Source organism: Chryseobacterium herbae, from assembly GCF_025154075.1.
Classification (GTDB): Bacteria; Bacteroidota; Bacteroidia; order Flavobacteriales; family Weeksellaceae; genus Chryseobacterium; species Chryseobacterium herbae.
Genome location: NZ_JAOAMU010000002.1, coordinates 479382 through 594724 on the forward strand (window position 1 = coordinate 479382; position 115343 = coordinate 594724).

96 protein-coding genes (1 of these 96 only partly in view) are annotated in these 115343 nt (G+C 38.3%); 77 read left to right on the forward strand and 19 right to left on the reverse strand.

Annotated features, from left to right (window positions below; genetic code table 11):
- The first annotated feature begins 162 nt into the window (after window positions 1-162).
- Both N0B48_RS08310 and N0B48_RS08315 read left to right on the forward strand, forming a co-directional pair.
- Entirely contained in the window at window positions 163-1863 is a 1701-nt protein-coding gene (locus N0B48_RS08310; RefSeq protein WP_259838189.1) for a tetratricopeptide repeat protein, read from the forward strand.
- Window positions 1864-2026: 163 nt separating this feature from the next.
- Complete coding sequence (locus N0B48_RS08315) at window positions 2027-3754, forward strand: helix-turn-helix domain-containing protein (protein WP_259838190.1); 1728 nt, start codon at window positions 2027-2029, stop codon at window positions 3752-3754.
- A gap of 61 nt (window positions 3755-3815) precedes the next feature.
- Here N0B48_RS08315 and N0B48_RS08320 read toward each other — a convergent pair whose 3' ends face one another.
- Both N0B48_RS08320 and N0B48_RS08325 read right to left on the reverse strand, forming a co-directional pair.
- Window positions 3816-6458 (reverse strand): coiled-coil domain-containing protein, encoded by a 2643-nt coding sequence (locus N0B48_RS08320; protein ID WP_259838191.1) that lies wholly within the window; start codon window positions 6456-6458, stop codon window positions 3816-3818.
- Window positions 6459-6564: 106 nt separating this feature from the next.
- The gene (locus N0B48_RS08325) at window positions 6565-7263 is read right to left on the reverse strand and encodes a DUF1826 domain-containing protein (RefSeq protein ID WP_259838192.1); all 699 of its coding nucleotides are present in this window, start codon (window positions 7261-7263) and stop codon (window positions 6565-6567) included.
- A 330-nt stretch (window positions 7264-7593) separates the two neighbouring features.
- Here N0B48_RS08325 and N0B48_RS08330 point away from each other — a divergent pair, with 330 nt between their 5' ends.
- The 14 genes from N0B48_RS08330 (at window position 7594) to N0B48_RS08395 (ending at window position 24514) form a co-directional block, all read left to right on the forward strand.
- Entirely contained in the window at window positions 7594-8076 is a 483-nt protein-coding gene (locus tag N0B48_RS08330; RefSeq protein ID WP_259838193.1) for a GNAT family N-acetyltransferase, read from the forward strand.
- Between the two features lie 146 nt (window positions 8077-8222).
- Window positions 8223-9278 carry a serine hydrolase domain-containing protein gene (locus tag N0B48_RS08335; RefSeq protein WP_259838194.1) on the forward strand — a complete coding sequence of 352 codons (1056 nt, stop codon included), beginning with the start codon at window positions 8223-8225 and terminating at the stop codon, window positions 9276-9278.
- Window positions 9279-9285: 7 nt separating this feature from the next.
- Complete coding sequence (gene bla / locus N0B48_RS08340) at window positions 9286-10170, forward strand: class A beta-lactamase, subclass A2 (RefSeq protein WP_259838195.1); 885 nt, start codon at window positions 9286-9288, stop codon at window positions 10168-10170.
- 58 nt (window positions 10171-10228) lie between these two features.
- Entirely contained in the window at window positions 10229-10591 is a 363-nt protein-coding gene (locus tag N0B48_RS08345) for a DUF2200 domain-containing protein (protein WP_259838196.1), read from the forward strand.
- Between the two features lie 15 nt (window positions 10592-10606).
- Window positions 10607-11044 carry a DUF1801 domain-containing protein gene (locus N0B48_RS08350; RefSeq protein WP_259838198.1) on the forward strand — a complete coding sequence of 146 codons (438 nt, stop codon included), beginning with the start codon at window positions 10607-10609 and terminating at the stop codon, window positions 11042-11044.
- A 282-nt stretch (window positions 11045-11326) separates the two neighbouring features.
- A complete protein-coding gene (locus tag N0B48_RS08355) occupies window positions 11327-11848 on the forward strand; it encodes a GNAT family N-acetyltransferase (RefSeq protein WP_259838200.1) in 522 nt (173 codons plus the stop codon).
- 118 nt (window positions 11849-11966) lie between these two features.
- On the forward strand, window positions 11967-12503 hold the full coding sequence (locus N0B48_RS08360) for a hypothetical protein (RefSeq protein WP_259838202.1): 537 nt from the start codon (window positions 11967-11969) through the stop codon (window positions 12501-12503).
- A 687-nt stretch (window positions 12504-13190) separates the two neighbouring features.
- Window positions 13191-14345, forward strand: coding sequence for a helix-turn-helix domain-containing protein (locus N0B48_RS08365; RefSeq protein WP_259838203.1), 1155 nt, complete (start codon window positions 13191-13193; stop codon window positions 14343-14345).
- 138 nt (window positions 14346-14483) lie between these two features.
- The gene (locus tag N0B48_RS08370; protein WP_259838206.1) at window positions 14484-15947 is read left to right on the forward strand and encodes a serine hydrolase domain-containing protein; all 1464 of its coding nucleotides are present in this window, start codon (window positions 14484-14486) and stop codon (window positions 15945-15947) included.
- A 329-nt stretch (window positions 15948-16276) separates the two neighbouring features.
- Entirely contained in the window at window positions 16277-17989 is a 1713-nt protein-coding gene (locus N0B48_RS08375) for a DUF8202 domain-containing protein (RefSeq protein ID WP_259838208.1), read from the forward strand.
- Window positions 17990-18016: 27 nt separating this feature from the next.
- A complete protein-coding gene (locus N0B48_RS08380; RefSeq protein WP_259838210.1) occupies window positions 18017-18517 on the forward strand; it encodes a hypothetical protein in 501 nt (166 codons plus the stop codon).
- A 408-nt stretch (window positions 18518-18925) separates the two neighbouring features.
- Entirely contained in the window at window positions 18926-20416 is a 1491-nt protein-coding gene (locus tag N0B48_RS08385; RefSeq protein WP_259838212.1) for a serine hydrolase, read from the forward strand.
- Between the two features lie 549 nt (window positions 20417-20965).
- Window positions 20966-23848: a glycosyl hydrolase gene (locus N0B48_RS08390; RefSeq protein ID WP_259838214.1), complete on the forward strand. Its 2883-nt coding sequence runs from the start codon at window positions 20966-20968 to the stop codon at window positions 23846-23848.
- 78 nt (window positions 23849-23926) lie between these two features.
- Window positions 23927-24514, forward strand: coding sequence for a Fic/DOC family protein (locus N0B48_RS08395; protein ID WP_259838216.1), 588 nt, complete (start codon window positions 23927-23929; stop codon window positions 24512-24514).
- Here the strand turns inward: N0B48_RS08395 and N0B48_RS08400 are convergent.
- The 4 genes from N0B48_RS08400 to N0B48_RS08415 form a co-directional block, all read right to left on the reverse strand.
- Window positions 24489-24644 (reverse strand): hypothetical protein, encoded by a 156-nt coding sequence (locus tag N0B48_RS08400; protein ID WP_259838218.1) that lies wholly within the window; start codon window positions 24642-24644, stop codon window positions 24489-24491. The genes N0B48_RS08395 and N0B48_RS08400 overlap by 26 nt on opposite strands.
- A gap of 276 nt (window positions 24645-24920) precedes the next feature.
- Window positions 24921-26690 (reverse strand): flavin monoamine oxidase family protein, encoded by a 1770-nt coding sequence (locus N0B48_RS08405; RefSeq protein ID WP_259838220.1) that lies wholly within the window; start codon window positions 26688-26690, stop codon window positions 24921-24923.
- Between the two features lie 12 nt (window positions 26691-26702).
- Window positions 26703-27890 carry an FAD-dependent oxidoreductase gene (locus tag N0B48_RS08410; protein ID WP_259838222.1) on the reverse strand — a complete coding sequence of 396 codons (1188 nt, stop codon included), beginning with the start codon at window positions 27888-27890 and terminating at the stop codon, window positions 26703-26705.
- 259 nt (window positions 27891-28149) lie between these two features.
- The gene (locus N0B48_RS08415; RefSeq protein ID WP_259838224.1) at window positions 28150-28566 is read right to left on the reverse strand and encodes a hypothetical protein; all 417 of its coding nucleotides are present in this window, start codon (window positions 28564-28566) and stop codon (window positions 28150-28152) included.
- A 285-nt stretch (window positions 28567-28851) separates the two neighbouring features.
- On the opposite strand from N0B48_RS08415, the gene glsA reads away from it, so the two are divergent.
- The gene (glsA, locus tag N0B48_RS08420) at window positions 28852-29865 is read left to right on the forward strand and encodes a glutaminase A (RefSeq protein WP_259838226.1); all 1014 of its coding nucleotides are present in this window, start codon (window positions 28852-28854) and stop codon (window positions 29863-29865) included.
- A gap of 31 nt (window positions 29866-29896) precedes the next feature.
- Here the strand turns inward: glsA and N0B48_RS08425 are convergent, their stop codons facing one another.
- Both N0B48_RS08425 and N0B48_RS08430 read right to left on the reverse strand, forming a co-directional pair.
- On the reverse strand, window positions 29897-30595 hold the full coding sequence (locus N0B48_RS08425; protein WP_259838228.1) for a LytR/AlgR family response regulator transcription factor: 699 nt from the start codon (window positions 30593-30595) through the stop codon (window positions 29897-29899).
- A complete protein-coding gene (locus tag N0B48_RS08430) occupies window positions 30595-32247 on the reverse strand; it encodes a histidine kinase (protein WP_259838230.1) in 1653 nt (550 codons plus the stop codon). The genes N0B48_RS08425 and N0B48_RS08430 overlap by 1 nt, the downstream gene beginning before the upstream one ends.
- A gap of 121 nt (window positions 32248-32368) precedes the next feature.
- Between N0B48_RS08430 and N0B48_RS08435 the strand changes: the two genes are divergently transcribed.
- The 15 genes from N0B48_RS08435 (at window position 32369) to N0B48_RS08505 (ending at window position 59852) form a co-directional block, all read left to right on the forward strand.
- Window positions 32369-34744: a TonB-dependent receptor gene (locus tag N0B48_RS08435; protein WP_259838232.1), complete on the forward strand. Its 2376-nt coding sequence runs from the start codon at window positions 32369-32371 to the stop codon at window positions 34742-34744.
- Between the two features lie 179 nt (window positions 34745-34923).
- Entirely contained in the window at window positions 34924-35532 is a 609-nt protein-coding gene (locus N0B48_RS08440) for a hypothetical protein (RefSeq protein WP_259838234.1), read from the forward strand.
- Window positions 35533-36145: 613 nt separating this feature from the next.
- A complete protein-coding gene (locus N0B48_RS08445; RefSeq protein WP_259838236.1) occupies window positions 36146-43147 on the forward strand; it encodes a type I polyketide synthase in 7002 nt (2333 codons plus the stop codon).
- Between the two features lie 19 nt (window positions 43148-43166).
- Window positions 43167-47399, forward strand: a complete 4233-nt coding sequence (locus N0B48_RS08450; protein WP_259838238.1) for a beta-ketoacyl synthase N-terminal-like domain-containing protein — start codon at window positions 43167-43169, stop codon at window positions 47397-47399.
- On the forward strand, window positions 47387-47686 hold the full coding sequence (locus N0B48_RS08455; RefSeq protein WP_034728171.1) for an acyl carrier protein: 300 nt from the start codon (window positions 47387-47389) through the stop codon (window positions 47684-47686). Before N0B48_RS08450 ends, N0B48_RS08455 begins: the two co-directional genes overlap by 13 nt.
- Window positions 47677-48471, forward strand: a complete 795-nt coding sequence (locus tag N0B48_RS08460; protein ID WP_259838242.1) for an alpha/beta fold hydrolase — start codon at window positions 47677-47679, stop codon at window positions 48469-48471. Before N0B48_RS08455 ends, N0B48_RS08460 begins: the two co-directional genes overlap by 10 nt.
- The gene (locus N0B48_RS08465) at window positions 48464-50869 is read left to right on the forward strand and encodes a glycosyltransferase (protein WP_259838244.1); all 2406 of its coding nucleotides are present in this window, start codon (window positions 48464-48466) and stop codon (window positions 50867-50869) included. The genes N0B48_RS08460 and N0B48_RS08465 overlap by 8 nt, the downstream gene beginning before the upstream one ends.
- 4 nt (window positions 50870-50873) lie before the next feature.
- Window positions 50874-52145: a condensation domain-containing protein gene (locus N0B48_RS08470; protein WP_259838246.1), complete on the forward strand. Its 1272-nt coding sequence runs from the start codon at window positions 50874-50876 to the stop codon at window positions 52143-52145.
- Window positions 52142-53395, forward strand: coding sequence for a phthiocerol/phthiodiolone dimycocerosyl transferase family protein (locus N0B48_RS08475; protein WP_259838248.1), 1254 nt, complete (start codon window positions 52142-52144; stop codon window positions 53393-53395). Before N0B48_RS08470 ends, N0B48_RS08475 begins: the two co-directional genes overlap by 4 nt.
- Window positions 53392-53946: a hypothetical protein gene (locus N0B48_RS08480; RefSeq protein WP_259838250.1), complete on the forward strand. Its 555-nt coding sequence runs from the start codon at window positions 53392-53394 to the stop codon at window positions 53944-53946. The genes N0B48_RS08475 and N0B48_RS08480 overlap by 4 nt, the downstream gene beginning before the upstream one ends.
- A gap of 746 nt (window positions 53947-54692) precedes the next feature.
- A complete protein-coding gene (locus N0B48_RS08485; RefSeq protein ID WP_259838251.1) occupies window positions 54693-56486 on the forward strand; it encodes an RCC1 domain-containing protein in 1794 nt (597 codons plus the stop codon).
- 256 nt (window positions 56487-56742) lie between these two features.
- A complete protein-coding gene (locus N0B48_RS08490; protein ID WP_259838253.1) occupies window positions 56743-57012 on the forward strand; it encodes a T9SS type A sorting domain-containing protein in 270 nt (89 codons plus the stop codon).
- Between the two features lie 321 nt (window positions 57013-57333).
- Window positions 57334-58320 carry a phosphotransferase gene (locus N0B48_RS08495; protein ID WP_259838255.1) on the forward strand — a complete coding sequence of 329 codons (987 nt, stop codon included), beginning with the start codon at window positions 57334-57336 and terminating at the stop codon, window positions 58318-58320.
- Between the two features lie 447 nt (window positions 58321-58767).
- Entirely contained in the window at window positions 58768-59007 is a 240-nt protein-coding gene (locus N0B48_RS08500) for a hypothetical protein (protein ID WP_259838256.1), read from the forward strand.
- Window positions 59008-59069: 62 nt separating this feature from the next.
- On the forward strand, window positions 59070-59852 hold the full coding sequence (locus N0B48_RS08505; protein ID WP_259838257.1) for a GLPGLI family protein: 783 nt from the start codon (window positions 59070-59072) through the stop codon (window positions 59850-59852).
- 634 nt (window positions 59853-60486) lie between these two features.
- Here the strand turns inward: N0B48_RS08505 and N0B48_RS08510 are convergent.
- Window positions 60487-61413, reverse strand: a complete 927-nt coding sequence (locus N0B48_RS08510) for a hypothetical protein (RefSeq protein ID WP_259838258.1) — start codon at window positions 61411-61413, stop codon at window positions 60487-60489.
- 742 nt (window positions 61414-62155) lie between these two features.
- Here N0B48_RS08510 and N0B48_RS08515 point away from each other — a divergent pair.
- The 6 genes from N0B48_RS08515 (at window position 62156) to N0B48_RS08540 (ending at window position 68135) form a co-directional block, all read left to right on the forward strand.
- Window positions 62156-63154: a terpene synthase family protein gene (locus tag N0B48_RS08515; protein WP_259838259.1), complete on the forward strand. Its 999-nt coding sequence runs from the start codon at window positions 62156-62158 to the stop codon at window positions 63152-63154.
- 243 nt (window positions 63155-63397) lie between these two features.
- Complete coding sequence (locus N0B48_RS08520; RefSeq protein ID WP_259838260.1) at window positions 63398-64222, forward strand: terpene synthase family protein; 825 nt, start codon at window positions 63398-63400, stop codon at window positions 64220-64222.
- Window positions 64223-64246: 24 nt separating this feature from the next.
- The gene (locus tag N0B48_RS08525; protein WP_259838261.1) at window positions 64247-65272 is read left to right on the forward strand and encodes a terpene synthase family protein; all 1026 of its coding nucleotides are present in this window, start codon (window positions 64247-64249) and stop codon (window positions 65270-65272) included.
- Window positions 65273-65442: 170 nt separating this feature from the next.
- Window positions 65443-65988, forward strand: a complete 546-nt coding sequence (locus N0B48_RS08530; RefSeq protein WP_259838262.1) for a hypothetical protein — start codon at window positions 65443-65445, stop codon at window positions 65986-65988.
- A 73-nt stretch (window positions 65989-66061) separates the two neighbouring features.
- Window positions 66062-66862 (forward strand): hypothetical protein, encoded by an 801-nt coding sequence (locus N0B48_RS08535; protein WP_259838264.1) that lies wholly within the window; start codon window positions 66062-66064, stop codon window positions 66860-66862.
- A gap of 136 nt (window positions 66863-66998) precedes the next feature.
- Complete coding sequence (locus N0B48_RS08540; protein ID WP_259838266.1) at window positions 66999-68135, forward strand: 1-acyl-sn-glycerol-3-phosphate acyltransferase; 1137 nt, start codon at window positions 66999-67001, stop codon at window positions 68133-68135.
- Between the two features lie 71 nt (window positions 68136-68206).
- Here N0B48_RS08540 and N0B48_RS08545 read toward each other — a convergent pair whose 3' ends face one another.
- Window positions 68207-68761, reverse strand: a complete 555-nt coding sequence (locus tag N0B48_RS08545) for a hypothetical protein (protein ID WP_090022936.1) — start codon at window positions 68759-68761, stop codon at window positions 68207-68209.
- A gap of 214 nt (window positions 68762-68975) precedes the next feature.
- Between N0B48_RS08545 and N0B48_RS08550 the strand changes: the two genes are divergently transcribed.
- From N0B48_RS08550 to N0B48_RS08575, 6 genes are all read left to right on the forward strand, one after another.
- Complete coding sequence (locus N0B48_RS08550) at window positions 68976-71771, forward strand: TonB-dependent receptor plug domain-containing protein (RefSeq protein WP_259838267.1); 2796 nt, start codon at window positions 68976-68978, stop codon at window positions 71769-71771.
- Window positions 71772-71792: 21 nt separating this feature from the next.
- Window positions 71793-73007: a DUF4876 domain-containing protein gene (locus tag N0B48_RS08555; RefSeq protein WP_259838268.1), complete on the forward strand. Its 1215-nt coding sequence runs from the start codon at window positions 71793-71795 to the stop codon at window positions 73005-73007.
- A 1-nt stretch (window position 73008) separates the two neighbouring features.
- Window positions 73009-74523: a DUF6850 family outer membrane beta-barrel protein gene (locus tag N0B48_RS08560; protein WP_259838271.1), complete on the forward strand. Its 1515-nt coding sequence runs from the start codon at window positions 73009-73011 to the stop codon at window positions 74521-74523.
- Window positions 74524-74536: 13 nt separating this feature from the next.
- On the forward strand, window positions 74537-75673 hold the full coding sequence (locus N0B48_RS08565; protein WP_259838273.1) for a cytochrome-c peroxidase: 1137 nt from the start codon (window positions 74537-74539) through the stop codon (window positions 75671-75673).
- 217 nt (window positions 75674-75890) lie between these two features.
- Entirely contained in the window at window positions 75891-76451 is a 561-nt protein-coding gene (locus tag N0B48_RS08570; protein WP_259838275.1) for a helix-turn-helix domain-containing protein, read from the forward strand.
- 278 nt (window positions 76452-76729) lie between these two features.
- Window positions 76730-76999, forward strand: a complete 270-nt coding sequence (locus N0B48_RS08575; protein ID WP_259838277.1) for a heme oxygenase — start codon at window positions 76730-76732, stop codon at window positions 76997-76999.
- A 114-nt stretch (window positions 77000-77113) separates the two neighbouring features.
- On the opposite strand, the gene N0B48_RS08580 is transcribed toward N0B48_RS08575, so the two are convergent.
- Entirely contained in the window at window positions 77114-77245 is a 132-nt protein-coding gene (locus N0B48_RS08580; RefSeq protein WP_259838279.1) for a hypothetical protein, read from the reverse strand.
- Between the two features lie 229 nt (window positions 77246-77474).
- Window positions 77475-77915 (reverse strand): hypothetical protein, encoded by a 441-nt coding sequence (locus tag N0B48_RS08585; RefSeq protein ID WP_259838281.1) that lies wholly within the window; start codon window positions 77913-77915, stop codon window positions 77475-77477.
- 114 nt (window positions 77916-78029) lie between these two features.
- Here N0B48_RS08585 and N0B48_RS08590 point away from each other — a divergent pair, with 114 nt between their 5' ends.
- The 15 genes from N0B48_RS08590 (at window position 78030) to N0B48_RS08660 (ending at window position 94949) form a co-directional block, all read left to right on the forward strand.
- Window positions 78030-78530 (forward strand): GNAT family N-acetyltransferase, encoded by a 501-nt coding sequence (locus N0B48_RS08590; RefSeq protein WP_259838282.1) that lies wholly within the window; start codon window positions 78030-78032, stop codon window positions 78528-78530.
- Between the two features lie 488 nt (window positions 78531-79018).
- On the forward strand, window positions 79019-80002 hold the full coding sequence (egtD, locus tag N0B48_RS08595; RefSeq protein WP_259838284.1) for an L-histidine N(alpha)-methyltransferase: 984 nt from the start codon (window positions 79019-79021) through the stop codon (window positions 80000-80002).
- Window positions 80003-80232: 230 nt separating this feature from the next.
- Window positions 80233-81405 carry an ergothioneine biosynthesis protein EgtB gene (gene egtB, locus N0B48_RS08600; RefSeq protein ID WP_259838286.1) on the forward strand — a complete coding sequence of 391 codons (1173 nt, stop codon included), beginning with the start codon at window positions 80233-80235 and terminating at the stop codon, window positions 81403-81405.
- Between the two features lie 9 nt (window positions 81406-81414).
- The gene (locus N0B48_RS08605) at window positions 81415-82335 is read left to right on the forward strand and encodes an ABC transporter ATP-binding protein (RefSeq protein ID WP_259838287.1); all 921 of its coding nucleotides are present in this window, start codon (window positions 81415-81417) and stop codon (window positions 82333-82335) included.
- Window positions 82332-83897: an ABC transporter permease/substrate-binding protein gene (locus N0B48_RS08610; RefSeq protein ID WP_259838288.1), complete on the forward strand. Its 1566-nt coding sequence runs from the start codon at window positions 82332-82334 to the stop codon at window positions 83895-83897. Before N0B48_RS08605 ends, N0B48_RS08610 begins: the two co-directional genes overlap by 4 nt.
- A 211-nt stretch (window positions 83898-84108) precedes the next feature.
- The gene (gene tssD / locus N0B48_RS08615; protein WP_259838289.1) at window positions 84109-84516 is read left to right on the forward strand and encodes a type VI secretion system tube protein TssD; all 408 of its coding nucleotides are present in this window, start codon (window positions 84109-84111) and stop codon (window positions 84514-84516) included.
- Between the two features lie 251 nt (window positions 84517-84767).
- Window positions 84768-86627, forward strand: a complete 1860-nt coding sequence (locus tag N0B48_RS08620; RefSeq protein WP_259838290.1) for a type VI secretion system Vgr family protein — start codon at window positions 84768-84770, stop codon at window positions 86625-86627.
- 87 nt (window positions 86628-86714) lie between these two features.
- Window positions 86715-87827 carry a DUF2931 family protein gene (locus N0B48_RS08625; protein WP_259838291.1) on the forward strand — a complete coding sequence of 371 codons (1113 nt, stop codon included), beginning with the start codon at window positions 86715-86717 and terminating at the stop codon, window positions 87825-87827.
- A gap of 2 nt (window positions 87828-87829) precedes the next feature.
- A complete protein-coding gene (locus N0B48_RS08630; protein ID WP_259838292.1) occupies window positions 87830-89452 on the forward strand; it encodes a T6SS phospholipase effector Tle1-like catalytic domain-containing protein in 1623 nt (540 codons plus the stop codon).
- A 57-nt stretch (window positions 89453-89509) separates the two neighbouring features.
- Entirely contained in the window at window positions 89510-90169 is a 660-nt protein-coding gene (locus tag N0B48_RS08635; protein ID WP_259838293.1) for a hypothetical protein, read from the forward strand.
- Window positions 90157-91524, forward strand: coding sequence for a hypothetical protein (locus N0B48_RS08640; RefSeq protein ID WP_259838294.1), 1368 nt, complete (start codon window positions 90157-90159; stop codon window positions 91522-91524). Before N0B48_RS08635 ends, N0B48_RS08640 begins: the two co-directional genes overlap by 13 nt.
- Window positions 91525-91533: 9 nt before the next feature.
- Window positions 91534-92127, forward strand: a complete 594-nt coding sequence (locus N0B48_RS08645) for a hypothetical protein (protein WP_259838295.1) — start codon at window positions 91534-91536, stop codon at window positions 92125-92127.
- Between the two features lie 39 nt (window positions 92128-92166).
- A complete protein-coding gene (locus tag N0B48_RS08650) occupies window positions 92167-93537 on the forward strand; it encodes a glycoside hydrolase family 19 protein (RefSeq protein ID WP_259838296.1) in 1371 nt (456 codons plus the stop codon).
- Between the two features lie 58 nt (window positions 93538-93595).
- Window positions 93596-93928 (forward strand): hypothetical protein, encoded by a 333-nt coding sequence (locus N0B48_RS08655; protein ID WP_259838297.1) that lies wholly within the window; start codon window positions 93596-93598, stop codon window positions 93926-93928.
- A gap of 76 nt (window positions 93929-94004) precedes the next feature.
- Complete coding sequence (locus N0B48_RS08660; protein ID WP_259838298.1) at window positions 94005-94949, forward strand: hypothetical protein; 945 nt, start codon at window positions 94005-94007, stop codon at window positions 94947-94949.
- A 117-nt stretch (window positions 94950-95066) separates the two neighbouring features.
- On the opposite strand, the gene N0B48_RS08665 is transcribed toward N0B48_RS08660, so the two are convergent.
- From N0B48_RS08665 to N0B48_RS08675, 3 genes are all read right to left on the reverse strand, one after another.
- The gene (locus N0B48_RS08665) at window positions 95067-95876 is read right to left on the reverse strand and encodes a DUF4249 domain-containing protein (protein ID WP_259838299.1); all 810 of its coding nucleotides are present in this window, start codon (window positions 95874-95876) and stop codon (window positions 95067-95069) included.
- Window positions 95877-95879: 3 nt separating this feature from the next.
- Complete coding sequence (locus tag N0B48_RS08670; RefSeq protein WP_259838300.1) at window positions 95880-98219, reverse strand: TonB-dependent receptor; 2340 nt, start codon at window positions 98217-98219, stop codon at window positions 95880-95882.
- A gap of 193 nt (window positions 98220-98412) precedes the next feature.
- Complete coding sequence (locus tag N0B48_RS08675; RefSeq protein ID WP_259838301.1) at window positions 98413-98544, reverse strand: hypothetical protein; 132 nt, start codon at window positions 98542-98544, stop codon at window positions 98413-98415.
- 382 nt (window positions 98545-98926) lie between these two features.
- On the opposite strand from N0B48_RS08675, the gene N0B48_RS08680 reads away from it, so the two are divergent.
- The 13 genes from N0B48_RS08680 to N0B48_RS08740 all read left to right on the forward strand — a co-directional run bounded on the left by N0B48_RS08680 (window position 98927) and on the right by N0B48_RS08740 (window position 106557).
- A complete protein-coding gene (locus tag N0B48_RS08680; protein WP_259838302.1) occupies window positions 98927-99562 on the forward strand; it encodes a LysE family translocator in 636 nt (211 codons plus the stop codon).
- Between the two features lie 109 nt (window positions 99563-99671).
- Entirely contained in the window at window positions 99672-100544 is an 873-nt protein-coding gene (locus N0B48_RS08685; RefSeq protein ID WP_259838303.1) for an AraC family transcriptional regulator, read from the forward strand.
- An 81-nt stretch (window positions 100545-100625) separates the two neighbouring features.
- Complete coding sequence (locus tag N0B48_RS08690; protein WP_259838304.1) at window positions 100626-101348, forward strand: siderophore-interacting protein; 723 nt, start codon at window positions 100626-100628, stop codon at window positions 101346-101348.
- Window positions 101349-102606: 1258 nt separating this feature from the next.
- Entirely contained in the window at window positions 102607-102822 is a 216-nt protein-coding gene (locus tag N0B48_RS08695) for a RebB family R body protein (RefSeq protein ID WP_034728290.1), read from the forward strand.
- Between the two features lie 17 nt (window positions 102823-102839).
- Complete coding sequence (locus tag N0B48_RS08700; RefSeq protein ID WP_259838306.1) at window positions 102840-103322, forward strand: hypothetical protein; 483 nt, start codon at window positions 102840-102842, stop codon at window positions 103320-103322.
- Window positions 103319-103573, forward strand: a complete 255-nt coding sequence (locus tag N0B48_RS08705; protein ID WP_259838307.1) for a hypothetical protein — start codon at window positions 103319-103321, stop codon at window positions 103571-103573. The genes N0B48_RS08700 and N0B48_RS08705 overlap by 4 nt, the downstream gene beginning before the upstream one ends.
- Window positions 103551-104003: a hypothetical protein gene (locus tag N0B48_RS08710; protein WP_259838308.1), complete on the forward strand. Its 453-nt coding sequence runs from the start codon at window positions 103551-103553 to the stop codon at window positions 104001-104003. Before N0B48_RS08705 ends, N0B48_RS08710 begins: the two co-directional genes overlap by 23 nt.
- A gap of 217 nt (window positions 104004-104220) precedes the next feature.
- Window positions 104221-104448: a RebB family R body protein gene (locus N0B48_RS08715; RefSeq protein WP_259838309.1), complete on the forward strand. Its 228-nt coding sequence runs from the start codon at window positions 104221-104223 to the stop codon at window positions 104446-104448.
- A gap of 488 nt (window positions 104449-104936) precedes the next feature.
- Window positions 104937-105197: a RebB family R body protein gene (locus tag N0B48_RS08720; RefSeq protein WP_034728088.1), complete on the forward strand. Its 261-nt coding sequence runs from the start codon at window positions 104937-104939 to the stop codon at window positions 105195-105197.
- A gap of 77 nt (window positions 105198-105274) precedes the next feature.
- On the forward strand, window positions 105275-105535 hold the full coding sequence (locus N0B48_RS08725) for a RebB family R body protein (protein WP_090022877.1): 261 nt from the start codon (window positions 105275-105277) through the stop codon (window positions 105533-105535).
- Window positions 105536-105615: 80 nt separating this feature from the next.
- Window positions 105616-105876, forward strand: coding sequence for a RebB family R body protein (locus N0B48_RS08730; protein ID WP_034728083.1), 261 nt, complete (start codon window positions 105616-105618; stop codon window positions 105874-105876).
- 80 nt (window positions 105877-105956) lie between these two features.
- A complete protein-coding gene (locus N0B48_RS08735; RefSeq protein ID WP_034728080.1) occupies window positions 105957-106217 on the forward strand; it encodes a RebB family R body protein in 261 nt (86 codons plus the stop codon).
- Between the two features lie 79 nt (window positions 106218-106296).
- Entirely contained in the window at window positions 106297-106557 is a 261-nt protein-coding gene (locus N0B48_RS08740) for a RebB family R body protein (protein ID WP_034728079.1), read from the forward strand.
- Between the two features lie 319 nt (window positions 106558-106876).
- Here N0B48_RS08740 and N0B48_RS08745 read toward each other — a convergent pair whose 3' ends face one another.
- The 4 genes from N0B48_RS08745 to N0B48_RS08760 are packed head-to-tail and all read right to left on the reverse strand — an operon-like array spanning window position 106877 to window position 109627.
- Window positions 106877-107560, reverse strand: a complete 684-nt coding sequence (locus N0B48_RS08745; protein ID WP_259838310.1) for a response regulator transcription factor — start codon at window positions 107558-107560, stop codon at window positions 106877-106879.
- Window positions 107561-107563: 3 nt separating this feature from the next.
- Window positions 107564-108322 carry a sensor histidine kinase gene (locus N0B48_RS08750; protein ID WP_259838311.1) on the reverse strand — a complete coding sequence of 253 codons (759 nt, stop codon included), beginning with the start codon at window positions 108320-108322 and terminating at the stop codon, window positions 107564-107566.
- Entirely contained in the window at window positions 108289-108936 is a 648-nt protein-coding gene (locus N0B48_RS08755; RefSeq protein ID WP_259838312.1) for a hypothetical protein, read from the reverse strand. The genes N0B48_RS08750 and N0B48_RS08755 overlap by 34 nt, the downstream gene beginning before the upstream one ends.
- Window positions 108923-109627, reverse strand: coding sequence for a hypothetical protein (locus tag N0B48_RS08760; protein WP_259838313.1), 705 nt, complete (start codon window positions 109625-109627; stop codon window positions 108923-108925). Before N0B48_RS08760 ends, N0B48_RS08755 begins: the two co-directional genes overlap by 14 nt.
- 212 nt (window positions 109628-109839) lie before the next feature.
- Here N0B48_RS08760 and N0B48_RS08765 point away from each other — a divergent pair, with 212 nt between their 5' ends.
- The 5 genes from N0B48_RS08765 to N0B48_RS08785 form a co-directional block, all read left to right on the forward strand.
- Entirely contained in the window at window positions 109840-110166 is a 327-nt protein-coding gene (locus N0B48_RS08765) for a nucleotide pyrophosphohydrolase (protein ID WP_259838314.1), read from the forward strand.
- An 8-nt stretch (window positions 110167-110174) separates the two neighbouring features.
- Window positions 110175-112370 (forward strand): DNA/RNA helicase domain-containing protein, encoded by a 2196-nt coding sequence (locus tag N0B48_RS08770; protein WP_259838315.1) that lies wholly within the window; start codon window positions 110175-110177, stop codon window positions 112368-112370.
- A 279-nt stretch (window positions 112371-112649) separates the two neighbouring features.
- Window positions 112650-113159 carry a hypothetical protein gene (locus N0B48_RS08775; RefSeq protein WP_259838316.1) on the forward strand — a complete coding sequence of 170 codons (510 nt, stop codon included), beginning with the start codon at window positions 112650-112652 and terminating at the stop codon, window positions 113157-113159.
- Window positions 113160-113895: 736 nt separating this feature from the next.
- A complete protein-coding gene (locus tag N0B48_RS08780; RefSeq protein WP_259838317.1) occupies window positions 113896-115218 on the forward strand; it encodes a DUF262 domain-containing protein in 1323 nt (440 codons plus the stop codon).
- Window positions 115211-115343 carry the 5' end (the start) of a GmrSD restriction endonuclease domain-containing protein gene (locus tag N0B48_RS08785; protein ID WP_259838318.1) on the forward strand. It continues 1778 nt past the right edge of the window, so the window shows 133 of its 1911 coding nt (coding positions 1-133); the start codon lies at window positions 115211-115213; its stop codon lies beyond the right edge, outside the window. Before N0B48_RS08780 ends, N0B48_RS08785 begins: the two co-directional genes overlap by 8 nt.

The following is a 115343-nucleotide window of genomic DNA, read 5'->3' on the forward strand; positions in this document are numbered from 1 at the left end:
TCCTGTAAATTTTGATTACTTATCAAGTTCATTAATGAATTTTCACTATGTTTATCGTATTGGTGCATTTTAATAATAATTTTAGTTAATAATTGATGATTTCGGCTTTATTTTTGAATACAAGCATGTAGTAGTGCCGATGCCATGAAAAACAATTATTTTTTGCTGTTATTACTGCTTATTTCAGCAATATTCTGCCATTCTCCTCAAAAAGACTATGCGGAGGAGTATTTTAGCTCCCTCACTGACGAATTATTGACCCAACCAAAAAAAGCACAGGCAGTTAAAAACAGAGAGCTGGCAAAGTATAAAAAGACCGGCGACCGTAAATATCTTATTGGCAGTAGGTATGCAGGATTTTATGAAGAGGGGACTGAATTAAAAATTGAACAAATTCCTCTTATTTATGATCTTTTGCTTTTTAATGATGATGAATCTAACTACATGACCGTACAACTTAATTTTATTCTTGCCCATCGGTTTATAAAATACTCTCCTCAAATGGCAATGGGTTTTGTGAATAAAGCCATTCAGTCATCGGAGAATGGTACAGAAAAAAAAATTCTGCCTCGTCTTTATTCTTTTAAAGGCGTAACATATTACAGAACGAAAAATTATTCTGAAGCCCTGGTCTATTTTAAAAAGGCTCTTAAAATAATATCTTCAAACCATGAAGATTTACCTTTTGTTGCTTCAATGCATAACAATATTGGATTAGCTTATGAAAAAAAGGGGGAACTGAATCTTGCTTTGAAAGAAATGCATACAGCGATACAGATTTTAGAAAGCCTGAAAAATTTAAATAAGGCTGACCACGCTTTCCTGATCAATGTAAAAGCAAACAGCGGGCTTTGTTATTATAAATTAAAAAAGTATGACAATGCCGAATCTCTTCTTCTTGAGGAATATTATTTTAATAAAGGTAATAAAGATTTTAAAACCGAAGCTGTTGAGAATATTGTAGAGCTTTTTAAGGTTTATGATGATACAGGACAAAATGCTAAGATGCAGGAGTTAATGAAGTATGGAATTTATGCACAGTCTCAGGTGAAAAATATTTCTGATAAAATTCTGCTTAATGAAATGTTTCAGTCTTATTACTTTAGAATCGATGAGGTTAACAAACTTGAGAATGTTAATAAAACACTCATTGCGCTTCATACCGCAGATGATAAGTTAAAACAAAAAGATTTCACTGGTGCTTCGGATATTCTGAACAGGTATATCATCAAAGAGCTTAATCTGAAACAGAAAGAAGCCATAGACCGTGAAAAACTTAATAACAGGCTTTCGATAGCCGCAGCAGGTGTTTTTATCATCATTCTTGGAGGGACTATATACTTTATCCGAAATGCCAACAAAAGGGAAAAAGAACTGGCCGAAAAAGAAAAAGTAATTCTGATCAAAAATAAAAGAATCCTTGAACAGGATGTGAAAGAGCGTGAAGAAAAGATCAGCAGAATGCACCTTAATCTCAATCTTAAAATAGAAACCGAAAAAACGTTCTTAGAACATATAAAGAAAATAAAAAAGGCGAAGAATACAGATTCTGAACAGGCCATCAATGATCTTTTCGTGAGGATTAATAATCTGATCCGGATCGATAAAAATAATAGTGATTTAATCAGTGAAAGCTCAGCGGAGAACAAGCTGCTTATTAACAAACTTTCAAAACAATTCCCTGATCTTACCCATAATGACATCAAGTTTTGTATTTACTATAAACTGGACCTGTCTTCCAAGGAGGTTGCTATTTTAGAAAATATTACGGAAGGAAGCGTCAGGGTATATAAGACCAGAATAAAATCCAAAATGAATATTGGAAAAGAAGCAGACTTGAACCTGTTTTTAAAGAATATGTAAAGCGTAAAATCTAAATGGTTATCCTAAAAATTCTTATTATAGGCTAAATGTATTAATAAATTGATTTTGCTTATGAGATGATTGTTTTTTATTAAATTTATTGAATAATAATTGATTATTTCGGCTTTATTTTTGAATGCTCTCGTATATTAGTGCTGATGCCATGAAAAAAAACTATGTATTACTCGTGTTGCTGCTTATTGGTGTGCTATCCTGTATAAATTCGACAAAAAATGATTCTGATGCTTATTTTAAAGCTATTGATGATGAAGTGATTCAAATAAGAGGACAGTTACCAAAAATAACGGCAGTTAAAAACAGGGAATGGGCAAAATATGAAAAGACCGGAGACCATAAATACCTGATCAGTAGTAGGTATGTAGAGCTTTATCAGTACATGAATGAAGAGAAAATCAAACAAATTCCTATTATTTATGATCTTTTGCTTCTTAATAATAACGAATATGATTTCATTAGCCTTGCCTGTAATTTCAATCTTGCTTATCAGTTTGTAGAACAGTCTCCTGAAATTTCTATGGATTTTCTGAATAAAGCCATTCACTCCTCTGAAAATAGTAAGGAGAAATATTATCTTCCTCACCTTTATGGTTTAAAAGGAGGAATTTATTATAGGGCGGAAAAATATTCTGAATCACTGGTGTATTTTAAGAAAGCGCTTAAAAATTTATCTTCAAACCGAAAAGATCTGATTTTTATTTCTTCAATGCATAATAATTTATCACTCATCTATGGAAAAATGAAGCAGCCGGATCTTGCTTTGAAAGAAGTAAATATAGCCATACAGATTTTGGAAACCCAAAAAAAACTAAATCAGGATGAACAATCCTTTCTGTTTACCTTAAAAGCTAATAAGGGACTTATTTATTCCGAATTAAAAGAATATGCTATCGCAGAGCCGCTTCTACTGGAAGAATATCATTTTAATCAAAGCAATAAAATTTTTAACGACGGAGGTATAAAAAATATGATGGGACTGTTTAAAGTGTATTTTGAAACAGGGCAAACTTCTGAGATGCAGGATTTAATGAATTATGGGGTTTCTATAGAGCCTGAAATGAAAGGTCTTTCGGATAAAATTCTTATTAATGAAATGTTTCAGTCTTATTACCTTAAAATCCATGATGCAGACAAGCTGGAGAAGGTCAATAAAAAGCTCATTGCCCTTCATGCCATGGATGATGAGCTAAAACAAAAAAACTTCACGGATGCTTCAGATGTTCTGAATAGGTTTATTATCAAAGAGCTCAATCTGAAACAAAAGGCTACCATCGACCGGCAAAAATTTAACAATAAGCTCTCGATGACAGCGGCAGGTCTTTTTATCATCATTCTTGGAGGTACCCTGTACTTCATCCGAAAAGCTAATAAAAAAGAAAAAGAACTGGCAGAAAAAGAAAAACTCATTCTGATCAAAAATGAAAGGATTCTGGAACAGGATGTTAAAGAGCACGAAGAAAAGATCAGCAGAATGCACCTTAATCTCAATCTTAAAATAGAAACCGAAAAAACGTTTTTAGAACATATAAAGAAAATAAAAAAAGCTAAAAATGTGGATTCTGATCAGGCCATCAACGATCTTTTTGTGAGGATCAATAACCTTATTCAGATCGACAAAAATAACAGTGACCTGATCAGTGAAAGCTCAGCGGAAAACAAGCTGCTCATTAAAAAGCTTTCTGCACAATTCCCTGACCTTACCCATAACGAGATCAAGTTTTGTATTTACTATAAATTAGACCTGTCTTCGAAAGAGGTTGCTATTTTAGAAAATATTACGGAAGGAAGCGTAAGGGTATACAAGACCAGAATAAAATCCAAAATGAATATTGGAAAAGAAGCAGACCTCACTATGTTTTTAAAAAATATGTAAAAAAGGCCTGGATTATGAATCCAGGCCTTACTATTTTAATTTGCATATCTCATTTGACAGGTCAATCAAATAGTTTTCCAAAGAATTTTTGAAGACTATTTTCATCACAATCCGGACTTTTCCCTACTATTTTACAGTTCGAATTCATGGTAGATGGAAAAGGATTTTCTATGCATGGTGTAAACCGTTTATTATCATTGTTGTAGGAGGCGAAAGTATGCAGTTCCGGTGTTAAAGGTCCTTTAAAGATGATATTGAAAATTTTTTCTCTGCTGGGCTCATCCACCCATAATCTGAAACCATAGCTATTGTCCGAGCAGTGAGCATATCCGTAATTACGGTCATTTGGCCATTTTTGATCAACTCCACTGTGTCTGTATAAAGGAGTGGAGGTGTGCATCCATTGACAAGATCCATCAATTGAATTTACTGCCTTATTTAAAATGGTGAAGTTAGAATTATCCAGATCAGGATAAAGCGTTTTACCATATGCTGTTTTTTTACCCCCTAAATAATCAGAATGCAGCTTATTGAGACTTCGCTCATTCAAAACCGAAAGTTTAGAGAGTTGAATGGCATTAAAAAGTGAAGAAAATTTTTCCGGGTCAATCATGGTTTGATGGTCTGTAATACCCATTTCTTTATTTATAACCGCAGTAATATCCTGGAAAGTTAGTAAATTTTTTCCCGATCCATCTTCCTTGAAAATCTCTATAAGCTTCGCTGTTGTTACTTCTTCTCTGCCGGAAATCATGAGAAAAAAATCGGTGGTTTCTTTTCCGAAAAGATGGTTGGATATATGGATGGAAGCATATTCAATGGCTTTTTTTGCTTCATTTTCTACTTTTTCTTTTATAATTTTTGTAGGATTCAGTAAATATTGTAGCGGACCCAGCTTTTCCAAAATTTTATCAATCTCCGTATTGAGTTTCTGGTAATAGTTTTCTATGGTACAGGCAGCCTGGGGAATCTGGCTGGGAACAGAAACAAATACCGGTGACCAGCACTTGTACCAATCAACATAATGTGAAAATCCATTGCCATTTTTGGATAATATATCTTTTGAAAATTTTTCACCGGCGTAGATATATTCTACAGAAGCTTTTTCAATATCCTTTCTCCAGTTGTCAAGGATTAAATGCACGAGGTTATATCTGTCAATTAAATCTTTTGCAACATTGATAAACTGATCAACAAAGTTTTCAAGACGTCCCTTCGCATCACTTTCTTCTTTTTTTGCTTTTTCATAAATTTCCTCTGCTTTGTTATAAGCAGCTTGAGAGAGTTCCGTTTCTTTGTCCAATGCTTCTTTTTCCACTTTATACTTAAGTTGATTGGCCTCTGATAATACCAAATTATTTTTCAAATTATTCAGTTCCTCCGTTTTTTGGGCTATATCATTGGCTGCAGTGATCATATCCGATTTAGTGTTCACGATCGTTTTTTCAATATTCGCGATTTCATCGATAAGTTTATTTTTCTGATTTTTGAGTTGATCAATAGCCGGGTTTGTTATCTGGATTGTTTCCTTTATTAATTCCTTTACAAGTTGTGAGGTACTACACATCTTCAATGGATTGCTCCAAGTTCCACATGGATAAGGCACGCCGGGTATCCATTTGCTGATTTCTTTTGTAATTTCCTGGGAGATCGTTAGGGGCAGCAATGAAATATCAACGGCTACCTTGGCAATATCTGCTTTTTTGTTAATGGCTTCATTTTCCAGATTGGAAACCAGAGCATTCCCATCACTGATTATTTTATGCTTTTGCTGAATAATATTTTCAAGATTCTTCTGAGCTTCAAGCCCCTTATCAAACAATTCTTTCTCCAGTTTTATTTTTTCAAGCAATACTTTATTGGCTTCTGTTTTGAGATCCAGAGCTTCCTTTGTCAGCTTTAATTGAAGACCTGCCTGACCCGTTAATCCTACCTTTTTATCCAATTCAAGGAGTAATCTGCTTTCTTCTTTGAGGAGGTTTAAATAATTTGTACTAAGAGTAGAGATAGCGTTCTGGTTCGCGCGGTCGAGCTCATTCACGATATGATATACACCATTCATAGCGACCAAATGATAGGATCCGGATGCTTTATACTCACGCTGTACCGCATTGTTGAGAATAAAAGTCTTACTTAAAAAACCGGCAGGACTGCTGACCAATGAAGCATAGTCTGTTATCACCTGACCATTTTCTGAAATAAGAGCAGGAATATGGTTTCCGATATACTTTTCCAGAGCAAAATGTCTTCTTTCCACAGCAATTTCATCAGACAGCTGGAAGATATCACCCGAATACGCATTCACGTAGGTATGGGCAAAAATATCCATCGAGGCATGGCACGCGTATCCGTATGCAAAAGCAATTTCCGGAGGAGTGGATACCGAATTGAGTACATGCTGTATCCAGTCATCAGTTTTCCAGCCTCCTTTCAATCCGGGATGAGCTGTAATTTGCCCTACAATAGGATCCGGAAACACATCGATTCCAAGGGTTCCCATTCTGAAATGGGATGGGTTTGTAATGAGAGCCGAAAGGACTTTGTCATTCAGCTTATATGTTTTATTGTTGATGGAAATCGCCTTATTTTTCACCACATCATTAAGGACCTGCTGGGCTATCCATAAATGTGTTTTCAAATCAAATGAATATCCTTTTGCGTATGCGAAAAAGATGATGATAAAAGATAAAATATACTTTTTCATGGCTTTAGATTTAGTTATTAGTAACCAAATTTACTTTTTAGCCAACAGTTTTGAAATAACGATTTAGGGTGATATTCAGATCAACTCAGTAATGCTAAGTTAGGATTTAGCAAATCAGCAGCAGCCTGTATTCACCGTCATTTTCAACGGGAGCTCTGTGAACACAAGGTAATGCTTGCTGTTCCGGATGATCTACGGCTATTTTCCAAAGATGTCCTTTCTCTAAATTGACAGGTTCTGCATTCGGCTTGGGCTGATAATGCAGATCAAAGAAATACTCTTTTAAAAAGTCTTCAAATTCCTCTTCCGGACCGTCATGTAATTCTTTAAGCTTTTCACGGATTTCCGGAATCAGGATTTTTTGTTCCACCTGATCATTGGGTAAAATATCACTGGCAGTACCATGATAGGTGCATAAAAAAGTATTGGTGCCAATAGGCGAACGATCTACATGATAAGAATATACATCTGTTGAAATGAAATCCAATTCTTCGTCCCGTTCATAAGACTTTAATAAATTGAGAGTGGGTAGCGCTCCGAAATCTGTCAATAACTGTAAATCACCTAAGATCGTTTCCCTTGCCTGATTTCCTTTTTCGGATAATTGCAGCGCCAAAAGATCTTCAATAGTAACTTCTGTAACATTCTCCTTTAGTTGAAGTTTAGACACAATTTCTTTAAAATCTCCGTTTAAATTTCTGTGCCAGCAAATCGCATTCATGGTACCCTGAAAATGAGTATGTATAAGTTCGGAAAAAGTAGAAACCACTTCAATTTGACGGTTGTCAGAAAATGTATTGCTCATATTTTTGAATAAAGTGACTGGTCGTTTAATTCTTTGCAAAAATAGGGAATAGGTTAGAAGATCATGTTAAGATTCAATTGTTTTTAAAAATCACTGCTAATCTGTTGTATCATGTATTGTCTTTGCTGGTTTTAATAAGATTTCCAACGTTCTTATTGGTCAGGATTATTCTTTATATTTTATCTGTTAGTATTTTATGTGGTACATGAATAAATGATTGAAAAACGATTTATTGTATGGTCTATTGGGAAATTAACATAAAATTGGCATTTTGGTTTATAAGAAATATGTTTAAAAAGATGGAATTTTGTAAAAAACAAAAACTTAATAATGAATACTAAACCGAACATACAGCTCAGACGAAGCGAAGAATCCGACCTGGAAAACTTCTTTCAGTTCCAGCTTGACAAAGATGCCATCTATATGGCGGCATTCACCCCCGAGAACCCGATGGACAAAGCCACCTATCTTACCAAGTACACCAAGCACCTGAACGACTCTACTATAAATAACCAGACCATTCTTATGGATAATGCGATCATAGGAAGTATCGCAAAATTTGAGCGGGAAGGTGACGCAGAAATTACCTATCTGATCGATAAAAATCTCTGGGGAAAAGGGATTGCGACAATGGCACTCGAAAAATTTCTGACCTTTGAAACTTCAAGACCTATTTTCGGACGGGTTGCATTTGATAATGTGGGCTCACAAAAAGTTTTGGAGAAAAACGGGTTTACTAAAATCGGGACGGATCGTTTTTTTGCCAATGCACGGCAAATGGAAATCGAAGAATTTATATACAAACTCATTTGAGAATTCAGGATATGACGGTAGAACAGGTATTTCAGGACAAATATTATGCAAAAAAGAAGAAGATAATGGGGTAAAGAAGAAGTATCTTGACGCACTAAAAAAAGTAAAAAAATAACAGATCAACCCAATCCGGTAACAAAGTATCAATGAAACAAATTTTTAAACTGACATTCATTGCAGCAAGCATTTTCCTGACAGGCTGCCAATCATCTGCACAACAAAAAGACGACTACTCAACAAAAATTGACAGCCTGCTGAAGACCACAAATCCAAGGAGTTTTAACGGAGTGGTTTACATTCAGCAAAACGGAAAAACAAAGTATGCAAAAGCAAATGGATTCGCTGATTTCAATAAAAAAACGCCTCTGAAAATTTCCGACAAATTCTCAACTATGTCGATTGCTAAGCAGATTACAGCCACACTGGTCCTGCAGGAAGTAGAAAAAGGAAAAATTGATCTGAATGTGCCTATCCGCAAATATTTGCCGGATTTCAAATACTCCTGGGCAGATACGGTGACCATTCATCAATTGCTTAATCACACTTCGGGATTAAACAGCGATAATATGGACAAGCCATTGAAGTTTAAACCGGGAACCGATTTCAGCTATTCCAATGTTGGATATTTTGTAGCAGGACAGGTTCTGGAAAAGCAAAGCGGTAAAAGTTTTCAGGAACTGGTAACAGCTTTGTTCAAAAAATGTAAGATGAATGACAGTTATTATCCGGATGAAACGAGTAGCAAGTTCTTAGTAAAAGGGCATACCATCAGAAAAGACGGGACCTTCAAACTCAATGAGCAGTCGGCTTTTCATGCGGATAATTATTTTGGAAGCCATTTAATTGTGACAGCCTCCGATCTCGCAAAATGGAACGAATCTCTGCACAACGGAAAACTATTGAAACCCGCAACTTATCAGCTGATGACCAGCTATGTAATCACAAACGGGCATCAGGTTTTCGGCGAAAAACCGATTGGCTACGGCTATGGCTTGAGAATTAATGATAAAGACAGCATTAAAGAAATCGGGCACACCGGTTTTCATCCGGGTGAAGGTTTTACAGCAGTGAATTTATATTATCCAAAAACAAAAACAAGCGTTGTCATCATGGAAAATACAGCCAATGAAAATTTTGATATTGCTTATTATTTTGAACAGCAGGTCAGGAAAATTGTGAGAGAAAGTCAACTTTTGAAATAGATTCCATATGAAAAAAATAGTATTCTTATGTCTGACTTTTATTTTTTCGGCTCAGTCATTTGGTCAAAGTATGGATGATCTCCGTAAAGAGCTCACACAAATTATTTCTACCAAAAATGCAACCGTCGGAATCTCCATAAAAAACATTGAAGACAAAGACACCTTGAGCATTAACGGTCATTTGAATGCTCCGATGATGAGCGTTTTTAAATTTCATATTGCTTTGGCTACTTTAAATCTGGTGGATAAGGGAAAAATCTCTTTAGCACAGAAAGTTTTCATTAAAAAGGAAGACTTACAGCAAGATACCTGGAGCCCGATAAAAGATGAATATCCGAATGGAAATATGTACTTGACCATAGATCAGCTGTTGAGATATACCGTTTCACACAGCGACAACAACGGATGTGATATTCTTCTGAAGTTGATCGGAGGTCCGGAAATCGTTCAGAAATTCATTAACCGCCAGGGAATCATAGATTTTGTGATCAAAGTAAACGAAGAGGAAATGCGGATCTGGGAAAACCTGTACATCAACACTACAACGCCTTTGGCAACCACTGATCTATTGGAGAAATTCTACAAAGGAAAAGTGCTGAAAAAAGCCACGACCCAATATCTCTATCAGATTATGGTGGAAACTTCCAGAGGACTTACGTGGATGAAAGCCGGACTTCCTGAAGGAATTGAACTGGCACACAGAACAGGAATTTCATCGACCAATGAAAATAATTTAAGAGCAGCTATGAATGATGTGGGAATTGTTAAACTTCCGAACGGAAAGCATTTCATTATTTCAATTTATTTAAAAAATATAACTGAAAAAAGAGAGGATACCGAAAAAATATTAGCAGATCTTACCAAAGCAACTTGGAATTATATGTCCAAATAAATTGCTGAAATATTGAACTGATCATTTATAAGTAAATTTCTTTGATAAAAATAAGGATATGAAAACAACCCCTGAACACGATCAGCGTATTGCAAAAATGATATTCGCATCCGTTTATCCGCACTACATCAAGAAGGTGGAAACAAAGGGCAGAACGATTGAAGAACTCCATGAGGTGATAGAGTGGCTGACGGGATTTGATACCCAAAAACTGCAGGAACTCATCGATGAAAAAGTGACCTTTGAAACATTTTTCCAGAAAGCGAAACTGAATCCCAATGTGCATTTAATAACCGGGACCATTTGCGGCTACAAAATTGAGGAAATCGAAACCCCGCTGACCAAACAGGCCCGGTATCTGGATAAACTGATTGATGAGTTGGCAAAAGGCAAAAAGATGGAAAAAATTTTAAGACAATAACCAAAAAACGGAGCGATGGCAAAGACCAAAACGAACTACACGGGAGCTGATGTAGCGGATTTTATCAACTCTTATGCTGACAGCGAACAAAAGAAAACTGACAGTTTCCGCCTAATAGAACTGATGCAGGAATGGTCCGGTTTTGAACCCAAAATGTGGGGGCCTTCGATTATAGGATTCGGAAACTACCACTATAAATATGCCAGCGGACACGAAGGTGATGCCCCTATTCTTGGATTTTCACCGAGAAAAGCTGCGTTTTCGCTCTACGTTTATTCTGATACGGAAAAGAGTAAAGCCTTACTCGCCAATCTGGGTAAATTCAAAATGAGCAAAGCCTGTATCTACATGAAAAAATTGTCCGATATCGATACATCCGTATTGAAGGAAATGTGCATGGAATCGATAAAATATATCAACGAGCATCACGAGTGCGCGTGCAGGGAAAGCTGATTTTCATTGAGTTTAAACAATAGTATGGAATTTCAAATCAATGGCGAATACTTTAAAAATCTCATCGTCGGGATGATCTGTGAATTTCCAATCTGTGGTAGGTAAATATTCGAAATCTGTATCTGTTACTTTTGGATTTGTGGTGATACCTTTACGTTATTTATTGGGTACTAACTGACTTGTAAAGAGATTAGGATAACATTTATTAGTCTTTAATTTTACAGTTTTTGAGACTCCAATACAAATATTGACCGTGTCATTAATAAACAAAAAGGTACTATTATGGAGATACAAAATTCCACTACTCAGGATATCGGGGAAATTTTCAGGCTGTATACAATAGCTACGGATTTTCAGAAGTTAAAGCATGTCGTTCAATGGCCGGAATTTGAACGGAGTCTTATAGAAACAGAAATTGATGAACACAGACAATGGAAGATCGTGATTGATGATCAAATTGCATGTGTCTGGGCGACTACATTTGATGATCCTCAGATTTGGGAAGAGCGTAACAATGATCCTGCAGTTTATATTCACCGGATTGCTTCAAACCCTGAATTCAAGGGACAAAATCTTGTAGAATATATAGCAGATTGGGCAAAGAAATATGCCTTAAGCAACGGGAAAAAGTATATCCGTCTGGATACGGTCGGTGAAAATCAAGGGTTGATTAGCTATTATACAAAATGCGGATTCGATTTTCTGGGATTACAGAAACTTAAAAATACGGATGAATTACCGGCACACTATGACAATGCTTCCGTCAGTCTGTTTCAGATCACGGTTGATGGTAATATTAGATAAATTCAAAGGAATCTGTACAATCTCCAGAACCTTAATCTGATTTTTCCTGCCCTGAAATGAGCTAATTTTAATATCTTTAATCACCCAATTTTAAATATTAAAAACAGTCATTATGCAGATGAAACCATTAACATTAGTCCTAACCATTGTATTTCAGCTGGTAAGCTTCACTGCATTCTCGCAGCAAAACGCGGGATTGAATTCCTTACTGGACAAAAACGATGAATTTATTTTTCCTCAGACACCTGACAAAATTTCAAAAGCACTAGATGTGAAAACGGTTTTCTATGAAGATGCCAATGATGAAAAATATGCCAAATGGATCACTCAATCAGGCCTGGAGCTTTATGCTAGCCTGGGAAACAATAAAACGATAAACGAGATGTCTTTTGATATGGCGGATGATAAAGGAATCGTTGTTGAAGGACTTCCATATCAGCTTGCGATGAACAAGACCACTCTTCAGCAGAGTATGGCCAAATTCAGCAAATACAATGCTACAACAGAAAAACTCGGCGAGTATACTGAACTTCCGGGCGGCTCAAAACTGACTTTCAAAAAAGGAAAACACTACACCATCTTAATGTTTGACCGCAAGAACCTTTTAAAATCTCTATATCTTACCACAGAACTAATTGGTCCCGGTGTCAATTAATGCGAATATTCTTAAAACAGAATTCATACTGTACTGATCAGTATTTATAAAAATTAAGAGTGGCTTTTGGTCACTCTTTTATATTTTTCCTCGGTTTCTAAAATGAATCGGATTCTAAAGTCGAAGGAGGAAATGTTTTTTTTCACGCAAAGAAAAACAAAGAATTGATTTTAATTTCTCTACAGTAAGATAAACAAAGGCGTTTCACTTATTTCCGAAATACAGGATTTTTTGAGATTTTTCCAGTGTTTTTTTGTTTTACTTTTTTAAATGAAATGCCTTTGTTTATCTTTATTAGAATTGTTTCATTTCAAAAAAACTTTGTTTAACCTTGCGATATTAAACTATTCTTTACTTACGTTGAAACTAAAACATATTGCTTTAAAACTTTGCGTTTAAAAATGAATTTTTCTAAAACTTTTAAAGACTTTTTTCGCCTGACCCTTCAATTTTTATACTGACCAATAAAAAAGATTTTTGTGGACAGATCATTTACTACACTCATTAGTAGTATTCGTATGAAGCGAGGTTTTTTAATGAGAAATACGCAAACAAATCCTGCCTAATATCTATATTTGTACCGTTCACTTTTGAATATTTAGTTGCTGTGACAGTTGCAGGAACTTCATCATCAACTGAAAAACTAATTTTCTTTAAAAACAATTTATAAACAAACAGAAACAAAAAATGGATAAGATCAATGTATTAATTATCGTGACAGGCATCTCGCTGTTCATTTCATTATTTCTTGCATTTTTTCTGTTAACGGTCAGAACAGAATACAGGTTAAGCAACTCTCTTTTTGCGGCTTTTCTGATCGTGAACATAATGGATATCAGTGAGCCTTTAGTGAGTTTAGTAACGGATGGCCCTTCCAACTTGGGGATGTTGAGAAATACGCTGGCTTTCCTGCAGATTCCGGCTTTTTATCTCTATGTAATGTCTGTCTGTTATTCAGATTTCAGGCTTAAAGCTAAACATGTATTGCATCTGCTGCCGTTTTTAGTGGTGAATATGATCTTACTGCCCCGTTTTTATATGGTAGATACCGCTTCCAAAATGGATTTTATTATCAACCGCCAAAGCAGGATTGAGCTGCAGGTTACCCATATTCTTTTCCATATTCAGTTCGTAGTGTATTTTGTGGCTGTTTTTGTCCTGTTGAGGAAAGCAAGAAAGCTGTATCGAGAGAATTATGCAGGGACCAGTATCAATTCCTATAACTGGCTTTTTCAGTTTACATCCGTATTGACGGCTTTATACCTGATTGTCATTATAAAGAACATTTTTAAATTTTCGGATTATCCGTATATCTCTGAATGGATCAAAGTTGGAATTCTTGTATTCCAGCTGTTTATCATCTGCTGGTATTTATTTAAGGCATTGAATCATCCCGGTTTATTCAGAAATATCAATTCAAAATTAAAGCTGGTCTCCGATATCATTTCAGAAGAAAAAAATAACGAATCACAGAATGTCAGTGAAGGTGAACTGAATGAAGAACTGATCAAATTAAAAAAGTACATGGTTGACGAAAAGCCTTTTCTTGATCCTTCTTTAACCATTCAGAATGTTTCAGACAGCACTCAGATTCCTGTCCGGGACCTGTCACTTTTAATCAATCATCAACTGGGGCAGCATTTTTTTGACTTTATCAATACGTATCGAATAGAAGAGGCAAAAGTGATTTTAAAAGATCCTGCAAAAAAGAAGGTAACAGTTCTTGAAATCCTTTATGAAGTAGGTTTTAATTCAAAATCTTCTTTCAATACCGCCTTTAAAAAATATACTGATCTTACACCTACTTTGTATCGTAAACAGTTGTTAAGTAGTGATTTATAAAAAGTCGTACGTCCGAATACATTAATCGTACGCATTCTTTTGGTTAAATGCGACCGACTATTTTTACTCGGTCGCACAGGATCGGTTTCTTTCCCAAATTTGTATCGAAATAAATGTTTAACATTAAAAAACGATACAATGAAAACTACTCTTTATTCACTGATTTTTCTGTTCATCCTTTCGAGCTGCCAGACCAGCCATAAAGTTTTGTCGAAAAAAGAAGATTACAGCTTTCTTACTGACAGCTTAAAAATAGACCAGCAATTAGGAAAGTATAAACTTCCGGGATTCAGCCTTGTGGTTTTTGAAAACTATAAGATCGTGTATTCCAACCAATGGGGCATAAAATCTGCAAATTCCAATGAAAAGATAGATGAGAATACGGCTTTCTCTACAGCTTCTATTTCCAAACCCATCACGTCACTTCTCTGTCATATTCTTGAAGAAAAAGGATTAATTAATTTAAATGATCCGATCGACAAGTACTTAAAACGTTGGCATTTACCCAAAAGTAAATTTACTGAAAACCACAGTCCGACCTGGAGACAGTTTCTTAATCATACGGCCGGTACAAGCCAGAGCGGATTTGAAGATCATTATGAAGGAGAAACCATTCCAACCATAAAACAGAGCCTTTTGGGGCAGATCCCAAGATATGATAAAGAAATTGAATTCCTCTTCACTCCCGGAACCAGTTTTGCATACAGCGGCGGCGGATATGTTATTGTCCAGATGGCATTGGAAGACACATTCAACAGACCGATTGCAGAATTGGCCAAAGAATATATTTTCTCACCGCTAGGCATGAAAAATACGACCATGATCCAGCCTAATGAAAAAGGATTTTTAACGAATGTTGCTTCTGTACACGATAAAGATGGAAAAGTGATTAAAACGGGATTACCCATCACACCACAAGTCGGACCATCAGGAATGTGGTCTACACCAACTGATTTAGCAAAACTTTCCATTGAGATACAGAATGCACTTCGTAATAAAAACAACAAAGTGATCTCCCATGCTGTAGCCAAAAAAGTAACGGCAGTGACCGCTTTAAAAGATGCTGTTGGCGGATGGAGCTACGGTTGGCAAAAGTCTTTTGGCTACAACGGCTATGATTGGTTTTCATGCAACGGTTCTAATACCGGAGTGGGTGGAAATGTTTTAGCCTCAATGAAAGATGGGAATGGTGTTGTCTATTTAGCCAATGGTGAAAAACCGAACCGTTTTCCTGTAATGGGGCAGACTCAGAAAAAGATCCTGACCCTGATGGACTGGAACAGCAAAGGATCTGACGAAGAAACTCAGGAAATACCTTCAGATTTAAAAGAAAAACTAATCGGAACCTATGATGATTTCCTTTATGGACAGGGAATGGAAACTAAGATCGTGGAAAAGAATAACCGTTTGTATGTAGAATCTCTCATATTGGATCATTTTAAAGGAAAAAACGACAATGAATTGGTTTATCTGAAAAACGGATCGTTTAAAATTATTGATTATCCGAACCCCTTAAAATTTGATTTCATCAATGGAAAACTGAATGCTGTCACTCTAACAAGAGATCATCTGAGCGTTAAAGTTCCCATAAAGAATAAATAAAAACGCATAGTTCCCCTAAAAATAAAGGACTGTTTCAGCCTGTTGTATTCAAGAAATGATGATAGAATCTATTGAATATAACAGGCTGTTTTATGGTTTAAAGAGAGGAGCAAGAAAGAATTTTATCCTTAAATATTTCCCATTTAAATGAAAAAAACTTATATTTAATATCTTTAAATTTAAAAAAATAACTATTTAGCTGCTGTCAATTTCTTACATCGTACGGGACATAGAACGGACTGTTTTCTGTGTAAATTGCTCATCAATGTTCAATTAAGGAAGGTTTTCCGTCAATCAAATACATCAGCTATCTATTAAAACAAACAGGTATGAAAACTTACATCAATGAAAAAGCAGTTATTCTTTTATTCCTGATGTTGAGTTATGAATTGGGGGCACAACTTCCCGCACCGGGCGGGGTCTCCGGCAATCTGCAGGTATGGGTAAAAGCAGATGCAGGAACGGGTACAGCGACAGACAATTCTAAAGTTCCTGTTTGGGAAAATCAAAGATCTGGAGGCGTAAATGGAATTGCCAATCAGGGAATGCCAGGCTATTATGCAGATCCGGGCGTTGGAGCCATACCGGCTTATCGTACAGCGCCTTCTATTCCCAATTTTAATTTTAATCCGGCCATTGAAATCGTAAGTACAAACGGATACAGATCCGGATACAAATTTCCACTGGGCTTTCCCGATAATACCACCAATGCCATGACTTCCTATACTCATCTGACGAGAACCGTTTCAGGCAGTTACAGAACGGTATTTGTAATGAATGGAACCGCCAGAAGTTCTAATGTATCTTCGGTAGCGGGAATATGGCAGTCGCCGTTTTTCGGATCACAGGGCAACCGGCCCGAATTTTATAATGAAAAAGAATTCGGTGATGTATTTTTTGGAACAGATATTATCAATACCATCGGGACTGACATTCCCAGCATACAGTCTTATTATAACAGACTTTCCGGTGCTAATATGAACTATCTTTTTGGAAATAACGGTAAGGAATACGGTCAGCCATCAAATAATGTATCCTCTAATTTTAATTATCCGGGAATGGTTCTTTTGATGGATAATGACGGAGGTTCCGGCAGTACTTCTCTAGCCGGCGACAGGATTGGAGAATTTATTCTGTATTCCGAAACACAGACTGAGACGGAAAGACAGAGAGTTAATTCTTATTTAGCAGTCAAATACGGGATTACACTGGTGCAGCCACAGAATTATCTGGCTTCCGATGAAACCATCATTACGTGGAATTCCGGACTGAATACTTCTTTCAACAACAACATCTTCGGACTGGCTAAGGACGATGCCTCAGCACTGAACCAGCTGGTCACGAATAGCATCAATACTGAAAACAATATTATGCTTACGGTATCTACGGATAATGATTTCATATCAGCCAATAGCAGTGTCGGCCGGCCAAATTTTCTACAGGATAAAACTTTTCTCATCATTGGTGATAATAATGTTCAGGACCTTGCCTTGGTCAATAACGGGACCGCAACAGGACAAGTGATTCAGAGAATATGGTTGGCGCAGAGAACGAATAATACGGCTTCTACCTGGTTGCAGGCCGATCTTTCAGCCTATACAGGGATTGCCGCTACCGATCAAGTATTTATGGTAGTAGCGGATGACAGTGGGCTTTCGCAAAATGTACAGGTCATTCCGGCAACCGGTTTTACAGGAGGTAAGGCGGTTTTTAATTATTCGTTTCCGGCGAATAAATATTTCACATTTGGAATTAATATTCAAACCCATTGTACGAAAGATCCGGCTGTTGGAACTCCAAACGAGATGACCAAATTCGGAATTACAGCCCAAAGTAGCAAACAAAGCAACTGGCCCACGAATATTCCTAATGGATTTATGGCGTTGGAATCTAAGAATAAAGGCTTTGTCATTACCAGAACAACTTCTGCCAGTATTATTGCTCCTGTAGAAGGGATGTTAATATTTGACACGACAGATAAGTGCTTTAAACTCTATAATGGAACGGTATGGAACTGTATCACAAGATCCTGTAATGATTAATAATGAAACTTCTGAAATAACTTCATCATGGAAAAAATAGCATTGATAATTGGATTGTTTTATCTGCAAATGGCTTATGCGCAGGTTGCAATTGGTAAAGAAACGGTGGATGGAGACGGAATTCTTGATTTTAAACCCAATACCACCAATGGGATTCTGCTTCCGATTGTAGAAACACTTCCCACCAACGCGGTAGAAGGAACTATTCTGATGGATAAAAATGATAAAGTTGTAAAGATGAAAACAGATTCTGAGTGGATTTCACTCAGTGACCCGGGATCTATCGATAATGTCACTTTCAATACAAGTGCAGAAACACCCGCCCAAACTAATGTGATTATAGGATCTACCACTACGACTGCTCCCGGAGTATTGGTGTTGGAATCTCCAGATAAAGCCTTAATATTACCTAAAGTAGCCGCTCCTCATATCAGTGTTAAAGATCCATTCCCAGGAATGATCTGTTATGATACGGTCAGCAAAACATTAGCGGTATTTGATGGACTAAAGTGGAGCTACTGGAAATAGGCTGCAATCAAGATTTTAGACACCAGATATCAGACATCAGACTTTCAACTGCTATTAAGATGGTGAATGGTGAATTTTGCTTCGCAAGTGAATGGTGGATGCTAGATTCAAGATTCAAGAATCAAGAGCCAAGAATCAAGATTTTAAATACAAAATATCAGACATCAGACGATCATTCGTTAGCTTAATTACTATAACTAGCAACCAGCAACTAGCAACTCACCAACTAGCAATCAAAATTCACCCTGAAACTAATAACTTATTATTTAAAACTCATCACTCTCCAAAATCCGAACTCACCTTAATGTAATGAAAGTCTCTTCCGGATTGTTTTATAATCAGGGCTGAGGATCAATAAAAACTATTGATTTCCCGGATGACCTTAATGATAAAAACTGAATAAAAACAATGACCAAAGCACTTGCCACCTTACTGACTGTTTTCCTTACCATTAGTATTCCGGGACAGCAATTAAACACTTTTTTCTCCACACTCTATAAAAATAATATGTTCAATGGAAGTGCAGTAGTTTCCGAACCCGGAAAGCCAATTTTCTCTGACCACTATGGGTACTCCAATATCGAAAATAAGGAAAAATTCAGCGACCAGTCTCAGTTTCCGATTGCTTCCGTCACAAAAACATTTACATCAACAGCCATACTCCAGCTTAAGGAAAAAGGGAAGCTTAAAATAGACGATTCCGTTCAGAAATATCTTCCGGATTTTCCTTATCCTACGATCAGCATTAAAAACTTGCTTAGTAATACTTCAGGGCTGGCAGACTACTACAATCTGTTTGATATCATTATCCAGGAACAGCCGGAAAAAATAATTTCCAACCAGGATATTATCCCAACATTAATCCGCTTCAAAACACCGCTTGCATTCGTGCCTGGAAGCAAATGGGAATATAATAACGTCAATTTTTGTATCGCGGCCATGATCATTGAAAAAGTATCAGGAATGAGTTATGCCATGTATATGGAAAAAAATATTTTCAGTCCTGCAAAAATGAAAAATTCATTTGTTCCGATTGATCGGAAGATTAAAAAAATAAATCAGGTAGAATTATATACATATCCTAATTTATATTCGACAGATCTTGTGAACGTAAATACCGTAAAAGAACCTTTTCCCATCGCTGGAAAAAGTAATTTTTACGGAAACGGAGGCATTGTAAGTACCGCTTTAGATCTGGAAAAATATCAGAATGCATTATTTAGCCATCAGATTCTGGGAAAGAAGGAATTAGAGGAAGCATTAACCGCTACGACTCTTAATGACGGAAATAAAGCGACTTATCCCATTGATGGAAAAGAAGTGAGCTATGGCTTAGGCTGGTTTATGTATACCGATGAAAGTAAAGGAAAAATAGTTTTTCATGACGGATCTATCCATGGACTTACCAGCATTCTGGCGCATAATATCAATAAAAATCAGTCGGTGATCCTTTTATCCAATATGGGAAACAGCCCTGTTTTTTCTACATTCAATGCTGTTTTACAATTAATTGATCATCGACCTTATACAATTCCTGCACAGAATCTTTCCAGAATCTATGGGAGTTTATTGGAAAACGGAAACAAGGAAAAAGCAAATTCGCTGATTAAAGAACATCTGAAAAATCCAGATCGCTATGAAGCAACTGAAAGAGATTTTAACAGATTAGGCTATCAATTTCTTAGAAATGAGAAAAATGAAAATTCTTTGCAGACATTCAGTTCAGCCGCATTACTTTTTCCAAAAAGCTGGAATGTTTACGACAGCTATGGTGAAGCATTGCTCCAGTGTGGTAAAAAAGAAGAGGCCATTAAGATGTATCAGAAATCTCTTGAATTGAATCCCGAAAATAAGAACGGCAAAGAGATGATCAGTAAAATTGAAGGATTGTCCAAATAACCTGAGTTTGGGATAAGACATTTGTTTTAGATTTCAGACATCAGATTTCAGATGTGAGACTTTTTTTCGTGAATTTTAGCAACTCATTACTTTTACCTTTTACATCCATATACTGGATCAATTTTAGAATCTGGGAAAGAGATGAGCTTTTTTTCACGCAAAGAAATTGATGATCCTATTGATAAAGGGAAGCAAAGGCGGAATCAATGAAATTGATTCGATTAAGCGGATGTTTTATGCCGATAGCTTCATCAGTGACGCAGTCACATTCTTTGCCTTCCTCAAAACTAAACGTTAACAAGATGAAGCTTTGCGTGGAAAAAAAATATTTGCTCCGTAAGTTTTGCAGGTGATCCCATATACTTTCAAATGATTAAAATCCAATCACCTGATCTCTTTCAGGTGATTTTTTTATTAGAATTGCCATATTCTCAACAAATCCATTAAATTTGGTCTGCCCGATCATTCTGTTTCCTGAATCTCGGAACCAGAGCCTTTTGGTGAAAGATAGTATTCACAGGCGTTGTAATTTAAATTGATAGACCATTCATGAAAAGAAGAGACTTTTTGAAACAGTGTTCCATTGCGGCATCCGGCCTGGTTTTGGTGAATGTATTGCCTTCGTACGCCCATGCCATGATGGGAGAGGATCATGTACCGAACTATAAGTCACTTTTTGAAATCTTCAGCGATCCCGAAAACCATTACCGGCCATTTGTTCGCTGGTGGTGGAACGGAAACAAAATAGAAAAGGCAGAACTGGCGCGGGAACTCGGGGTTTTAAAAGATGCCGGAATAGGCGGTGTGGAAATCAATCCGATATCTTTTCCCCTGCGTACTGAAGATACGGGAAAACCGAGTGTAGAATGGTTAAGTGATGAATGGATCGAATTGTTGAGGTTCACTCTTGAAGAGGCGAAATCATTAGGAATGACCTGCGATTTGCTTGTCGGGACCGGCTTTCCCATGGGAGGAGATTTTCTGGAAAAAGAAGAATGTTCCCAGATCGTGGTTTTGGCGGTGAAAAAATTCAAAGGTCCCCTTACAACGGAATTCTCTCTTTTTGATCTTTACAAAGAAGCTGATCCTGCCATTACGAATCCATACAGTGGAAGAACCATGGAAATGCTGGAAGTAAAGCTTGTTCCCGATCCCTTGAACAATTTGGATGAGGTCATCAATCTTTCGGACCAGATTAAAAACGGAATGATTAAAGTTTCTATACCCAAAGGAGATTACGCCGTTTACGGATTGGTGAAAATAGACCGTTTTATGAGCGTCATCCAAGGGGCTCCGGGCGGAATGGGACCTGTCCTGAACCACTACGATACAGCAGCCGTGAAGAAATACCTCAACAGAATGAGTGATACCATTCAGCAAAAGATCGGACCACTGGCGCCGAATATCAGGTCTTTCTTCATCGACAGTCTGGAAACGGAAGGAACGAACTGGAACCATGATATGATGAGCGAGTTCAAAAAGAGGAGAGGGTATGACCTGTACCCATATCTGCCTTTTGTTCTCTTTAAAATCGGAAGTATGGGAAATACGACAGGGGTAAATATCCTTTATCCTGTAAAAATGGGTCCGGAGTTTAAAAAGATGACAGATCGTATGCGGTACGATTTTGAACTGACGAAAGCTGAACTATTCAGAGAACGGTTTGTACAGACCTTCGCACAGTGGTGTAAAGACAATAAGATCAAATCAAGGGCACAAGCTTACGGACGAGGCTATTTTCCGCTGGAAGGAAGCTTTGAAATCGATATTCCCGAATGTGAAACCTGGCTGAAATACGGAATTGGAGAAGATATCAGTGAAGAGAAATTCACCCAATATCCATGGCATTTGGGTAGGGGAAATACCATGATCAACAAACTGGTTTCTTCAGCCGCCCATTTAAAGGATAAAAAACTTATCAGCTCCGAAGAACTGACCAACACAGATATGGTATTCAACGAAGCTCTGGAAATTCTGAAAATAGCAGGAGACCAGAGCACGATATCCGGAGTTACCCATCCCATTTTTCATGGGTTTAATTATTCCCCTCCGGAAGCAGCTTTTCCCGGCTGGATCACCTATGGCGGATATTTCAATGAGAAAAATACGATGTGGCCTTACTTTAAGCACTATACAGATTATCGGGCAAGACTTTCCGCTTTATTGCAACATGCAACAATGTTCGCGGATATTGCTCTTTTAGCCCCTTTCGCAGACCAATGGACGCAGTATGGAGCGCAGAACGAGCCTTTTCCAACGGTGGTATCACCCGCTTACCAGGCTCTGATTTGGGAATCCATCCATCAGAACGGCAATGCCTGTGATTATGTATCGGAACAGGTGATCAATGATTCAGAGGTGAAGAAAGGGTTTCTTACGTATGGTAAAAGAAAGTACCACACTTTATTTTTGATAGAGGTGCATAGTCTGGATACAGCCACAGCTCAAAAACTGTACGAATTTGTGAGTGACGGTGGAAGGATATTTTGCATTGAAGCTATTCCGGATCGGTCCACAGGCTGGAATCACTACGAAGAAAGAGACCGAGAAGTACAAAGCTGGATCAGCAAAATGAAGACATTTCTGGAACGTTTTATTTTCCTGAATAAACCTAAATCCGATTTTCTCAATTGGTATAAATCCGTTCAGGAAAAGTATAGTATTACCCCTTATGTGAAGATAAAGACACCGAAAACATTCATCACACAGGTACGCTACCAAACCCGTGATGCTGAGATCTTCCTGTTTAATAATTCCAGTAGTAAACACAGTGCGCCGTTGGATATTATCTTTGAAAAAAGCGTGATCAGAAACAAACAGGCCTGGCTGTGGGATGCGGTAACAGGTAAGCGTTTCAAGCTGGATCTTCCGGATGGACGACTCAATATCGATTTAGGCCCAGCCGATTCAAAGCTGATTGTCTTTGATGGTCATAAAAAAGGCACTACCTGGAAAGAAAGTCCTCTGACCGGAAAGAATGTGAAAGAAATTGAGAATCACTGGAAAGTAGAGTTGATACATTATGATGGGACGGTCAAGAAAGAAGAACTCGACAAGCTGACGGATCTTAAAGATTCGCCGGCCTATACTCATTTTGCAGGAACAATTATTTACAGGAATACGTTTCAGATCAAGGATAAACATGCGGAAAGCTACATCAATCTGGGAAATGTATACGGAATTTGTGAAGTACGCATCAATGGAAAAGAAGCGGGAACACAGTGGTTCGGAAGGAGAATTTATCCTGTGAATGGTTTAGTCAAAGATGGAGTTAATGAAATAGAGATTAAAGTAGTCACGGTGATGGTTAATTATATGAAAACCCTTAAGGATAATGTGGTTGCACAGTATTGGACCAATCAGAAAAAGAAAGACCAGCCGCTGCAGTCCATGGGATTGGTCGGTCCGGTGACTGTTTATCAGGAATCTTGAGTATTAAATCCAATCATTCTAATATGATTACCCAATTTTATTTTTTATCATAAAGTAAACTTAAGTAAATTTATATTTATGAAGTATGAAGTTTCAAGGGATGAATCCGAAATATTATCTAACAAACTAGGATTAAAAAGTCTGGAGGAAATAGGGATTGCCGAATTTGAAGGCTTTTTGCAGGCAGAAATTATATTAACAGAAAGTCTCCAGAGTCGGACTAGATTTAATAATAACTATATACTGAAAATTCATAAGCTTGCATTAGCTCATTTATATAATTTTGCTGGAAAATATCGCAATGTAAATATTTCAAAAGGAGGTTTTCTTTTTTCTTCAGCGAAATTTCTTAAAGAATCAATGAGGCAGTTTGAAGATGATATTCTTCTAAAATTATCATCCGATTATAAGGATAGAGAAGCTCTGATAAGAGATGTTGCTATGGTACATGGTGAATTACTTTTTATACATCCGTTTAGAGAAGGTAATGGAAGAACAGCCCGTATTCTAGCTAATCTTATGGTTAGAAAAGCTGGATTTAATCCTTTGGAATTTGAAAAAATAAAGGGAAAAGAATTTGAACAATATATAATTGCAGTTCAAAGTTCTGCTGCAAAAAATTATGAGCCAATGATGGATCTTATTGAGAAGATTTTGCCATCTTAGCCTCAATTTTTTTTAATGCTTTAATGGCTGTATCAGCTGAGATTTTAATTCCCTCTATCTTAAAAGAGGCCACAGCAGATTTTAAAATCTGTTGACGTAAAGCATGTGTATTTTTATGAATTGGTTTCATCTGCCTTTTAGAAAGAATTAATTACTCCATACAAATATAAGGTTTTTCTATCTCATTTACTAGTTTCTTCACAACAAAAACATAACGAAAAAAACCGCCTCACACCTAAAAATGAGACGGTTCTATTTATTTAAATTTAAATTCGGAATAATGAATTTGCTAATGAGTTAGCAAAGCTTAAGACGAAATAGAAAAGTCATTAAAGATCAGAAAAAGCAATTACAATCCTAATATTAACTTCCAGCCTCCCTCTTCCAGCTTCCGGCAACTTAGTCTCTACCATCCCAAATAATAGGTCGGGCTCAGCCAGATCGGGCGATGCATTCCAAAATGTTCCTGCAGCATTTTTTCAGCCTCGCAGAAAGCACCTTCCACCCATCCCTGTTGATCGGAATAAGCTTCCCCGATAATGTGAATAGACTCATCAGCTACCGGTTTTCTCATGTATGGCATTACGTGTTCAACGGAGTATCCGGCTTTCCATGCATGGTATCCGGCCCCAAAAGGTTCATCGGTCCAGTCTTTAAAGTAGGTTACGTAAGGATCCGGTATTGTTACATCAGGACCGTGCAATTCGCGAAGCTGATTCATCAGTTCATCTACCATCATCTGAGTTGCCTGAACATCATCCAGCTGATGCAGTTCTTTAAGAGATGCAGACTTGGTAGCTCTTACCTTGAAAAGCAACTTGTCATCGGATAACGCTTTCCAGAAGGTCTCGGTTTCCATGTCACCATAACTTCCCAACAGCATTGAGTTATTGTTTTCAGGATCAGTACCGAAATAATAACACTGCCTCATTGGCAAGTCGGTAATAGAATGTCCGGAATCGATGTCTAACTGTTTTTCTTTCCACCAAGGATATTCAAAGCCCATTAATATTTTAAAAGCAGGCTCCATAATCACCGAACGGATATTAGTATTAAGGACGGAGTTTTCATTAATGTCGAAAAAGAAATTGTTCTGATCCAGAAGCTCAAGAGATTTTCTTGGCATGGCAAGAACCAGTTTATTGGCGTACACATTCCATTTTGTATTGGTTTTCAGGTTCAGAAAAGTCAACTGATATTTATGGGTATGGGCCAAAGGATGCTCTTTGGTGAAAGTAAGCAGCTTATTTCCAGACCAGATGCAGGCACCATCATGTTCCATATAAGAATTGGCTACGGCATAAGCGATGCTGTCATACCCTTCTTCAATGGTTTTATAAATGGTTCCGGCAGAGAAATCTCCCACCATATAAGGAAAAGCTTCCGCAGAATTCCAGTTGATCGTGTTTGAATAATATCCGCCGGCATTGGCCACAAATTCGTAGCCTTCCTGTGAGATCTGATCCTTGATCAGGTTCCAGAATCCCAGATCATTTACCTTACGTCGGTCATAAGGAGAATTAGGGAAATTGTAAACCAGCTTAGGTTTGATAGCATCCCAGTCTTCACTTGTTAGTTTAAAACTATAATCATAGATGCTATCTCCTTTGATAATCTTGTCGTGGTATTTTTCAGCCACCCAGGGATCTGCCATCAACACATCATAAATAATCTTATTGAATAATTGATCCGAGCTGAAACCGTAATCATCATCATTCAGATAATAACGGGTGGCAAGCTTTTTATCTTCTTTCTGAGCCACATCCCACGCATCTTGTTTGAAACGTTCTTTTCGCAGATACATTAATAGTTTGGTAGGATCACCCATTGGGAAGGGAACAGGGGTCATTTTATCTTTCAGAACAGGAATTCGTTTTGCAGGGTTTTCTTCAGTAAGCGGGTAACCTTCAATTAAGGTCGTTACGATTTCCTGAGAAGTCAGGTAACGCATACCACCCAGTTCTCCCCAGAAATTCATTCCCGGCATCACCACAGATTCAAGTCTTCCGCCCAGCTTACTATTCATATCGAAGATCTGTACTTCGCTGGCTTTAAATTTCTTATCGGTTACTAAACGGTAAGCGGTATACAAACCGGAAGTTCCGGCACCGATAATCGCTACTTCTATTTTTAAATCAGGATGTTTTCCTGTGTTTAATGGCGTATTTTTATTCATGGTTGATAGTTTTTAAATGGCTTTAAAGTATTTTCGTCCTAATTGGAAGTGAGAAATATCAAAATCCGTATGGCCGTCCAGGGCGAGATCAGACATGATTTTCCCGAGGAACGGAGTGAATTTTGCTGCCCATCCGGTGGCATAGACCACAATGTTTTTATAATTCGGGACATATTTTGGTGCGAAATCAATCAAAAGTTCCTTATTCGGTATTTTGCTCAAAGCGATAAGGCAGGTTGAAGTGTATTCAGGTTCTGTAGCCAATCCTGTCATATGCTGCTGAACCCAGTCGGAAGTATAGGCCAGTTCCTGAGGATTTGGGATTAATGTTCGGTCATTGGGTTCTTCCAAAGGCGTAATGACAAAATCCGGCGCGACACGGATGTATTCCGGATGATCCCAGTCTACAGAAGGAAAACCATAGAACTGATTGCCATTTTCCTCTACTGCATTCTGGAACACAAACCAGGTTGGATACTGTATATCCGGATCTGTTTTCCTAAAATAAGCCGAAGACATATTCCAGTACGTAGCTTCTATTTTAAAATCCAGTAAATTGATCACACTGTTGATATAAGGTCCTGGAATAATCGCCAGTTTTTTAGCAATGTAAATTCCATTAGGAGTTGTAAGTTCAAAGAGGTCACCTACCTGTTTGATGTCAAGTACAGGCGAATTTTCTTCTAACTGAACGGTTTCTTCCTGTTTGCAAAGACCTAAAAGCGTTTCAATTGTTAATTTAAAATTGATGCTCGCACCATCCGGCTGAAACAGTCCGGTGTAATTGTCCGGTAAGTTTTTAAAATGGTACTTTTCTTCGATCTCTTTTGCCGTTAGGGTAGTGTAGGGAACACCCAGTTCCTTCAAGGCTTGCTCAGCCAGAGCAATATTTCCTTCCGTGGAATGTACGTCAGGATCTCCGAACCAGAGCGTACCCACTTTATCCAGCAGTGAAGTGTTGGTCTGCTTTTCCAGCTCATCCCAGTAAGGTTGTGCCTCGAGAGCCATTTTCACCATGTATTCATCGGGATAAGGGATACGGAATTGTCGGGACACCCCCGCGGAACTTCCAAGCTGATTCACAAAAGTGAACTGTTCCAGGACTAAGGTTTTAGCCTTTCGTTGGCCAAGATGGTAGGCCGTAGCCAGGCCTATGGCTCCGCCACCAATAACGATGACGTCGTAGTTTTCTGTTTTCATAGGTTTTTGTAGTATTAGTTTTTTCAGCGGTTGAGACCGATAAGAAAGAGTAAAAGCAGCAATGCATTTTCATTCTTAAGATCTTCAACCTAAAGTCCTGTTCTGAAATTGAATATGTAGTCAGAAAAACAATTACCGGCTCTGTTTTTTTGCAGGTTTTAAACACACGAATTTTATATCATGTACTGTATACTCGCAGAAAAAGACGGCCGGCAATTGAAGGATATGGGCTGGTTATGATTAAGACTTTCTTTCTATTCTAGTGGGATTTGCACATAGCATCCCAGGTGGTCCAGAAATGTGCATTAATAGCACCTGGAGGAGGGTTGGTGCTGTCTGCAACGATACCTACCATAGAGGCACAGTTGGAATTACAGCCAATTTCATTATGGCTTCCCTGCTGAGGAGGGATCTGGCGCCATGTACCGGTAGAACCACTTAATAATTCTACTTTAATATCAAAGATTCCCGAAAGATTGGGCGTCTGAATTTGTTTAGTCGGAGCCTCACTTGAAATAGATTCACTCCAGTTACCCTGTGAAAATGTAACGCGCCATGTTGAAATCATTTTAGACGTGTTGTTCTGAGGTGACAGATAAACCCAGAATTGAGCTCCGTTCCCCAATTGAAGCTGGCCGGATGAGTTGGCGATTCCGCTTACGTTTGGTGTTTCCATGTTGGTTGTATTTTGGTTGGTTAGTTTTTACTTATGATATATTTCAGCGTATCAGTTTAGGAATTAACCTTTATTGATACCGCTTGATTGGTAGTTCAAAGTAACAAAGAAGGGTGCGTTTTTTTTAGAGTAGAAATGACCAATTACGGGTTTGAGTAGAAATACCTAATCCGGTTGAATCATCTTTAAACCCTGTATATTTTCAGGAGATTTGTCAGTAAAGGATGAAATACTTTATCTTTGTTTTTCGGGGTTGATGATAAGATGTTAGCCGAAAATGCCTTTATGAACAACAATAGTGTCTTAGTTTCTGCAAAAGGGATCTGTATTGCAGCTTTCCTTTCCTTTAATACAGTGGTGTATGCTCAGAAAACAGCAGATATTTCAACGATTTCAGAGAAAACATTAAGCAGTATTCTGGAGAAAAACAGAACCTATTATACACAGGGTAAAGTAGCGGATTATATTCCTGAGCTGGGAAAGATGGATGCCAAAGCAATTGCTTTTTCAGTGGTGAAAAAAAACGGGAAAGTGTTTAATGTAGGGGATGTACAGAAGAAATTCACCATACAGAGTATTTCCAAAATTATCGCCCTGATGATTGCTGTCAGTGAAAAAGGCGAAGCCAATGTCTTTGATAAAATGGGCTATTTCGGAACCGATCAACCGTTTAATCATTTTTCCAACCTTGAAACCACAGGCAAGCCATTGAATCCGATGATGAATGCCGGAGCGATTCTTACCACTTCCTTAATTTCCGGCGATGGTGAAAAATCATTTCTCAAAATTTTAGAGTTGCTAAGGTATATCACCAAAAATCAAACTTTGGATTATAATTCATCTGTTTATGAATCCGAAAAATCCACCGGACACCGAAACCGCGGCATGTTTTACCTGATGAAAAACAACGGACTGATTTCAGGAAACGAAGATCAGCTGGATAATTATTTCAAACAGTGTTCTGTAGAAGTGACTGCCGAAGATTTAGCTAAAATAGGCTATTTCTTTGCCAATGAATGTGTTCGTTTTGACGGAGATGCTAAGTATAAAAATGCAGAAATGTCGAGACTAATTCAGTCCCAGATGCTTATTGCCGGTATGTACGAATTCAGTGGAGAATATGCAAGAACGGTAGGTCTTCCTAGCAAATCCGGCGTTGGAGGTGGCATTACCGTAAGCGTTCCCGGAAAAATGGGGATTGGAGTTTTCAGTCCTGCATTGGATCAGCATGGAAATTCTGCAGCCGGTTATCATATGATTTTAGACCTGGTGAAGCAGTACGACCTAAGTCTGTTTTAAAGAATGGTCTTGGCGCATTTAAATTCTGACATTAAACCATTTTATTTTTCAAATCTTTATACTTGGAACGACCTACCGGAAGCACTTCACCTGTTTTAAGCAAGGCTCCATATCGCGTCCCGGGATTGATGATGATCTTTTCGATCTGTTGAAAATTCACAAGATAAGATTTATGAATACGTTCAAACCTGTCAGGAAGAAGTTGCTGTAAATGTTCAAGTGACTTATCGTGGAGCTCATTCTGCCCGTTGCTGAGATGCAGTTCAGTGTAAATTCCGGCTCCTTTGATGTAGATCACCTCAGAAATATTGATGAGGCGAACCTGTCCTGCTCTTTTTACCGCGAGGTATTTAATGCCTTCATCCGGTTTTAAGGTAGGGCTGACGAATCTTGTCAAAGCCTTAAAAAGCCTTTCCTGATCAAATGGTTTGGGAACAAAATCCAGCACTCCATACGCAAAAGCGGTGATCGCTTTATCGATATTGGCGGAAACAATGATCGTATGAAAAGAAGCAGCCACCATCTGTTCCAACAACTCGAAACCATTGTCGCCGTTGAGATTAAGATCGAGTAGAAGTAGGTCAGGAATTTGTGCTGAAACCTGGTCAAGTCCCTTTTGCAGGGAATCACAGATAATAATTTCATTGGGCTTGTCCGCAAAAAATTCGGAGGTCATACGCTGCAAACGTCGGGCAATTCTGGCCTCGTCCTCTATAATTACTATATTCATTACTTTAAAATTTGAATGATAGACCTCCAGCCATTTTCCGTGGAGCCTGAGTTGAATGTCCAGTTTTGGCCATAACTTTCAGTCAGTCTTGCTTTGATATACTTAAAACCGTTTCCGCCTGTGCGGTCTGTCATGATTTGTCTGTTCTTCGCGACAGTTTCAAAAGTATACTGATGCGCCTCTTTTGATACAGAATAATGGAGTATAAATTGAATCATATTTCCGGACAATGGCTCACTGTGCGTAATACCATTCTCCAGCAAAGTATGAATAACCGCCGGCGGGATCAGTTGTGTTTCATCGATTCCCTTTTCCTCCCAGATATAATTCATTTCTTTCCGGAAACCCATCACCGATATATGTTGACGGCAAAGCTCCAGTTCTTTGGTGACAGGGATCAGAGTCTGTTCAGAGATCTCATTCATAATGTCAAATTCTGTGGCCAGTGCCTGTATAAAACGGGCGCCATCCTTGGGAGATTCTTCCACCCAATCCATCATTGAAGTCAGAGTATTCCTTAAAAAGTGAGGCTGAATATTCTTTTTAAGCAGTTCCAGTTGCAGCCTTGACGAAAGCAAAACCGCATTCTGGTGTTCCGCCTCAATAACACTGGTACGGATAGAATGAAGATAAAGCATCGACAGCACAATAATGGTAAAACTAATGAACAAACCGAAATCATAAACCACAAGCTTATTAACTAATGCACTTGCCAATAGAGCAGCTAAAGCAATAAAACCTCCTTTTTCCTTTTGAAGAATACCATTCAGAACTACAATGAAGGCAGCGATCAGCATAGCCAGACTATAAAGTCGGGCAGTCAGGTCATAGTGACCGTAATTGAACCAATAAAGTCCCAGTAGTGTAAGCAATAGAGCGAGCATCAGCCATTTTCCATGTCTGAAGTTAAACTGAATCATAAAATACCACGGAACGAGCAATGCATTGGCAAATGTCAGCCATCCGATGATCTCAAGACGTATGAAAAATTCAGAATAAGGAATCACCACATGAAATTTCAGATATTCCATGATCAGTAAAGTAAAAAAGAGAAGGCAAATGGTGGCAAAAATAAGGATGTCTTTCTGTCTCCGTTTGCTGTGCAGGTAAAGGAAAAAATAATAGACTGCCGCGATCAGAAAAGCTCCGGCCATCAGGTTCATATAAGCCATTGTAATCAGTGGCCTTGTGATTAATGTTGTGTAATTATTGATGCTGAATCCAATGCTTCGCTGTACATCCGCATGCAGCGACTGAGAACTGCGCATAGCAATGGTGTGAAGACCCGGCGAAATCAGATGATCCGGAATCCTGTAATAGCTGCACTCGCTTCCCGGGATTTCCGGATTTCCGTTTTTAGGAAGCTGGCCGTTTTTGCCAATGAGTATACCATCCCAGTATACTTCAAAAGCCCCGAAAGAATCAATCTGAAGTCCGAGAGGTATCAATTCGTTCTCTACCGGACGGAAATCGAGCTGTGTGCGTGACCAGAATATCTTGTCTGATGTGTTGCCTCTAGTTTCCGACCAGTCTTTATCATTATAGTTTTTAGAAGCCCACGCCATATTGTCTCCGGTTTTATAGACCGGTATCGGGTCTTCATTGCGGATAACAGGCGTGGCCAACAGGCTGAGCAGCGTTAATAAAAACATTAAATTATGCATTATGTAAATATACAAGCTAATTTGAAAAACCGGATGTCGTTTGAAAGCCATTAGAGTTGTTCAGATGTTTCTTCTGTGAATGGTTGTTTCCGCGATTTAAATTTACATCATGAAACAAGCAACCATCATATTTTTTACCCTTTTTTGTGTTCAGTATTCATGGGCACAGAAAGCACAGATCACCGGAATTATTCAGGAAAAACAGGCCATACCCATTTCTTATGTAACGGTAACATTAAAGGAAATTGGAGACAAGGCTATTGCCGCCGGTATTTCGGATAGCAAAGGAATATTCAGACTGGAAAGCATTCCGGCCGGAAAGTATACCATCAGTTACAGTCTTACGGGTTTTCAAACCATCATCAGACCTGTAGAAATCAAGTCTGATGAGGTGATGAATGTGGGAACAGTCATTTTAGAATCTGATACAAAACTTTTGCAGGAAGTCTCTGTAACAGGTCAGCGTTCATCAATAAGTTTAAAACTGGACAAAAAGGTTTTTGAAGTAGGTAAGGATGTCCTCTCGCAGTCAGGAGCCGTAACGGATCTTCTCAACGTTGTTCCCTCGGTTAGTGTAAGTCCCGGTGGAGAAATCAGTCTGCGCGGAAATAGTAATGTATTGGTATTAATTGATGGTCGCCGTACCGGACTGACTCAGGGTAATGCTTTGGAACAAGTACCCGCAGATCAGGTGGAGCGGGTGGAAGTAATCACGAATCCTTCTTCCAGGTTTGATGCGGCTGGTTCTGCAGGGATTATCAATATCATACTCAAAAAGAACAAAAAAGGAGGATTCAGTGGTCAGCTGCGTCTGGTTGGCGGTATTCCCAATGAAACCCGGATCAGTCCCAGCCTGAATTATAAATCGGACAGACTCAATCTGTTTGCTACTTATGGTATTCGGTTGTCGGATTACGTAGGTTTGTATACGATGAAACAGTCCACCGGACTTTCAGGAGAGAGGGTTGATCTGAACCGGAGACAGGACGAGGATAGACACGATGATGCCAAATTACTCTATTTTGGGGCAGACTTTAAGATGAATGATCACAATACCATTACCGCAGCTTTCATGCGAAACTCAACTCATGATCATGATAAGACCCGACTGAATTATTTATATTCAAATAAAAACGGCGCTATAGACAGCAGCCTCACCAGAAAGGGCGAATCATGGGAAAAACGAAGCTATAACCAGCTCGAATTGAATTATACCAAAAACTTTGCGAAGGCAGGCAAAAAACTGACGGTAGACATGCAGTATGATTTCTGGGACAGCGACAAAGACTGGAACTTATCAACCAGCAAAGTATTTCCAGCTGCCGTTGACTTACCGATGATCAGGACAAGTTCAATGGGGGCGAGTAAAGATTTTATGATTAAAACGGATATGATACAGCCACTCGACAGTACTTCCACCCTGGAATTCGGTTTGAAATTAGAAGACCGAAGAGTGAACAGCGACTTTATCGCAGAGCAACAGAATTCTACAGGCTGGGAAATTATTGAACAGATTGATAATCATTTGTTGTATAAAGAATTGATTGGAAGCGCTTACGTACAGTTTTCCGGAAAAACCGGAGCTTTAAGTTACCAGGCCGGTTTGCGTGGCGAACTTACCCATATCGGGATCGAAGACCGTGCGGGCAGTTATAGCAATGAAAAAGATTATAACCGACTGTTTCCGACATTCAACGTAAGCTACCGTTTCAATGAACGGACAACTTTACAGGGAAGCTACAGCAAGCGGATCAACAGGCCAAGACTGGGTATGATTTACCCTTTTAATGAACTGACTGATCTGACCAGCCGTTATGTTGGAAATCCGGATCTTAATCCATCATACGCCAATGTATTTGAACTGGCTTTCCTTAAAAACTGGAAGACGCTTACGTTTAACCCATCTTTCTATTATCAGCGAAATACCGGAGTGATGGAGGATTATACGTTCCGGAATGCAGAGGGTTTGTTTATCACAATGCCGGTTAATATCAATAGAGAAACCCGTCACGGCTTTGAGTTGTCAGTGCTTTATAATCCTGTCAAATGGCTGCAGGTTAATACAGAGCTTAACCTCTTTCATTATGCCGAACAGGGAAGTTATAAAGATCAGAGCTTCGACTATTCCGGGAATACCTTAACTGCCCGTGTAAGTGCCCAGCTGAAACTGAAAAACAAACTTGCTTTTCAGACGCTTTATAATTTCAGAGGAGCCAATGCTACTGCCCAAACCCATGCAGATGCTCTTCACAGCATTGATTTTGGACTGAGCAAAACTTTTTTAAAAGATAAAGCAACCCTTATGTTCGATGTCAGTAACCTTTTTGGATTGCGAAAGTCAAACAGCAGAACCGTAGGAGCAGATTACGAAATTAGTCAGACCAATATTCCTAATGCCGCCCGCTATCGTTTGACGTTGGTTTATAGGTTTAATCAAAAAGACAATCAGACGGTACGACAAGCCAAAAGCGGGAACAGAGATTGATCCAAACAATTGATAATGATTTAAATACAATATAAACCTCTGCCTGATCAGCAAAATCTGCGAGCGTAAAATATTTCTCGCCAATTTTGCGGATCCGGCAGATTCTTTTATCATGCCGATATATTTTTTTGTCATAAATTTGGTTTTCCGTGTGATGTAACGAGAAAAAATACTGGCAGATGGCAGATGAAATACAGATTTTAAAAAACTTTGCAGAAGGTAAAATTTCCGATAAAGATTTTGAACAGCAGCTTTATACCAATAAGGATTTGGAAAAACAGCTTTCAGATCCGGCAATAGATTGGCAGGGAACTTATTTACAAAACACCACTGCTTACTTTTTTCTGATTGAGCAGGATTATAAAAATGCTGAAGGAAAGCTCAATGCTCACGGAACGGTACAACTGTTTTTAAGCAAAATCGGAGTAGAGATAACAGCTTTCCCACAAAAGTCTGATGAGTATGAATTCATTTTAAGGAACAGCCCCAAATATATAGACGCTGATGCCGGATTTATCGAACAGCATATTCTGCCAAAAGACAAAACACTTTCAACATCCGAACAGAAACAATACATAAAACAACGCTACACTGAACTTTTTAAATACCAGACCAAACCACCCCAATGGATACAGAATCCGGACTGGCCCATTAAAAACAATCAGCCTTTGTTCTTTTTAGGACAGATTGAAATAAAGAAAGGGGATTTTTTCCATGATGAGGGAAGTATGTACTTCTTTATTGATGCCGAAACTGAAATTATTGAAATTGTAAAGCAATTTTACTGATTATTGTCAAAAACCATTAAAAAGGAATACGATGGTGTTTTTTAATTAAAACTTGACTAAAAATATAGGATGATTGATCCAGTCGAATAATAAAGAGGGTTCTATAATCTTCTTATTCTCATAACGTTGCTTCGCGGTAACGTTATTTTTTTTGCGAAAATCTCATGAAATTTTGTCATTATTTTTTCAAAATTCTGAATTTTATGATTTTTTTTACCGGATCAGCAAACGTAGTTTTCCCAGAATTCATACGACTTTGTAGACGTGTTATATTTTTGTAATATTGGAAAAATAATTCTCTTATTTTTGATATATTATAGTTTTTATTTCTATATTTGTCTTACATTAATCAATTATAAACAATTATAATTGAATCTGATAGACTGTACCGTCTTATTTTCTTAGAATAAAAATATAAATTGCATTTTTTAGTAGTATTTAAATTCATAATAATTTATTGTTAAAAAATTATTATCAATTTTCATTTATGGTTAGAAATGTAATATAAATTTATTATTTTTATTCCCTCATAACTAGCAAACGCTCATTATGCCGAAAGGTCCAGCGTTTTGTTATGGAGTTTTCTAGTTATCATCTCAATACCATAAATGCAATGAAAAACCTAACCATTATTGGATTAACGCCTTTTGAAAAGCCGGATGTCAGTCTTATGCCTAAATTGCACCAGGCGGGTGCATTTCCCATCTTAAGCTTAGGACACAATGCGGAAGCCGCTCAGGAAGCGCTGAATCAACTTGATCAGACAGATGTACCTTCTTATGGTATCTATCTACCGAACGACAAATTTATATCCCTGCAGATCCCGAAAAAAGTAAGTTTCGCGATCCTTCCGTCCGGAGTTTCAATGAATATTGTACCGGACCTGCCTGTTATCTATCAGGTAACCAGTTTAGATGAAGCCAGACTGGCTGAACAGTCGGGTGCAGAAGGGATTATTATAAAAGGAAATGAGGCAGGAGGCCTGGTAGGCTATGAATCAACTTTTGTACTGTTTCAGCGTGTCATCAAAGAAATTCAAACCTTACCTGTATGGGTGCAGGGTGGAATAGGAATGCACACAGCTGCTGCCGTAAAATCATTAGGAGCAACCGGAATTGTACTCGATAGCCAGCTGGCATTATTCCCGGAAAGTTCCGTTCCCAAGGAAATCAAAGACCTGTCCTCAAAACTAAATGGTACCGAAACTAAAATTATAGCCAATCATCGCGTATTGGTGAGACCCAACTCACCTGCGTTACCGGAAAATGTCACTGCCGAAGAGCTGAGACAATATTTCACTGATCTTGATCCAAGTAAGAGTTATATTCCTATGGGTCAGGATATTTCATTGGCGATAGATCTGTATGAAGATTTCAAAACCCTGAAAAAAATGGTTTTTGGATTCAAAGAAGCCATGTACGGCCATTTGAAGCAGGCAAAAGCACTTGAAGTAATCAGTGAAAATAATATAATGGCCCAGAAGCTGGGATTACGTTATCCTATCGCACAGGGACCAATGACCCGTGTCAGTGATGTTCCGTTGTTCGCCAATGCGGTAGCCGATGCAGGAGCTTTGCCATTTGTTGCTTTATCATTATTGAAAGGTGAGCAGGCGAAAGCTTTGGTGATGGAAACTAAAAAACTCGCTGGTGAAAAAACATGGGGTGTAGGTATTCTTGGATTTGCTCCTCAGGAATTAAGAGAAGAGCAGACCGCTTATATATTGGAAGCCAAACCTCCCGTAGTTCTTATCGCAGGAGGAAGACCGGCGCAAGCTAAGGTATTTGAAAAGGCGGGTATCACAACCTTTCTTCATGTTCCTTCTCCTGCATTACTGGATATTTTCCTGAAAGAAGGCGCTACCAATTTCATCTTTGAAGGCCGTGAGTGCGGCGGTCACGTAGGTCCGCTTTCGAGTATGGTTCTTTGGGAAAAACAGATTGAACGTATTTTAAAAGAAGAACATCCTGAAAACATCAGCGTATTTTTTGCAGGGGGAATTCACAATGCATTTTCAACAGCATTCGTTTCTATCATGGCGGCTCCGTTAGCAGCCAGAGGCGTAAAAGTTGGAGTATTGATCGGAACAGCCTATTTGTATACCGAAGAAGCGGTACGTACGGGAGCTATTCAGGAAGAATTTCAGGTGCAGGCGATGCAGGCAAAAGATACCGTCTTACTGGAAACAGCACCGGGACACGAGACACGCTGCTTAAATACAGCTTTTGCTAAACATTTCAGTACCGAAAAAATCAAACTTCTGGCAGCCGGAATGGATAAAAAAGAAGTGTGGGAACAACTTGAAAAACTAAATGTAGGCCGACTTAGGATTGCTGCAAAAGGAATCGATCGTCAGGGCGACAAATTGGTTAATGTTCCTAAAAACGAGCAGCTGGATCTTGGGATGTACATGATCGGTCAGATAGCAACGATGCAAAATCGCGTGATTTCCCTTGCATCTCTTCATCAGAATGTAAGTATTGATAATTATAAATATATTGAAGAGGCGGCTTTACCGGAACAGCCGGTATCCACAGAAAAACCTCTGGATGTAGCGATTGTCGGGATGGAATGTATTTTCCCGGGCGCTAAAAACCTTGAAGAATACTGGCGAAACATCATCTTAGGAAGAGACAGTGTCACAGAGGTTCCTGATGAGCGCTGGAATAAAGAACTTTATTACCATCCGGATTCAGACGGGCCGGATGTATCTCACTCGAAATGGGGTGGATTTATTCCAAAAATTGATTTTGATCCTCTAGCATTCGGAATTCCTCCGCAATCTCTTGCTGCTATTGAACCCACACAGCTGTTGACCTTATTGGTTGCCAAGCGTGCCATGGAAGATGCAGGCTATGGAGAAAAGCATATCAACAGAGAAAATATTTCTGTTATTATAGGCGCTGAAGGCGGTAATGATCTGGCCAACAGCTATAGTTTCAGAGGATACTATAAACAGGTTTTCGGAGAACTTCATGAAGAAGTGAAACAGGCGTTTCCACATACAACGGAAGACTCATTCCCGGGTATTTTGGCTAATGTGATCGCAGGTAGGATTACGAACCGTCTGGATCTTGGGGGAAGAAATTTCACCGTAGATGCGGCGTGTGCTTCTTCTTTAGCGGCTATTGATTTGGCCTGTCAGGAACTGATATTAGGGAAATCTGATATGGTTCTTGCCGGCGGAGCGGATTTACACAACGGAATCAATGATTATCTAATGTTTTCCAGCACACATGCCCTTTCCAGAAAAGGAAGATGTGCGACATTTGACGGAGAAGCCGACGGTATTGCCCTTGGAGAAGGTGTTGCAATACTTGTCTTAAAAAGATATGAAGATGCCGTTCGTGATGGTGACCGTATTTATTCTGTGATCAAAGGAGTGGGAGGATCAAGTGACGGAAAAGCGTTAGGTCTTACAGCACCAAGAAAAATAGGACAGGTACGTGCTTTAGAACGTGCTTATTCCCAAGCAGGGATTAGTCCTGCATCAGTTGGTTTAGTGGAAGCTCACGGAACCGGAACTGTAGTAGGAGATAAAACCGAATTGAGCGCACTGACAAATTTATTCAGCCGTTCAGGAGCTATACCGGGACAGACTCACTTAGGTTCCGTAAAAACGCAGATCGGGCATACCAAATGTGCAGCCGGATTAGCCGGACTGATCAAAGCTTCACTGGCGGTATACCATGGGGTAAAACCACCAACACTTCATTTACAGCAGCCTAATGCTTATTATAATGCCCAAACCAGTCCTTTTGCTTTTTATGCAGAAAGTGGATTGTGGGGCGAGAAAAACCGTTATGCAGGAATCAGTGCTTTCGGATTCGGAGGAACCAATTTCCATACGGTTATTGCCAATCATCCTAAGGAAGACGATTCTGCTGTATTGCAATCGTGGCCGTCAGAATTATTTGTATTCCGTGGGGAAACGTATGAAGATGCAAAAATTCAATTGTCACAGATTAAATCTTTATTAGAGGTTAACGGAGATATTCCATTAAAAGATATGGCTTACAGCTTAGCGGTAGGCTCAGAAAAACCAATTCAGTTAACCATCGTTGCTGATACAGCTGAACATTTGATGATGAACATAGAACTGGCATTGTCCGGCATTGAAAGTAAAGATACTTTTACGGTGAATAAACGAGACGGTAAAGTAGCTTTCCTTTTCCCTGGACAGGGCAGTCAGAGGATCAATATGGCCCGCGATCTGTTCGTAGCTTTTCCAGCCATGCGTAACCTGATTGAAGGATATCCTGAATTGGAGAAAGTAGTTTTCCCTTCAGCAACATTTAATGAAACTGCTTTAAAACAACAGAAAGAAACCATTAAAGATACCCGCCTGGCACAACCTATCTTAGGAATTGTTGACCTGGCTTTAGCTAAATTCCTGAAATCACTGGACATTGTTCCGGATATGGTGGCAGGTCACAGTTATGGTGAATTACCTGCTCTGTGTTTTGCTGGAGTTTTTGAAGAAGAAAAACTGGTTGATCTAAGTATTCAAAGGGCTCACGCCATTCTGGATTCAGTAGAAGGCGGTGATCCGGGGACCATGATTGCGGTAAGTGCAACAAGAGAACAGTTACAACCGTTATTAGACAAGACAGAAGGATGCTATCCTGTTAATTATAACGCTCCAACTCAATGTGTGGTCGCGGGAAGTACACCGGCCATCAACAAATTAATGGAGATCCTTAAACAGGAACGCATTTCTGCAAAGAAATTAGAAGTAGCCTGTGCATTCCACAGCCCATTATTGGCCAAATCAAAAGGCTTATATGATGAGGTTTTAAAAGATGTTCCTTTCCATGAAATGCAGATTCCGGTTTGGTCAAATACGACGGCTGAAATCTATCCGACAGCTCCTTCAGAAATCAAAGAAAGACTGACAGATCATTTGGTACAGCCTGTGAGATTTGTAGAAGAACTTCAGGCGATGTATGCAGACGGAGCCAGAATATTCATCGAAGTGGGACCTGGAAAAGTTCTTTCCGGACTGACTAAATCCTGCTTAGAGAAAGATCAACTGACGCTGTATGTAGAAGACAGCAACCGAAATAAACTGAGCCATCTTCTTTCCATGCTGGCGCAATACTTGGGAACTGGCAGAAGCTTCAGCATCGAAAAACTTTTCGACGGCCGTAATGCCAGACTGCTTCAGATAGACCAGCCTGAACTGTATAAGAAAAATCCAGCCATCTGGCGTGTGAACGGACAGACGGCACATCCAACCACAGGTAATCTGCCGGCTAATGGTGCATTGCCTATATTAAATCCTATTCCAATGAACAATTTTACCAATAACCAACCAGCTCCTGTAGCCGAATCTCAGCTTGGTGCTGAACGTATGCTTCAGGAATATTTAAATACCATGAAACAGCTGATTCAGGCACAGCGTGATGTGATGCTTTCCTTCCTGGGACAGAATCCACAAGTCAGCCCTGCACCTGTTTATGCTGCGCCGGTACACTCACCAGTGAACGATCGTCTGGTGACGATTCCTGCACAGTCAGTTAATGTAGAAAAACCTGCTGCTGTTGCGGTAAAACAGGCTCCGGTAAAAGATATTAAAACCCTGTTGCTACAGGTGGTCAGCGATAAAACAGGATATCCTCACGAAATGCTCGGCATGGAAATGGACCTGGAGGCTGATTTGAGTATTGACTCTATCAAAAGAGTAGAAATCATTGGAACACTTCGCAGTGAACTGGGAGCGCTTACATCAGATCATGCCAATGAAGATACGGTCATGGAAAAATTAGCATCCATCAAAACGCTAAGCGGTCTGGTTTCCTGGTTGACAGAATTGACAGGAACTTCAACAGCAACTCCTGAAAAAAACGGAACTGCAGTAACACCGACAGCAGAGGTAGAAAGTAAATCTGCATTCTCTCTTGAAGAGCTTCAAAATGTCATTTTGGATATCGTCAGTGAAAAAACGGGTTATCCGAAAGAAATGCTTGGATTGGATCTTGACCTTGAAGCAGACCTGAGCATTGACTCTATTAAGCGTATGGAAATTATCGGAGACCTTAAAACCAAAATCGGTTTCGGTCAGGATATGGACCAGGAGGATGACCTGATGGAAAAACTGGCGGCCATTAAAACATTAAAAGGACTGGCTTCATGGATCAGCGAAATGAGCGGAAACACCGATGCTGATGTTGAACCTGTTCAGAATTTATTGTCACGTCTTCGTTTTGACCTCACTCCAACCGATGTTTCTACAGAACAGAATACAGAAATCATAAAGGGAAAACGTTTTGCGATCACTCAGGACAACAGTCCGCAAACGATGGCGATCAAAAATACCCTTGAAAAATATGGAGCTATCGCAGAATTGGTAGATACGGAAAGAGATCTTAAAGATTTTGACGGACTGATCATTCTGGATCTGTTCTCCTCAACCGTAAAACACAGCATCATTGATCACGTAGATCAGATCAAGAAACTGGATCTTGATAAAGCCAAATGGGTATATCTGATTTCAGACATTCCGGCTCATATTCAGGAACTGACTGATACCCGTCTTTTACGTCATTACAAAGGTTATCCGGGACTTTTCAAAAGTTTAGCAAGAGAATTTGAACAGACTTCATGCAGATTAATCAGTCTGAGCACACCACAGGAAGTTGATCAGATTACAGAGATTGCTTTAAAAGAAATATTAACCACAGATAAACCTTCCGAAGTCGTTTACAAACACGACCAAAGGCATAAAATAGACATCATCCCTTCTCCATTGTCAACAAGCCTTGAAGAAGCGCATATCCAGTTGGATCAGGAATCAGTAGTCTTAGTACTCGGAGGAGGACAGGGAATCACTTCTGAATTGGTGAAGCATATGTCAGGAGCGTATCCATGTACTTATATTCTTGTAGGAAGATCAGCAGATCCTAGAGATGTTATAGCGGACCTTAAAGAAGTGGAAGCCATGAAAACCAAGGAAGAAATAAGAAGTTACCTTATTAAAACCGGAAAATTCACTTCTCCTGCTGAAATAGAAAAAGAGACCGTAAGAATTTTCAAAAACAATCAAATCCTTCGTACGATCCGAGATATGGAACAACTGGGAAGTACAGTAGTCTATCAATCTTTAGATCTTTGTGATGAAGAAGGATTATCAGATTTGATCAAAAATATTTACGATAAATACGCCCGCTTAGACGGAGTCATTCACGGAGCAGGTCTTTTGGAAGACAAACTGTTCAGACAGAAAACCTCCAGTTCATTTGAACGCGTATTCGATACCAAAGTAAAACCGCTTCGTGTATTGGCAGAACAACTTCGAGCCGACTGTCAGTTTGTAGTGCTCTTCTCAAGTATCGCTTCGGTATATGGAAATAAAGGACAGACAGATTATGCTGCGGCCAACTCTGTACTGGATGATTATGCGAAAGCTTTAAACAAAAAATTAAAAGGAAAAGTAATTTCCATCAACTGGGGCCCATGGAAAGGAGCCGGAATGGTTTCATCGACTCTGGAAACAGAATATGAACGACGCGGTATTTCTTTAATTCCATTAGACCAGGGGAAAGAAATTTTCCTTAATGAGATCAAATACGGAACCGAAAGTCAGGTATTGATCATGTCAGGAAACAACTGGTAAACCTCTGTATACGATAACTATGAAAAAAACAGATGTTGCTGTTATTGGCTTATCCTGTGTCTTTCCCGGGGCACAGGATGCCCATACTTTTTGGCAGAATATTGTCAATAAGGTAGATTCTACCCAATCGGCTCCTGCTGATAGGATTGATCCTGTACACTTTAGTGATGCTACCAGTCCTGTCGACAGATTTTACTGTCAGCGCGGTGGATTTATTTCAGATTATGAATTTGATCCGACAGCTTTTGGAATTCTCCCGTTAGCAGTAGAAGGCACCGAGCCGGATCATTTATTAACCCTCGATCTGGTGCAGAAAGCCCTGGAGGATGCCGGTGTATTTCAAAAGGGAACTTCTCTTGAGAAAACGGGTATCATTATCGGTAAAGGAAACTATACAGGTCCCGGAGCAACGCGTGCTATTGAAATCGTGCGCACTGGAGAACAAATTTCTTCGCTGTTGCAGGAATTACTGCCTCAGGTATCTTCAGCGGATATTGAAAAGGTGAAGCATGCTTTCCAGGAGCGAAAAGGGCGTTTTGCTGCAGATACAGCCATGGGATTGATTCCCAATCTGGTTGCCTCTTTAGTCGCGAACAGGTTTAATCTGGGAGGTGCTGCATTCACAGTAGATGCTGCCTGTGCCAGTGCCCTGATTGCAGTAGATCATGCCGTTCAGGAACTCAACCGTGGCCGTTGTGATATGGTCATTGCAGGAGGTGTGCATACCGGACAGAATGCTGCTTTCTGGAGTATTTTTGCCCAGTTGGGAGCTTTGTCTCATCAACAGCAGATCAAGCCGTTCAGTATGGATGCAGACGGATTATTAATTGGTGAAGGCTGTGGTTTTGTCGTGTTAAAACGAATGGAAGATGCAGTCCGTGATCAGGATAAAATCTACGCCGTGATCAAAGGTGTTGGAGTAAGCAGCGATGGGAATGGAACCAGCGTGATGAGCCCGTCCGTTAAAGGTCAGCTTAAAGCTTTACAACAGGCCTGGATCAATGCGGATCTGGATGAAAAACAGATCGGTTATCTGGAGGCTCATGGTACAGGAACACCACTTGGAGATAAAACAGAACTTCAGACCTTAGCCCAGTTTTTCACCAAAGAAGAAACAACGCAGGCTGCAGGAATCGGATCTGTTAAATCCAATATCGGACATGCTATGCCGGCTGCCGGGATCGCAGGTTTAATCAAGACTTGTCTGGCGCTTCATCATGATACTTTACCGCCTACATTATATTGTGAAAATCCAATTGCAGATATGGAGCAGACCCGTTTTGCTCCGGTACAGGAACCGAAAAGCTGGTCAAAGACAGGCTTGCCGAAAGTAGCGGCAGTCAATGCCTTCGGATTTGGAGGAATCAATGCACACGTCGTTCTTGAAGGCTATGATATGCCTAAAAAAGATCGCGTTTTAGTATTGGCAAGACCTACCCATGAAGAATTACTTTCAGCTTTAAAGAACAACGAAAACAGAGTAGGAGAAGGGGATTACCGCATTGCGTTATTCGACCCGACCCCTGAAAGAATAGAAAAAGCGACTAAAATTGTAGCTAAAAATAATCCATGGCGCAATAAACAGGATATCTGGTACACCAACACGCCTTTACTGAAAGATGGAGGTAAAATCGCCTTTGTATTTCCGGGTCTGGATGGCCTTGCGAAAGGGGAAGTTGATAGTGTGAGCCGTTATTTTGGATTAACCGAGCCTATCGAAACAGAAGGGGAAGGTTTATTAAGGGATGCATTGGGAATTTTCAACAAATGCAGTATCCTTGATAACGCCCTGAAAAAACTGGGAATTGTTCCGGATATGAACGCGGGACACAGCTTGGGAGAATGGCTGGCAGGATATTCCTCAGAACTGGCAGAAGTGAATTCTGTTAAAGCTTTGATCGATGTTCTGAATCCGGAAACCTTTGAATTAAAAGATTCCAGATTTATTGCGATCGGAGCGGGGATTGATGCGGTGAAGCCTTTTATCGATACCATTCCCAATCTTTATATTTCCAATGACAACTGTCCCAATCAGGTGATCCTTTGTGGCAGTAATGCTGCTTTGGATGAACTGGTTCCACTGTTGAAATCAAAACAGATCTTTCATCAGATCCTGCCGTTCCAGTCCGGTTTTCACTCACCGTTTATCGCTGATAAACTGGATGTGATTTTAGCAGGAATGGAAAAAGCGCAGTTTCAACAGACGAAAATCCCATTGTGGTCTGCAACGACTTTAGAGCCGTACCCTGCCGATCAGGATGCGATCAGAAAACTAAGTGCCGAGCATTTGGTGCAGCCGGTCCGTTTCCGTGAACTGACGGATAAACTGTATGAAGAAGGCGCAAAATTCTTTATTCAGATAGGAACCGGAGGACTGATTGGGTTTATTGATGATACGTTAAAAGGAAAAGCATTCAGTACGATTGCTTCCAGTGTTGCTACAAGATCTGCACTGGCTCAGCTGCAGCGTGTGGTAGCCGCATTATTTGTGGAAGGTAAAACCGTTGCATTAGACTTTTTAGAAATACAAAGCCAATCAAAAAAATCATCAGGAAAGGGAATCAAATTACAGTTAGGTTCGCCGATTATCCGTGATTTTAAAGAAATTCAAAATCTGGCGCAGTCTTTCGAGATGCCAAAACAAAATACGGTTTCAGCGACGGTGGCTAAGACCGGTCATCCTCTTGTTCAGGCTTTCCAGGAAAATATCACCGATATGATCCGGATGCAGGAAGAAGTACTGACCCTGTTTCAAAACCGTCCGGAAATTACACTTCTCAGACCTGTAGCTCCTAAAGCAGCAATAAGCAAAAATTTCTCAAAACTTTTGTATGTCACTCTAGATACGCATCCTTACCTCATCGATCACAGTTTATTGAGACAGCCGAAAGGATGGACCAATGTCTCTGATATGGAACCGGTGATCCCAATGACCATGATTTTTGAGCAATTAGCAGAAATAGCACAGGCTGAAATACCGGGAACCCGCGTTCATAAAATCATGAATGTAAGTGTGTTTCAATGGATGAATGTAGCTAAACCTTTTGAAAAAACGGTCAAAGGAGAATGGCGTTCCAATAACCATGCTTACCTTGATATCGAGAACTTTGCCAATGCAGAAGTCTTACTGGCTTCATCTGCACCTGCTGTTCCTGCCTTTAACCTGGCAATCGGGGATCTTCTGCCTATTGAAAGAACACCCGAAGAGATCTATGATAAACATATGTTCCATGGAGAACTCTACCAGGGAATTACCGAGATTTCAGCAGTAGGAACGAAAGGAATTGTAGGGAAAATTAAAGGAAACGGTGGAAAAGGATCTTTACTGGATAATGCCGGACAGTTATTCGGATTGTGGCTGCAGCTTACCCTGACCAAAGACCGTATTGCTTTCCCTGTGAAAATCAGAGATATTGAATTCTTTGATGATATGGAAGATCAGGACGGCCTTTTTGAATGTACCTGCATCCTTACCGAACTCAATGAAGAATTTGCCATTGCCGATATCATCCTCAAAAGAGACGGAAAAGTATGGTGCGCGATTACAGGCTGGCAAAACCGACGACTGGAAATTGATGAACCGCTGTGGAATGTTTCCATGTCGCCTTTGCATAACCGTCTTTCGGAGGAAATAGCTCCTGAAGTATTTTTCTTTCATCAAGCGTATACCAGAGTGGCTTCGTGGGATTTTATTCTCAAAAGATATTTCAACCAGACGGAAAAACTACATCATCAGCAGTTGTTTCCCAATAAACGAAAAGAATGGATGGTGAGCCGTGTAGCCGTAAAAGATGCCGTACGAAATCTTCTCCGTGAAAAGAAAAATTACCCTTGCTTTCCCATCACTTTTGAAATAGGAAAGGATGAAGTCGGAAAACCTTATCTGATAGGCGATGCCACAGAAGATATCCATATTTCTTTAGCCCATAAAGAAAAGGATGCGGTAGGTATTGCACGACAAGGCGGCCCGGTGGGAATCGACATGGAGATTATGGAAGAACGAAGCTCCGGATTTTATGACCTGGTATTTACCGATCATGAATTAACCTTATTAAAAGACAGAGATCAGGCAGAATGGACCACCAGATTCTGGGTAGCCAAAGAAGCGTACGGAAAGTTTCTTGGAACCGGACTGAAAGGAAATCCAAAAGCCATTGAAATCACCCATATCGAGGGAGATCATGTATGGATCAACCAAACTGAAATAAAAACGATTAAACATAAAAAATATATTATCGGATGGACACTATAAACAACACATTAAAATTGAATCACGAAGAATTGTTCACTCTTTTAAAAGGTTTTATTACGGAAGTGATAGGCGCTGAATTTGTAGAGGAAATGGATATCACTCCGGACAGTTCATTCACGAAAGACCTGGAAATGGACAGTATAGAAATCGTTTCTTTTTCCGAGAAGATCAAAGCGCATTTCGGAGATCAGATTGACTTCACGGGATGGCTGTCTTCTATGGACTTAGACGAACTGATCAACCTTGATCTCCGTATGATCATCAATTATATCTACGAATGCCAATAATCAATATAAACCATAAACAGGTTCATATTCAGGAACTCAACAAAGGGGCTGAACAGACGGTGGTGCTTATCCACGGGATGTTCAGCAACCTCTCCATTTATTATTTTAATATTGCCCCGATTCTGGCCAAGCATTTCCACGTGGTGATGTACGATTTGAAAAGTCACGGCATGAGCGAGCGTTTTACAGATGGCTACGATCTGGAAAGTATGTCATCTGATTTACTGGCTTTGATGGATGTTTTAAACCTTAAAAAAGTACATTTGGCCGGGTACAGTTTCGGAGGACTTATTGCTTTGAAAACAGCACTGAAAGCACCGGAACGTGTCAGTCAGCTGGTCGTTATAGAAGCCCCGGATCCTCAGGACGAAAAGGCCCGTAACATCATTGATGAATACAGTAAAGAATTCCTTGAGCATTATGTGGCCAATTTTACGGACACCACCAAAGTGCAGATGGGCAAAAGGCAGATGGAGAAAAACCACCGGATGTATGAATTCCTGTTTGAAAAGACCAGCATCAAAGCAGATATGATCAGGGAAAAACATTTTCTGGGGGAAGCGAATTTCTCAGAACTGGATACACCCACACTTTTGCTTTACGGATCCGAATCGAACTGTAAACCTACAGGGGAATGGCTGAAAACGCAGATCATTCCGTCTGAGCTGGAACTGATTCCCGGTGATCACAATGTCCCGATCCAGAAACCTGTTCAGATCGCAGAATCGATGGTTCATTTTTTATCTCAATCATTATCTAACGCATTAACACAAAATCATGGCTAAATTTGTATTTGTTGTTCCACCATTGACAGGCCATGTCAATCCGACCTTAAGCATCGGCGCAGAATTACTGCAAAGAGGACATAAAGTGGCCTGGATCAGTCTTGACAAAAATTTAAGTACAAAACTTCCTGTCGGGGGAGAACTTTTGCTCATTCAATATGACCAAACCGACGAGGAGAAAAGAGAAAGTGAGAGCTATCTCGATATTATTTCTAAAAAAGTAGTGTACGGTATCGACAGTATTAAGTTTCTTTACGATGACGTATTGATTCCTTTAAACAGACATTGCTACAATGGAATCGTTACCTTACTAAAACAATATCAACCCGATATGGTGATTGGAGATCATCAGTTATTTGCGGCCGCTATTGCTGCTAAAAAACTGAATCTTCCCTACAGCACATCCGTTACCGCTCCGGCCGCCATTAAAATGATGGACGAGCTGCCTAAAGTACACGAATGGGAAGTCAATAAAATCATTGATCTGCAGAAAGAACTGGGAGTAACGGAAAACCGTTCGTTGGCTTCTTCCGATCTGTTGACGCTTGTTTTAACTTCAAAATATTTCTTTGGCGAAATGGATCTTCCGGAAAATTATCAGTTCACGGGACCTGTTCTTATGGAACGCCGCATCTCCTGTGAATTTGATTGGGACAGATTGAAAAGCAGTACCCACAAAAAGATCCTGGTAAGCATCGGAACCACTTTCGATCATGATCATAAAAAAGCGTTCTTCCAAAAAGTAGTGGATGCCTTTAAAGATGAAGATCTGACCGTTGTATTAGTCTCTGATCCGCAGCTTTTTGACAGCTGGCCGGAAAACTTTATGGTCTATAATCAGGTTCCGCAACTGGATCTCTTGCCTTATCTGGATGGAGTTGTTTGCCACGGTGGTCACAATACCGTTTCTGAAGCCCTTTCCAACGGTCTTCCACTGGTTGTGATCCCGATTGCGTATGATCAGTCTCATGTGGCAGGGCGTGTAGTGCGTACCGGAGCAGGAGAGCGTCTTAATTTTAACAGATTTAAATCCCATCATTTAAACGAAGCCGTGAAAAATATCTTAAATCATTCAGAATATAAAGAAGCTGCTGAAAAGGTTCGTGAGTCTTTCACCGAAGCCGGAGGTACAGCCACTGCAGCCAATTTGCTTGAAAAAGTATTAATCCCTGCTGATGAAACCATAAAGCCAGGGTCTAAATTTTTATTTGTGATCCCGCCGTTTTTTGGACATATCAGCCCGACATTAAGTGTAGGAGCCAGCCTGATCGCCCGTGGACATGAAGTGAAATGGTTTGGAATTACTCCATTGGATATCAAACATATTCCGGAAGGAGGAAGCTATTTTTATCCTGAAGAAGATCTTATTCCGTTTCAGGAGGATATTAAACGTATTTTAAAGAGACAGGATGACGGGCCTGCCTGTTCAGGACCTGAGGTGATGAAGCTTGCACTGGAAGAAACCTATGTTCCGTTTGCCAAAATGATGATGCCCGGATTGGAGCGTCTGATGGAAAGCTGGAAACCGGATGTTCTGGTGAATGACTGTATCACTTTCGGAGGAGCTCTTTTTGCCCACAAACATCATATTCCGTGTGTAACGACTACGCCTGTTCCTCCCGATGTAATGGGCGATACCGCGACTCATGCACCCAAAATATTCGAATGGCAGCAAAACCTGATCAAAGATCTTCAAAAAGAAGTGGGGATCAATGATGAAGGGATTTTTATCCATTCCAATAAGCTGAATCTGGTCTTCACATCACAGACTTTTGCGGATTTTGAGACCGTTCCTTCCCATATGAGATTTGTAGGTCCGGTAAAAGGACGTCCGAATCCGGCTCCTTTTGACTGGGAAAAACTGGAAGCATCTACAACACCGAAAATATTTGTATCACTCGGGACTTTGTTGGTAGACATCCGGAAAGCCTTTTTTGAAAAGGTGATTGCTGCTTTTGCAGATCAGCCTGTAACAGTTATCGCGGCAACTCCGCCGGACATATTTGATGAATGGCCTTCTAATTTTATTGTGAACGGTTTTGTGCCTCAATCTGCATTGATGCCTCATATGGATGCAGTGATCTGTCACGGTGGTTTTAATACCGTAAATGATACATTCACCAATGGATTACCGATGCTCATTACGCCTATTGCTTACGACCATTTTCATATTGCTAAATTAATTGAAAAAGCAGGTTGCGGAATCAGCATCCGATACAAACGATTGCGTGTTGAAGCTCTTCGTGAAACCGTTTTTGAATTGCTGGAAAATCCTGCCTACAGAAACGCAGCGAAAGAGGTTCAGACGAACTTACTGAATGCCGGCGGTAATGACCGTGCAGTAGAGCTTTTGGAAGATTTTGTAGAACAACATCGTTCAACATTAGTTATGGTATAAGCCTATGAAAAGAAAATTGTTATTTGGTGAGCGCATGCTGCTGGGCGACGGAACAGAACCTTTCAATGCGGTGATTCCGTTCCGGTTGCGCGGAACCTTTAAAGAGGAAAATATTCAACATGCCCTGAATCAGATTCAGCGCAAGCATCCGTGGTTGAGAGCACTCATCAGCCATGATGAAAACAATATTCCGTGGTTTGAAGTTCCGGAAAGACGTCTGCCGATCCCGATACGGATAGTGACCCGAAAAGGGGAAGATGACTGGAAAGAAGAGTCCGGGAAAGAGTGGAAAACCTTATTTAATTACGGAGAATTACCGCTGATCCGGTTTGTATGGATCAAAGGAGAAGAGATTTCAGATATGCTTTTTTCTTTCCATCACTGTTTATGCGATGGCGGTTCTGCGATGGCTTTCCTGTATGAATTTTTACAGCTGCTGGATCGTCCTTCTGCAGAAATTGGGGTTGAAAATCCCATACTCGGAATTCAGGATGTGGTTCCTGCTGAGATTTTAACGAACCGCAAACAAAAATTGAAAGCGAAAGTGATCGGAAGACTGGCAGCAACAGCCATCAAATGTATTCCTGTCAACAAAAAAGCCACTGACCGACAAAACGATTATCTGATCCACTGGAAATTTGATAAAGAGATGAGTCAGGAACTGATTGCTTACTGTAAATCACAGGAAGTTACGGTTAATACTTTCCTGAGTGCGGCGGTGCTTCAGGCATTTAAAAAAGTGAGAGGGGCAGCGGCTTTCAATAAAGTTTCGTGTCCGGTTGATATCAGACGTTTTGCAAAGCAGATCAAAGAGGATCATATTTTTGCTTTCGGACTGATGATCGTGGTTTCAGCAAATCAAAAAATAAGTTTCTCAGAAAATTTGAGGCTGATGCAGGAATCTGTAGAACGAAAAACCTCCAAACTGAATCCTTATATTACCATGATGGTGATGGAATCCGCGCATGATGCTTTGAAAAATTTTACGAAGCTGTTGAAGCATGGCAAGTCTTCCAATGACTGTATGTTTTCCAACTTGGGACGAATTCAGATTCCTCATCAATATAAAGAATTTACACTGGATACTATTTTCAGTCCTTCTGTGATCGGTCCTTTGGGCAATACCACAACGATGGTGGCATCAACATTCAGAGGGGAAATGGATTTCTCATTTGTAGGAAGCGAAGGATATTTACCATATGCTGAAGCCTTAGCCATTCGTGATGAGGTGATTCAGACGGTGAAATTACAATTAGACCATATAGCAGTATTATGATCAGGCGAAATTTAATGATGGTAGAACGGATCATGTATGTTGATCCCGAAACACCTGTCAATTGTTTATTTACAACAAAAATCAAGGGAAATATCCCTGAGGAAAACTTCAAGACTGCTTTAGAAAAAATCCAGCAAAAACATCCATTGCTGAGAACGAGAATTGATAACAGCAGTGAAAAGTATCCGTTTTTTATAGAAGAAAAGGAAATCGAACCTATTCCGCTCCGTATTGTTGAGCGAAAAACAGATGATGACTGGCTGCAGGAATCTGAAACTGAATGGAAGCGCATCTTTAAAGACCCGAAGAAACCATTGGCTCAGCTGGTCTGGATCAAAGGAAATGATGTATCTGAAATTCTCTGGGTATTGCCTCACTGTATTTGTGATGGGACTTCACTTATTAATCTGATGAAGGAACTTCTGGGTCTTTTGGATGATCCTTCTTTTGAGATGGATCCTTATTATCTATTCAGTTCTGTAGATGATTTTCTGCCTTTGGATTTCAACATGAAAAAGCAGAAGAGAAAGGCCCGTTTTTATCTGATGATGGGCAGACTTTTTTTTCTCATGCAGCGTAAAAGTAAGATAAGAAATCTTGGTAGCAATTACGTTGTCCATTGGAAACTGAACTCCGCTACAACGGCACAAATAACGGAAAAGTCTAAAGCTCACGGTGTTTCTGTACATGCTTTGCTTTGTTCCTCATTTATGCAGGCTTTTCAGGAGATTCAGGGAAAACAGGCAAAAGGCAAGGTGATCAGCCCTGTTGATGTGCGTCATTTTATTCCGGAGATTAGGCAGGATCATGTATTTGCGTTTGCACCAACCGTTGAATTGTCATTAAAAAAAGGAAGCACGGATGTACTGGAGAATGCCAGACAGATCAAAAAAGATCTGGTAGAAAAAATAGAAAAAATGGAGGCCAGAGAGCTTCTGTGGATGGGTGAACAGATGCATCCGGTTGCTGAACGTATGGTTTCTATGATGAAATCCAGTAAAGGCGGTCATGATGTAACGCTTTCCAATATGGGAAGAATCAATATTCCAAGTGATTATAAAAATTTTAAGGTGGAAACGGTCTTTAGCCCGACGGTTGCTTTTCCATGGCTGAATTCGAATACTTTGGTCGCAACAACGTATAACCAACAAATGGATTTTACGTTGATGTCCAATGAACATTTCTTACCTAAGGAAGAAGCCGTTAAAATTAAAGATAAGGCCATTGAACTTCTGATCTCGTCGCTATGAAATTTAAACTGAAGCCGCCACCTCCAAAAAAACTCAAGAAAACCACCCTGAAACGCTTTTTAATCAAGCGTACAATTTACTATGTCCTTCCGAATGTGTTCTTCAATTTCATTATTGCGTACGCCAGTTTTCAGGAATTAGGATACACGCACTTCTTTTCAGGAACCCAAAATCTGGCCCGGCTGACCCTGCCGATGGCCATATTCTTACCGGTAGTCCTTACCATCGATATTATCAACAGGGTAATCATTGCTGCCGAACAGGGCGCCATTGAATTTACCGTAGATGAACAGCTCAACAAAAAGAAACTGATGATTAAACTGAGCATTTTACACGGACTCATTACCGGATTACTGGTATTGTCTGTCTTGCTTTTTGCGCAGTATGGTCTTTCAAAATATTATAAGCTGGATGCTACGGCGATGGCGGTACTTGTGGGTGTTCTGGCAGGAATTCTTTCTGTCATTTTTGTGTATCTTCCGGTGAGGAGATTGAGGAGATGGATGTACAGGACGGGAGCGGTATTGACCTTGGAAGATAGTGAGTCTTAATTAAACTGTCAAAGAGATCAGCTGAACAGCAAAGCAATGCCAGAATTAGTAATGGGACCTTCCCACTTGCTTTAATAATTTTTTCTTTACGTTAAAAATAAAATCTGCTCATCATAATATTAGCAGACAAATATTAATATGAAGAATTCTATTTAATCTAAAACCTTCTTTTGGATTGATACTTTATATATTTTGCAGTGAATTTACATTAAGTTTAGTTATTTCCCACTTAAAATTCAACAAAAGGGCTATCTCCTGTAGACATTTTACATGTCAGTTTTATATTACTTTGAACTTTAGTTATAGTAGGCCTTGTGCTGTTAGTTTCTAAGTCATTCTTAGTTATTTCATCTCATAAAGGAATATTTGTAACTTAACGTAAATTATGTTAATGCGTTTATGTGGATAGTTGAAGTATTTTTTCAAGATCAATTATTATTTAAAAGCTAGAATAACCTAAAACAATTTAAATATAAAAGAGATTCTATTCTCTGTGTCTAGTAAAACCTTATACATAATATAAATTGATATTTTTTTCTTTTACTATCTCTGTTCGAATTTGAAATTTAAACCCCAAATAGCCAACTTTATTTTTCATAATTCCCATGTTTTTAAAATAATTATTCACTTAATAATGAATTTTATTATCTTTAAGTGTTTGTTTTGTTCATAACTGATTATACGTGAATATACTTCTTCATAATATACTATAATTAAGATTTAAATAACTTTAAAAACAAATTAAAATGAAAAAAATTCTATTCTGTGTTTTGCTGTCGCAAGCACTTTTCTCTCAAGTGGGAATAGGCAATACCGATCCCAAAGGAGCTCTGGATATGAGGGGAACGGCAACAACCAATTTGGGACTTGTACTCCCTCAAACTTCAAATGTAGGTAATGTGACGACTCCAAAAGGAACTCCCGTTCTGGAAGGAACTCTGGTATGGGATAATCAGGATCAATGTGTAAAATTTAAAACAGCCTCTGCATGGTCGAAATGCATGGCATCATTGAACGACATTCCGGACCCTGGTGCATTATCCAGTCTTTCCAGTATTCTCGCAGATGGAAAAACACCGGTAAGGGTAAAAAGAGATACAAAGGGGTATCCACTGTTTTCTTCTGCTACTACGGGACTTGGGTATGTTAATGAATTCAATTCTAATATGTATGGTGCAGGAGCCAATAAAATCACCTATCCTTGTCTTACTAACAAGGTTGGTGCTAATATTAACCCTACTTTTGTGACAACCCTAAAATTTGTAAGTCTTTCTATGGGTGGATATCCTTCAGTATCTGATGAATATCTTTTTTCAGTTGGAGTTACGGATGCGGGAGATGTTTATACCGTGGGATCTAATGAATATGGTCAATTGGGAAGACCAGTTGGGATAGCACTTTTGGATTACACCAAGGTGAATGATGCAATTGAGGGACTCGCAGCTAATGAAAAAATAATAAAAGTAATTGCGGGAGGTGCAGATATTGCCTTACTTTCCAATCAGGGGAATGTTTATATGGCTGGATCTACTCGTTATGGACAGGCTGGCAACGGATCTAATGCCAACGACTACCAGCCCACTTTCAAGAAAATCCTTTTCAGAACGGATGACGGAACAACAGCCGCAGATAAATTCATTACCAATATTTTTTCAAGCTCCACTATGGGACAGTCTTTTTCAGCTGTTTCTTCTACCAATAAGCTTTTCGCTTGGGGAAGGATTTTTGGAACGGGACTGATTACGAATAAGCCCAGCACTACGGCAGATTACGATGGAAACTTCGGTGAAACCTTTCAAACGGTTGGGTATGACAGCCAAGAAACTACGTACGCAACCAATGTTACCCGAACGTTCGATACTGCTGATCAAATATTAGTTGGCTCCACTGTAAAAAAATTCATTGTTGGTATTGGAAATTCATTTCTGCTGTTAGAGGATGGCAGATTATTTGGATTGGGCTATACAACAGGTCTTTCTGACCCATATATTACAAGCGATGTTACTACCTATACTACCAGTCCTACACTTATGAATGCTGTATTGTATCCACAGGGGAACTATACCAATACATCTCCTCTTGCAGATGATCATAAAATTATTGATATGTCCTTTTCTACCGTCAATCAGTCTGGAGGAGGATTTGTATATGCGGGTAATATAATAGGCAATAGTGGAGGTTACTCTTCAAATAATGGGTTTGCTTATTCAATGGTTATTACTAAAAAGGAGCTTTTTATGAAAGGATACAACTATACTTCTACAAGTTGGGGATCACGTTTAGGAAATAATTGGGATACCCCCTTATTGCCACTCTGGACAAAATTTGATAAGTCTGCTACCGAGTTCAGTAATGCAGAATATGTAGCAGTAGATGCACATATATTAAGATCAACAATAGCTATAAAAAGTCCGGGAGATTCCAATACGGCTGGAGTACGTTTATACAGCTCCGGTCATGGTAAATTTGGTGAAGCAGGATCTAGTGTAAAAGATGGCCTTAACGGTATCTCAATGATCTATAAAGCTGTTACTTATTAATGAGTGAAAAAATATTTATAAAAATAATTAATGGTTAATTTCATGAGGCATACTTTCGGATAAATTTCCCATCGATCTGAGAGAATATGCAACGTAAAATATAAATGATGAAGAAAAATATCATGAAGATAGGTTGTCTGGAAGCAGGCAACCTATTTCTTTTGTCATGGAAAGGATTTTTTTGAATTCCTATTATCAATGGAATCTGATGAAGTGAAACGTTCATTAGAAAATAGGGTGAAAATCAGTAGATTTTATGGTGAAAGTAGACTACAATATGAATTTTTTACATACTGATTCTTCAGTTCTGACTCCTGAACTCAGATTATTTCCAAATCCTGTTACAGATATTCTTTATATGACAGGGATGAAGGATGATCAATTTGTGATTTATAATGCTGCCGGACAGGAAGTTAAGGCAGGTTCTTATACAGCAGGAAAAGGGATTCAGGTTCAGGATGTCAGCAAAGGAAGCTATTGGCTGAAACTTGAGCGTTCAAAAGCTGTTCAGTTTATAAAAAAATAAAGAATTGATATACTTTATACGGCTAATTTACGCTGTTTAAAGTATTCATAAGTTTAAAACAAAAATAGGCTTGATAGTAGTGTTCAAGCCTATTTTTATGCAATTTTTCTTTATTTAAAATTAATTATTTCTCGAAAAATCTCTACTTTTAAATGCTACTGTTTTTTGAAGATTACAGTATCAATAAATGATAACATATTAAATTCTTTAAGATCTTCAGATCTTAGTTCATAAATATTAATTTCAATCAAATATAGTGAGATTAGCGTAACTTTGTTTTGTATATTTCAATTAGCCACAATTAAACCAGAACGAAACCCAATGACAACTTTCCCAGTAATTGCTTCTACATTATCAGAAAAGGATTTAGGTAACTTTATAATCGAAAAATACAATCTAAATAGCAATTTTGAATGTAAATTATTTAGGACGGGAGTAAATCACACTTATTTCATCTCAGATTCAAATACAAAATATGTTGTTAGAGTTTACTGCCATAATTGGCGAAGTAAAACTGAAATTACAGAAGAATTAAAGCTCTTAAAAACACTCAAAAGCAACAATCTTTCTGTTTCGTTTCCAATTTCTGATAAAAACGATGAATTAATTCATGAAGTTAATGCTCCTGAAGGAATTCGTTATGTTGTACTTTTTTCATTTGCAAATGGTGAAAAAAAACGATTTATGACAAATGAGAATTGCTTTGCCGTTGGTTCTCTTATTGCGAAAATTCATAATATAACGGCTGGCAACAAAATTGAGAGAGTGAATTATGATTCTGAAATACTTTTAAGAAAATCGTATAACTATTTAAAACAATTTTTCACTGAAGATTTGAATGCAATGAAATTCTTAAAAGAAATTGGTGAAAAAATATCAAAATCCTTTCAAGAAACGAATTTGAAAGATAGCCAAAAAGGAATTGTTCATCTTGATATTTGGTATGACAATTTCAGCATAAATGCAGAAAATGAAATAACAATATTCGACTTTGATAATTGTGGAAACGGATTACTTGTTTTGGATGTTGGGTATTTTTGCAAACAATTATTTTTCATCGAACAAGACAAAAATCAGTACGAATTAAAAGTCAAAAGTTTTCTAGAGGGTTACAGAGAAGTAAGAGAATTATCGGATAAAGAGATAGACTTAATACCAGAAGCTGGTGCGTCAATTTTTATTTTTTATCTGGGTCTTCAAGCTCAAAGATTTGATTGGTCCAATATATTTCTAACAGAAAACTATCTAAAAATGTTTGTAGGAAGAATAATAGACTGGTGTGATTATTATAAAATCGAAAAGGATTAACAGCGGTTTTACGCAATTGCTGTTTCTGTTATAAAAGGAATTGTATTTTTCATATTTTCGTTCAGTACAGCCGAGTGAACTCAGGTATAATTTCCGCAACCGTCTCAAAGCCACAGAACGTTAGTGATAGATATAAAAAAATCTCAAAAAACGATATGATGGCAAAGAAACATTTATATTCAGCTGATGAAGTAATTAAAGATTCTAAAAAAAGGAAAATTACTTTTCCTGCCAATTGAACATACAATTTATTAATATAACTCTCTATTGATTGAATTTTTTAAACATGTATACTGCAAGATTCCATTGTTTTATAATTTACATATAATAGAATATTTAATTATTTTTTATGATTAATCCATTTTTAATATTATTTTCAACCCACAAAATTTAAATAATTTAATCATGAAAAAATAACTCTTAGTTGCTACTATATGTGTAGCAGGATTGGCAAGCGCAAAAGATGCTGAAATTAAAAACCCTTCAAAAGACAACAAATTGGAGATTAAAGTAGAAAGTAAGGATTCTAAACTAGCTACGAATACTAATTGTTGGACCTATGGAACTGTAATTGGCTGTACAAACGAAATGGTTACTGATACAGTTTGTGGCGAAACTTACGCTGAAGCTCAGGAATGTATGGACCACAATGCAGCATTGATGAACGAGTTTTTCTGTGGTAATTAATAATTACAACAAATCACATTATTATTTACAGCCTTAATGATTGTAAATTTATTTTAACTACAATGAAATTAATATACATCACCTTTTTATTATTCTTCGGATTAATCCATTCGCAAGAAATTGATAGTTCAAGAATAGAATGTAAATATTTTACAAAATTCCTTATTGACACAACAGATATAAGTACAAGTAAAGAAGAAATGACTTCCCTTTTAATTGGAGATAGAATATCACTTTTTAAAAGTGATGCAAAAGCTACGTTTGATAGTCTTTCGAGAAATAATGTTGCTGAATCTATGCGGAAAGGAGGAAATATAGTAATTGATTTTTCAAATATACCGAAGGCATATTTTATTCAAGAAGTTTTATATAAAAAAAATAAAGCTACGATTTATGATAAAATTTTAAAAAATGTTTTCGCTTTTGAATCACAGAATAAGATAAATTGGAAATTAATTGATGAAACAAAAACAATTTCAAACTATATATGTAAAAAAGCGGTTGGCAAGTATGGGAAAAGAATAGTTACTGCTTGGTACACCCAGGAAATTCCATTTCAGGAAGGTCCTTATAATTTCAAAGGTTTACCAGGTTTGATAGTAGAAGCTTATGATGATAAAAATTTTTATCATTTTATCCTAAAAAGTTTAAAAAAAATAAATAAACCTATTATTCCTATAAAAGATTGTATAGAAACAGACTATACTAAATTTTCAAAAAAAAGACATGATTTTAAGGAAGATCCAATTGGTGCTTTTAATGTTGCTACAGGAAGAACTGTAACAAAAGATCAGCAAGCAAGGATTATTAAATTACATCAGAGTAAAAATAATTATCTAGAATAAATAACCTATTTATGGTTTAATCTTTTGATTTAAAAATCTAAAAAAAACGATAAATATATTGGGAAATTCTTACATGACCTGCGTGTATTTCAACGACAATATAAATTGAAAAGCTCTATACCTGAACAATAAAAGTCAAGTTTTTGGGAATTGGCTTTGCCAATGAAAATAGGGGAGTATCTCTTCCCAATTCCCTCTACTCATTCCAGAAGTTCCTCCAGCCACTTCCCCAACCGTCTCCATCCACTTCCGGAACCCCTCCAGCCCGTTACGCAAGTGGTTTTGCCCTGTTAGATAAGGGCCTCGATCCGGTTACCCAACCCCATCGAGGCCCTTCCGAAGTGTCTCTACACCGTTGTATAAGTACCTCCTGGCTCTTCCGAAGGGCGTAGACCCCCTTACCCAACCCCCTGAACCCCCTTAGGTAAGGGGGTAAAATCCTTTATTAACGGGATTTTTTGCAAACATGCAGAAAGCCCGCAAAATCTTATGTAAACATGAGAATAGGAGAGAGGCTCTTTGCTCTCGGGTTCATACGATATTAAAATGTTCAACCGAACTGAAAAAAGAAAAACCAACTTGTAAAAGTTGGTTTTTTATGTTGTTCCTAAAAAATTGGATACCTTTTTTAAATCTAAAATTTCTCTGCAGGCTGTATCGTTAATGTGTCGTCTTTCCTGAAAAACAAGAGCCAGATCCAAACAAAAAATGCCAGTATAAAAGAAATAATAATACTCTGATAAAAGAAGTCTTTGGCGGCGGCGTTGGTTTGAAACTCCCCGATGGCCTGATTGATCGTTAAACCCTGTTTTACCAGTAAGGTAATGACCGTAGTAAAGTTGGCAAGAAGGATGCTTATGATGTTTGTAAGAACAATAATATACCTGGTGAGTTTTCCTTGCAGTCCTTTGAAATAATCATAGCCTATAATTCCGAGGAATGCGATAGCTAATGCCATTCCGGAGGCCAGTCTTTCAAAATATACCGCACACAAAACCCAAAGGATAATTCCCGGAACTGAAAAAAGAAGTGCGCCTGAAAATCCTGTGAGATAATTTTTTTCTTTTGAAATTCTTTCTTTTTCAATGTCGTGGAACCTACGGTCCTCCTGGCTGAAACAGGTGTCACAAAGTATAATACCCATGTCGTTTAGGTCATAATAGTTGATTCTTTGATCTTTCCCACAGCTATGACATTGGTTTTGCTCTGGTAGGTTGAGTTTTTTGAACAGGTCCACCACAAAGTCGAACAAAGCATAAACCGTCTTCAGTTGAGTAAGCGTTACGTTTTCAATGAATTTAAAGAAAATCTCATGGTCGCTAATTTCAAAGGAGGTAAACTTTAATTTTCTTTTGTTGTTGGTTAATTCTGTTTTGATGAGCAGCTTTTGTTCTTCTGTTAAGCCGCCGGTGGTCGCCGTTACCAATTTGAATTGAGGTGTGGTGATTAAACTTGCATCTGAAACGTTGAAAAAGTACCCTTTGTAAAGTCCAAATACACTGTCTTTTGTTTTATACCAGCCAAGGTCTTTGGCTATTTTTTTTGCCTTTGGAAAAATCATTTGTAATCTTTTAATGTATGAGTGGTCTTACAGGTTTAAAGCTGCTATGAAATGGCAGATCCCCTCGTTTGAGTGAGCGCCATGTTCTTTGCCCATTCCTGCACGGCAAATTTAAATTTATTTTCTAATTCATCATCATTATAGAATGTTTAAACTGACGAATATCATCAACTGCAGGAAGGTTTCTTCATAAGACATATTGATTCTCTGTGATCTCAACTGTTTTTTGCTAAGCAATGGAGTGATAAAAAGCGATAAGAAATCAAAAAAAACTGGTGTTTCGGGCTGAAATTAAATGGTTTTACTTCTCTGAAAGGCCTTTAGATACTGCTTGTCAGAATAATATGGTCATTAATATCAAACTTGTGTGAAATAAAATGGATTCGTGTTGTATTTTTTTTTATTTTCATTATTCAAAACTAATACTCTAAAAACATTAACCATAAAACCAAAATCTATGAAAATTATTCTTGAAAATTGGATAATCAGCTAATCTTGATATCCATTTCCTTAGACATATAAAATATACATGGCAATTTGAAACGGATTAGCCATCTCATATCAATCCTGTGCGATTTCGCATCTGCTTTATGAGTAGGTTGGGATTTAAATTTCACGGAATGTTTTTTCTGTATTCCGTTGTTCCATTTTTTCTATACCGTTGACCAGCTATCCATTTTAACGCATCACATTAAAATAATACAATCCTATGTGAAATTAAAAAAACTATAAACCATAAACCATGAACACACTTGAATTACTAAACAAACAATTTAATTACCCGTTCCCGACATTAAAAAATCCCAATGCGGACCAACTCCAGGAGATTACTGAAAACCAATGGATCGATGGGGAATATCTGTGGCTGTATGAGCAGAATCCCGATCTTCGTAAAAAGTACAAGAAAACCAAAACAGCCCATATCGCTGCCCAATGGTTTCCTACAGCAACACCTGAGCGATTCAAACCCATCTGCAGACTGATGCTGTGGACGCTGTACAATGACGATCTGTATGAGGAAAGCGTATCCGGTAATATTAAGAATATTCACGACCAGTCGATTGCAGTTCTGAGTGGTGAAATAAGTGCCGCAGAATCTACCATCCCACTGGGAGCGATGCTGGCTTCATTAAGGCAGGAGCTGCTGCAGTTTATTCCACAGGAATCTATCGTCAGGTTTACAAAAATGATCAGCAGATATTTTACTGGGCTGGAAACTGAGCTCATTTACAAGGAAAAAAAGATGTTTCCCACCATAGAAGAGTGTATTGCATTAAGAGAAAACTCGATCTGCCTGTATCCCTTTCTTCAGCTTACGGAAGTGGAAACGGGAATTGTTCTGCCGCCCGAGATCCACGAGCATCCGGTGATTTGCCGCCTGCAAACCCTTGCCTGTCATCTGGTCACTTATTTCAACGAAGTACAGTCAGTAGTCAAAGACGAAGCAACGGACAGCGTCTATTACAATATTGTGAAAGTCATCCAGCACGAACGCCAGATTTCTCTGGAGGATGCCTGTCTGGAAGATCTGCGGCTTCACAATGAAGATCTGAAAGAATTTGTAGCTCTGCAGGCTTCTTTACCGGATTTTGGGATCTGGCAGGATGCGGTTGTCAATTGGGTCCATTACATGAGCATGGTTCTGAGCGGATGGAAAAATATCTCTACCAAACTCGGCCGTTACAATGCCATGGAATTTCCGGAAGCCAGAGAGCTGAAAGAAAAGCTGAACCAAATATAAAAAAACATTAAAGAGGAAGACGCTTAATACCTATTCTATAATCTACAAACTTAAATCTTAAACGAGATGAAACCGGAAGAATATAATTCAAAAGACTATCTGCCACGTGGCCATTATCCCTGGCCCGACCTTATTAATCCGAATGCTGAACAGATGGGGAAAGATATGGATGGATGGATTGACAATGACTACACTTTCCTGACGGAAAAACAACGCAAAATATACAAAAGAATGAGGCTGCACATGTGCACTGCGCGAATGTGGCCGGACTTAACCTATGAACAGAGTATTCCCTGTAACAGATTTATGCTCCAGTATGTAGCTCTTGACGATCAGGTGGAAAATTCTTCCTTAGAAGAAATGCAGCAGTTACGGACTCGTTGTGTAGACATTCTCAAGGGAGCACAGCCAAGACCGGAAGAAAATGCGCTCTATCAGCATATGGCGTTAATAAGAGATGAATTCCGCGCTTTGATGCCTGATATATGGGTTGAACGTTTTATCTACTATTTTTATCAATCCTTCAGATATGGAATCGAATTGGAGTATCCTTATAAAATAGCCCAACGTCCGCCATCACTCACGCTTTTCAAAACCATTCGTGAATATTCTGTTCTTATGCGTCCTTATCTGATCTTGGGTGAGATTGAATCAGGTCTCGTACTTCCCGAACATATTTTTGAGCATATTGTCGTTCAGAAAATGATCTCTCATATGACCCTGGTTGTAGCATGGCAAAATGATATTCACTCTCTACCAAAAGAAATGGCGAAGGGTACAGAGGTTTTTAACCTGGTTTTTGTATTGCAGCAAGAATATAATCTTTCACTGAAGGATGCGTGCGAACAGGCATTTCAAATCCATAATGAAGAATTGGCCAAAGTACTTGCCTTACACGCAGAGTATCGAGAATTCGGTGAATATCAGGAGCATGTAGACAAGTTCGTTTATTACGCAGGAGTTGGACTTCAGGGAGTGAATTCTTTTTATCTGGAAACTGAAAGATACCAGCATGGAGGAGTGGGTTTTGCCTGGCCGGAAATTAGTAGTGAAATCAAAACCATTTAAATTGATAACAAATAAATAAAACCCATGAGAGAAGAGTTAATTGTTCCAAAATGTCATTACCCCTGGCCCACAGTTACCAGCCCCATTGCCAATGCATTTGATGATGAAGAGAAAGACTGGTATGACCATGATTATACTTTTATTTCTGAAGAAGGAATAAAAAGATGCAAACCCCAGTTTCTGTCCCGTGTAGCTACTTATATGAATCCTACCTGTGACAGTATAGAACGGATGCGTCCCTGTGCCAGACTGATGATCTATATCACATTGTTTGATGACTATTTCGGAATGACCCCTGCAAAAGAGCTGAAAAATATGGCAGAAAGGGTATATGAAGTCATGATGGGTGAAGATCCGGATCCGGATGAAATAGGTATTCTCCGGCAGATGGCACAGGCAAGAAAAGAATGGGAAACATTTATGCCGCGTTTCTGGCTGGACAGGGTAGCTATCAATTTCTATGAATTCATCATCTATGGAATGATGGAGGAAATCCCTTTCAAACAGACTGAGAAAAGAACCTATCCATTACTTCCGCATTATCTCACCTTCAGAAAATATTCAATTGGGATGTGGCCGTATGGGGATCTGATAGATCCTGCAACCAACTCTCCATTGCCTGTTTTTATTTACAATCACCCTGTTGTACAGCGTTGCAGAGAGCTGCTTTCCCTTATTATTGTGATTCAGAATGATTTTGCTTCTCTGAAAAAAGAACTTGAAATAGAAAGCGAGAGTCTGAATATCATCTTTATCCTGAGTCACCAGTATAACCTTTCTTACCAGGAAGCCTGTACAGAAGCGATGAGACTGCATGATGCCTATGGTCAGGAGCTGGATGATCTGCATAAATCTCTCCCAGATTTTGGTGCTTTTCAGCAACAGGCTTATGATCATATTTATCATATTAAACTTCAGATAAGCGGCTGTGCGAACTGGTATTATAATTCCGGAACCAACCGCTATGAGCCTAAAGGATTTATTGTGCCACAGTATGGCAGGGAAGGGGATGACATTCTTATCCCACACAGTGTTTTTGTTCAAAAATAATCTTGAGTATTTTATAATTACAACCAGAGACAGCAAAGGCGTAAGTTTTTGCTGTTTTTATATTCTCTTGATAGGATTAATCTTGAAAAGCTAAACCGCGCTAAATTATGTTCCCGGAATCATCACAGTATTTTTAAAATCTTATCTTCGTACCTGATAAACTTGATGATATGAAAAAAATAGTACTCCTCTCCTCAGTCGCCCTCATCCTCAACTCATGCGTGGTATCCACTGCTGCCAAAGTAGTAAAAGGAGCCGTTAACGTAAGCTACAAAGCGGTAAAAGGAACAGTAAACGGAATAAGCTGGGCCGTAAGCAAAGCCAAAGGTAAAATAGATGAAGACCGTGTGGATGGGACCTGGAAAGTAGTAGGAGCCTATAAAGGTTCTTTTGAAGACTTTACGAATGATCAGAATCCGGAAAGTTCTTTTACCTCGGACTGTACAGAAGGTTTTGATCAGATTATTTTCAAAGCTAAAAAATCTAAGTTTAAACCGGTACACTGCAGTATTGAAAAAGAAGACTGGGTAAAATATTCAATGGAATTCGGGAAAAATCCTGTGACCAAAGAAAAGGAAAACTATATAGAATACAATTCCAACAATTATATTTCAGTGATTGATGTCAACAACAAAACGATGGTGCTGGAAGGAAATCTGATGCCTAAGCTTGCATTTTCAGGAGCTAAATTATATCTGCTGGAAAAAGTAAAATAGTTTTATTTCAAGACATTATCTTTCTTAAAGTTCAGAATATGAATCCGGATTTAGCCTTTTAACACACCTACTTATGAAATTTAAAATATTCACCCTTTTGCTCCTGGCCATTGCTGTCTCTGCAAAGGCGCAAATCAATATTAAACAAAGCGACTTAAAAGATTTCAGCATTGGAAAAGAGATGGAAAAACATGAACCCCAGCATATAAGATATAAAGACGGCAAAACATTAGCTCCCGGAAAATATATTGTGGTAATGGATGAAGAAGGCAGCAATTCTGAAGGTTTTAAATCACTATTTGAAGTTAATGATCTAGGCGAAATTGATGGTGAAATGAATTTTGAAACACCGGATAAAAATTTTGCTGTCAAGGCCGTATATAAAAAAGATATTCTGATCAGAATCGACAAAAAAGTAAACGGAACTCTTATGGAAACCAGCTACTTTGATCAGGGAGTTTTCTATGAAAAACAATTTGAACCCAATGGCGATTTTAAAAGTGAATCAAGAGCGATAGATGGAACAGTCGTTTATTCAAAAAAAATGAATCTTTCCGGCTGGGATGTTGAGGATGAAATTGAAGGCACACGTACATTTTATTATGGCAAAACCAATAAAATAGAAAGCCGTACCAGCACTAAGAACCTTGAAAAAGAGGCTACGTTGATGGAAGAGAAATTTGATGAAAAAGGGAAGCTGATCGGTAAGGAAATCAGATATGGATTAGGTAAAAGTAAGATAATCAAAAAAGATGGGAGCTACGAAGTGATGATAGATACGGATAAAGGATATAAGGTTTCAGAATATTCCAGCAAAGGAAAGTTGCTGAAAACCTATATAGCCGCCTATCCCACGATGACCGTACAACAATAACCTTTAATTAAAGTACGCAATGGTATGTAGAACATAGTTGCTATGGCGAAAAATGCTATACTTTAACAAACATTGTAACGTACCCTCGATAAATTTTTGTTCTTTTGCAAAATAGTTTTAATTTTTAAATAATTGCATGTCGAAGTTCGATGAAATCAGGCCTTTCTATGATAGTGAAGTGAATGAAGCATTACGGGGAATAGCCCGTGATCCCATGATGAAAGCGCTGATGAGTTTCACCTTTCCTGATGTTGATAAACAGGTTTGGCGTGAACAGTTTAAAAATATTCATACTATAAGTGATTTTCAGCACAATTTTATTGCTCACACCATTCGTCAGATTCTGGCGAAGAGCTCCGAGGGATTAACGACTTCCGGCTTTGATCAGCTGGATAAAAACACCCCTTATCTTTTCGTTTCCAACCACCGGGATATTGTTCTGGATACCTCGCTGCTGAATCTGGTATTGCTGGAAAAAGAGTTTATCATGACCTCTTCCGCAATCGGGGACAATCTTGTTCAAAAAACGTTTTTACATGTACTGGCCAAACTAAACCGTAACTTCTTAGTTCAGAGAGGTCTGCCAATTCGTGAGCAGCTGAAGAGTTCCCAGATTATGTCTGAGTATATCGAGCAGCTTCTTCATGTTGAAAATCGATCCGTTTGGATTGCCCAGCGTGAAGGCCGTACCAAAGACGGAAATGATGCTACGCAGCAGGGTGTTTTGAAAATGCTTGCCATGGCAGCCGGAGATTTGTCATTGACCGATTATTTTAAAACACTGAAGATCGTTCCGATATCCATCTCTTATGAATATGATCCTACCGATTCCTTAAAAATGCCCCAACTTCTTGCTAAACACAGAGATGAAGAGTATGTTAAAGGGAAAGATGAGGATTTTATGACTATGCTGAGTGGAGTATTGGGTCAAAAGAAAAGAATCCATCTACACGCCGGTACTGTACTGGATAAAGAACTGGATGATATTGCAGTGAACTTTGAAAACAAAAATAAGCAGTTGCAGGCGATTGCCCAGATCATTGACGATTCAATCATACAGAACTATAAGCTTTGGCCGACCAAGTTTATTGCTTATGATCTGCTTCATCAGACCGATACCTACGCCTCAGAATATACGGAACAGGAAAAGCAATTGTTTGTCCGCAGACTGGATATGCGAATCGATCCTTCTGATGCCGTTTCAAAAGAATTTTTCCTAGCGATGTACGCCAATCCTCTGATCAATAAAATGAAATACGGTGAAATTCTTTAATGAAATAGATGGTAGGATTTCTTAGTGTTGAAATCGGTGGGTAAGAACTATTTGCTTAATCAACAGTGAATTTATTTCTTAAGTTCATCAATCTTATTTTTAGCTTCATTAAATGCATTTTCTATAATATCACCATTATCAATAAACAATGTATTGTCAGAACCATACTTTTCTAATTTAATGTACCAACTCGCTTTTCCTTTACTCACGAAATATCCGACTTGAAATCCATCTACAGTGACGAATTTATTCTCCATATAATCTGGATTAGCAGTAATATCATTAGTGACATTTTCTTTTAAGACTTTTATAGCTTTTAAGACTTCAATCAAATCAGTATATTCTATTGATGCAGTTGTATTACTGTATTTCCCTTCTTTTACAAGTTGATAAAAATAACCATTTAAAGCCCCATTTGATATTTTTCTTATTCTAGTTTCTGTTGCATCATAGGATGTTTTTAGATTGGGTAATTTTGTATCTACAAATTTTGTAATGCTTCCGGTTTTTGATGCGAAAACATCCATTTTAGTTTTTGCAGTTTCGGCTTCTTTTTTTACCTCCTGACCATATGATGTGATTGTAATAAAAGCGATTGCTGATATTGAAAATATTTTTTTTAGCATTTAGCACTGTTTTAATGTTGGATGCAAATTTGTCAATTTAATTTTTATTTTTATTGTGGAAATCCGTAACTGATTTAAAAAAAGCTTTGTTCACTTAAATAATTCACTTTTTAAAAACAAGTAAAATGATTTATATCAATTATTTTAAATTATTCTAAATAAAATTAGTAAAGCTGTTTTGAGGCTCCTAACTTTGCCGGAAGAATAATGCTTGATGTTAAATAATGTTTCAAAATTTTCTTTTAAATTCCAATTTTTTAGTTTTATTTTCTTCGTTCTTACGTTTTCTACGTTCAGATCACAGGACAGAAGTGTAACCATTACTTTTGAGGTTAAAGACCATAATTTCGGATCTGCTCAAGGTTCGGAAATACAAATGAAGTCAGATGAAAATCAATATAAAATTTTCACAAACGATAAAGGGATAGCCGTACTTCAAGCGGTTCCGGGCAGTTATAAAGTGGAAATCCGAAAGAATTACAATCTTGGATATTCCAATACAATAACGGTTACTAAAGCGGAAACTTTTACCGTTTATCTCACCGAAAAGATCAACAGTATCGAAGAAGTGGTGATTACCGCCAAAGAGGGAAAAGGTCTGACCTCATCATCAGTTATTGGTCAGCGGGCAATGCAGCACCTTCAGCCTTCGAGTTTTACAGATCTTTTAGAATTGCTTCCCGGTGGAAGATCCGGGGATCCGGTTTTGAACCAGGTCAATAAAATTCATCTTCGGGAAACGGGAAATCCGGGAAGTGATTACAATACCTCATCCATGGGAACGACGTTTTTGGTGGATGGCGCCCCACTGAATTCAGGAGCCAACCTTCAGTACAGCTATGATTTTTTAGATAAAAACAACAACGCACTGAAAAGAAGGCTGAATATCACAAGCGGTGTGGATATGCGGAGTATTTCTACAGATCAGATTGAAAGTGTGGAAATACTGCGGGGAATTCCTTCTGTAGTCTATGGAAACCTGACTTCGGGAATTGTAAAGATCACGAATAAATCAGGGTACTCAAAGTGGAAAGCCAGATTTAAAGCGGATGGCTACAGCAAACTTTTCGCCGTAAGCAAAGGTTTTGAAAACAAAGAAGGCGACCTGAAAATCAATACCGGTCTGGATTATCTGGATGCGAAATCTGACCCGAGGGACAGACTCGAAAACTATAAAAGAATAACAGCGAATCTGGCGGTGTCCAAAGACAAAAAATACGATAAAGGAACTTTCAGATGGCAGTCTCACATGAGTTACACCGGTTCTCTCGACGGTTCAAAACCTGATCCGGATGTAGACTTGTCCGAGCTGAATTCTTATGAAGTGAATAATCATATGTTCAGTTTGTCTAATTTGATCAGTTACACGAAAACGGATCCTTCATTTTACCGGTCCACAGAAGTTCAGGCGACAGTGAATCAAAGGTTTGACAAAATAAAGCAGACCAAATTTATCCAGCTTGAAAATGCAACGGCTTTTCCTTTATCCAGAACGGAAGGGGAATATGACGGCTATTATCCGCAAGCTCAATATATTTCGGATTATCAGGTAGACGGAAAACCTCTTGATGTATTCGTGAAGATGGTAAACAATTTCCAGCTTGATTATCAATGGCTTAAAAATGAATTCAATGCAGGCTTCGACTGGCAGCTGAGCAAAAACTGGGGTGGAGGACAAGAGTTCGACATATACAGACCCATTGATCCAAAATCTACGTTCAGACCGCGTGCGTACCGCGATTTCCCGGCTTACAGTACGGCAGCCTTATTCCTGGAATCCATCAGTACGGTAGATCTGGGTAAAAATAAGCTGACCGTGGCATTGGGTGTGAGAGGAAATTCAATGCAGAATCTTCCTTCCAACTTTACAATGCACGGAAAAGTCTATGCCGATCCGAGAGCGAATCTTCAGTGGGAATTTCCTTCATTTCAGATGGTCAATAAAAAAGCGCAGATCGCTCTAACGCTGGGTTATGGAAAACAAAGTCTCTTTCCGGATCTGAACCTTTTGTATCCGGAATTGGTTTACAAAGATGTTCAGCAACTGAATTATTTCCACAACAACCCGAATTACAGAAAGGTGAACTATAAAACCATGATCTATAATCCCCAGAACCCTGAAATAGAGCCTGCCGTGAATGAAAAGTTCGAAGCAAGGATGGATTTCAGCCTGGGACTGCACCAGCTGTCGGTGACGGTTTTTAAAGAAAATATGGACAATGCTTTCCGTTCTATGAACCAGTATACGGGATATCAGTACAAAAAATATGATACTTCAGGTCTTAATCATAATGGAATGATTGCACCGCCGGATGTGAATGCGCTTCCTTATCAGACGATCAATGAAAATTTCCTCTATACCACCCAACGAAACGGAAGCAGAATTGATAAAGAAGGGATAGAATTTCAGTATTCCTCTAACCGTATTCCGGTGATCAATACCCGCTTTACCTTGAATGGAGCTTGGTTCCGCACAAAATACGGAAACAGTATGCCGGTATACAGAAGTAGAGATTTAACCATCAACGGAAGACCTTATCCCTACCTCGGACTGTACGAAGGCATGGAACCGAATTCCGCCAATGAAGTCATGAATACCAATCTTATGCTGGATACTTACGTTCCCAAACTGGACCTTGTATTTTCATCCTCTTTTCAGTTCTCCTGGTATTCGATGAGGAAACTGTCTCCTATGAACGGCGTTCCAAGCCATTATGTAGATCAGAACGGAAATATTTTCCCATTCAATCCGGAAGCAGTTCAGGGAACCATTCTTGAAAGTTTAATTATTGCTCAGAATAACGACCTGTACAATACAGCGAGGAGACCAATGGAAATGAATCTTAATCTGAAAGTCACCAAAAGCTTCAGGAATAAAGCCATTGTGGTTTCCATGTTTGCGAGCAGGCTTTTCAGTTATTATGCGCCTTATTCGGTGAATGGAGTAACCATCAACAGGAAAGGAGCTCAGGATCCCTACTTCGGAATGGAGATCAATTTCAATTTATAAACAAATTCAATTCAATACACTATGTTAAAACAATTATTACGAACACTGATCGTATTATGTGCTTTGGTCAGTTTTACGGCCTGTTCTTCAGATTCAGATTCGCCGGAATCACAGACTTCATTAAAATTGGAACTTAAAGTAGTTCCCACGGATATTCAGGTGAAAGAATACAAACATATTACGGTAACTTTCAAAGAACTGAACACCGGATTTACCACGACTCAGGAACTTAAAAACAATAATACTTTACAGGTGGTTCTTCCTTCCGGAACCTATCACATGATGGCAGAAGGGACTATCGCTTACACTAATAACACTGAACTTACAGAAGCCAAAGTGAGCGGAGTACAGACAGGTGTTGTCATCAATGGAAGCGAGGTAAGCAAAACAATCGAACTGGCTTTAAAATCAGGAAGCAGTGATCTTATTCTGGAGGAAGTATTTTTCACAGGAACCAAGACACCGCAAGGTGCGATGTACTTCGGGGACCAATATTTTAAAATCACCAACAATACAGACCAGACTTTATATGCGGATGGAATGCTGTTGATCCAGTCAGCTTTTATGACAAATGAAAAGCAGGATTACACCCCAAATATCATGGCAGGTACTTTGTCTGCCGGAGCGATCATTAGAATTCCGGGAACAGGAAATACGTATCCGGTAAAGGCTGGTGAATCTATTATCATTGCAGAAGATGCTATCAATCACAAGGAATTTAATAGTTTATCCATCAATCTTATCAACGCCAATTTCCAGATTTTTAAAGAAGATTCAGATGACATCGACAATCCGGCCGTTCCGAAAATGGTGAACGTCTTTGAAAAAATGGTAATTCATACCCAGGGATATTACGCTTATGCTTTGGCCCGTATGCCTCAGGGGATGACGAGTGATGCCTTGATTGCGCAAAATTCATACAAGTACCAATATACCCTGACGTTTGGAGGAGAAGCCTATCCGATGGACGGAACCGCGGTTAAAATTCCGAATGAATGGATCACGGATGCAGTCAACTTAAGTGTACAGGATTCTTTCCAGTGGCTGGTGACTTCGCCGTCATTGGATATGGGATGGACTTCGGTAAGTGCATTTGATGGAGACAAAAACCGTTTTGGAAAATCGGTCCGCAGAAAAGTGATCGGAAAAAATGTGGAAGGCAAAAACCTTTTTAAAGACACGAACAATTCCACAGCAGATTTTGAACATGGAGTAAAACCTTCATTATTTAACTAAAATGAAAAATTTTCGTTCCCTATTATCGCTGTCTGCATTGTTGTTTTGCGTTAAATTTCAGGCTCAGGTGAATGATTCCATCATGGGGAAAGTTCGTGAGGAGTACAGTTATGAAAGACTATTGAAAGAAAATCTCAATACCAATCCTGCCAATAAGTTGGGCGCAAGAAAGTACAGTGTCACGACCTTCAGGCTGCTGACAGAAAACACAGATACACCCAATGAAATTCAGCAGAAAGGCAAAGGAAAAAATCTGTGGGGCGCTGAAGCCTATTCCTTACAAAATCTGGATCCGAAAACAACGGTTTGGGGCAGCGCTTCCTATACCAAAGGAAAAACCAAACAGATGGTATGGAACGAAAATGCTGATTATGACCTGATTTATCCTTATGTAGCCGCCGACAGTGTGGGAGGAGATATGAAGTTTGAAAACTATAGCTTTTCAGGAGGTTATTCAAAAGCAATTAATTCTTATACAATCGGGATTACCGGGAGTTACAGAGCCAATTTAAGCTACAGGGATATAGATCCGCGACCGAAAAATACATCGGCCAACTTTTCTTTAGCACTGGGAGCCAATAAACTGGTCTCGGATAAATTTAAAGTTGGAGCCTATCTGGAAGGAGAGAAATACACCCAGAAACATTATTTAAGCTTTGTCAGTAACCAGGGATTTCCTATGATCTACAATATGAATGGATTGGGGAATTACAACGAGCTGCTTTCCGGGAAACTTCGCCAGGCCTATTATGAAGGCTGGTCTTACGGGGGAGGTTTACAGGTTTTCGAAGCCAGCACTAGAAACTGGTATCTTAATCTGGGATTTAAAAAATTCAATATGGATAAATTCCTGACCGAATATACAGATCTCAATGCCTCAAAAATTGATGAACAGCGGTTGAATGTATCCCTCGGAAAATTTTTTAATACCGGAAAAATCCTTTGGGGAATTTCAGCAGACGGAAGCAGCACGGAAAGAAAAGGTACGGAAAACCTCTTCCTGAATGAAAATTCCAGAAATTATATCCGGATCGGAACTGTAGAAAGATACAATCATAAAATCAATAATGTCATTCTTAAAGGGCTTCTGCAGATTGAAAATACGGAAGTAAAATCTTCACTGGTCCCTTTCTTCGGTTGGGTTCAGGAAAAAGAAAAATACAGCAATTCGCTGTCTGTTGTTGAGCTGAATAGAGTGATCTACGGTGCCGATTATCAGTGGCTGAAAACTTTTACCAGTGATTTGGCTCTTTCGGCTTCTCTGGGAGTTTCCGTGACGGATGTGTACAAGAAAAGTGGAATTTTCAACAATTCAGGAAAACCTTCCATTAACCAGATGTTGCAGGAAAATTATGCTTTTCAGTCATCGGATGTCTGGCAGGCAAAACTGGATGCAAATTTTCATTTCACGCTTCCTGTGGTTAAGAATGCATTCGCAGGAGGAAAAGTCATATACAGCCATTTTCAGAACGGGAGCAATATCTATTTTGCTGCCACGATAGGAACTATTTTTTAAAAACAGAAAGATCATGAAGTTGTCAGGATTTAAAGTTATTTTGCTGATAGGAGCCATTGTTTTCCTTTTTATGCAGAACACCATGCAGCAATACAAAGTAGATTATGGAGAAGTCATAGAACAGTACAAAAAGCCGTTGAAAAACTGGCCTGCACCTTCTATAGATGCAGGTGTCAACTGGAAGGAATTTGAAGCGATAGAGTGGGATTCCAATTATTACGATACGCAGGAACTTCCCGAAGTCATGCTTGGAAAGAAACTGTTTTTCGATCCTAAACTGTCGGCATCCAGCCAGATTTCATGCAGTAGCTGTCACAATCCCGAAATGGGTTGGGCAGACCGCCAGGAGGTCGCATTGGGGCATGATCATTTACAGGGAAAACGAAATACGCAATCGCTGTTTAATATTGCAGACAGAACCTCTTATTTTTGGGACGGAAGAGCCAAAACACTGGAAGAACAGCTGGTAGGACCTATTTCCGCACACAATGAAATGAATATGAAGCCGGAAAAACTAGCCGGAAAATTGTCTAAACTCACGGAATACAGACAGCTTTTTAAAGACGTTTATCACACCGATAAAATTACTTTCGATAAAATAGCCAAAGCTTTAGCCGTATTTCAGAAAACTATCAGAAGCCAGCCGAGCAGACTGGATAAATTCATAAAAGGAGACCATAAAGCATTAAGTGACAAGGAAATTTACGGGATGCATTTATTCCGAACCAAAGCAAGATGCATGAACTGTCACAACGGGAAAAATCTTACGGATGAGTCATTCCACAATATCGGTCTTACCTATTACAAAAGAGAATATGAAGACCTGGGTCTGTACCATATTACCCAAAAAGCGGAGGATGTAGGGAAATTCAAGACGCCTTCCTTAAGAGATCTGGATTATACGGCTCCATGGATGCACAATGGACTGATGGACGATCTGTACGGCGTGGTGAGCCTTTACAACAGCGGAATGCAGATGATAAATCCAAGTCCGGAAGAAAAGAAAGCAGACCCCAATTTTCCGATCACAGACCATTTGATGAAGCCATTAAAACTCAATGAGCAGGAAGTGGATGCCGTCGTAGCCTTTCTGAAAAGCATCTCAGGAAGTTATTATAAAATGCCACGTCCGGAAATTCCGAGGAAATAGAATTTCAAGAAAGATATTTTTATTTGTTTAAATGATTAACCACCAACCTTATAGACTTCCAAAACCTATAAGGTTTTATTATAATTATCATCAATCAATTCTCATTCATCAATAATAAAAATGCTGATCATTTATTTACTGTTCGATCTTTGTCCAAAAGAACATACTCCTCTTTATATTCTGATCCTCAAAATTTTAATGCGTAACTTTGAGTGAAATGAAGTTGTACATAAAATATATGGTAAGTCTTCGGTGCAAAATGATGGTGCATGAGGAATTGAATAATCTGGGCATCAAGCATGCTGTGGTAGATCTGGGGGTCGTTGAGGTGTTGGAAGATATTACCAGCGAACAGCGGGAGATTTTAAAAAGGGAATTATTGAAATCAGGTCTTGAATTATTAGACAATAAAAAAAGCATCCTGATCGAAAAAATTAAAAATGTAATTACCGAAATGATCCATTATTCTGAAGAGCTTCCTAAAGAAAATTTCTCAGACTATATCAGCGAAAAACTAGGCTACGACTATACCTATCTGGCCAATATATTTTCTGAAGTGAAAGGGATCACGATACAGCATTACATCATCATCAATAAAATTGAAAAAGTAAAGGAGCTTCTTTTGTATGATGAACTTAATCTTACTGAGATCTCTTATAAACTGAATTACAGCAGTGCGGCCCATCTTTCCAACCAGTTTAAAAAAATCACCGGGCTTTCTCCTTCTTTCTATAAACAACTCGGCCTCAAGCGTAAAAATAATCTGGAAGACTTTTAAAATGTGTGATATATGTAAGATTAATACAATAATATGTAGCACAATTCAGGATGGAAATCCCAACTTTGTATAGTAAACAGTAAATTAAAGAACAAATTTACCACCATAAAAAATCAATATATTATATCTCCTTTTTTCAAATGGAGCTTAAAACTACCAGAAAATAGTACATATATTTTTGAAGAGTTTTAGACAAGGGATAGAAGCTTAAAGGTCTCTATCCCTTTTCGTTATGAAAGGTATTGAATAATAGTTGGAAATAATAAATAGCTGAAGTTATGAAAACAATACATCTCTTTCAATTCAAAGACTCCGTTTCCCTGAAAATTCCTTTTTTTAAGGAAAGCTATGGATTGGAAACTTTAAATGAATTAATGGAATACGATTTAATGAATACCGAAAAAGTAACCGAGTGTATCATTGAAACCGACGATGACTTTATTTTTGAAGATACCTCGCGGGATGATCTGCTGAAGATGTGCCAAAATGCACAAGAAACGGTTGAGCATTATTTTGCAACCGCTGTAGGTGATGAAGATATTCTTTAAAAAACGAAGTTGCTATAACCAGCTCCGGACATTTTAGAGGAGAAGAACAAATCATGTTAATTGCTTTGTCCTTCATACCTGAGCCTGTTTTTTTAAAAATGAATCCGGTTTTATTTAACTGGTGGCATTTCTGCTTTCATTCTCTTTATCTTTTCTTTTGGTAGCCTTATCTTCCTTTTTTTCTTTTGCGGTTTTTAAGGGCGCTGTTTTATCCGATTTCTTTTTTCCGTCTTTCTCTTTTGCCATGGTATAAAATATTTATTGAGTGTAAAGGTCATGGATTAATAATGGAACGACTTGCAAGAGTCTGGAGATTTGTTACATAAATCATACATTATGACAATTTGCAGCCCTGATTTTGAAAATATACTTTTATGGACTTAGATAAGCCATAATCCTTATAGGTTTTCAAAAACCTGTAGGGATTTTTTTATCATCATCAATTAATCAATTATCATTCATCACCTATCAATTATCAATAGTAGAAGTGATGAGTGAAGAAATAAACAAAAGAAGTTGTCGTCTCAATACTATAGCTTATCTCGCTGCCATAGCCCTTTTTACTGGGGTCGGTATCCATTTCATAGATATACTGAATGTCTCCTTCAATATACGTTTCAATGGCCAGATTGATTTTCCAGTAGGTTTGAAAATCAGTGATTGTTTGCTGCATTGATGGTTGATCACTTGAAATAATACTTGCGTTTTGCATATCACACTCATCTGATCCTGAGACTCCCATCGCTGAAATGATAAACGAAGTGAAATCCGGTATTTCGCTTTTTTCTACCCGGATGACCTTAAGAATAATCTCATCTCCGTTGAAAATAACTTCGGAAATATTTTCATTGAAAATAAAAAAATCAAAATTCCGGTGATGCAGTTTTTCAGTTAACAAGGAAGGATTGAACGGCATTTTTCTTCTGATATTAAAATTAATAGTATTTTTAGTGAATTGTAATCCATAGAGTTCAAAGGAGCAATTCTATGAATGATCATGTTCATTTTCAAAACTAATACAATTTACACCATGAAACAATTTCAGTTGAACGATTTTCCAAATGTGAAAGGCAGCAGAGTATCATTACGTCAGATCATGGATGCTGATATTCCGGACCTTATTGAAATTTCGTTTTATGATGCTATTCAGGCAGAAACTGTTCAGCAGGCGGCGGAAATGCAGGCAAGAATCGATCGGGATTATCTGGATGGGAATTCCATTCACTGGGGAATTATAGACAACGAAACCTATCAGATCGTGGGAACCTGTGGCTACTATCGTGGGCTGAATAAAGGCGAAGGTGAGTTGGGTTGTGTTTTATTACCCAAATATTATGGTCAGGGCTATATGACCGATGGAATGTCACTCGCTATTGATTTTGGATTAAATACGATGGGACTGAAACGCATCTGGGCGGCTACAAGCCGGGAAAATGGTCCTGCAATGAAACTTCTGGAGCGGCTTCATTTTGTGAAGACAGAAGATCTGAGCGACGGCGAAATTGAGTATGAATTAACACAGCCAAAGTAATTTTTGATTGCTAGTTGCTGGTTCATTAGTTGCTGGTTGGAGAGTAGAAAGGTTATGATTTATGAGTTTTGGATATGGATTATGGTGGCTTCGAGGTCCTCAGCCACCATTTGGAATGCCAGTTATTTGTTGGGATATTCATTTGAAATGCAGAATGTTGGTGGCTGAGGCCCTCGAAGCCACCAGCAGCACGTCTGAAATCTTGTGTCTGAGATCTGAAATCTTGATTCTAGCATTCACCATTCACTTGCGAAGCAAAATTCACCATTCACCTTCTTAATCCCCGTTGAAAGTCCGACATCACCAATCAATCATCAATGATCACTCATCGTTCATGAGTAAAAAATACCACATCTTCTAAAAACATTCTAAAACCGATACGCCAACAATTAAAATTATTTATATTAGATAGAGGAAATGCTGAATGAATTCAATGTGGAGACGGCAAGATAGTTGTAGTTAACTAAAAACCACACAAATTAAAACATATGAATTTACAGTTAAAACCACATTCGAAGGTTGAAGATATTCATGTTGATCATTTTCGAGAGGACGTTTTGGAAGGCCTAAAAAGCAGATCTAAAAGGTTGTCCTCCAAATACTTTTATGATGAAACAGGTGACCGCCTTTTTCAGGAGATCATGGCCATGCCGGAATACTATCTTACTCAATGTGAACTCGATATCTTCCAAAATAAAACAGCAGATCTAGCCCGACTCATCATTCCGGAAAACGAACCTTTCGATTTGATAGAATTGGGTGCGGGAGATGCCATGAAATCCACGTTTTTACTCCAATATCTTGTTGAAAAAGGAACGGATTTTACGTACATGCCTATCGATATTTCTGGTCATATTCTGACTGAATTAAATGAAAAATTAAATCAAAAGCTTCCTCAATTGGAAATAATCTCTCTGGAAGGCGAGTATTTTAAAATGCTTCAGAAAGCAGCCTCATTATCGTCCAGAAGGAAGGTGATCTTATTTCTGGGAAGCAATATAGGGAATATGCATATCGATGAAGTAGATCAATTCTGTTCCGATTTAAACCGCAATCTGGCCTCCGGAGATAAGGTATTGATAGGCTTCGATCTGAAGAAAAATCCTCACACGATTTTAAATGCCTACAATGACAGAACAGGAATTACAGCCGCATTTAATCTCAATCTTTTGACCCGCATCAACGCAGAGCTCGATGCGGATTTTAATCTTGAGCAGTTTCAGCATTATCAAACCTATGATCCCATCAGCGGAGCCTGCAGAAGTTTTTTGGTAAGCCTGAAAAATCAAACGGTAACGATAGAAAATGAATCTATTTCATTTGAAGAAAACGAACTGATTGACATGGAAATTTCACAAAAATTTTCAGCCGAAAATATAGAGGATTTAAGAGAAAAATCAGGCTTTAAAAAATCAGGAGAAATCAAAGATTCCAAAAAATGGTTTGTAGATGCAGTCTGGCAGGTAAAATAATAAATCGATCATGTTTAGTTTTGAAATAATATGGATAAAACATTTGCTTCTTAAAATCAATGAAATTGATTTCTCTTTGCTTTCCTTTACATAAGGATGATCATATTATTCCTTTGCGTTAAAAACAAAACTGTACATTATTCAAATAAAAATATAAATCTGCTCCATCCGCCCAATCTGCGAGAGAAAAAAGATTCCCGACCCAAAATAACTCACCAAAACTAAAGAACATGACACAGAATATAGTAACATCAGATTTAGTAAAAAAATATACAGACATCCGGAAGCATTCTGAAAAAATATGTGCTCCTCTGGAAATAGAAGATTATGTGGTGCAGCCGATTGTGGATGTAAGTCCTCCGAAATGGCATCTTGGTCATATCACCTGGTTTTTTGAAACCTTTATTCTGGTTCCGAATTTTCCTGACTATAAAGTCTTTGATCCGCAGTATAATTTTGTTTTCAACAGCTATTACGAAACTATTGGAGCCAGAGTGATCCGTACCGACCGGGGAAATTTAAGCCGTCCCTCCGTTTCAGATATTTACAAATACCGGAAGTATGTGGACGAACATATGAGCATTTTTCTTCAGAGTCAATTTATGACCGAAGCTGTTGAACCGCTGATGGAATTAGGTTTAAATCATGAACAGCAGCACCAGGAGCTATTAATTACCGATATCAAATATATTTTAGGTCATAATCCACTTTTTCCGGCTTATACAAAGGAAAGTGTTTCCAGAAAAGAAAAACCAGAGAATACAGAAATGATACGGTTTTCAGAAGGTGTTTATGAAATAGGATTTGAAGGAGAAGGCTTCTGTTTCGATAATGAATTGGGAAGGCATAAAGTTTTTCTGAATGATTTTGAAATTGCTAATCAGTTAGTCACCAATAGAGAATACCTTGAATTTATGGAAGCCGGCGGTTATTCAGATTTTAAGCATTGGCATGCCGAAGGATGGGATTGGGTCAGACAAAACAACGCAAAATCTCCATTGTACTGGCATCAGATTGAAGGGAAATGGATGAATTATACCTTAAACGGTTTACAGGAATTAGACCTCGATGACGCCGTTTGTCACATCAATTTTTATGAAGCGTCTGCTTTTGCTTCCTGGAAAGGAATGCGCCTGCCAACCGAAGCGGAATGGGAAGTCGCTTCCGGTCATTTCGATTGGGGAAGCCGCTGGGAATGGACCAATTCTGCGTATCTGCCTTATCCCGGATTTAAAAAAGAAGCAGGAGCAGTAGGAGAGTACAACGGAAAATTTATGGTCAATCAGATGGTTTTACGCGGTGCATCAGATGCTACACCTCCCGGACACAGCAGAAATACCTATCGTAATTTTTTCCAGACCAACCTGAAATGGCAGTTCACAGGAATCAGACTTGCCCGATAATTGTTGCCGATGATTACAGTTGAATCAGTTTCAAAGAGCTTTAGCGGAAATCCAGCCGTTGACCATATTTCTTTTCAGGCCCATGATCAGGAGATTCTGGTGCTTCTGGGAACCAGCGGGTGCGGAAAAACGACCACCCTTAAAATGATCAATCGCCTTATAGAAGCAGACTCCGGACAAATTTTGATCGACGGTAAGAATATTCGTGATCAGAAACCGGAAGAACTGCGCATGGGAATTGGTTTCGTGATGCAGCATTCCGGCTTGTTTCCTCATTATACCATCAGGCAGAATATTGCTGTAGTTCCGGAATTACTTAGATGGGACAGGAAAAAAACGGAAAACAGAACCGAAGAACTGCTGGATAAACTTCATCTTTCTGAAGAAGTCCTTTCACGATTTCCGAATGAACTGAGCGGAGGTCAGCAGCAAAGAGTAGGAATTGCAAGAGCTTTGATCGCCAACACGTCTGTTTTGCTAATGGATGAACCTTTCGGAGCGCTTGACAATATCACAAAGGCTGATATTCATTCAGAATTTAAATCACTGGAAGAGCTCAAAAATAAAACCATTATCCTCGTTACCCACGATGTTCAGGAAGCTTTTGAACTGGGTCACCGGATATGTTTAATGGACAAAGGAAAAATTATTCAGACCGGAACACCGAAGGAAATGCTCTATCATCCTGAAAACGATTTTGTGAGTGATTTTTTTGCTGAAAACCGCCTTTTGCTGGAATATAAGATCGCCACTTTGAGAGATGTAGGTGGCTTCGTTAATTCGGATCATTTACTGAATGAATTTAAATTCACAGAAAGCACCAATGTTTGGGAAGCCTTACAGGCATTAAGTTCAGATTATAAAAATACAGACCATTACGAAAACTTGATCAGGGCTTTTAATGAGTACAGAAAATTACAGATCGTATGACGCAGCAAAGTCTTTGGCAGTTCATCATCGAACAGCAGGAAAAATTACTGACCCAGGTTATACAGCATCTGGGACTCACTTTTCTGTCATTAATTCTGGCGATTATCATTGGTGTGCCGTTAGGAATAATGATTGCAAGAAAAAGGAAACTCTCCAGCCCCGTGTTGGGTTTGGCAGGTATTTTACAAACAATTCCGAGTATTGCATTGCTAGGATTTATGATTCCTGCATTCGGAATCGGGGCCAAACCGGCTATTGTTGCCTTGCTGATCTATGCTTTATTACCCATTATCCGGAATACGTACACGGGAATAACGGAAGTGAATTCGACTGTTATTGAAGCGGCAAAAGCGATGGGAATGAATAAAAGTCAGCTTCTCTTTAAAGTGGAACTTCCTCTGGCGATGCCCGTTATCATTGCGGGAATAAGAACGGCAGCGGTGATCAATGTTGGGGTAGCTACCTTGGCGTCATTTGTCGCAGCGGGTGGTTTGGGTGAATTTATCTTCGGCGGAATTTCTCTCAATAATACAAATATGATCCTTGCGGGAGCTATTCCTGCTGCATTATTGGCTGTTTTATTGGATCAGACGATTGCCCTTGTACAGAAATCCGGATATCGGCTGTTTCAGAAGCTGAAATATATTGTTCCGGCCATTCTGATCATTGTGGGAGCGGCTTACCTGTTCACTTCTGTTTCAAAAAATAGCATTAAAGCAGGTTTTACTCCTGAATTTATGGGAAGACAGGATGGAGATCTCGGTTTACGTTCAGTGTATAATCTGAATGTGAATCCGGTGATTGTAAATGATGCCATTATGTACAAAGCAGCGTTCGAAAAGGAACTGGATCTGATCAGCGGATATTCTACAGACGGCAGGATTAAAGCTTTTGATCTTTATGTTCTGAATGATGATAAAAAAATATTTCCGCCGTATTTCGCGGCACCGATTATTAAAACAAAAACATTAAAGAAATTTCCGGAACTCGAGGAAACCCTGAATCTGCTGGCCAATCAATTCAATGATTCGATCATGACTGATCTGAATTATAAATCTGATGAGCTTCATCAGACCCCGGAAAAAATTGCAAAGGATTTCTTAGTTAAAAATAAATTATACAAAATCTCCCGGAAAGGAAATTCAGGAACGATACGCATTGGCTCGAAGATCTTTGGTGAGCAATATATCCTCACAGAAATGTATAAAATGCTGATCGAAGGCTATACCGATTATAAAGTGGAAACAAAAACAGGATTGGGCGGGACCAAGATCTGCTTTGACGCTTTGGTCAACGATGCCATTGATTTTTATCCTGAATACACGGGAACCGGACTTCTGGTCCTTTTAAAACCATCGGAGCAGACTCTTAAAGAGGTAACCCAAAGTGCTGACAAAACCTATCAATATGTCAATGCTGAATTTCAGAAACAATACGGAATTCAATGGTTGAAACCGCTTGGATTTAATAATTCCTATGCTCTGATGATGCGCAGGAAACAGGCTGAGGAGCTGAAGATCAAAAGTATTTCAGACCTTAAGAGGTATTTTGATGTAAAGTAGATGCCGGATGTATAATTCGCCGCTTATTTTTTTAAAAATAATATAAATGATTGATTTGCAATTGATAAAAAGCCTAACGCTTGTTAGTAGTAGTACTACTACACTTTCTGATGTTTATGATTAAACGGGCTTATTGCGAAATTAAAATTCTATATTTGGTGAAATAGATAACATCAAATCACAGAATATTAATTATTAAAATTTACCAATCATGGCAGACAAAAATTCAAGAGGAATTCTAAAATTCAACGGTGGCGAAGGGCAGAAATTATTAAAACTTAATTACAGCGTGTCCCGTTCCACAGACGTATCAGGAAGAGTAGCATCAGATCCTTCTAATGCATTGATCAAAATCACAGTGGAAGCTACTGAAAAGTCAGATATTCTGGAAAGTCTTCTTAACGGAAAATACAAACCTACAACCGGAGAGATCACATTCAACAAATCTCACGAAGAAGGAACATTGACTACTTTGAAATGGACGAACGGATACGTGATTCAGCACGAAGTAGATTTCGACGCAGTAGACGAAAACAGCATGTACATCAGCTTTATCATAAGTGCAGAGCAAATCGATTTAGGGAACTCTTCTTACAAGGCGGAGTGGCCTACTTCTTAGAGTTTAATTTCTTAAAAACTTTAAAAAATATCAGACAGAATGGTCCATCCGGCATTAGGGATGCCGTTCTGTCTTTTTTTTGTCCGTAATAACTGCCGGTAAGAGATGGCAATTGGTCATCTGGTTATTAGGAGTTTAAAAATAAGCCTGACAATATAATTTTATACTGTGAAAGTTTTTTAACTTTATAGAACATCTGTTTATTTTTTAATTTTTTTTAAAGTTAGAAACAAAAAAACGCATTAAATAATATGGATAAAAATATTTCAAATTCCGATAAGATTGCAGAGAACTATATTCCTGGAATCAACCGTGTGGTAAAGCTGGATATTGTGATTGATGGTAAAATCATCAAACATTTCAAATATTTCCGCTTGCATCAAAGTGTCAGAAAACATCATGAGTTTGAACTTATCCTTGTGAATGATACATTATCTGAAAAACAAAATCATGAGCTTGAGCAGGCCAATAGGTTTTTAGGCGGAAGATTAACCGTTAATATCAGATACAAAGACGTTGAGGATAGCCCGGAAAGAACTTTTGTCGGGGTTATTACAAAAGTTGGATTCAGTCAGGCCAATCACAGTCTTGGAAACATCGTATTGAAAGGCTATAGTCCAACCATCTTATTGGATGCTGCTCCACATACCCAGAGTTTTGGGGGAAGCCAGCCTGTCAATATGGGCATTATCGCGACCGACATTATCAAGCAGGGAATAGAAAGCAGCAAGTTTGATGTGAAAATCAATGCAAAAGCATCTTCTCAGATTCTCTATAGTGCTCAGTATGACGAAACCCACTACAATTATCTGTGCAGAATGGCAGAAGCATATGGAGAACAGTTCTATTACGATGGTGAAGTTTTGCATTTCGGAAATATGCCATCCCAAAACAAAGCATTGGAACTGGTGTATGGAAGTAATGTTTCCGATGTTAATGTTGAATTAAAAGCAGTGCATATCAAACCCAGTTTTTATGGGTATAACAGCAGTGCGAATACTAAGCTCAGCTCCGGAGAAACGTCCATCCAACATATAGGGAATTTAGCAAAAACAGCCTATCAGAATAATGGAGGGATATTCAAAACTCCGTCATTACAGATTGCGCCGATAAAAGCCGTCACTGATATGGATGTAGTCATTTCCCAAACCTCTACATCAGGAAGCAAGGCAGTGGAAGTATTTACGGTATCCGGAGGAACAACCCTTCCTTTTTTGTATCCGGGATGTATTGCTGATATTAAAATGCGAAAAACGGATAGTAACCAAACAGCCTATTTTACAAAACTGATGATGACTGAAGTTACCCATGAAGTGGATACTTTGGGAAACTATACAGGAAAATTTGAAGCAATAGCTTCAGATACAGGATATATACCAAAACCGGACTTTGTTGTACCGATTGCGCAGCCGCAAGTCGCCACGGTCATATCCAATACGGATCCGCAGGGACAAGGTAGGGTAACCGTAAGATTCGACTGGCAATTGAATGACAATACCAATTTTATACGGATGATGGCTCCCGATGCCGGGGGAACAGATCAAATCAGTCAGAACAGAGGATATGTAGCTGTACCCGAAGTCGGGGATCAGGTAATGGTAGGTTTTGTACACAACCATCCGGATAGACCTTTTGTGATGGGAGGAATGTTTCATGGCGGAACAGCTTTAGGAGGAGGAGTAGACAATCATTTAAAATCTATACAGACAAGAAGTGGAATCAGAATTTTAATGAATGATGCAGAGGGAAGTGTCAATATTATTGATCCGAGCGGCAACAATTATTTCATGGACGGAGCAGGGAATATTACGGTTACAGCTCCTAAAAACATGACCTTTAATGCGGGGGAGAATCTAACCATTAATGTCGGAAAAGACATGAAAACAAGTGTGGGGAATGATAATGCCATTCATGTTATAAATGATCATCAATTCACTTCAAAAAATTATAAGCAAACCGTTAATGAAAATAAAACGATCAATATAACAGGAGATTTGAAAGAGACAACTTCTACCACTACTCATAATGCAAAGAATGGTGATATTCTGCTGCAGAGTGCGGGGGTTGCCAAAATGCTTGGTAAAATAGACGCCAAAGTGAACAAAGGCTAAATATAGATTTGAATTCAAAAATTAAAACTGATTATTGAAAAATAAATTCAGATGTATGAATGTGTTAAAGAATAATTTCCCTAAACAATGAACAAAGCGCTAAAATATTTACTAAGCTTATTATTCTTCGTTCAGATCTCGTGTCAGGATAAGAAAGAGCACCAAAAAACAAAAGCTATGACAAAATATGAATGGTTGGATGCCACTTCGGCTCCTTTAGGTTACCCTGTTGATGTGTATCGTGGAGGATTTGAATCTGCAGATGGAGAATTTACGAGTTTGTTTAGTGGAACGACAGGCGGAATATGGGGAGATGCCAACAGAGGAATGAGTAATGGAGAAAAAAGCATTCCCAATCATTTGCATGTGATTTGGGTTTCCTATGCTGAGAAAATATTTTATGAGATCGACACCGATCTGGATAACGGGAAAATGACTGATCTTTTCAAAAACGGATATTATACCCCTTCCAGTGGAGACAATCCAAATCCAAGGAAAGAAAATTATAGCAAGATTATTGTAGGCTTTGCGCCAGGTGGTGTGGTTGTTCTTTGGCTTTCCGGACCGGGAAGACAGGTGGAAATAGGAAGATATCAGAGTAAGAAGATCGTAATACCACAGTCTGAAATAGATGCTTTAAGCCCGGGACCTCAGAAAAATATGTTTGATGCTGAATACCAACGTAAAATTATACATGAATTTGGAATTGTTCCGGCAGAAGTGGTCAAGGCAAACGAAGGCAAGCCGATTCCTTACGGATTGTGGGACAGTTATAGAGAAGAATATAACTGGACACTGATAACAGAATTGCCTAATAATATGAAAAATAAAGATGTTGGTGTTTATGCTTACAATGGCAGTTGGGAGGAACTTTTTGGAGAAACATTAATTCAAAAATATCCAAAAATAATCCCAGATAACGTCAAATGGAATACCCCTAAAAAAAGGGCCGTTCCAAGTAAAGTTGATTTTTCATGGGTAGATGAGAACAGGTATTACTGTGAAATTGAGTTTGATGGGAATGAAATATTTCCAGCGTTCAAGGAAATTTCTTCCGATAATCCTAATGCTAAAATCGAATTAAAGGTGACAGTTAATATTCCCAAAACCTCTGCTTCGGTAAAGTTAGTGAATGGAGACAGGCAGGTTTGGTTGAAAAATAGTAAAATTATCGTACGTAAAACTAAATACAAAGACTAACCATGGGTAAAACCTTTGTTTACAATACGGGCAATCCGTTGCCAGATCCACCGGGAACTTTAAAAATTACCTGTGGAATATTCTTTGATGGAACCAGAAATAATCTGAAAAACACCGAGATACGTAAAAAGGTTCAGGGCAAGGGTGAGTTTCGCAATATTTCAGCATCAGAAGAAGAAAGAAAGATTTTTGAAAAATATGCTAAAGATGACAATAGTTTTGGTAATGATTTTACCAACGTTGCCAGAAAGTATATGTGTACCGAGAGAGCAAATTATTCAATTTATGTCGAAGGTATAGCTACCATTGATAAAGCAGATGATGAGGGGGGAGGCTTTAAATATGGCCGTGGAAAAACTGGAGTGGTAGGAAAGGTAAGAAATGGATCTCAAGCTTTAGCAAAAAAAGTTGTTGATTTAAAGAAAAAAGATACAGAATCAATTGAATTAATTGTTGATATTTTTGGATTTAGTCGTGGTGCAGCGGCAGCGAGAAATTTTGCCTATAATCTGCAGAAGAAACCATATCCGCCAAAAGCTTATTATCCACCTGTTCAGGGTGCATCAAGAATTGACGTAGACCACGAGACCACCGAATTTATGTCCGTCGAAAAATCGTGGGTGAAAGATGGCCAACTTCCAGAATTTGGCCATTTCGGTACTGCGCTTTTACAGGCGGGATTAGCCCGTGAACTGGTAGATTCCATGAGTGTTAATGTTCGATTTATAGGGATTTATGATACGGTAGCTTCTTATGATCCTACCTGTATTCTTATTCCAAGTTTCGAGAAGAAAGTGGGCGATCTTCACCTGCATCAGCTGGGTTCCCCAAGAAAAGCCGTGCATTTTACGGCGGCTGACGAACACCGGAAAAATTTTTCCCTGACAAGATTTGTGGATGTAGATCTCAAAACAGGAATTGAAAGGAATTTTCCGGGAGTACACAGTGATGTGGGGGGAAGTTACAATCATGATGTCATGTCCTCAGCGGAGCTCAGTGAAAGTGGTTACCAACCGGATCCAGCAGAAGGAGTGACTGAAAGAGAATATGTCTGGCTTGAAAAGGCTTATTTTTCGGGATCATTGGACGCTTTTAAGGATGAACTCATCGAGCAGGGCTGGTTCAAAAAAGATCAGTTGGCCATTGAAGCACACTGGAAATATACCCTTACCGGAACTCGCTATCTGTATAGAGGATATAGCTTTATACCACTTCATTTTATGTGCGATTACGCTTTGCCCCTTGTTAATGAAGATGATAACTGCCTGCTATATTCAAAAATAATGGCAGATTATGCTTTGAATGATACATTCTTGGATGAAGTAAAAGCATATATGAAAGAGCATATCATAGAAAAGAATGAAAAATGGACACTCAAAGGAAATTTTAAAAACGAAGAAGAAGAACCGGAAGCAGAAAGCAATGTAGAGGTTCCTGTAGCCAGTGCTGCGGACCGTGCACTTCCTGCAATACAATTGGAAGAAGTAGTGGTGACAGCATATAAATCTGATTATCTTCTCAGAAAATTAAAGAATAAATACTTACACCGATCTGCAAAAATTAACACGTTAATGGATACTCTTGCCTATTCACCAACGGATGATCGAAGAAGAATGGAGTTTTAACCCAGAAACAAATTGATATTGGAACATCCTCTAAAGAATTTCAGCAAAACGTATAGATTGGAAACGATAGTTATCTCTAATCCTGATACTTCTTACCAGACAGAAAAAAGTTATGTGAGAGTAGCTGAGGTTTATTATTTAGGGAATGAAAAAGACTATTTCAAATATCATGTTTTAGTGGTTGATTTCAATTTTTCAAACGATGATAATGCAATGGGGAAACTTTTAAAACAAATCAGTTATTTGTTTGATGAACTGGAATTAACAGTTGATAAAAATGGACATATTGTTGAAATTAATAACCTTGATTTTCTTCGCTTAAGATGGATGAAAATAGCCGCCAAGCTTTCAGAAAGCCATGAAGGTGAAGCCATAAATAATTATTTCAGTCAGATAAGCAGTGTGCTTGAAGATGAAAGCCAGCTGATCGATTTTCTTGAAGGTTACAATATGTTTGGACTGCTTTTCAATGGCTTATTGCGGCCATTAGATACAAAAATAAAGAGACTGTCTTCTGAAGGGTTTACAGAAATTATTACTCCTGTTAAAGATGGAGATAAAATAATTCTAACAACTGCTGTCGAAGATCCGGAACCAGCTGGGATTGACCATTTCAGAGGCTTATTTGTATTCAGAGAAGGTCACAATGAAGAAGGTTTTACGGAAATCAAAAAAGATAATACCCATTTAAAACATTCATTGCTATGGATAGGTTAAATACAGAAAACGACTCCTCGGACTCCTCTGCCGGACCACCTCAGGATTCTTCGCAGCAACCAAAGGATCCGAAAGCTGAAAACAGCCAGAAAATGGAGGAAAAGCGTGCCGAAAATGAGAAAAAAGATAAAATTGAAGACGGATTGCTGTTGGCAATACATGGAGCAAAGATAAAATTCAATGCCCATCTGGGTGAATTTAAAGTTTTAAATGATGTCCCTACAACACAGGGGAAACTTACGGGAACAGTTGTGGAAAAACAGATTCCCAACTTTACATTTTATGACGGTTTTAAGATGATATCCCTCACAGCGTGGCAGGATTTCGGGACGGCTAAAGTACAGGACAATTATGTACTATTAAAAAAATCAACCTTACCGGGAATAGGAAAAATGCCGGGTAATATACCGCCTGAAACCGGAAAGATAGAGTTTGTAACTTCAGGACAGATCAATGAGCCTGAAAGTGTTGATGCAAAGGGGGCGCCGGTGCCTCCGCCTCCTGTTTCTGTAAATATTGGCAAGGTAATCAGGGGAAATCCATATGTAGAAAAAAATGCATCAGTAGTAGCAGGGATGCCAGACAGTGTTCCTTTAAATAAAACCTATGAAGTGGAAGTTACAGTAACAGGAACAGGAACAGGTTCTGTGGACTTATCAATTATAAATTCAAATGCAGACAACGGGAATGCCAGTGTTACACCTTCTACTATTACAGCCACCACTACAGTAATTATCAAGGGGACTGCCAAGACAAACCCGGGGCATGGCGGACAACTTAAAATTGAAGCTAAAATAGCAGGTGTTGTAAAGGCTACTTCATCAGGTTTTACAGTGTGTTGCCATCCTGTTAATTATACTGATACATATGCGGGTGAAGTATATACATCTACCAGATTGGGCGTCATTGTTCAGGATGGCTGGAGTTCAGATAACGGTGTTTTTGCAGATTTGAAAGAAATAGAAATTAAAGAAGTGGTGGATTATGTAGGGAAAAATGACAGCCCTCCTTTTCAACCAAGAGGTGGGGCTGCAAGTAATTCAGGTTATCTGCCGGGAGATCAGTTGACTCAGGACACCCATTCAATTTCAAGAGCTGGTATTACTTTAGGCCAGCCAGGAATTACAGAAGCCAACCAATTATGCATATATAAATGTAAATGCTGTGGTGCCAATGATATTGTTCACCCAAATTCAGGTTTTCAAAGAATTCATGAGGTATTTAATTCAGGGACAGCTACAGCTCCTCAGTGGAAACACAGAACTAAAAAAATAGGAGCCGCAGTTACTATCAATGGATTTATAACCGGTGCTGGAAATGCAAACGTAGTAAGCCTTGAGCATAGTTTACCATAAAAAAAGATTATGAAAAACTTAATAATAATTATTATCCTATTCGTCAATGCACAATGTGCTTCACAAAATAATATTAAAATGAATAATAGCAACACTATAAATATCAGCATGACACAAGGTCATGAGAAGAATCTACTGAATGGAGTCGTATCCTCTATTTTGACCATTACAAATAATTCCACTCAGAATATTAGTGTTTTATTGTTTTATCCTAATCCTAATGACCTTTCTTTTAAATCACAGTCTTCTTTAGTGAAAATAAAAGACAGAGAATGGAATGATAGTGAACGTTCAGTACCCATTAAAATTCCTGCAGGAAAATCCTACCAGGTAACTTATTTTTTAAACAGATATTTTGAGTTTCTGGAAGAAGGGGAGGTGAATATAAATTATACTTTAGATTTATTTGTGGCGACTGATGGAGGTTCTCCAAAAAGTACAGCCTACAACGGAACGTTTAATCTTAAAATTAATAAAGGTTCAAAAGAAGAAATAGGAGAGCAGGTTTTAAATTATCAGACTAACCTAAAATCTGAAAATCTGAAAATAAAAATGGAAGCTGAAGAAGCCCTTCTTTATTTAAATGCTGTGAAAGATAAATAGTTCTGGAAATAGCAATTATCATTTAAAACATTCATTACTATGGATAGGTTGAATACAGAAAACTATTCTCCGGAGGCCACAACTCAGGCACCTCAGGTTTCTTCACAGGAACCAAAGGACCCGAAAGCTGAAAACAGCCAGAAAATGGAGGAAAAGCGTTCCGAAAATGAGAAAAAAGATAAAATTGAAGACGGATTGCTGTTGGCAATACATGGAGCAAAGATAAAATTCAATGCCCATCTGGGTGAATTTAAAGTTTTAAATGATGTCCCTACAACACAGGGGAAACTTACGGGAACAGTTGTGGAAAAACAGATTCCCAACTTTACATTTTATGACGGTTTTAAGATGATATCCCTCACAGCGTGGCAGGATTTTGGGACGGCTAAAGTACAGGACAATTATGTACTGTTAAAAAAATCAACCTTACCGGGAATAGGCAAAATGCCAGGCAATATACCTCCTGAAACCGGAAAGATAGAATTTGTAAATTCCGGACAGATCAATGAGCCTGAAAATGTTGATACAAAGGGGGCGCCGGTGCTGGAGGAGAAAGATGATAAAAAATGTTTCTGTGAAAAAGAGTTTACAGAGGAGGATATTAAGTCTTTCTACAACTCTAAAAAATTATTTACTGCTAAAAATTGCCCATTACCGGATGGAATGAAAACATACAAGGCTTTTACGGATGCTTTAAATAAAGCGATGATAGATAATAATATCAATACATGCCTTAGAAAAGCCCACTTTCTTGCACAGATTGAAACTGAATCCGATAGGCTTAATACAACAATGGAATATGCCTCAGGATGGGATTATGATCATTCCACCCATCAAGAAGGGTATGAGAGTTTTAAACCTTATGTAAATTATAAAAAAGATAAAAAACTAAGTGTTGAGCTTCATAAAAAATTTAATGCTCAGGAAATAAAACAAATTCAGAGAGCGTACAACAGATATAATGAATGTATAAAACATGGACATAATGTTAAAGGTTATGGACCAAAGTATAAAGGGAAAGGCTTGATACAATTGACATGGAAAGACACTTATGAAAAATATTTTAAGCATATTGGTAAGAAAGAATTGATTGATACACCAGAAGTTGTGGCAAACGATTTAACTTATACCTGTGATTCGGCGGCCTGGTTTTGGGATGATAGACAACTTGGAAATTATGCTGATAAAGATGATCTCATTTTTATTTCTGTTAGAATTAATGGAGGATTAAATGGTTTTGATCACAGAAAAACTAATGTAAAATCGATTATTAAATTAATGAAAATCGAAGAGAAATGTAAAACCAATAAATTAAAACCTATAGGTACTTATACATATGAAACAAGCGGAATTAAAAATCTTAAATGGGGTAAAAATAATAAAGCCAAAATCAAAAAATTTGATGATTAGGCTGTTGTTATTACTTATATTTTTTTTAACGTCTAATTTTAGCTATTCTCAAAACATAATGGGGATATATAATTCTATTGAGCCTAAATGCAAACTCAATCTAAAAATAGACAATGATAATAGCTTTGTTTTTAGTATAGGTAAAATAAAAAATAAGAAGGGAATTGTCAATATTTCTAAGGAAGATAAAGTAATTTATTTGGATTTCAGCGATGGTATAGGCGCTATGTATTCTAATGATACAATTTCTATCCAAAATTCAGGTAATTCCATGAATCCATATGTACATTTTAAGGAATGTAATGATATGTATATTCATCTGGTTAAGAAAAATAAGGTATTGGTTAATAAAAAATATTTAATAAGATGTTCAAAAAAAAATCTTAAATAAATTTTTAGCAACAATCTGGATTTATGGTTGGGTTGCCGGATACACGATATTTTGGAAAAAAATAAAAGTTTAATCAATGAAAAACTTAACCTATTTATTACTCATTTTGTTGACCTTTCCTGTAAAAACTTTTGCACAGGCACCCAAACCATATACTATAACTTACATCGTTAATAAAACCATTGATAAGGGTGAATATGCAGATGACAGAAGAATCGATAAAAAAGATAAGATAAGTACCAGCAAATTAATTTATATACTCAATGCAAAAAAAGACAGTATATCATTTTATGATTTCAATGATGCTCCGATATCAGAAAAGAAAGCTCCCAATTTATGTACTTTAATGAAGAATCAAAATATCCTTTCGTTAAATTATAAAAATGAAAGTTACAATACAAAATTGAATATTGTATTCAACGATAATGAAAAGACCATTTTAATTGGCGATAAGGATGTCTTTTACTTAAATGATTCTTATTATAAATACATCCGCAAAAGCATTGGTGACAATTTAAATATTCCTGATCTGATTGACTTTTTAGAAGATTTTTTAACAGGTTACAATCTCGATGATTTAAAATATATTTCATCGTACGAAAAATATAAACATCAGGATTTTAAAATAGTAAAGGGGTATATGGAATCTTACAGAACCCAGGCCAGTGACTATCTCGATAAATGGAACGTAAAGTTTTCATATAATGAAGCAGGGATCCCAAAGTATATCTTAAAAGAATCAACAGAAGGAGATCAGGAAATAGAAAAAAAGCTGGTATCTTCCCAAAAAGGAGTTTTTAAATATACAATGCACACCAATGCCGAAAGCAGACTTATTACCGACACGGAAATTCTGATAGACCGTAACAAAAACAGGTATGAAGAAAAAGTAATCGCGTTTCAGGTGGGACTCGGCAAAGAAACCCGATATGAAATTAAAAGGATTTCCTATAAAAGTTTTCCTTCCGGAGAATTTATTTTAACATCAGGAAATATTTCAAAAATAATGTCATCAAAATAAGACAGCATTGTTAAAAAATTGTTACTTATTATTATACTTTCTCTCATGAAAGATCAAAGACAAAAAAGGCTATTCCAGATGTTGGAATAGCCTTTTTTATACTTAAGTTATTGCAATCTATTGAATTACAAATGTCTTTTTCTGTGTTGTATGCGCTGAGAAATATCCCAAAGCACCATTGTTGATATTACTTGGAGGGTTGGAAGGTGTAACCCCTGCTCCTCCGTCGTCTGTGATCTGAAGCAAAGCAGAATAATAGGTGAAAACATTATGGTCGATGGACTGCATTTCTACATAAATAGTATCTCCTGGCACTACTTTATGGTCCGTAGGATCTTTTTCATCGTCCTCATTCGGAAGGAAAAGAGGTCTCTGATTCACCATTCCGTTATTGATATTATCTGAAAATACTTCAAACGTCTTTTTCGTCATATTATTGACCGTAAAATTGAAAAGGTAACGGTTTCCTAATGCGATCGGATCAGTAAAAACAGGTAAAAGAGTGTATGTAGTTTCACCTCCGAAATTAAACGAATCCTGAGTAAGTCCATCAAAATTCACCACTTCAGGCATAGTGCTTTGAGCGGTATATTCTTTTCCTTCCGCCTGAATTTTCAGCGTATAGGTACGTCCTGTCACGCCTGTGAAACTGGTAGTTTTATACTTTCCGTCACCCACATACTGTAAGGTTTCCGTTTGTCCGGTATTGTCGCTTAAAACAACCTGAGCACCAGTCACTGCCGGATATTGATTGTTTTGCGTAAATGCTACCGACTTCGTTATTCTGACAAAATAAGGTCCGGCCTCATTCGTGATATTCCCTTCTATGACAATGTTTCCGCTCTTGTCATCCAGGTCCAGATCAATCTCCTTTTCACAAGAAGTTACTAAAAACAGGGTCAGTATGATAAAAATAATATTCTTCATGATCTAAAATTTGAAATTATAAGTGATGTTCGGTACCCAACGGAACAGTGAAGTTTGCATAGCTCGGGTGGTTCCCGGATTATTAGGATTGTCTTCAAACGTAATGGTGTAAGCATTTTCACGACCATAAAGATTGTAAATACCAAATGACCACGATCCTTTGAAACGTTTGGTAGATTCCGGCTCATACGTAGCACTCAGGTCCATTCTGTGGTAGGCCGGCATACGGTCCGCATTTCTGCTGCTGTACTGGAATATAGTCTGTCCGTTCAGTTCGTACTTCGCAGTAGGGAAAGTAACCGCGTTTCCTGTACTGTACAGGAATAATCCTGATAAAGACCATTTTTTACTCAGTTCATAAGTAGCGACGATGGAAAGATCATGCGTCTTGTCCATTCTCGCATTGTACCAGTCATTATCATTGATCCCGTTTATTTTTCGTTCGGTTTTAGACAGGGTGTAAGAAATCCATCCGGTCAGTCTTCCGCTTTTCTTTTTGGCGATAAGTTCTAAACCATAGGCTCTTCCTTTCCCGTACAATAATTCACTTTCTACATCAGCTGCTGTGTCAAAAGAGATTTGAGCACCGTTTTTAAAGTCGATCTGATTCTTCATGGATTTGTAATAAATCTCAGCATTCACTTCATAGTTATTGTTCTTGAAATTTCGGCTGTATCCGGCACTGATCTGATCTGCTATTTCCGGCTTTACACTGTAGCTGCTTCCGATCCACTGGTCGGTAGGATTTCCGCTGCTGCTGTTGCTCAGAAGGTGTAAGTTCTGTGTGTTTCGGGAATATCCTGCCTTGATGCTGCTTACCTCATTGATACGGTAGTTGGCTGTAACTCTCGGCTCAAGATTGAAATACGTCTTTCCGAATTTCCCTTTCTCTAAAAAGCGGCTTTCTGTAATCACATCGCCTTCATAGGTATTGTAAGTATCGCCTCCTAAAACGCTGAACGTAGAAAGTCTTAAACCATAATTAACTGTAAGTTTATCATTGGCTTTAAAATCATCATTGATATACACCGCATTCTCCCATGATTTTCTAGGGTTTCTTGGAAAGCTGCTCACACTTGTTCCTGAAGCGCTGCTTGGCGTAATCGTATGATAAATAGACTGAAGTCCGAAACGTACAGAATGCTTATTTCCTGCAAACCAGGTGAAATCCTGCTTAAGGTTCCAGTCCTCGATTTGAGAATCCAGCCCAAAGGTATTGTCATTACTTTTAAGACTGATTTTATAATTGTAATTGCTGTAAATGAATGACGTATTGGAGAACAATTTACTGTTGATAATGCTGTTCCATCTCAATGTAGCGGTTGTATTTCCCCAGTCTGTAGAGAATGTGTCTCCTAAGCCCAAAACATCTCTTCCGAAATATCCTGACAGATAAAGACGGTTATTTTCATTAATCTGATAATTAGCTTTTAAATTCAAATCATAGAAATAAAGCTTACTGTCTTTGAAATCCTCACTTCCCTTAAGAAAAAGGTCAGCATAAGTTCTTCTTCCTGATACAATGAATGAAGATTTTTCCTTTTGAATAGGACCTTCTACGCTCAGTCTGCTGCTGATCAATCCGATCCCTCCATTCACATTGTAATCCTTATTGTTTCCGTCCTTCATTTTAACGTCCATCACAGAAGAAAGACGTCCTCCGTATTGTGCAGGGCTGTTTCCTTTGATGATACTGGCATCTTTCAATGCATCACTGTTGAATGTACTGAAAAATCCAAGTAAGTGCGAAGCATTATAAACAGGCGCCTCATCCAGTAAGATCAGGTTCTGGTCCGTAGCGCCGCCTCGTACACTGAATCCACTGCTACCTTCACCATTGCTTTTGATACCCGGTAAAAGCTGAATCGTCTTCATTACATCCTTTTCCCCGAATAAAACAGGCAGTTTTTCTATGTTTTTGATGCTTAACGTTTCAGTTCCCATCTGGGCGGTAGAAAGGTTTTTATCCTTTTTCACCCCTGAAATAATCACTTCATCAATTTTTCCTACTGTTTCGTTCCCTTTTTCCTCCTGATTAAGCGGGAGATCCATTTTCGTATTCTGTTCCACCTTTACAGGCAGTTCGAAATCCTTATAACCGGGATACGAAACAATCAGTGTATAATTTCCCTCAGGAAGTGATAATGAGTAAAAGCCATATTCATTGGCAACCACCGCAATAGACGGATCTTCACTCACTTTTACAGTAACCCCGATCAGCAGTTCCCCATTTTTGTGATCTTTCACGGTACCGCTTACCGAGTATTTTTGCTGCGCAAAAGCCATGGAGCTGAAACAGAGGACAGCGGCCGTAGCGGCAGTTTTAAAAAACAATTTTTGCATTGAGTTTAAATTTTAATGTAGTAGAAATCTATCAAATAGTCTATTTAATGGGATGAATGTTACAGAAAATTAGAATAATGAAACTTTAAATGTTAGAAATATGGCTTGTAGTTTACTGTCAAACGTAAAAAAGCAACCGATATTACGATCCTTAGAAAATAAATATAGTATTATACACCCTGGAGAGAAATACTTATTCTTCAGGACCTGGAATAGAAGCTTGTTGAGTGAAGGGAGTGGTAGAATAAGGTGATTTTTTTGAGATCGTATTGATCTGCAGTAACTGTCCCTCTTTGGATAGAATAAATAGGCTGCATTTCGTCATCTGGTTCATAGTTTTTTGGTGGTTATTCTGAGAAAAGTGGAAAATTCCCCCCTTCGGGAATACAAAAATAATAAAATACCTCTACCAAGCTTACAATTAATTGTTATCTTTTGGTAATAAACACTATAGCCCGATTGTTTTACAGAATGTAACTTTTCATTTTCGATATTCATATTAGAATTTGTATGGCGCAAAACTATTCTTAAATGAGTCTACAGATGTTCGGAATTATCGAGACGAACGTATTTTTTTTATCCATGTCAAGGTTTTGTGTTCTCCAAAGCAAATAATTACGAAATGATGTATATTTGTCAGTTAATTTTTTAAATGCCGGGTAGCATTTTCCCGGTTGCGTTCCACATCAATAAATGACCGGTAAAAGATGATTCCACTTCACGACCTTCTGTTTTTTGTCCTGGCTGCCCTTATTTTAGTCATAAGTCCCGGGCCAAACATGATTTATTTAATTTCAAAATCAATCACCCAGGGGAAAAAATCTGGATTGATTTCACTGGCCGGCGTAGTTTGCGGTTTTCTGTTTCATATTGTCATGGTCTCTTTTGGACTTACGGCCGTACTACTAGCGGTTCCGGTGGCTTACACTATTCTGAAAACACTTGGAACGGTTTATCTTTTATATCTGGCTTATCAGGCAATTAAACCAAAAAGTAAAAATATATTCGAGGTAGATAGAACCGGAATGCACGATGGTCCTAAAAAACTATTCACCATCGGCTTTCTGACGAATGTCCTCAATCCAAAAGTAGCCATATTCTATTTGTCTTTTTTTCCACAGTTCATCAAGCCTGAATACGGTTCCGTTCTCACTCAAAGTCTGGAATTGGGAGTGGTACAGACTTTTATAAGCTTCACTGTTAATTTTATCATTGTTCTAACGGCGGCAAAAGTAGCCGTGTTTTTCGCAGGAAATCCTTTCTGGGTGAAGGTTCAAAAATGGTTTATGGCGAGCGTACTAACCTTTTTAGCAGTAAAAATGGCGTTTTCCAAAGCCAGATAATACAATTTTTCTTGTTTATACCGAAAAAATCATCTTTGGGATAAAGGATAATTGCCTTCAGTTTCGTCTATTCTGATGAATATTTCTAATTTTACGTTACTATTTAAAGATGAAACAAAGCATTCCCACCTATGATCTGACCGATAGTACACAGCATGGCATTCTGATTGAAAGGATTGAAAAACGTACGATGAGTACGGAAGACAATCTTTTTGATAAAGGAATTCACCGTGACAGTCATTATATCTTTACCTTTCTGGAAAGGGGCTGGGCCAAAATGATGGTCGATTTTAAGACCATTGAAGCTCAGGGTTCTTCTGTTTTTTTTCTGCTTCCGGGGCAGGTTCATGAAGGAATTTTAATGGAAAACGTTAGCGGATGGTTTATTGCGGTTAAAGCAGATCTATTGTCCGATACTGTGAGATCTGTTTTTGAAGAATCATTGATAGATATACATCCCGTTTCCATTGATGACAACTGGGTAGAAAAACTGAGCTCATGCGCAGAAATACTGAAGAAGTCCTGTACGGAAGAAATGCTGAGCTCAAAAGAAGGATTTTTAGTAGTCCGGTCTTTAATGAATGCTTTTACAGGAATGTACGCGATGGTTTTTTTAAGCGAAAACAATTGTGAAATATCTACTGAAAGCCGCGCTGTTCAACTGACCAGAAAGTTCAGAATTCTGATACGGAAAGAGTTTAAAACCATGAAAAGCCCATCGGTCTATGCCGGACTTTTGAATATTTCCCCGGGTTACCTTACTGAAGTAATCCGTGAAGTGACAGGGAAATCTGCCCAGCACTGGATTCATCAGGAAATTTTAATAGAAGCGAAAAGGCTTTTGTCCTTTACCCAGCTTACCGTTAAAGAAATTGCTTATGAGTTGGGATACAACGATCATACCTATTTTTCACGTTTATTTTCGAGAACCGAAGGCTTCCCACCATCGGAATTCAGGGACAAAAATCGCAGGAAGAAGTAAACCGCGAATAGTCCAATCAATACCCTGAAACAGCTATCGGTCCGCATTCGTTTTGCGCTTTCCTTTGCATTAAAATTATTTATGCCAAGCTTACCAAAATGGATTAATGATACTTTAGAAAATGTCATGTCCTCCAAGTTTAAAGAATGTACTGTTATCCATATAGAACCTGTTTCAAATGATCTTCGCCTTGTCCGTTTTGCTTCCGATCTGGAAGATGTTCCTTTTGAACCGGCTTATGCCATAGGAATAAGAGTGAACGAAAGGGATTACCGTAATTATTCACCATTCAATTTTAATAAACACACCGGAACTTTTGATGTGATATTTCATCTTCATGATACCGATTCGGTTGGAGGCCGCTTTGCCAATAGCCTTTCAGAAGGAGATACTACCAAAATTTTAATGCCCCGGGGAAAACGTTTTTTCGAAATTAATGCAGAAATTCATTTCTCTATCGGTGATGAAACCTCTCTGGGAAGTTCCTTGTCCATCAAAGAAGCAGCCGAAGAAATTGGGGGTTCATTTGTATGTCTCCATGAATTGGAAGAGGCTTCAACACTGAAAGACTTGGAATTATATGGCTATCATGCTCCCAAAAATGATATACAGAACATTATGGAAGCACTGGACGATTTTCTTAAAGAAGAAAAGGAGGCTGTTTACAATAACGAAGCAGTTTTCTATCTTACAGGAAACGGAAATACCATGTCTGTCATCCGGAAATTCCTTAAAGCCAAAGGGGTGGATGCCAAATGTATCAGATCGCAGGCATATTGGATAGAAGGGAAGAAGGGGCTTTAGAAGCTGTTATATTTTATCCCAGACTTCCACAAAACTTAACCCGTCATTGCGAGGAGCGTAGCGACGAAGCAATCTCAAAAACGAAGCGAAAATTATTCAGATTAATTGTTAGTACTTGTTCAAAACCTTATAGGTTTTCGAAACCTATAAGGTTTATAGTAGATCTGCTACATTCTGCTTTTAGAAAAATAGAGGTTTGTTGGTTAATCGCAAAGACGCTAGTTTCTATAATGACGCTGTTATAAGGCGCAAGGATTTTATCTGCGATAAAATTGTATACTGTTTATCATTACGAAAAAAAGGAATCCCATAAAAAATAGGATAGAAGTTATTGTCAAAGATCTTTACCCTGCTGAAAATCTTCGATTTTCTTGTGCCTTAAATATTTCATCCAAGGAAAGCCCGTGCACCTTCGCGTTTAAAACCTTTCTATTCCAATAAGTTTTAATGCAAAATTCATAATCTATATTTTTTAAATCTAAGCGTAGCGACGAAGCAATCTCAAAAACGAAGCGAAAATTATTCAGATTAATTGTTAGTACTTGTTCAAAACCTTATAGGTTTTCGAAACCTATAAGGTTTATAGTAGATCTGCTACATTCTGCTTTTAGAAAAATAGAGGTTTGTTGGTTAATCGCAAAGACGCTAGTTTCTATAATGACGCTGTTATAAGGCGCAAGGATTTTATCTGCGATAAAATTGTATACTGTTTATCATTACGAAAAAAAGTAATCCCATAAAAGATTTGGATAGAAGTTGTTGTCATTGATCTTTACCCTGCTGAAAATCTTCGATTTTCTTGCGCCTTAAATACATCATGTAGGGAAATCCTTTGCGCCTTCGCGTTTAAAACCTTTCTATTCCAATAAGTTTTAATGCAAAATTCATAATCTATATATCTACGATAAATATTTTTCCAATTGAATCATACACCGTCAGCATTAATCGTGACGGTGTTTTTTATGCTTATAATTTCTTCAGATCTCTTTTAATAAATCATTTTGGCTTGGTTTAAATGTTTAATAATAAGATTTAATTGCTTATTTCTCACATTAAAGGGAAATACCTGAGTTTCTAAAAACCAGTAAATTCCCTTAAGGTAGATATATTTTTCTTTTGGACATTTGTATCAGAAGAAAGGGAGAAACAGAAAATGAAGAGGAGGGAAGGCGTAGAACAGTAAACCGGGAGAAAGGTTCTTTAAAGATAAGAAGAATGAATGATCCTTAGAAATGTAATAACCATTAAAACCAAGTATATGTCAGATACAGTAAATAACAAGGTCACCGATGCGGTAACGCAGACCAATGTTACAGTGCTCGGCGAATCACCGGCTCAGGCAATGAGTATGTTGTACCAGATGGCGATGCATGCCAGCGGAATTTCGATACAGAACTCAGTAACCAACCAGCAGAACCTTAACCAGCTTAATCCGGCCATTGTAGCAGATGCCATTAAGATCTTAAAAGGATAATCTAAAACTTTAAAACCATGGGAACGCAAAATTCAGACGGAGCCAAACCTACCAATGCTGCAGAAGAAGCGGTAGTTTTCATCAACAAAGAAGTATTGTCACCACCGACAGCTTCTCCAATGACCGGCGCAGGAAAAGTAATGATCGATCAGTCGACGGGGATGATGGTTCAGGATCTGCAGTCTTTTTTAAAGGGATTTGAGCAGGTAGGTCTTATCGCACTGAGCAGATTGGCCAATAATTTCCTGACCTACGGAACACCCAGCGAAAATAAGCCGCCGCCAAAGAAAAAACTCATGGAAGGAGCCGCTGAAGAGACAGAAACTGAGACCGGAAATGAAATGATGCGGGATCTTTTTAAAATCGTCAGCGATTATGCCGAAGTGAAAACGAAAATTTCTACAGCGATCTTTGCTGTCAACAGCAATCTGAATCCACCGCAGAATATTGCACCGGTCGAAGATCTTCCCACGGAAGATGCTGAAAAAAAAAACAATTGACGTCATCGCCTGTCAATGAAAAACCAGAAGAACAGGACAGCATGGGAAATAAAAATTTTGAAGCTGACGGCGGAGACGGAAAATTGGTGCTGAAATCTATAAAGCTGACTCAGCCACTCGTAAAACCTAAGATCGAAGAAGCGGTCATTCCTGCAGAAGAGCCTGAAAAAGAAGGGCCCGGAAAGACCTTATCTATGCAAATCACAGACAAACTTAAAAAAATAGGAAATGGATTATTCAAAAGATCATAATCTCAAAAAAATAGATCCGGCCATCTACGAAGATGTTCCCATGGATGAAGAGGAAAATGCGGCTGCAGGCGAAGAAACAGGCGAAGACAGCCCTGTTGTAGAGACAGAACGTAATGCCGCGGGGATAGACATCAGCGCCATGCCGTTTGTTCTGAGTCATGAAGATGAAATCATCAACTACATCAAAGATAAGGCAACCAAAGAAACCCTGAAATCATTAGCACCACTGTTGGAAAAGCTGGAAGAAGCTGTGAAACAGCAGGAAGCGTATCAATCACCTGCCACAGCCAGTCCTGTAACAATGAACTATGATGATCAGTTAAAAAAACTGCAGGAAGCTTCAGTGGTGAAAATTAAAGAGAAAGAATTAAGAATAGCGGAAAGAATGAATAAGCTGCAGGTGAGATTTGCGAATATGAGGAAGAATTAAGGGAATAGGGAATAGGCAAAAGGGAGTAGGGAGATTTTTGAAGTTCAAAAGCAGAACTTCAGAGCAATGGTATTAAATTTTTGAAACTATTAAATTCATTTTTATGGTGACTGCTAGAAGTCAGTTGCCGGATAGTAACTTCCATCCTCCCTCTTCCAGCTTCCAGCACTCTTAATTTTCACATTAAATAATATATCCAACCAAAATAACAAATCATATGAATGAAATCAATACAGCAGTGATGGGAATGTCTGCCTCTGTGCCCGCCGCGATTTCTATGCAGGTAAGCGCGCATTCCACAGGATTAATGCATATCAATTCCGCATTGAATCAACAAAGGGACGCGATGCTTGGAATGAGCAATTACGTCATGGGACTTAAAAAGATGAGCTCAGGAAAGGTAAGAATCAAAAGTTCAATAGCATTCGGAAAAGGCCGCTTTTAATTAACATCCCTAAAGAAAAACTACGGATGCGGTGTATTCCTCTGTAAAGACAGAAAACGGTGCCCTCAGCATATATACAGTCAAGTTAGGTCAATATTTATTTCCACACCGTTTTTTGAATGCTCAACGTGCAAAACAGTCAAACATCCTCAATCCCCCGAGAAAAGATCGCGTACAGCATACCTACAGAAGGAACAGATGGTAAGGAGATATATCCGGACATCTCAACCGCATCCTTTCTTCAACATCGTACAGGATAATTGAAGCTTACAGAATAAAAATTTAACTCCTGCAGATTGTACAGGTCATGATTTCAGCCATTGTATCGAGAATCATCCATACAGCGAAACCCAATTACCAGTCTGCAACAATGCCTTGAAAATCTGTGTCATTGTATCATTTGCGGGAGCTTAAAATAATAAGGAAACTAGTTTAAATCAAAATAATTTATTAACCGAGATCACATCTCAAAAAAAACAATTACAACTATGGCAACAGTAAACGAACAAATCACAGACGCAGTAACGCAGTCGAACGTGAAAGTAGTGGGAGAATCTCCTGCAATGGCTTTAAGCAACGTCTATCAGGCAGCTGCACACTCTACGGGAATCATGTTTGAAAATGCGGTGAACACGCAAAATCAACAGAACATTTTAGGACAAGCAGCCACTACTCAGGGTATTATGCAGATTTACAGCATGGATACAGTGGCAGACGCTGTTTCTATCGCTAAGATCCTGAAACCTTAATTTTTTCTGAAAACGTAGAAATTAAGCCTCAAATCCGGCAGATCCGGTGTTTTTAATCCACACAAACAATAATCATTATGGCAACAGTAAACGAACAAATTACAGACGCAGTAACCCAATCCAATGTAAAAGTAGTAGGTGAATCTCCTGCAATGGCGCTAAGTAACGTGTACCAAACAGCGGCACATTCTACAGGAATTATGTTTGAAAATGCAGTGAATACGCAGAACCAGCAGAATATTGTAACTCAGGCAGCCACTACACAGGGGATTGCTCAGATTTACAGTAAAGATACCATCGCAGATGCTATTTCTATTGCTAACATCCTGAAACCTTAAGAGTTTTCACTCCAAACTAAAATAATCATTATAAGCCGGAAGTCCCGGTCAATTTTTAACCCAAATAAACAATAATCATTATGGCAACAGTTAACCAACAAATCACAGACGCAGTTACCCAATCCAACGTAAAAGTGGTAGCAGAATCTCCAGCAATGGCTTTAAGCAACGTGTATCAGACCGCAGCGCATTCCACGGGAATCATGTTTGAAAATGCGGTGAATACGCAAAATCAGCAAAATATCGTCACTCAGGCAGCCACTACGCAAGGTGTTACGCAGATCTACAGCCTGGATACAGTAGCAGATGCTGTTTCTATTGCTAAAATCCTGAATCCTTAACCCGTTCAGCAAACAACAAACAATAATCCTTATCACCGGATGATCCGGTTTTCTTTTAACCCAAATAAACAATAACCATTATGGCAACAGTAAACGAACAAATCACAGACGCAGTAACGCAGTCGAACGTAAAAGTAGTAGGGGAATCTCCTGCAATGGCTTTAAGCAATGTATATCAAACAGCAGCGCATTCCACAGGAATCATGTTTGAAAATGCAGTGAATACTCAAAATCAGCAAAATATCGTCACTCAGGCAGCGACTACACAAGGTGTGACGCAGATCTACAGCCTTGATACCATAGCCGATGCTGTTTCTATTGCTAAAATCCTGAATCCTTAAGAGATTTCGGCTAACGGCAAAAATCCCCCACAGCCGGATCATCCGGCTGTTTTCTAAACCCAAATAAACAATAATTATCATGGCAACAGTAAACGAACAAATCACAGACGCAGTAACGCAGTCGAACGTAAAAGTGGTAGCAGAATCTCCTGCAATGGCTTTAAGCAACGTCTATCAGTCAGCGGCACATTCGACCGGAATTATGTTTGAAAATGCAGTGAATGCGCAGAACCAACAGAATATTTTAGGTCAGGCAGCCACCACACAAGGAGTTATTCAGATCTACAGCATGGATACAATCGCAGATGCGGTGTCCATTGCTAAAATCTTAAATCCTTAATTATTAGCGTGTTTTTTAGATTCCAATCAGGGAGTGCATATGGTGTACTTCCTGATTTTTGTTTTAGGGAAGAGTTTGAAGGTTTCGGGGTACGGGATTCGGGTTTGTGCGGGAAGAGGGAAGGAGAGTTTCGGGGTGTGGGATTCGGGTTTGTGCGGGAAGAGGGAAGCACTTGAGGTCCGAAAACAGAACTTCATCATCTCTGTATTAAATTTTAAAACAACCCCTATCCCAAAACGCTCAAACGCTCAAACGCTCAAACTCTCTGACTCTAAAACCCTCCGACGCTCCAACCCGAATCCCGAATCCCGCACCCCGCCTATTTATCCAGCAAAACAATCTCATTCGCATCAATAATCCTGTTCTGTACAGCATAAATGACGAGCCCGGCCATATTCTTTACGCACGTTTTAATCATCAGATTGGTCTTATGGGTTTCAACGGTTTTTGGGGAGATAAACAGGGCGTCTGCAATTTCTTTGGTGCTCATCTGCTGACAAACCAACTTCAGTACATCAATTTCCCTTTCCGTAAGATCATCTTTGGAGTAGGCGTGAAATTCAGGAAGTTTATTGGACAGCTGATGTCTCATCACTTCTATCTGATCATTTGAAAAATAATGACCGTTTTCATGTACCGCATTGATGACCGCTGGAAGTTCACTCAGTTCAATTTCCTTCGATAGGAAAGCATGAGCTCCCATTTTCAACATTTGTCCCATAAAAGATCGCCTGTAAAAGCTCGAAAGGACAATGATTTTCATTTCCGTATCAGTTTGTGATAATGCTGAAAGTACGTCAAGGCCACTGCCATCGGTCATTCTCAGATCAAGGATCAGAATATCAGGAGCGTTGGTTTCTATTTCTCCGAGGAAAGCTGTTCCGCCGGTGCAGGTAAGTGTCGTTTGGTAGCGGCTATCTTTATTTATATAATCCTTTAAAAGCTGGACAAAGAGAAGATCATCGTCTACAATCCCAATCTTTATTTTTTGTGATTCTTTCATGGTTTAATTTGATTTAAATGCCGTAAGGATCATCCATTGCGTTCCTTTTTCCGGCTTGGTTTTTAGTTTATATACTGCGTTGATCTGCTGGGTTCTTGACCGGATGTTTCTAAGGCCTATTCCTCCGTATTGAGTTCCGGTTTTAAAACCACAGCCATTGTCTTTCACGGTCAGAATCAGGTATTGCGTTGAAATTCTGAGCCTTATTTCGACTTTTGTGGCTTGGGCATGTTTCAGAACATTGCTGATCAGTTCCTGAACAATCCTGAACATATTCAACTTTACTGAACTACTGATCCTGTCTCCAGGATTTCCGGAATGATGAAAAGCCACGGGAATATCTTCAACCTGTTCAAGATAATCTGCAATAAGATCTGGAAGTTCAATGTCATCCAGATCCGGGGGCGTAAGGTTGTGAGAAAGTTCGCGGATCAGTTGCATAGAAACCCTGATGTCCTGGCTGAGCTCATTTACGCTTTTACTGGCTGTATTTAAACGGATGAGGTTCAGTCTTGAAATAATATTATCATGAAGTTCCTCTGCCAGACGTTCCCGGTCTTTTTCCTGAATATAAAGGGTGTTTTCCCAGCATTCCGTCTGGGTATTTCTGACCATCTGCATTACTTTTCTTTTATTTTTTTTAATACTTTTCAGATAAGTGGTGGTGAGTACCGTTATAAATAAGGTTATTAAGAACAGCAGCCCGATCCCGATCCATATCCACAGGACTACTGCCAGATTCTGATTTTCCCGGTACGGCATCCCAGATTAACAATAGCAAGATAAAAGCACAGCAAAAGTACCCCTCTGAACAGCCATACAGGAGCCACCCATTCCATATGGTTATTGATCAGGAAATTGAAGGTCGTGGAAATTACCGTTTCAATCGAGAAAAACAGGAATACGGCAATATTCACAATGAATAAAGTGGTATCTGTTTTGGCCTTTCTGATCACATGCAGAAAATAAAGTCCTCCAAAACTACAGATTACGATATTCGGAATAATATTCGAGTAGAAGGTAAGTGCTTCAATGCTCTGATGATACAGTATATTGAACGTCAGCAAGATCAAGGCGGAGGCATAGATGGACACTCTTATCCGGGGAGAAATTTTGTAGAAATAGACATTGTAAATCTCCGTCAGGGCAAGCAGGCTCAAAAACTGGCTTAATGAATAATTGTAAACATTGTAGGTCGTCAGTTTCATCAGCCTTCCGATAAGGTCGGAGAGTTCCAAAGCAGCTTCACCCAGAAAAAACAGGATCAGCAGGAGCTTTTCTCTTATTCCGGTCGTCATAAACAAAATCAGACCCGACAGTAAAACCAGGTTGATAAGGACTTGTAAAAATAGGGACAGGCTGTTATACAATGCCATCACTTTTGATCAGAAGTTGGAAATTTTGCTGGTCAGACATTGTGAATGGTGGTCTTGGCGTGGAGAAATCTTCGGCTTCCTTACTCATTTCATTCACTTCAAGATGCTTTACGGTAATAATTTCTATATGGTAATCCGAAAGGGAGCTTCTGTCTTTTAACAGGGTAGTGAGTCCCAGGAAACTGATGCACAGCTGATCTTCCTCAAGACCCAATTTCTCATAATCCGAAAAAGGAATGGAGATCAGTCTGAAAAACGGCTTTTCTCTGTTGAGGTCAAGCCATGTACTGCCGAACATATTCCATCTGAAATTTCTGTTGACGGCAGATTCCCAGTCAATGGACGGAGCTGCCAGAGCTTCACTGAAATATTGCTGCCACGGATCCACCGAGTTGCGGGTAAATTCTTTGACCAGAATATGGCTGAAATCTGCTTCCGCATCGCTTTTGGAATCGATCAGGAAAAACTTGAGACGGTCTTCATCAATGCCTGCATAAGCATGAATAGTAGGGTTTAATTCATGCTCCAGATTATTTTTCCAGTCCTGAATTTCCTTTCCCGTCACAATGAAATGCGTCCCCTGATTTAGCGCATTGAGGATCTCCTGTTCACTTACTTTATTCCCGATCTGATACAATTCTGTTAAAGTATTCCATTTCCTGATGGCATTGCAGATGTTCTCAATTTCCATAATATTGAATATTTGTGAATAATATTTCTTTATGGTTGAAATTTACGAAAAAATTGGATTTAAATCACGTTGTTTAGAAATAGGTGTATTTTATTAGATATCAAATTTTTTAATTTACTATTTTTACTGAAATGATGCCAAGAGCAACAATTTTATCTGTAGATTTCTTACTTTTAAGTTAAAATTGAAACTCTGATTTAAAAATGAACCCTATGATAGATACTGAAACTTTGGAAAAACTTTTAAAATTTCGCGATGATCGTGATTGGGAACAGTTTCATAATTCGAAAGATTTGGCTTTAGCCTTATCTATTGAGGCCTCTGAACTTTTGGAAATATTCTTGTGGAAAAAAGATGAAGATTTTAATAGAGATAAATTAGAAGAGGAGCTGGCCGATGTGTTTATGTATGGTCTTCTTCTTGCCCATAAAAATAATATTGATATCAATAAGATTATTTTAAAAAAGCTTCACAAGAATGATGAAAAATATCCTGTAAATAAGGCAAAGGGAAGAGCCGATAAATATGATGAACTGTAATTTTGGAGATGAATAATTTTTTAATTACTGAAGAGTATAGCTTTGATTACTTCGTAGAAGATAAAATAAACCATAATCATAGAGATTATGTATCATGGCCTATAGTATATCTTTTGAAAAATGAACGCAATAAGTCTGCATATGTTGGTGAGACCACAGACGTCCTAACTAGAATAAATACTCACTTAAAGTCGGAAGAAAAAAAACATCTGTCAACGGTAAATCTTATTTTAAGTGAGCTGTTTCATAAGTCTGCAACATTGGACTTAGAAGCTAATCTTATTAAGTACATTGCTGGAGATGGAAAATATGCTTTAAAGAATGGGAACCTGGGAATTTCTAATCATCAGTATCACGAAAAGAAAGTATACTGGGAATTATTCAAAAGTATATGGGACGAACTTATTAATAGAGGAATAGCTCATCAACCGCTAAATGTGATTGATAATTCTGATCTGTTTAAATATTCACCTTACAAATCACTTTCAAAAGAACAGATTAAAGGGTTAAAAATGATCTTAAACTGTCTGCTGGATGAGAATGCTAAAGTAAGTCTTATTCATGGAGGTGCTGGAACGGGCAAATCTATTTTGGCTATTTTTCTATTTAAATTATTAAAAACAGATTTAAGAGATTTTAATTATACTGATTTCGATGGAGAAGATAAAGAATTATTCTCGCTGCTAGAAGAAGTAAAGGAAAGTTATACTGATCTAAAGATGGCTTTAGTAATTCCAATGGCTTCATTCAGAAAGACTATTTCCAATGTTTTTAAAAATGTGGATGGATTGTCTGCTAACATGGTAATAGGTCCTGCAGACTTAGCAAAGAGGACTTATGATCTGGTTATTGTAGATGAAGGTCATCGCTTAAGGAGGAGAGTCAATTTGGGTTCTTATTATCGTGGATTTGATGATAACTGTTTAAGACTGGGATTAGATAAATTTACAGCATCAGAACTTGATTGGGTAAAGATGCAAAGTAGTAAATCTATTATTTTTTATGACCAATACCAATCCGTAAAGCCTTCAGATACACCCAGAGAAAGTTTTAAAAAATTAGAAGAGGCACCTTTTACACGAACAGAAAAATTAAAAAGTCAATTTAGAGTTCGTGGCGGAAATAAATATATAAAACTTATTCATAAACTTTTTGATGAGCCCCTAACTTCTCCTGTTGAGAAATATAAAATTAGTTCCTATGAGTTTTATGTTTTTGATGATTTGGCTGAAATGGTAAGCAGAATCAAAAAGAAAGATGAACTCTATGGTTTATCAAGAATGGTTGCAGGTTTTGCATGGGAATGGGTTTCTAAAAAGAAGCCAGACGAGTACGATATTCTTATTGGAGATAACAAACTGAAATGGAATAGTAAGGATAAGGACTGGGTAAATTCTAAAAACGCCATTAATGAAGTAGGATGTATTCATACGACACAAGGATATGATTTGAATTATACAGGAGTAATTATAGGTCCTGAATTGGATTATGATTTTGAGCAGAAAAGATTTGTTGTTTATAAAAATAGGTATAAAGATAAGAATGGGAAAAACTCTGTTAAAGATGAGAGTCAACTTCTGAATTATGTTATTAATATTTATAAAACCATACTATTAAGAGGAATTCAGGGAACATATATATATGTTTGCAATGAGAATCTAAGGAAGTTTATTCAACAATTTGTCCCGCTGTTTAAATCCAGAAATAAGACTGATAAGATTAAATTTTTGAACGAACCGGCTGAAAATACTATTCCTTTTTATGATTTGGAAATAGCAGCTGGTGAATTTTCCGAATTTCAGGAGTCTGGAAAAATTCAATATATTGAAGTGGATAGTTCATTGAGCAATGATGAACATTTTGCATGTAAAGTTATTGGAGAATCTATGAATAAGATTATTCCTAATGGAAGCATCTGTTTATTTAAAAAATATAATGGAGGTTCTCGCGATGGGCTTGTTGTATTGGTTGAAGGACGAAATATTTTTGATGAAGAATATGGTTCTAATTATACTATTAAGTATTATTCAAGTAAAAAACAGATAAATGAGGAAAATTGGTCTCATGAAGAAGTAGTTTTGTCACCTAAGTCAACAAATCCGGAATTTAAAAATATTGTGTTGAAAAGCGATGATACTCATGGATTTAAAATTATTGGTGTTTTTATTCAGGTACTGTCTGAAAAAAAAATTCTAACCTCCTAAGTATAAGAAATAATCATTTTCCGTCCCTTTTAAAAGGAAAAATTCACCTATACATACTGCCTCTATGAGGCAGTATTTTTTTATGGAATACACAGAGCTATTTTCACATTTTCATGCCTAAGCCATCATTTTTTTCATTAAAAAATTACGAGAAATAAACCGTATTATTTGATTTTTATTTTCTGATGAATGCTCCCTGAAAAATTGCTTTTTGCCTGCTTTTTCAATGTTTGTACTCACTATATTTGGAATTATTAACATTCAAAAACACACAAAATTATGGCACTAGACAATTTAATTAGTTTAAGTTTTTCCAGTGAAGAATTAGCAACTATTGATCAGGCGCTTCAGGCTATACAGGCCGCGCTTTTAGGAAAAACCATCAATCTTACCCCGGAGCAGAGACAGCAGTACGGGAGGATTGCAGAGCAGAATAAACTTTTCGTGAATAAAGCGAAAAGCTATATGGAACAGTATGCACAGCATGTTCCAGGATTTCTGGATAAAGCAGAATTCGACAGGGATTATACAGCCAGAGAACAAATCGAGCAACGCCTTCAGCGTCTGGATTCCCTGAACGAACAGCTCTCCGATACTAAAGTCCTGTTGGATCACGACAATTACCATAACGCGATCAGTTTTTACAGAAATGTCAGATTCCTTTCCGAAGAAAACGTCCCGGGAACCAATGTGATCTATGATGATCTGAAACAGTTCTTCGTCACATCCCCTCAAACTCCTGTTACTCCGCAGGCACCAACAAATAGTAGCAACAGTCAGACGGAATAATGCAGATAGAAATACTCAAATGAAAAGCACGTTTACAGACGTGCTTTTTTATGGATGCATAGTAAATTGAACTCAAGGAAAGCAAAAAGTCACGTACACCGATTATGCCAAACGATAAAACGCCCGCTTCATAGAATCAATGCAATTGATTTCCTCTTTGCACTCTTAAAATAGATAGGGTCAGAATGAACCTTTGCGATAAAAAAACAGGCTGTTTTCTCCCTGTTTTCTCCTTCCTGATGCCTGTAAAGTGGCTCCAGACACTTGGATAAGTTCCTCGCTCCCCTTGAATAACTGGCTAAAGCCACTTTACAAGTCCCTGGAACCCGTTATGCAACCCTATCTACCCCCTTGCCTAAGGGGGTAAATACCCTTTATGAAGGGGATGTCGGCTGTTCGGAAGTCACTACCGGGGCTTATTGAAGAGGGTAGAGCTACTTTACAAGGGTGTAGTAGTTCTTGAGTTTAGTATTAGAGTAGATTTTGTTAAAAAATTATGTTTTCCCGTAAGTACAATCAGATTTTTTTTAATATTATTGTTATCAAAACTATATAATCTGCTATGAAAATAAATCATTTCAAACTTTCTTTCGGCATCAAACGGCTATTTTTTACATGAGACTATTTTAAACCGATTTATTTTTCTAATAGAAATATCTAAATTATATTTTAAGACTATTCAGGCTTCTCATTGAGAAATCTGTATAATATTAAATGAAAAACTCAAGATGAAAATATGATAGAAAGCCTTGCTGAAATAGAAAAACAGGGGTCTTTAACTGTTGATGATTTCTTTAATCAATTTAAATTGAAAATATCCGATTATCAAAGACCCTATGTATGGACCGAAAAACAGATCATCAAACTCTATAATGATTTGTCAAATTATTCACGAAAAAACAAAAATAAATGTCCGCTGTATTATCTTGGGACGGTCATTCTGGTTAAGAATAAAGAGGGGAAAACTTACGATATTATAGACGGGCAACAAAGAATTTCAAGCCTGTTAATTTTGGCCCATCTGCAGGAACAAAGTGTTGGGTTAAATGATAATTTTTGTGTAGAATCAGAGATTTCAAGAAATAATATTAAAAAGAATGTTTCTTTTCTTAAAGATCATATTGATGGTTTGAAGTTGATGGAGGCATATACTGGAATTGATTTTTCTGATATCAATATCACCTATATTATTGCAGAGTCTCAGGATCAGGCATTTAAATTTTACACGACTTTAAATACGTCAGGAAGGCGGTTAGATGGAATCGATATTATCAAACCGTTTCACCTGCAGGCTCTGGAGAAATCAAAACAGATAGAAAAAGCTTTGGATTTAGAATACTATCAGTTTGATTCTGCTAAACTGAACCAGATGTCTGAACTGCTGTTAAAAGCCAGATATTGGCAAGGGATTAAGTTCAGAGAATTTCCAAGACATAATTTCCAAGAATGGAAGCTGAGGCTGCCAGAAGAATTTGCTTATGAAGAGATGCTGCCTGATAAAGATTATAAGTTCGCGGAAGCCTGTTTGTCAAAGGGAAAGCTTACCGTGGACGCTCCAAATTATAAAGTAAGACAGCCTTTATATAAAGGAGAGAATACAATCCATTACCTGATATACTATTGTGAAATCTGGGACCGTCTTGAGGAGAAGTTAAATTCAGATCATTCAGACATTTTAAATAGAATTAAAAAGCTACGTGGATGTGAATTTAATTATGAATATTATCAGATGGTTTTAATTACTTTGATTTCCCGATATGGAGAAGGTTTTATTGAAGATAGGAGCTTCATGGGTATGGCCCAACTGTTATTTAAAGTATGTTTTTTCAAAAGACTTTCAAAACCAGTGACCAAGAAAATCGTACATAATTTTGAAGAGGGAGAAAAACTTCTTGACCGGATATATTATTCCCATGACCTAGCAGAAATTGTTACCTACTGCAAAAAAAAGAAATACAGTAACTTATCAATTAGTAAAGATCATACAGAAGGTGTTGTGGGTAATTTCTATAATGAATTCAAAGATATTTTAATGAATAAACAAATTGATAATGTGTAAGTTTGAAATTGCTCCTAAGCGGCTGATTAATTTTGATTATACAGTGAATGTTCCGGTGTATCAGAGACCATACTGTTGGGGAGAAGAAGAAATAGAAAGACTTTTGGAAGATTTTTTAGAAAATC

Excerpts from the sequence above, each read along its gene's own strand:
- N0B48_RS08315 (WP_259838190.1), top strand. The coding sequence starts at position 2,027 with ATGAAAAAAAACTATGTATTACTCGTGTTGCTGCTTATTGGTGTGCTA.
- N0B48_RS08320 (WP_259838191.1), bottom strand. The coding sequence starts at position 6,458 with ATGAAAAAGTATATTTTATCTTTTATCATCATCTTTTTCGCATACGCA.
- N0B48_RS08325 (WP_259838192.1), bottom strand. The coding sequence starts at position 7,263 with ATGAGCAATACATTTTCTGACAACCGTCAAATTGAAGTGGTTTCTACT.
- N0B48_RS08330 (WP_259838193.1), top strand. The coding sequence starts at position 7,594 with ATGAATACTAAACCGAACATACAGCTCAGACGAAGCGAAGAATCCGAC.
- N0B48_RS08335 (WP_259838194.1), top strand. The coding sequence starts at position 8,223 with ATGAAACAAATTTTTAAACTGACATTCATTGCAGCAAGCATTTTCCTG.
- bla (WP_259838195.1), top strand. The coding sequence starts at position 9,286 with ATGAAAAAAATAGTATTCTTATGTCTGACTTTTATTTTTTCGGCTCAG.
- N0B48_RS08345 (WP_259838196.1), top strand. The coding sequence starts at position 10,229 with ATGAAAACAACCCCTGAACACGATCAGCGTATTGCAAAAATGATATTC.
- N0B48_RS08350 (WP_259838198.1), top strand. The coding sequence starts at position 10,607 with ATGGCAAAGACCAAAACGAACTACACGGGAGCTGATGTAGCGGATTTT.
- N0B48_RS08355 (WP_259838200.1), top strand. The coding sequence starts at position 11,327 with ATGGAGATACAAAATTCCACTACTCAGGATATCGGGGAAATTTTCAGG.
- N0B48_RS08360 (WP_259838202.1), top strand. The coding sequence starts at position 11,967 with ATGAAACCATTAACATTAGTCCTAACCATTGTATTTCAGCTGGTAAGC.
- N0B48_RS08365 (WP_259838203.1), top strand. The coding sequence starts at position 13,191 with ATGGATAAGATCAATGTATTAATTATCGTGACAGGCATCTCGCTGTTC.
- N0B48_RS08370 (WP_259838206.1), top strand. The coding sequence starts at position 14,484 with ATGAAAACTACTCTTTATTCACTGATTTTTCTGTTCATCCTTTCGAGC.
- N0B48_RS08375 (WP_259838208.1), top strand. The coding sequence starts at position 16,277 with ATGAAAACTTACATCAATGAAAAAGCAGTTATTCTTTTATTCCTGATG.
- N0B48_RS08380 (WP_259838210.1), top strand. The coding sequence starts at position 18,017 with ATGGAAAAAATAGCATTGATAATTGGATTGTTTTATCTGCAAATGGCT.
- N0B48_RS08385 (WP_259838212.1), top strand. The coding sequence starts at position 18,926 with ATGACCAAAGCACTTGCCACCTTACTGACTGTTTTCCTTACCATTAGT.
- N0B48_RS08390 (WP_259838214.1), top strand. The coding sequence starts at position 20,966 with ATGAAAAGAAGAGACTTTTTGAAACAGTGTTCCATTGCGGCATCCGGC.
- N0B48_RS08395 (WP_259838216.1), top strand. The coding sequence starts at position 23,927 with ATGAAGTATGAAGTTTCAAGGGATGAATCCGAAATATTATCTAACAAA.
- N0B48_RS08400 (WP_259838218.1), bottom strand. The coding sequence starts at position 24,644 with ATGAAACCAATTCATAAAAATACACATGCTTTACGTCAACAGATTTTA.
- N0B48_RS08405 (WP_259838220.1), bottom strand. The coding sequence starts at position 26,690 with ATGAATAAAAATACGCCATTAAACACAGGAAAACATCCTGATTTAAAA.
- N0B48_RS08410 (WP_259838222.1), bottom strand. The coding sequence starts at position 27,890 with ATGAAAACAGAAAACTACGACGTCATCGTTATTGGTGGCGGAGCCATA.
- N0B48_RS08415 (WP_259838224.1), bottom strand. The coding sequence starts at position 28,566 with ATGGAAACACCAAACGTAAGCGGAATCGCCAACTCATCCGGCCAGCTT.
- glsA (WP_259838226.1), top strand. The coding sequence starts at position 28,852 with ATGAACAACAATAGTGTCTTAGTTTCTGCAAAAGGGATCTGTATTGCA.
- N0B48_RS08425 (WP_259838228.1), bottom strand. The coding sequence starts at position 30,595 with ATGAATATAGTAATTATAGAGGACGAGGCCAGAATTGCCCGACGTTTG.
- N0B48_RS08430 (WP_259838230.1), bottom strand. The coding sequence starts at position 32,247 with ATGTTTTTATTAACGCTGCTCAGCCTGTTGGCCACGCCTGTTATCCGC.
- N0B48_RS08435 (WP_259838232.1), top strand. The coding sequence starts at position 32,369 with ATGAAACAAGCAACCATCATATTTTTTACCCTTTTTTGTGTTCAGTAT.
- N0B48_RS08440 (WP_259838234.1), top strand. The coding sequence starts at position 34,924 with ATGGCAGATGAAATACAGATTTTAAAAAACTTTGCAGAAGGTAAAATT.
- N0B48_RS08445 (WP_259838236.1), top strand. The coding sequence starts at position 36,146 with ATGAAAAACCTAACCATTATTGGATTAACGCCTTTTGAAAAGCCGGAT.
- N0B48_RS08450 (WP_259838238.1), top strand. The coding sequence starts at position 43,167 with ATGAAAAAAACAGATGTTGCTGTTATTGGCTTATCCTGTGTCTTTCCC.
- N0B48_RS08455 (WP_034728171.1), top strand. The coding sequence starts at position 47,387 with ATGGACACTATAAACAACACATTAAAATTGAATCACGAAGAATTGTTC.
- N0B48_RS08460 (WP_259838242.1), top strand. The coding sequence starts at position 47,677 with ATGCCAATAATCAATATAAACCATAAACAGGTTCATATTCAGGAACTC.
- N0B48_RS08465 (WP_259838244.1), top strand. The coding sequence starts at position 48,464 with ATGGCTAAATTTGTATTTGTTGTTCCACCATTGACAGGCCATGTCAAT.
- N0B48_RS08470 (WP_259838246.1), top strand. The coding sequence starts at position 50,874 with ATGAAAAGAAAATTGTTATTTGGTGAGCGCATGCTGCTGGGCGACGGA.
- N0B48_RS08475 (WP_259838248.1), top strand. The coding sequence starts at position 52,142 with ATGATCAGGCGAAATTTAATGATGGTAGAACGGATCATGTATGTTGAT.
- N0B48_RS08480 (WP_259838250.1), top strand. The coding sequence starts at position 53,392 with ATGAAATTTAAACTGAAGCCGCCACCTCCAAAAAAACTCAAGAAAACC.
- N0B48_RS08485 (WP_259838251.1), top strand. The coding sequence starts at position 54,693 with ATGAAAAAAATTCTATTCTGTGTTTTGCTGTCGCAAGCACTTTTCTCT.
- N0B48_RS08490 (WP_259838253.1), top strand. The coding sequence starts at position 56,743 with ATGGTGAAAGTAGACTACAATATGAATTTTTTACATACTGATTCTTCA.
- N0B48_RS08495 (WP_259838255.1), top strand. The coding sequence starts at position 57,334 with ATGACAACTTTCCCAGTAATTGCTTCTACATTATCAGAAAAGGATTTA.
- N0B48_RS08505 (WP_259838257.1), top strand. The coding sequence starts at position 59,070 with ATGAAATTAATATACATCACCTTTTTATTATTCTTCGGATTAATCCAT.
- N0B48_RS08510 (WP_259838258.1), bottom strand. The coding sequence starts at position 61,413 with ATGATTTTTCCAAAGGCAAAAAAAATAGCCAAAGACCTTGGCTGGTAT.
- N0B48_RS08515 (WP_259838259.1), top strand. The coding sequence starts at position 62,156 with ATGAACACACTTGAATTACTAAACAAACAATTTAATTACCCGTTCCCG.
- N0B48_RS08520 (WP_259838260.1), top strand. The coding sequence starts at position 63,398 with ATGTGCACTGCGCGAATGTGGCCGGACTTAACCTATGAACAGAGTATT.
- N0B48_RS08525 (WP_259838261.1), top strand. The coding sequence starts at position 64,247 with ATGAGAGAAGAGTTAATTGTTCCAAAATGTCATTACCCCTGGCCCACA.
- N0B48_RS08530 (WP_259838262.1), top strand. The coding sequence starts at position 65,443 with ATGAAAAAAATAGTACTCCTCTCCTCAGTCGCCCTCATCCTCAACTCA.
- N0B48_RS08535 (WP_259838264.1), top strand. The coding sequence starts at position 66,062 with ATGAAATTTAAAATATTCACCCTTTTGCTCCTGGCCATTGCTGTCTCT.
- N0B48_RS08540 (WP_259838266.1), top strand. The coding sequence starts at position 66,999 with ATGTCGAAGTTCGATGAAATCAGGCCTTTCTATGATAGTGAAGTGAAT.
- N0B48_RS08545 (WP_090022936.1), bottom strand. The coding sequence starts at position 68,761 with ATGCTAAAAAAAATATTTTCAATATCAGCAATCGCTTTTATTACAATC.
- N0B48_RS08550 (WP_259838267.1), top strand. The coding sequence starts at position 68,976 with ATGTTAAATAATGTTTCAAAATTTTCTTTTAAATTCCAATTTTTTAGT.
- N0B48_RS08555 (WP_259838268.1), top strand. The coding sequence starts at position 71,793 with ATGTTAAAACAATTATTACGAACACTGATCGTATTATGTGCTTTGGTC.
- N0B48_RS08560 (WP_259838271.1), top strand. The coding sequence starts at position 73,009 with ATGAAAAATTTTCGTTCCCTATTATCGCTGTCTGCATTGTTGTTTTGC.
- N0B48_RS08565 (WP_259838273.1), top strand. The coding sequence starts at position 74,537 with ATGAAGTTGTCAGGATTTAAAGTTATTTTGCTGATAGGAGCCATTGTT.
- N0B48_RS08570 (WP_259838275.1), top strand. The coding sequence starts at position 75,891 with ATGAAGTTGTACATAAAATATATGGTAAGTCTTCGGTGCAAAATGATG.
- N0B48_RS08575 (WP_259838277.1), top strand. The coding sequence starts at position 76,730 with ATGAAAACAATACATCTCTTTCAATTCAAAGACTCCGTTTCCCTGAAA.
- N0B48_RS08580 (WP_259838279.1), bottom strand. The coding sequence starts at position 77,245 with ATGGCAAAAGAGAAAGACGGAAAAAAGAAATCGGATAAAACAGCGCCC.
- N0B48_RS08585 (WP_259838281.1), bottom strand. The coding sequence starts at position 77,915 with ATGCCGTTCAATCCTTCCTTGTTAACTGAAAAACTGCATCACCGGAAT.
- N0B48_RS08590 (WP_259838282.1), top strand. The coding sequence starts at position 78,030 with ATGAAACAATTTCAGTTGAACGATTTTCCAAATGTGAAAGGCAGCAGA.
- egtD (WP_259838284.1), top strand. The coding sequence starts at position 79,019 with ATGAATTTACAGTTAAAACCACATTCGAAGGTTGAAGATATTCATGTT.
- egtB (WP_259838286.1), top strand. The coding sequence starts at position 80,233 with ATGACACAGAATATAGTAACATCAGATTTAGTAAAAAAATATACAGAC.
- N0B48_RS08605 (WP_259838287.1), top strand. The coding sequence starts at position 81,415 with ATGATTACAGTTGAATCAGTTTCAAAGAGCTTTAGCGGAAATCCAGCC.
- N0B48_RS08610 (WP_259838288.1), top strand. The coding sequence starts at position 82,332 with ATGACGCAGCAAAGTCTTTGGCAGTTCATCATCGAACAGCAGGAAAAA.
- tssD (WP_259838289.1), top strand. The coding sequence starts at position 84,109 with ATGGCAGACAAAAATTCAAGAGGAATTCTAAAATTCAACGGTGGCGAA.
- N0B48_RS08620 (WP_259838290.1), top strand. The coding sequence starts at position 84,768 with ATGGATAAAAATATTTCAAATTCCGATAAGATTGCAGAGAACTATATT.
- N0B48_RS08625 (WP_259838291.1), top strand. The coding sequence starts at position 86,715 with ATGAACAAAGCGCTAAAATATTTACTAAGCTTATTATTCTTCGTTCAG.
- N0B48_RS08630 (WP_259838292.1), top strand. The coding sequence starts at position 87,830 with ATGGGTAAAACCTTTGTTTACAATACGGGCAATCCGTTGCCAGATCCA.
- N0B48_RS08640 (WP_259838294.1), top strand. The coding sequence starts at position 90,157 with ATGGATAGGTTAAATACAGAAAACGACTCCTCGGACTCCTCTGCCGGA.
- N0B48_RS08645 (WP_259838295.1), top strand. The coding sequence starts at position 91,534 with ATGAAAAACTTAATAATAATTATTATCCTATTCGTCAATGCACAATGT.
- N0B48_RS08650 (WP_259838296.1), top strand. The coding sequence starts at position 92,167 with ATGGATAGGTTGAATACAGAAAACTATTCTCCGGAGGCCACAACTCAG.
- N0B48_RS08655 (WP_259838297.1), top strand. The coding sequence starts at position 93,596 with ATGGGGATATATAATTCTATTGAGCCTAAATGCAAACTCAATCTAAAA.
- N0B48_RS08660 (WP_259838298.1), top strand. The coding sequence starts at position 94,005 with ATGAAAAACTTAACCTATTTATTACTCATTTTGTTGACCTTTCCTGTA.
- N0B48_RS08665 (WP_259838299.1), bottom strand. The coding sequence starts at position 95,876 with ATGAAGAATATTATTTTTATCATACTGACCCTGTTTTTAGTAACTTCT.
- N0B48_RS08670 (WP_259838300.1), bottom strand. The coding sequence starts at position 98,219 with ATGCAAAAATTGTTTTTTAAAACTGCCGCTACGGCCGCTGTCCTCTGT.
- N0B48_RS08675 (WP_259838301.1), bottom strand. The coding sequence starts at position 98,544 with ATGACGAAATGCAGCCTATTTATTCTATCCAAAGAGGGACAGTTACTG.
- N0B48_RS08680 (WP_259838302.1), top strand. The coding sequence starts at position 98,927 with ATGATTCCACTTCACGACCTTCTGTTTTTTGTCCTGGCTGCCCTTATT.
- N0B48_RS08685 (WP_259838303.1), top strand. The coding sequence starts at position 99,672 with ATGAAACAAAGCATTCCCACCTATGATCTGACCGATAGTACACAGCAT.
- N0B48_RS08690 (WP_259838304.1), top strand. The coding sequence starts at position 100,626 with ATGCCAAGCTTACCAAAATGGATTAATGATACTTTAGAAAATGTCATG.
- N0B48_RS08695 (WP_034728290.1), top strand. The coding sequence starts at position 102,607 with ATGTCAGATACAGTAAATAACAAGGTCACCGATGCGGTAACGCAGACC.
- N0B48_RS08700 (WP_259838306.1), top strand. The coding sequence starts at position 102,840 with ATGGGAACGCAAAATTCAGACGGAGCCAAACCTACCAATGCTGCAGAA.
- N0B48_RS08710 (WP_259838308.1), top strand. The coding sequence starts at position 103,551 with ATGGATTATTCAAAAGATCATAATCTCAAAAAAATAGATCCGGCCATC.
- N0B48_RS08715 (WP_259838309.1), top strand. The coding sequence starts at position 104,221 with ATGAATGAAATCAATACAGCAGTGATGGGAATGTCTGCCTCTGTGCCC.
- N0B48_RS08720 (WP_034728088.1), top strand. The coding sequence starts at position 104,937 with ATGGCAACAGTAAACGAACAAATCACAGACGCAGTAACGCAGTCGAAC.
- N0B48_RS08725 (WP_090022877.1), top strand. The coding sequence starts at position 105,275 with ATGGCAACAGTAAACGAACAAATTACAGACGCAGTAACCCAATCCAAT.
- N0B48_RS08730 (WP_034728083.1), top strand. The coding sequence starts at position 105,616 with ATGGCAACAGTTAACCAACAAATCACAGACGCAGTTACCCAATCCAAC.
- N0B48_RS08735 (WP_034728080.1), top strand. The coding sequence starts at position 105,957 with ATGGCAACAGTAAACGAACAAATCACAGACGCAGTAACGCAGTCGAAC.
- N0B48_RS08740 (WP_034728079.1), top strand. The coding sequence starts at position 106,297 with ATGGCAACAGTAAACGAACAAATCACAGACGCAGTAACGCAGTCGAAC.
- N0B48_RS08745 (WP_259838310.1), bottom strand. The coding sequence starts at position 107,560 with ATGAAAGAATCACAAAAAATAAAGATTGGGATTGTAGACGATGATCTT.
- N0B48_RS08750 (WP_259838311.1), bottom strand. The coding sequence starts at position 108,322 with ATGCCGTACCGGGAAAATCAGAATCTGGCAGTAGTCCTGTGGATATGG.
- N0B48_RS08755 (WP_259838312.1), bottom strand. The coding sequence starts at position 108,936 with ATGGCATTGTATAACAGCCTGTCCCTATTTTTACAAGTCCTTATCAAC.
- N0B48_RS08760 (WP_259838313.1), bottom strand. The coding sequence starts at position 109,627 with ATGGAAATTGAGAACATCTGCAATGCCATCAGGAAATGGAATACTTTA.
- N0B48_RS08765 (WP_259838314.1), top strand. The coding sequence starts at position 109,840 with ATGATAGATACTGAAACTTTGGAAAAACTTTTAAAATTTCGCGATGAT.
- N0B48_RS08770 (WP_259838315.1), top strand. The coding sequence starts at position 110,175 with ATGAATAATTTTTTAATTACTGAAGAGTATAGCTTTGATTACTTCGTA.
- N0B48_RS08775 (WP_259838316.1), top strand. The coding sequence starts at position 112,650 with ATGGCACTAGACAATTTAATTAGTTTAAGTTTTTCCAGTGAAGAATTA.
- N0B48_RS08780 (WP_259838317.1), top strand. The coding sequence starts at position 113,896 with ATGATAGAAAGCCTTGCTGAAATAGAAAAACAGGGGTCTTTAACTGTT.